Source organism: Thauera carbonicopians (assembly GCF_025699485.1).
In the GTDB taxonomy this organism is placed as follows: domain Bacteria; phylum Pseudomonadota; class Gammaproteobacteria; order Burkholderiales; family Rhodocyclaceae; genus Thauera.
This window is the reverse complement of record NZ_JANUXN010000003.1, coordinates 56,140-171,482: the sequence shown is the minus strand read 5'-3', so window position 1 is coordinate 171,482 and position 115,343 is coordinate 56,140. Positions and strand designations below refer to the sequence as shown.

The 115,343-nt window shown below is 66.1% G+C and carries 101 protein-coding genes and 3 tRNA genes (1 of these 104 running past the window's edge); 57 read left to right on the top strand and 47 right to left on the bottom strand.

All coding sequences use genetic code 11. From position 1 onward, the window contains the following. The first annotated feature begins 29 nt into the window (after positions 1–29). From NX068_RS05800 to NX068_RS05780, 5 genes are all read left to right on the top strand, one after another. Positions 30–2,309, top strand: a complete 2,280-nt coding sequence (locus tag NX068_RS05800) for a TonB-dependent receptor (RefSeq protein ID WP_263460340.1) — start codon at positions 30–32, stop codon at positions 2,307–2,309. A gap of 81 nt (positions 2,310–2,390) precedes the next feature. Next, positions 2,391–3,071, top strand: coding sequence for a Fe2+-dependent dioxygenase (locus NX068_RS05795; protein ID WP_263460339.1), 681 nt, complete (start codon positions 2,391–2,393; stop codon positions 3,069–3,071). Positions 3,072–3,094: 23 nt separating this feature from the next. Next, complete coding sequence (locus NX068_RS05790) at positions 3,095–3,562, top strand: Fur family transcriptional regulator (RefSeq protein ID WP_263460338.1); 468 nt, start codon at positions 3,095–3,097, stop codon at positions 3,560–3,562. A 38-nt stretch (positions 3,563–3,600) separates the two neighbouring features. Further along, positions 3,601–3,978: a hypothetical protein gene (locus NX068_RS05785; protein WP_263460337.1), complete on the top strand. Its 378-nt coding sequence runs from the start codon at positions 3,601–3,603 to the stop codon at positions 3,976–3,978. Between the two features lie 221 nt (positions 3,979–4,199). Continuing rightward, positions 4,200–5,321, top strand: coding sequence for a ComEA family DNA-binding protein (locus NX068_RS05780; RefSeq protein WP_263460336.1), 1,122 nt, complete (start codon positions 4,200–4,202; stop codon positions 5,319–5,321). Between the two features lie 6 nt (positions 5,322–5,327). Here the strand turns inward: NX068_RS05780 and NX068_RS05775 are convergent, their stop codons facing one another. Further along, positions 5,328–6,404: a metal-dependent hydrolase gene (locus tag NX068_RS05775; protein WP_263460335.1), complete on the bottom strand. Its 1,077-nt coding sequence runs from the start codon at positions 6,402–6,404 to the stop codon at positions 5,328–5,330. Between NX068_RS05775 and NX068_RS05770 the strand changes: the two genes are divergently transcribed. The 6 genes from NX068_RS05770 to NX068_RS05745 all read left to right on the top strand — a co-directional run bounded on the left by NX068_RS05770 (position 6,387) and on the right by NX068_RS05745 (position 10,536). Next, the gene (locus tag NX068_RS05770; RefSeq protein WP_263460334.1) at positions 6,387–6,692 is read left to right on the top strand and encodes a hypothetical protein; all 306 of its coding nucleotides are present in this window, start codon (positions 6,387–6,389) and stop codon (positions 6,690–6,692) included. The two genes, NX068_RS05775 and NX068_RS05770, sit on opposite strands and share 18 nt — an antisense overlap. Before the next feature lie 76 nt (positions 6,693–6,768). Further along, a complete protein-coding gene (locus tag NX068_RS05765; RefSeq protein WP_263460333.1) occupies positions 6,769–7,554 on the top strand; it encodes an Npun_F0296 family exosortase-dependent surface protein in 786 nt (261 codons plus the stop codon). 242 nt (positions 7,555–7,796) lie between these two features. Continuing rightward, positions 7,797–8,573 (top strand): Npun_F0296 family exosortase-dependent surface protein, encoded by a 777-nt coding sequence (locus NX068_RS05760; protein ID WP_263460332.1) that lies wholly within the window; start codon positions 7,797–7,799, stop codon positions 8,571–8,573. A 167-nt stretch (positions 8,574–8,740) separates the two neighbouring features. Then, positions 8,741–9,430 (top strand): CsgG/HfaB family protein, encoded by a 690-nt coding sequence (locus NX068_RS05755; RefSeq protein WP_263460331.1) that lies wholly within the window; start codon positions 8,741–8,743, stop codon positions 9,428–9,430. Positions 9,431–9,460: 30 nt separating this feature from the next. Then, entirely contained in the window at positions 9,461–9,835 is a 375-nt protein-coding gene (locus tag NX068_RS05750; RefSeq protein WP_263460330.1) for a DUF4810 domain-containing protein, read from the top strand. 11 nt (positions 9,836–9,846) lie between these two features. Then, positions 9,847–10,536, top strand: a complete 690-nt coding sequence (locus NX068_RS05745; RefSeq protein WP_263460329.1) for a DUF799 domain-containing protein — start codon at positions 9,847–9,849, stop codon at positions 10,534–10,536. A 24-nt stretch (positions 10,537–10,560) separates the two neighbouring features. Here NX068_RS05745 and NX068_RS05740 read toward each other — a convergent pair whose 3' ends face one another. The 3 genes from NX068_RS05740 to NX068_RS05730 all read right to left on the bottom strand — a co-directional run bounded on the left by NX068_RS05740 (position 10,561) and on the right by NX068_RS05730 (position 13,474). Continuing rightward, positions 10,561–11,844, bottom strand: a complete 1,284-nt coding sequence (locus NX068_RS05740) for a TRAP transporter large permease (RefSeq protein ID WP_263460328.1) — start codon at positions 11,842–11,844, stop codon at positions 10,561–10,563. After that, on the bottom strand, positions 11,841–12,338 hold the full coding sequence (locus tag NX068_RS05735; RefSeq protein WP_263460327.1) for a TRAP transporter small permease: 498 nt from the start codon (positions 12,336–12,338) through the stop codon (positions 11,841–11,843). The genes NX068_RS05740 and NX068_RS05735 overlap by 4 nt, the downstream gene beginning before the upstream one ends. A gap of 104 nt (positions 12,339–12,442) precedes the next feature. Further along, positions 12,443–13,474, bottom strand: a complete 1,032-nt coding sequence (locus NX068_RS05730; protein WP_263460326.1) for a DctP family TRAP transporter solute-binding subunit — start codon at positions 13,472–13,474, stop codon at positions 12,443–12,445. A gap of 302 nt (positions 13,475–13,776) precedes the next feature. Here NX068_RS05730 and NX068_RS05725 point away from each other — a divergent pair, with 302 nt between their 5' ends. The 3 genes from NX068_RS05725 to NX068_RS05715 all read left to right on the top strand — a co-directional run bounded on the left by NX068_RS05725 (position 13,777) and on the right by NX068_RS05715 (position 16,457). Further along, positions 13,777–14,424 (top strand): PIN domain-containing protein, encoded by a 648-nt coding sequence (locus tag NX068_RS05725; RefSeq protein ID WP_263460325.1) that lies wholly within the window; start codon positions 13,777–13,779, stop codon positions 14,422–14,424. 267 nt (positions 14,425–14,691) lie between these two features. Then, on the top strand, positions 14,692–15,753 hold the full coding sequence (locus NX068_RS05720) for a ParA family protein (RefSeq protein ID WP_263460324.1): 1,062 nt from the start codon (positions 14,692–14,694) through the stop codon (positions 15,751–15,753). 5 nt (positions 15,754–15,758) lie between these two features. Beyond that, entirely contained in the window at positions 15,759–16,457 is a 699-nt protein-coding gene (locus NX068_RS05715; RefSeq protein ID WP_263460323.1) for a hypothetical protein, read from the top strand. 91 nt (positions 16,458–16,548) lie between these two features. Here the strand turns inward: NX068_RS05715 and NX068_RS05710 are convergent, their stop codons facing one another. From NX068_RS05710 to NX068_RS05700, 3 genes are all read right to left on the bottom strand, one after another. Further along, a complete protein-coding gene (locus NX068_RS05710; RefSeq protein WP_263460322.1) occupies positions 16,549–17,697 on the bottom strand; it encodes an aminotransferase-like domain-containing protein in 1,149 nt (382 codons plus the stop codon). A 126-nt stretch (positions 17,698–17,823) separates the two neighbouring features. Continuing rightward, positions 17,824–20,931 carry an AAA family ATPase gene (locus tag NX068_RS05705; RefSeq protein ID WP_263460321.1) on the bottom strand — a complete coding sequence of 1,036 codons (3,108 nt, stop codon included), beginning with the start codon at positions 20,929–20,931 and terminating at the stop codon, positions 17,824–17,826. Continuing rightward, on the bottom strand, positions 20,928–22,103 hold the full coding sequence (locus NX068_RS05700; RefSeq protein ID WP_263460320.1) for an exonuclease SbcCD subunit D: 1,176 nt from the start codon (positions 22,101–22,103) through the stop codon (positions 20,928–20,930). The genes NX068_RS05705 and NX068_RS05700 overlap by 4 nt, the downstream gene beginning before the upstream one ends. 190 nt (positions 22,104–22,293) lie before the next feature. On the opposite strand from NX068_RS05700, the gene NX068_RS05695 reads away from it, so the two are divergent. After that, positions 22,294–22,605, top strand: a complete 312-nt coding sequence (locus tag NX068_RS05695) for a BON domain-containing protein (protein WP_263460319.1) — start codon at positions 22,294–22,296, stop codon at positions 22,603–22,605. Positions 22,606–22,761: 156 nt separating this feature from the next. Continuing rightward, positions 22,762–24,129, top strand: coding sequence for a CHASE3 domain-containing protein (locus NX068_RS05690; RefSeq protein WP_263460318.1), 1,368 nt, complete (start codon positions 22,762–22,764; stop codon positions 24,127–24,129). A gap of 22 nt (positions 24,130–24,151) precedes the next feature. Here the strand turns inward: NX068_RS05690 and NX068_RS05685 are convergent, their stop codons facing one another. The 6 genes from NX068_RS05685 to NX068_RS05660 form a co-directional block, all read right to left on the bottom strand. Next, positions 24,152–24,553 carry a response regulator gene (locus NX068_RS05685; protein WP_263460317.1) on the bottom strand — a complete coding sequence of 134 codons (402 nt, stop codon included), beginning with the start codon at positions 24,551–24,553 and terminating at the stop codon, positions 24,152–24,154. 21 nt (positions 24,554–24,574) lie between these two features. Further along, positions 24,575–25,210: a response regulator gene (locus NX068_RS05680; RefSeq protein ID WP_263460316.1), complete on the bottom strand. Its 636-nt coding sequence runs from the start codon at positions 25,208–25,210 to the stop codon at positions 24,575–24,577. A 34-nt stretch (positions 25,211–25,244) separates the two neighbouring features. Beyond that, a complete protein-coding gene (locus tag NX068_RS05675) occupies positions 25,245–25,409 on the bottom strand; it encodes a DUF1328 domain-containing protein (protein WP_083953669.1) in 165 nt (54 codons plus the stop codon). Between the two features lie 91 nt (positions 25,410–25,500). Next, positions 25,501–25,698, bottom strand: a complete 198-nt coding sequence (locus NX068_RS05670) for a CsbD family protein (RefSeq protein WP_263460315.1) — start codon at positions 25,696–25,698, stop codon at positions 25,501–25,503. A gap of 130 nt (positions 25,699–25,828) precedes the next feature. Then, positions 25,829–27,871, bottom strand: coding sequence for a sigma-54-dependent Fis family transcriptional regulator (locus NX068_RS05665; RefSeq protein ID WP_263460314.1), 2,043 nt, complete (start codon positions 27,869–27,871; stop codon positions 25,829–25,831). Between the two features lie 98 nt (positions 27,872–27,969). Further along, complete coding sequence (locus tag NX068_RS05660) at positions 27,970–28,743, bottom strand: acetoin reductase (RefSeq protein ID WP_263460313.1); 774 nt, start codon at positions 28,741–28,743, stop codon at positions 27,970–27,972. Between the two features lie 15 nt (positions 28,744–28,758). Here NX068_RS05660 and NX068_RS05655 point away from each other — a divergent pair, with 15 nt between their 5' ends. The 6 genes from NX068_RS05655 to NX068_RS05630 all read left to right on the top strand — a co-directional run bounded on the left by NX068_RS05655 (position 28,759) and on the right by NX068_RS05630 (position 35,245). Further along, positions 28,759–29,031, top strand: coding sequence for a hypothetical protein (locus NX068_RS05655; RefSeq protein ID WP_263460312.1), 273 nt, complete (start codon positions 28,759–28,761; stop codon positions 29,029–29,031). Between the two features lie 164 nt (positions 29,032–29,195). Further along, positions 29,196–30,995, top strand: coding sequence for an NAD(P)/FAD-dependent oxidoreductase (locus tag NX068_RS05650; RefSeq protein WP_263460311.1), 1,800 nt, complete (start codon positions 29,196–29,198; stop codon positions 30,993–30,995). A gap of 86 nt (positions 30,996–31,081) precedes the next feature. Next, a complete protein-coding gene (locus NX068_RS05645; RefSeq protein ID WP_263460310.1) occupies positions 31,082–32,149 on the top strand; it encodes a 2,3-butanediol dehydrogenase in 1,068 nt (355 codons plus the stop codon). 203 nt (positions 32,150–32,352) lie between these two features. Further along, positions 32,353–33,978, top strand: coding sequence for an ABC-F family ATPase (locus tag NX068_RS05640; protein ID WP_263460309.1), 1,626 nt, complete (start codon positions 32,353–32,355; stop codon positions 33,976–33,978). A 408-nt stretch (positions 33,979–34,386) separates the two neighbouring features. Beyond that, positions 34,387–34,749, top strand: coding sequence for a BON domain-containing protein (locus NX068_RS05635; RefSeq protein WP_263460308.1), 363 nt, complete (start codon positions 34,387–34,389; stop codon positions 34,747–34,749). A 46-nt stretch (positions 34,750–34,795) separates the two neighbouring features. Continuing rightward, the gene (locus tag NX068_RS05630; RefSeq protein ID WP_263460307.1) at positions 34,796–35,245 is read left to right on the top strand and encodes a PRC-barrel domain-containing protein; all 450 of its coding nucleotides are present in this window, start codon (positions 34,796–34,798) and stop codon (positions 35,243–35,245) included. Positions 35,246–35,346: 101 nt separating this feature from the next. On the opposite strand, the gene NX068_RS05625 is transcribed toward NX068_RS05630, so the two are convergent. From NX068_RS05625 to NX068_RS05615, 3 genes are all read right to left on the bottom strand, one after another. Continuing rightward, a complete protein-coding gene (locus NX068_RS05625) occupies positions 35,347–36,108 on the bottom strand; it encodes a 3'-5' exonuclease (RefSeq protein WP_263460306.1) in 762 nt (253 codons plus the stop codon). A gap of 10 nt (positions 36,109–36,118) precedes the next feature. Further along, positions 36,119–37,996 carry a DUF294 nucleotidyltransferase-like domain-containing protein gene (locus NX068_RS05620; RefSeq protein WP_263460305.1) on the bottom strand — a complete coding sequence of 626 codons (1,878 nt, stop codon included), beginning with the start codon at positions 37,994–37,996 and terminating at the stop codon, positions 36,119–36,121. A 91-nt stretch (positions 37,997–38,087) separates the two neighbouring features. Next, on the bottom strand, positions 38,088–39,719 hold the full coding sequence (locus tag NX068_RS05615; protein ID WP_263460304.1) for a BCCT family transporter: 1,632 nt from the start codon (positions 39,717–39,719) through the stop codon (positions 38,088–38,090). Positions 39,720–39,978: 259 nt separating this feature from the next. On the opposite strand from NX068_RS05615, the gene NX068_RS05610 reads away from it, so the two are divergent. The 9 genes from NX068_RS05610 to cueR all read left to right on the top strand — a co-directional run bounded on the left by NX068_RS05610 (position 39,979) and on the right by cueR (position 49,832). After that, on the top strand, positions 39,979–40,377 hold the full coding sequence (locus NX068_RS05610; RefSeq protein WP_263460303.1) for a PTS sugar transporter subunit IIA: 399 nt from the start codon (positions 39,979–39,981) through the stop codon (positions 40,375–40,377). A gap of 32 nt (positions 40,378–40,409) precedes the next feature. Next, positions 40,410–40,679: an HPr family phosphocarrier protein gene (locus NX068_RS05605; protein ID WP_263460302.1), complete on the top strand. Its 270-nt coding sequence runs from the start codon at positions 40,410–40,412 to the stop codon at positions 40,677–40,679. A 2-nt stretch (positions 40,680–40,681) separates the two neighbouring features. Next, positions 40,682–42,412 carry a phosphoenolpyruvate--protein phosphotransferase gene (gene ptsP / locus NX068_RS05600; RefSeq protein WP_263460301.1) on the top strand — a complete coding sequence of 577 codons (1,731 nt, stop codon included), beginning with the start codon at positions 40,682–40,684 and terminating at the stop codon, positions 42,410–42,412. 89 nt (positions 42,413–42,501) lie between these two features. Continuing rightward, positions 42,502–42,576, top strand: a tRNA-Gly gene (locus tag NX068_RS05595). A 107-nt stretch (positions 42,577–42,683) separates the two neighbouring features. Beyond that, positions 42,684–43,649: a hypothetical protein gene (locus tag NX068_RS05590; RefSeq protein ID WP_263460300.1), complete on the top strand. Its 966-nt coding sequence runs from the start codon at positions 42,684–42,686 to the stop codon at positions 43,647–43,649. A 167-nt stretch (positions 43,650–43,816) separates the two neighbouring features. Beyond that, complete coding sequence (locus NX068_RS05585; RefSeq protein WP_263460299.1) at positions 43,817–44,728, top strand: bifunctional GNAT family N-acetyltransferase/nucleoside diphosphate kinase regulator; 912 nt, start codon at positions 43,817–43,819, stop codon at positions 44,726–44,728. Between the two features lie 150 nt (positions 44,729–44,878). Further along, positions 44,879–46,660, top strand: a complete 1,782-nt coding sequence (locus tag NX068_RS05580) for an SLC13 family permease (RefSeq protein WP_263460298.1) — start codon at positions 44,879–44,881, stop codon at positions 46,658–46,660. Between the two features lie 217 nt (positions 46,661–46,877). Further along, complete coding sequence (locus NX068_RS05575; protein ID WP_263460297.1) at positions 46,878–49,376, top strand: heavy metal translocating P-type ATPase; 2,499 nt, start codon at positions 46,878–46,880, stop codon at positions 49,374–49,376. Positions 49,377–49,388: 12 nt separating this feature from the next. After that, positions 49,389–49,832 (top strand): Cu(I)-responsive transcriptional regulator, encoded by a 444-nt coding sequence (gene cueR / locus NX068_RS05570; RefSeq protein WP_263460296.1) that lies wholly within the window; start codon positions 49,389–49,391, stop codon positions 49,830–49,832. A 131-nt stretch (positions 49,833–49,963) separates the two neighbouring features. On the opposite strand, the gene NX068_RS05565 is transcribed toward cueR, so the two are convergent. Beyond that, positions 49,964–50,158, bottom strand: coding sequence for a heavy-metal-associated domain-containing protein (locus NX068_RS05565; protein ID WP_263460295.1), 195 nt, complete (start codon positions 50,156–50,158; stop codon positions 49,964–49,966). A gap of 111 nt (positions 50,159–50,269) precedes the next feature. Continuing rightward, entirely contained in the window at positions 50,270–50,824 is a 555-nt protein-coding gene (locus NX068_RS05560) for an NADPH-dependent FMN reductase (RefSeq protein ID WP_263460294.1), read from the bottom strand. 331 nt (positions 50,825–51,155) lie between these two features. On the opposite strand from NX068_RS05560, the gene cydD reads away from it, so the two are divergent. The 5 genes from cydD to cydX all read left to right on the top strand — a co-directional run bounded on the left by cydD (position 51,156) and on the right by cydX (position 57,526). Next, entirely contained in the window at positions 51,156–52,838 is a 1,683-nt protein-coding gene (gene cydD, locus NX068_RS05555; RefSeq protein ID WP_263460293.1) for a thiol reductant ABC exporter subunit CydD, read from the top strand. Continuing rightward, entirely contained in the window at positions 52,835–54,535 is a 1,701-nt protein-coding gene (gene cydC, locus NX068_RS05550) for a thiol reductant ABC exporter subunit CydC (protein WP_263460292.1), read from the top strand. Before cydD ends, cydC begins: the two co-directional genes overlap by 4 nt. A 68-nt stretch (positions 54,536–54,603) precedes the next feature. Then, complete coding sequence (locus NX068_RS05545; RefSeq protein ID WP_263460291.1) at positions 54,604–56,190, top strand: cytochrome ubiquinol oxidase subunit I; 1,587 nt, start codon at positions 54,604–54,606, stop codon at positions 56,188–56,190. 17 nt (positions 56,191–56,207) lie between these two features. Further along, positions 56,208–57,365: a cytochrome d ubiquinol oxidase subunit II gene (gene cydB, locus NX068_RS05540; protein WP_263460290.1), complete on the top strand. Its 1,158-nt coding sequence runs from the start codon at positions 56,208–56,210 to the stop codon at positions 57,363–57,365. 20 nt (positions 57,366–57,385) lie between these two features. Beyond that, on the top strand, positions 57,386–57,526 hold the full coding sequence (gene cydX / locus NX068_RS05535) for a cytochrome bd-I oxidase subunit CydX (protein ID WP_068636785.1): 141 nt from the start codon (positions 57,386–57,388) through the stop codon (positions 57,524–57,526). Between the two features lie 36 nt (positions 57,527–57,562). Here cydX and NX068_RS05530 read toward each other — a convergent pair whose 3' ends face one another. The 5 genes from NX068_RS05530 to NX068_RS05510 are packed head-to-tail and all read right to left on the bottom strand — an operon-like array spanning position 57,563 to position 73,883. Further along, entirely contained in the window at positions 57,563–59,659 is a 2,097-nt protein-coding gene (locus NX068_RS05530; protein ID WP_263460289.1) for a site-2 protease family protein, read from the bottom strand. A 1-nt stretch (position 59,660) separates the two neighbouring features. Then, positions 59,661–61,109 (bottom strand): efflux RND transporter periplasmic adaptor subunit, encoded by a 1,449-nt coding sequence (locus NX068_RS05525; RefSeq protein ID WP_263460288.1) that lies wholly within the window; start codon positions 61,107–61,109, stop codon positions 59,661–59,663. Beyond that, positions 61,106–61,948, bottom strand: a complete 843-nt coding sequence (locus NX068_RS05520) for an efflux RND transporter periplasmic adaptor subunit (RefSeq protein ID WP_263460287.1) — start codon at positions 61,946–61,948, stop codon at positions 61,106–61,108. Before NX068_RS05520 ends, NX068_RS05525 begins: the two co-directional genes overlap by 4 nt. A gap of 5 nt (positions 61,949–61,953) precedes the next feature. Next, positions 61,954–63,552 (bottom strand): TolC family protein, encoded by a 1,599-nt coding sequence (locus NX068_RS05515; protein ID WP_263460286.1) that lies wholly within the window; start codon positions 63,550–63,552, stop codon positions 61,954–61,956. Between the two features lie 59 nt (positions 63,553–63,611). Next, positions 63,612–73,883: a cadherin-like domain-containing protein gene (locus NX068_RS05510; protein ID WP_263460285.1), complete on the bottom strand. Its 10,272-nt coding sequence runs from the start codon at positions 73,881–73,883 to the stop codon at positions 63,612–63,614. Positions 73,884–74,241: 358 nt separating this feature from the next. On the opposite strand from NX068_RS05510, the gene NX068_RS05505 reads away from it, so the two are divergent. Then, positions 74,242–75,426, top strand: coding sequence for a sugar transporter (locus NX068_RS05505; RefSeq protein WP_263460284.1), 1,185 nt, complete (start codon positions 74,242–74,244; stop codon positions 75,424–75,426). Between the two features lie 179 nt (positions 75,427–75,605). Here the strand turns inward: NX068_RS05505 and NX068_RS05500 are convergent, their stop codons facing one another. After that, the gene (locus NX068_RS05500) at positions 75,606–76,490 is read right to left on the bottom strand and encodes a LysR family transcriptional regulator (protein ID WP_442806705.1); all 885 of its coding nucleotides are present in this window, start codon (positions 76,488–76,490) and stop codon (positions 75,606–75,608) included. Here NX068_RS05500 and NX068_RS05495 point away from each other — a divergent pair. The 3 genes from NX068_RS05495 (at position 76,396) to ycaC (ending at position 78,233) form a co-directional block, all read left to right on the top strand. Then, positions 76,396–76,707: a hypothetical protein gene (locus NX068_RS05495; RefSeq protein ID WP_263460282.1), complete on the top strand. Its 312-nt coding sequence runs from the start codon at positions 76,396–76,398 to the stop codon at positions 76,705–76,707. The genes NX068_RS05500 and NX068_RS05495 overlap by 95 nt on opposite strands. Before the next feature lie 48 nt (positions 76,708–76,755). Further along, positions 76,756–77,460: a pirin family protein gene (locus NX068_RS05490; RefSeq protein ID WP_263460281.1), complete on the top strand. Its 705-nt coding sequence runs from the start codon at positions 76,756–76,758 to the stop codon at positions 77,458–77,460. A 146-nt stretch (positions 77,461–77,606) separates the two neighbouring features. After that, complete coding sequence (gene ycaC / locus NX068_RS05485) at positions 77,607–78,233, top strand: isochorismate family cysteine hydrolase YcaC (RefSeq protein ID WP_263460280.1); 627 nt, start codon at positions 77,607–77,609, stop codon at positions 78,231–78,233. 202 nt (positions 78,234–78,435) lie between these two features. Here ycaC and NX068_RS05480 read toward each other — a convergent pair whose 3' ends face one another. The 6 genes from NX068_RS05480 to NX068_RS05455 all read right to left on the bottom strand — a co-directional run bounded on the left by NX068_RS05480 (position 78,436) and on the right by NX068_RS05455 (position 85,159). Then, positions 78,436–79,035, bottom strand: a complete 600-nt coding sequence (locus NX068_RS05480; RefSeq protein WP_263460279.1) for a hemerythrin domain-containing protein — start codon at positions 79,033–79,035, stop codon at positions 78,436–78,438. Between the two features lie 21 nt (positions 79,036–79,056). Further along, entirely contained in the window at positions 79,057–79,833 is a 777-nt protein-coding gene (locus tag NX068_RS05475) for an ABC transporter ATP-binding protein (protein ID WP_263460278.1), read from the bottom strand. A 23-nt stretch (positions 79,834–79,856) separates the two neighbouring features. Further along, a complete protein-coding gene (locus NX068_RS05470; protein ID WP_263460277.1) occupies positions 79,857–81,650 on the bottom strand; it encodes a branched-chain amino acid ABC transporter ATP-binding protein/permease in 1,794 nt (597 codons plus the stop codon). Beyond that, positions 81,647–82,684 carry a branched-chain amino acid ABC transporter permease gene (locus tag NX068_RS05465; RefSeq protein ID WP_263460276.1) on the bottom strand — a complete coding sequence of 346 codons (1,038 nt, stop codon included), beginning with the start codon at positions 82,682–82,684 and terminating at the stop codon, positions 81,647–81,649. The genes NX068_RS05470 and NX068_RS05465 overlap by 4 nt, the downstream gene beginning before the upstream one ends. A 118-nt stretch (positions 82,685–82,802) precedes the next feature. Then, complete coding sequence (locus tag NX068_RS05460; RefSeq protein ID WP_263460275.1) at positions 82,803–83,951, bottom strand: ABC transporter substrate-binding protein; 1,149 nt, start codon at positions 83,949–83,951, stop codon at positions 82,803–82,805. A 407-nt stretch (positions 83,952–84,358) separates the two neighbouring features. Then, complete coding sequence (locus NX068_RS05455) at positions 84,359–85,159, bottom strand: IclR family transcriptional regulator (protein ID WP_263460274.1); 801 nt, start codon at positions 85,157–85,159, stop codon at positions 84,359–84,361. Between the two features lie 63 nt (positions 85,160–85,222). On the opposite strand from NX068_RS05455, the gene paaY reads away from it, so the two are divergent. Then, positions 85,223–85,846, top strand: coding sequence for a phenylacetic acid degradation protein PaaY (paaY, locus tag NX068_RS05450; protein WP_263460273.1), 624 nt, complete (start codon positions 85,223–85,225; stop codon positions 85,844–85,846). A gap of 123 nt (positions 85,847–85,969) precedes the next feature. Here paaY and paaX read toward each other — a convergent pair whose 3' ends face one another. Beyond that, positions 85,970–87,052, bottom strand: coding sequence for a phenylacetic acid degradation operon negative regulatory protein PaaX (gene paaX / locus NX068_RS05445; protein ID WP_263460272.1), 1,083 nt, complete (start codon positions 87,050–87,052; stop codon positions 85,970–85,972). Positions 87,053–87,413: 361 nt separating this feature from the next. On the opposite strand from paaX, the gene paaN reads away from it, so the two are divergent. From paaN to NX068_RS05380, 13 genes are all read left to right on the top strand, one after another. Beyond that, positions 87,414–89,081, top strand: coding sequence for a phenylacetic acid degradation protein PaaN (paaN, locus tag NX068_RS05440; protein WP_263460271.1), 1,668 nt, complete (start codon positions 87,414–87,416; stop codon positions 89,079–89,081). Positions 89,082–89,090: 9 nt separating this feature from the next. After that, positions 89,091–89,888 (top strand): 2-(1,2-epoxy-1,2-dihydrophenyl)acetyl-CoA isomerase PaaG, encoded by a 798-nt coding sequence (gene paaG, locus NX068_RS05435; RefSeq protein WP_263460270.1) that lies wholly within the window; start codon positions 89,091–89,093, stop codon positions 89,886–89,888. Next, entirely contained in the window at positions 89,885–91,453 is a 1,569-nt protein-coding gene (gene paaH / locus NX068_RS05430; RefSeq protein ID WP_263460269.1) for a 3-hydroxyacyl-CoA dehydrogenase PaaH, read from the top strand. The genes paaG and paaH overlap by 4 nt, the downstream gene beginning before the upstream one ends. Further along, on the top strand, positions 91,446–91,907 hold the full coding sequence (paaI, locus tag NX068_RS05425; protein WP_263460268.1) for a hydroxyphenylacetyl-CoA thioesterase PaaI: 462 nt from the start codon (positions 91,446–91,448) through the stop codon (positions 91,905–91,907). The genes paaH and paaI overlap by 8 nt, the downstream gene beginning before the upstream one ends. 41 nt (positions 91,908–91,948) lie before the next feature. Beyond that, positions 91,949–93,274 carry a phenylacetate--CoA ligase PaaK gene (gene paaK / locus NX068_RS05420; RefSeq protein ID WP_263460267.1) on the top strand — a complete coding sequence of 442 codons (1,326 nt, stop codon included), beginning with the start codon at positions 91,949–91,951 and terminating at the stop codon, positions 93,272–93,274. Between the two features lie 10 nt (positions 93,275–93,284). Then, complete coding sequence (gene pcaF, locus NX068_RS05415; protein WP_442806691.1) at positions 93,285–94,505, top strand: 3-oxoadipyl-CoA thiolase; 1,221 nt, start codon at positions 93,285–93,287, stop codon at positions 94,503–94,505. A gap of 17 nt (positions 94,506–94,522) precedes the next feature. Beyond that, positions 94,523–95,311 (top strand): enoyl-CoA hydratase/isomerase family protein, encoded by a 789-nt coding sequence (locus NX068_RS05410; protein WP_263460266.1) that lies wholly within the window; start codon positions 94,523–94,525, stop codon positions 95,309–95,311. A 78-nt stretch (positions 95,312–95,389) separates the two neighbouring features. Beyond that, positions 95,390–96,409, top strand: coding sequence for a 1,2-phenylacetyl-CoA epoxidase subunit PaaA (gene paaA / locus NX068_RS05405; RefSeq protein ID WP_263460265.1), 1,020 nt, complete (start codon positions 95,390–95,392; stop codon positions 96,407–96,409). Continuing rightward, the gene (gene paaB / locus NX068_RS05400; protein ID WP_068639468.1) at positions 96,406–96,702 is read left to right on the top strand and encodes a 1,2-phenylacetyl-CoA epoxidase subunit PaaB; all 297 of its coding nucleotides are present in this window, start codon (positions 96,406–96,408) and stop codon (positions 96,700–96,702) included. Before paaA ends, paaB begins: the two co-directional genes overlap by 4 nt. Next, positions 96,702–97,487 (top strand): 1,2-phenylacetyl-CoA epoxidase subunit PaaC, encoded by a 786-nt coding sequence (gene paaC / locus NX068_RS05395; RefSeq protein ID WP_263460264.1) that lies wholly within the window; start codon positions 96,702–96,704, stop codon positions 97,485–97,487. The genes paaB and paaC overlap by 1 nt, the downstream gene beginning before the upstream one ends. An 11-nt stretch (positions 97,488–97,498) precedes the next feature. Further along, entirely contained in the window at positions 97,499–97,996 is a 498-nt protein-coding gene (gene paaD, locus NX068_RS05390) for a 1,2-phenylacetyl-CoA epoxidase subunit PaaD (RefSeq protein WP_263460263.1), read from the top strand. A gap of 17 nt (positions 97,997–98,013) precedes the next feature. Further along, positions 98,014–99,111 carry a 2Fe-2S iron-sulfur cluster-binding protein gene (locus NX068_RS05385; protein ID WP_263460262.1) on the top strand — a complete coding sequence of 366 codons (1,098 nt, stop codon included), beginning with the start codon at positions 98,014–98,016 and terminating at the stop codon, positions 99,109–99,111. 160 nt (positions 99,112–99,271) lie between these two features. Then, positions 99,272–101,920 (top strand): bifunctional acetate--CoA ligase family protein/GNAT family N-acetyltransferase, encoded by a 2,649-nt coding sequence (locus NX068_RS05380; protein ID WP_263460261.1) that lies wholly within the window; start codon positions 99,272–99,274, stop codon positions 101,918–101,920. A gap of 142 nt (positions 101,921–102,062) precedes the next feature. Here the strand turns inward: NX068_RS05380 and NX068_RS05375 are convergent, their stop codons facing one another. From NX068_RS05375 to NX068_RS05365, 3 genes are all read right to left on the bottom strand, one after another. Beyond that, entirely contained in the window at positions 102,063–102,662 is a 600-nt protein-coding gene (locus tag NX068_RS05375) for a nitroreductase family protein (RefSeq protein ID WP_263460260.1), read from the bottom strand. 138 nt (positions 102,663–102,800) lie between these two features. After that, on the bottom strand, positions 102,801–103,352 hold the full coding sequence (locus tag NX068_RS05370; RefSeq protein WP_263460259.1) for an acyloxyacyl hydrolase: 552 nt from the start codon (positions 103,350–103,352) through the stop codon (positions 102,801–102,803). A 60-nt stretch (positions 103,353–103,412) separates the two neighbouring features. After that, complete coding sequence (locus tag NX068_RS05365) at positions 103,413–105,164, bottom strand: PHA/PHB synthase family protein (RefSeq protein WP_263460258.1); 1,752 nt, start codon at positions 105,162–105,164, stop codon at positions 103,413–103,415. A 229-nt stretch (positions 105,165–105,393) separates the two neighbouring features. Here NX068_RS05365 and NX068_RS05360 point away from each other — a divergent pair, with 229 nt between their 5' ends. After that, entirely contained in the window at positions 105,394–106,038 is a 645-nt protein-coding gene (locus NX068_RS05360; protein ID WP_263460257.1) for a TetR/AcrR family transcriptional regulator, read from the top strand. A gap of 46 nt (positions 106,039–106,084) precedes the next feature. Here NX068_RS05360 and NX068_RS05355 read toward each other — a convergent pair. From NX068_RS05355 to NX068_RS05345, 3 genes are all read right to left on the bottom strand, one after another. Further along, a tRNA-Ser gene (locus tag NX068_RS05355) sits at positions 106,085–106,184 on the bottom strand. Further along, positions 106,137–107,033, bottom strand: a complete 897-nt coding sequence (locus NX068_RS05350) for a tyrosine-type recombinase/integrase (protein WP_263460256.1) — start codon at positions 107,031–107,033, stop codon at positions 106,137–106,139. Before NX068_RS05350 ends, NX068_RS05355 begins: the two co-directional genes overlap by 48 nt. A gap of 707 nt (positions 107,034–107,740) precedes the next feature. Further along, positions 107,741–108,040: a hypothetical protein gene (locus tag NX068_RS05345; RefSeq protein WP_263460255.1), complete on the bottom strand. Its 300-nt coding sequence runs from the start codon at positions 108,038–108,040 to the stop codon at positions 107,741–107,743. 173 nt (positions 108,041–108,213) lie between these two features. Here NX068_RS05345 and NX068_RS05340 point away from each other — a divergent pair, with 173 nt between their 5' ends. Then, positions 108,214–108,444 carry a hypothetical protein gene (locus tag NX068_RS05340; protein ID WP_263460254.1) on the top strand — a complete coding sequence of 77 codons (231 nt, stop codon included), beginning with the start codon at positions 108,214–108,216 and terminating at the stop codon, positions 108,442–108,444. Here NX068_RS05340 and NX068_RS05335 read toward each other — a convergent pair. The 9 genes from NX068_RS05335 to NX068_RS05295 all read right to left on the bottom strand — a co-directional run bounded on the left by NX068_RS05335 (position 108,431) and on the right by NX068_RS05295 (position 114,278). Continuing rightward, positions 108,431–109,417 carry a zonular occludens toxin domain-containing protein gene (locus tag NX068_RS05335; RefSeq protein WP_263460253.1) on the bottom strand — a complete coding sequence of 329 codons (987 nt, stop codon included), beginning with the start codon at positions 109,415–109,417 and terminating at the stop codon, positions 108,431–108,433. The genes NX068_RS05340 and NX068_RS05335 overlap by 14 nt on opposite strands. Further along, complete coding sequence (locus tag NX068_RS05330; protein ID WP_263460252.1) at positions 109,414–109,761, bottom strand: DUF2523 family protein; 348 nt, start codon at positions 109,759–109,761, stop codon at positions 109,414–109,416. Before NX068_RS05330 ends, NX068_RS05335 begins: the two co-directional genes overlap by 4 nt. Positions 109,762–109,764: 3 nt before the next feature. Beyond that, complete coding sequence (locus NX068_RS05325) at positions 109,765–111,165, bottom strand: hypothetical protein (RefSeq protein WP_263460251.1); 1,401 nt, start codon at positions 111,163–111,165, stop codon at positions 109,765–109,767. A 120-nt stretch (positions 111,166–111,285) separates the two neighbouring features. Next, positions 111,286–111,411 (bottom strand): major capsid protein, encoded by a 126-nt coding sequence (locus NX068_RS05320; RefSeq protein WP_263460250.1) that lies wholly within the window; start codon positions 111,409–111,411, stop codon positions 111,286–111,288. 244 nt (positions 111,412–111,655) lie between these two features. Then, a complete protein-coding gene (locus NX068_RS05315; RefSeq protein WP_263460249.1) occupies positions 111,656–112,711 on the bottom strand; it encodes a phage/plasmid replication protein, II/X family in 1,056 nt (351 codons plus the stop codon). Further along, a complete protein-coding gene (locus NX068_RS05310; RefSeq protein WP_263460248.1) occupies positions 112,698–112,991 on the bottom strand; it encodes a hypothetical protein in 294 nt (97 codons plus the stop codon). The genes NX068_RS05315 and NX068_RS05310 overlap by 14 nt, the downstream gene beginning before the upstream one ends. Positions 112,992–113,169: 178 nt before the next feature. Beyond that, a complete protein-coding gene (locus NX068_RS05305; RefSeq protein ID WP_263460247.1) occupies positions 113,170–113,355 on the bottom strand; it encodes a hypothetical protein in 186 nt (61 codons plus the stop codon). Between the two features lie 130 nt (positions 113,356–113,485). Next, on the bottom strand, positions 113,486–113,785 hold the full coding sequence (locus NX068_RS05300) for a single-stranded DNA-binding protein (protein WP_263460246.1): 300 nt from the start codon (positions 113,783–113,785) through the stop codon (positions 113,486–113,488). A gap of 416 nt (positions 113,786–114,201) precedes the next feature. Next, positions 114,202–114,278 (bottom strand) — tRNA-Arg (locus tag NX068_RS05295). 149 nt (positions 114,279–114,427) lie between these two features. Here NX068_RS05295 and NX068_RS05290 point away from each other — a divergent pair. Then, positions 114,428–114,865, top strand: coding sequence for a c-type cytochrome (locus NX068_RS05290; protein WP_263460245.1), 438 nt, complete (start codon positions 114,428–114,430; stop codon positions 114,863–114,865). 94 nt (positions 114,866–114,959) lie between these two features. Here the strand turns inward: NX068_RS05290 and NX068_RS05285 are convergent, their stop codons facing one another. Continuing rightward, positions 114,960–115,343, bottom strand: partial view of a UvrD-helicase domain-containing protein gene (locus NX068_RS05285; protein ID WP_263460244.1) — the final stretch only. 1,608 nt of this gene lie beyond the right edge of the window; only the last 384 of its 1,992 coding nucleotides appear in the window; its start codon lies beyond the right edge, outside the window; it ends in the stop codon at positions 114,960–114,962.

Here is a 115,343-nt window from a genome sequence, read left to right as displayed (position 1 = left end):
TCCCAGAATCCGCAAAGGAAGCCGTGTACATGAACAATGATGGAAAGCAGACGGCGCCGGCCGTCACGCTGCTGCCGCTGGAAAGTTTCCAGTCGGCCTTCGAACCCGCCCGGACTGGCGTTCGAACCAGCTCCGTGCTGATGGGTGCAATGATCAGCGGCGCGGTCGCCATCGCGCCGACAGCCCATGCCCAGGATGCAACGCTCGCTCCCGTTCTGGTCGAAGGCCAGCAGGAGAACAATTACCAAGCTCCGGCGGCCGCCAGCAGCCCCAAGTTCACCGCGCCACTGCTGGAAACACCGAAGACGATCACGATCATCACCGAGGAGCTGATCAAGGACCGCGGCGCCACCTCTCTGGCGGACGTGCTGCGCACCACCCCGGGCATCACGCTGGGGGCGGGCGAAGGTGGCACGCCGAACGGCGACCGCCCCTTCGTGCGGGGCTACGAGGCGAGCACCGACATGTTCATCGACGGCATGCGCGACTATGCCCGCGGCTCACACGAAACCTTCAACCTCGAATCCGTCGAGATCATCAAGGGCCCCAGCTCAGCCTACACCGGCCGCGGCGGCACCGGTGGCAGCATCAACCTGCAGACCAAGAAGCCGAAGCTGCAGAACTTTGCCGAAGTCTCGGCCGGCTTCGGCAACGCCAGCCAGTGGCGTACCACGGTGGACGGTAACTTCGTCCTCGCCGAAACCATTGCCGCACGCCTGAACGTGATGAAGATGGGCGGCGAAATTCCCGGCCGCGACGGTGTCGACATCGACCGCTGGGGCATCGCGCCCTCCATCGCCTTCGGCCTCGGCACGCCGACACGGCTGACGCTGGCCTACTCGAAGGTCGAGAACCACGACATGCCCGACCAGGGCATTCCGTTCAGCAATGCCGCACATCCCGAACTGAAGCGGCCGCCCAAGGTCGATCGCGACAACTTCTACGGCCGGCTCAAGACCGACTTCCGCGAAAACGACATGGAGACGACGACCGCGACGATCGAGCACGACTTCTCCGATGAGCTGAAGTTGCGCAACATCACGCGCTACACCGAAACCGTCAATCATTACCTGCTGTCGCGTCCGTCGTTCGACAACTGCGCGCTAACGCTCGGCAGCGGAGCCAACGCCAGGCCCAACCCTGCCGTCGGCACGCCCGCCTGCGACCCGCGCAGCCCCGACGCCCAATTCACCCGCGGCAACCGCACCTGGTGGCGCGGCAGCGACTCGCTGATCAACCAGACCGACCTGTACGGCAGCTTCGTCGCCGGCGGCTTCAAGCACAGCTTCAGCACCGGCCTGGAATTCAGCAAGGAGAAGATCTACAACCGCTCGATGAGCGGCGCCCCGGCCAATGAAGTCGACTCGCTGCACAACCCGACTGCCAACCGCCACTACGACTACAACCTGGTCTACGGCAAGCGCACCGGCGCCGGCGAGATCAAGACGCGCTCGCTGTACTTCTTCGACACCATGGAGATCAACGAGCAGTTCTCGATCAACGCCGGCCTGCGCCGCGAGCACTTCGAGGTCGACAACTATACGACCAGCCGCTCCGACGGCTTCTGGAACTACCAGGCCGGCATCGTGTACAAGCCCGCGCCGAACGGCAGCATCTACCTGTCCTACGGCACCTCGTCCAACCCTGCCGGCGAAAACCTCGGCCAGGGCGGTGGCGCGGACGGCGTCGCCGGTGGTGCGCAGATCCGCGACCTGAAGCCGGAGAAGAGCCGCAGTTGGGAACTCGGCACCAAGTGGGACATGATGAACGGCATGCTGTCGCTGACCGCTGCGGTGTTCGAGACCAAGAAGACCGACGCTCGCTCCACCGACGCGCTGACCGGCGAAGTCACGCTCAACGGCAGCAACCGCGTGCGTGGCCTCGAGCTCGGCGTCGCTGGCGCCATCACGCCGAAATGGAACGTGTGGGCGGGCTACACTTACCTCGACCCGGACATCCTGAACTACCGCAGCGGCAACAGCGTGTTCGACGGCAACCGCATCAAGTTCATCGCCAAGCAGAGCGCCAGCCTGTGGACGACCTATGAAGTGCTGCCCGGCCTGACCGTCGGCGGCGGCGCCACCTACATGGGCATGCGCTACGCCAACGACGCGAACACGCTCGAACTGCCGAGCTACACCCGCTACGACGCGATGGCCAGGTACGAAGTCAACAAGCGCTTCAACCTGCAGTTCAACATCAACAACATCTCCGACGAGGAAATGCACGAAGCCTCACACGTCGGCCTGTTCGCGATGGTCGCACCGGGCCGCTCGTACATGCTCAATGCAACTTATCGCTTCGACTGACGGTCATTGACCATTCCGGGGACACGGTCACCGTGTCCCCGGCCTACCCGACGGCCGCATTCAACGGAAACATCCAGAACCATGATGCTCGTGATTCCCGACGTGCTGAACCCGCAGGAAGTCGCTGACATGCGCAGCCGGCTCGACCAGGCCAGTTGGCACGACGGCCGCGAGACGGCGGGCTACGTCGCGGTGAAGCAGAAGAGCAACGAACAACTGCAGGTACAGGACCAAACGGCCGTCGAGCTCGGCCACATGATTCTCCGCGCCCTGTCGACCAATTCCTGTTTCATCTCCTTCGCGCTGCCGCTGAAGATCCTGCCGCCGATGTTCAACCGCTACCGGGGCGGCGGCGAATACGGTTTTCACATCGACAACGCGATCCGCGTCGCCCCGGCGTCCGGCGAGCGCATCCGCACCGACATCTCCACCACCGTGTTCCTGAACGACCCCGGGGAATACGAGGGCGGCGAACTGATCATCAACGACACCTATGGCGTCGAGAAAGTCAAACTGCCCGCCGGACATGCCGTGGTCTACCCCGGCACCAGCCTGCACCGCGTCAGCCCGGTCGTGCGCGGCCAGCGCCTGGCTTCCTTCTTCTGGACGCAGAGCATGGTCCAGGACGACGCAAGGCGCGCCATCCTGTACGACCTCGACAACAGCATCCAGCGGCTGGCCACCCGGCCGGAGAACGCCGACGAGGTCAATCGCCTCACCGGCACCTATCACAACCTGATACGACAATGGGCGCAAACCTGATGATGCTGAGTCCGGAAACCCGAATGCCTTCCCTGGTTCATGGCAACGATTCGACCAGCGCCGCCATCAGCGCCGTGCGCAAGGCCGGCGTGTCCGTCACCGTACCCCGCCTGGCGGTATGGACGGTGCTGGCCCAGGCCGACGAACCGCTGCAGCCCTACGACATCCAGGCCCGCCTCACCGAAAACGGCGTCACCCTGTCGTTGTCGTCGATCTACACCGTGCTGAAGCGCTTCGTCGAAGCGGGCGTCCTGACGCTTCATGCCATCGACGCCGGGAAGTCCCACTATTCGCTGGCGGAAAAGGACTTCCGCCAGCACATCCTGTGCGAAAACAGCGGCCGCGACTACTGGCTCGCCGACGAAGCGCTCAGCCGCGCCATCGAAGAATTCTGTCGCCAGCACGGCTTCGAGCTATCCACCTACTCGCTGATGGTGAAGGCGAGACCGGTGGCCTCGACGGGCGACACGCGCAAACCCAGGCCGACCTGAACGGCCCGAGCAGAAACGTCTCGGCACGCAGGAGAAGGATGATGAAGAAAAGCAAAAAGGTCCTGCTCATCCTCTGCTGCAGCTTCGTCCTGCTCGGCGCAGCGGCCTTCCTGATCGAGCCCTCCATCCTGTTTTCCTTGCTGTCGGGCGCTGCCGGATATGGCTTCTACTACCTTTTCGGACGACTCGCCGGCGACAAACCGGACGATGGCTCGCCCATCTTCGGCATCTCGCAGATAAAGTTCGGCTCCGCCATCGTCGCAGTCGGTCTGCTTGCCTTCATCGCCGCCATCTTCATCGACTCCCTGTCCCTCTTCACTTTGAGTGGCGGAATGCTGCTCGCGGGCGCGCACATGGCGATCGGCTGCCTCAGGACACAGGAAGAGCGGGCCGACGCAAACTCGGCCGAGGCCTGACTCACGGTCGCCGGCCGTTTCCTCTGACCCGACGCAATCGCATACGATCCGCCGAAAACATTCCAAAAGCATCACCCTGCCAATGCCTGCACGCAGGCCATGCACCATTATGGTTATGCCGCCCCATCTTAGAGCATTGAAAATATTGATTAATTTCCGCTTTCCATCCCCACCGCACTGCCGCAGAATGCGCCCCCAGACCAAACGACCAGACTGAGCACATGTCCTTCACCGACGCGCAATTCGCCCCGGCGACACCCGCCGCCCAACTCGGCCACAGTCACGGCTACGCCTTCGACGGCGACCAGGTCAGCCTGCGGGCCGACATCCGCATCCTCGATCCGATGGCTGCCGCCGAGCGAAACTGGGCGCTGCAGCTATGGGCGGGTGAAACGCTGATCGCCAATGCCGGCTGCGGCGCGCTGTGGGCCGATGCGTCCGGCAACACATCGGTGGAAATCACGGTGGCTGCGATGCTGCCTGCCGGCACTAGCGAACATGCGCTGAACCTGGCACTGGCGTGTGACGACGGCAGCGGTCTGCAACGCTGCGACAGCACCGGCTATCCGCGCAGCGAACGCTTCTGCCTGCCGCGCATCGACGGCTCGGTCGGCTATACACTGGCCGAGGGCCATACCGCCATCCACGCCGACGGCATCAGCAACCCGCGTGCGGCCGGCAGCTTGTCGGGTTCGCTGGTCCTCGAACTGTGGGCGCTGCCCGAGCTCTATCGTGGCGGCGCGTTCACCGGCATTCTGGTCGGCAGCACCGGACTGGGCTGCATCGCCGGCCAGTATGCGACGGACGCAGTGGATACCGAATTGCCCGCCTGCTCACTGCCCGCCGGGCGTTGGCACCTGACCCTGATGCTGCGCGAATGGACAAGCAATGGCTATGTGACGCGCGACTACCGGACTTTCTCGCTGCCGGTCGATGGCCCGCTGCCAGCCCCTGCCACCACGGAGAAAACCGCTGTCGAGATCGCGGCCGCCACGGCTGAAGCGAGCACCGACGCCGCACCCGAAGCCGCTGCCTCGACCGAAAGCGACACCGAGACGCCCGTCGCACCTGCGGAACCGGCTGCTGCACCTGCCGAAGCCTCGAAGACCTCCCGCCGAACCCCGGCCCGCGCAGCGAAAGCCGCCAAACAGGCTCCGGCAAGCGCGCAGATCTCGATCAACGACGCCGATGCCGCAACGCTCGCCAGCCTGAAAGGCGTCACCGCCGCCATCGCCAAGGGCATCGTCGCCGGTCGGCCGTGGAAGTCGGTCGACGAACTGATCGAAGTCAAGGGCATCGGCGCCAGGCTGCTCGACAAGCTGCGTTCCCAGCTTCGCGCCTGAGGCTCTTCAGTCCATCACCCAGCGCAGGCCGCCGGGTTCGCGTTCGAACAGACGCCAGCCGCCTTCGCGGCCGCACAGCCCGTAGCGGAAAGGCGTCTCATCGCGGCCCGGGGTGATGAAACGCAGATCGACGAAGTTGGCGCAGAACTGGCCGGACGGCCCGTTCCCGGCATGGTCGAGCACCGGGAACATCGCAAACCAGCGGAAGAAGGCGAAGTCCTCGGCGCTCCAGACCTTTTCCGCGAGCTGACGCACGCCGTTGTCGCCGAAGCGCTCGCGCACTTCCCACTGCGCCTGCGCCACCGGCAGGTAGGGCGCGGAAAAGCGGCGGATGAAATTGTCGTTCGCGCCGGCGACCAGCGGTTCGCTGCGGCGGGTGTTGATGTGGGCGTAGTGGTAGCGCTCGCCGTCGAAGACGATCGCGGTCCAGTTGAAGGGCGATGCCGGGCGCGGTGCGGCATCGACCAGCACCGGCTCGATGCCCAGCCGCTCGGCGTAGGCACGGGCGGCGTCGATCGCCTCGCCGCGCCCGATGGCCTGGACGCCGACCCAGCCTGCCAGTGCCACCAGTGCCAGCGCCGACGGCGCCCGGCTGTGCCGCCACAGCGCGCTGCCGAGCAGGCCGGCGAGGATGATCCCGGTCAGCGGCAGATCGATGATGAAGCTCGTCCCCCAGCCGAAGCGGCGCTCGGAAAACGGCGCGAGGATCATGGTGCCGAACTGGGTGATGAGATCGCCCAGGATGTGGATCAGGATCGCCGCACAGACGACGACATACAGGCTGCGCCAGTCCGGTCCGCGACGGCCGCCACGCTGCCAGAAGCGCGAGAGCAACCAGGCGATCAGCAGCCCCCACAGCGGCAACAGCAGTAGCGAATGGGTGACACCGCGATGGCCGCGCAGGTAGGTCAGCTCCGACACCCAGCCGAGGACGAAGTCGAAGTCGGGGAAAGTCGCTGCGACGCCGCCGGCGACCACCGCCAGCCAGGGCCTGGGCAGCGGCGCGGCCGATGCCGGCTTGCCGCGCGGTGCCAGCAGGCGCCCCGCGAGTGCCCCGGAAAGTGCGTGCGTCAGCGTATCCATGCTGCCTCCCGCGTGGATGCGCCCTGCGCCGACACCGATTTCTTCATTGTTCCTCCTGATGACGGCAAGCCGCCCGGCCACCGCGGCGGTACCAGTTCCGTCACGCGTCAAGCCGCGTCTCCGGCCGCGCGCTCAGGCTTCGAGCGCATCGTGCGTGACAAGTTGCGCACAGAACACGATTCGGCGCGAATTCCCGCGCCCGGCCATGTACGGGCCGTGCGGTTCTTCCTCATGTCCGCGGGGCGAAACGGCCAGAATTGCCATCAACAGCCTATTTCTCAATTCTGACTTCAACGCGAACATCACACGGGACATCAGCTACCCGGATGAATGTTCAGCCCATGATTGCCAAGGAACCCGCTCGATGATCAAGACCCGCATCCTCGCACCCGCCCTGCTGACCGCCGCGCTGGCCACCCTCTCGACCACTGCTGCGGCAGCCTTCGTGGTCACCTATGAAGAGGCGGGCGTGACCGGCACCACCGCTTCGTTCAAGCCGGACGCCAGCGCAAGGGGCGAGGAGATCGTCGGCGTCGAGCGTTTCGATTCGCTGTCGACCGGTGTCCATGGAATCCACGTCTCGAACTTCGGCAATGATGATCTCGGCATCATCGGCACCTACCGCGGCGTGAATGTCCAGGCCGCCGACCAGTATGGCGGCGCCAGCGGCCGTGGCAACTATGCGGTCTCCGGCATCAACGCCACCTCCAGCTATTCGATCTCCTTCAACCAGGACCTGACGTATTTCGGCTTCTGGCTGTCCGCGCTCGACGGCGGCAACCAATTGTCCTTCCATAGCGGCGGTATTGAGGTGTTCTCCTTCAGCGCCAATGACGTGTTCGGTCTGGTATCCGGCAAACCGGACTACCACGGCAACCCGAACGAGAGCTTCCGTGGCCAGAACCGCGGCGAACCCTACGTCTTCCTGAACTTCTTCGCCGACGACGGCTTCAGCTTCGACGAGATCGTCTTCAGACAGGCCAACCGGGGAGCAGGATACGAATCCGACAACCATACGGTCGGCATCTGGAAGGAGCAGTCCGGCACCGTGCTCCCGAGCTCACAGGTGCCCGAGCCCGGCTCGCTGCTGCTGTTGATGGGAGCTGTGCTGGGCGCCGCAGCCAGCCGCATACGCCGGCGCCGGGCCTGACGGCTGTACCGCGGCAAGACACGGGCGATAATCAACGAGCGCGCGCCTGGCTGGAGCCGGGCCCCGCGCACGGAAACAAACCAAGTCGCATTTCTTTACAAACCGTCCATTAATTCTGACAAATTTATCGTTTACTTCATTTAATTCAATTAATTGCTTTTTTGGCACGGATATCGCTAAACACTGCACAAGCATGCCCGCAAGAGGGTGTGCAATCCGAAAAGTGCACAAAGAGGTATGCCATGAAAACGATCCGTGCTCTCGCGCCCACCCTGCTGGCCGCATCCCTGTTCAGTGTTTCTGCCGCGGCAACGGCAGGATTCACCGTCACCTACGAAGCGCCGGGCGTGACCAACACGACCGCCAGCTTCAAGCCCCGCCCCGACGCCTCAGGCCAGGACATCGTCGGCGTCGAAACCTTCGACAACCTGACCCTGGGTGTTCATGCGAGCTACGAATCGGACTTCGGCAATGGCGGCCTCGACATCAAGGGTACCTACAGCAACCTCAACGTCGTTGCTGCCAACCAATACGGCGGCGCCAGCGGCAACGATCAATATGCGGTCGCGGGCCTGGGCGTAACAAGCTCCTACTCCATCTTGTTCGACACCAGCCTGACCTATTTCGGTTACTGGCTGTCCGCGCTCGACGCCGGCAACCAAGTGTCCTTCTACGACGGCAACGATCTGGTGCTCGCCTTCACGCCCACAAACGTGCTCGCACTGGTGGGGAACGACCCTGCATACTTCGGCAACCCGACCACACCCAACCAAGGCCAGAATCCTGCTGAACCCTACGTCTTCCTGAACTTCTTCGCCGAAGACGGCACGAGCTTCAACAGGATCGTCTTCGCGCAACCCAACAACGCAGGCTACGAATCGGACAACCACACGGTCGGCATCTGGGAAGAACAGTCGGGCACCGTGGTGCCGCCGTCGCAAGTGCCCGAACCCGGCATGCTGCTGCTGATGAGTGCCGCGCTGATGGCCGCCGCAGGCGCAACCCGCCGCCGCAGCTGACAAGCAGCGGCGCAGGCGGAAGCCTGCGCCGGCCGGACGCGCCTTCCACAGTCGAAGCTCGGGCGGCATCATGCCGTCGTGGCGTGTGAACAAGTTCCTCGCTTGCTCCACATCACTACGGCATAATGCCGCCCCATCCCATTCGACATGACCGGAAGCCCTCCTCCATGCGCGCCCTTCCCGTTTCCCGCAAGTTCGCCGCCGTCTGCGCCCTGAGCATCGGCGCCGCCCTCCTCGCCGGCTGCGCCACCGAGCAGCACCGCACGCTTGAAGTCCCGAAGGTCGCATCGGCCGCCACGCCCTACACCGGCCAGCGCAGCCTGATCGCGGTGGGCAAGTTCGACAACCGCTCGAGCTTCATGCGCGGCATCTTCAGCGACAACGTCGACCGGCTCGGCAGCCAGGCCAAGACCATCCTGATCACCCACCTGCAGCAGACCGGCCGCTTCAACGTGCTCGACCGCGACAACATGCCGGAGATCAGGCAGGAAGCCGAACTATCCGGCGCGGCGCAGAAGCTCAAGGGCGCCAGCTACGTCATCACCGGCGACGTCGCCGAATTCGGCCGCAAGGAAACCGGCGACCGCCAGTTGTTCGGCATCCTCGGCCGCGGCAAGTCGCAGGTCGCCTACGCCAAGGTCAACCTGAACGTCGTCGATGTCGCCAGTTCGGAGGTCGTCTTCTCGACCCAGGGCGCCGGCGAATACAGCCTGGACAACCGCGAAGTCGTCGGCTTCGGCGGCACCGCCAGCTACGATTCGACGCTGAACGGCAAGGTGCTCGACCTCGCCATGCGCGAAGCCGTCAACCGCCTGGTCGAAGGCATCGAGTCCGGCGCCTGGCAGCCTGCACGCTGATCCGTCGCCTCCACGACGGCCAGGCCAGCAATGAAGTCTCACGCCCTCACCCGCCTCGCGGCCGCGCTGCCGGCCGCAAGCCTGTTGCTGCTCGCCGGCTGCACCAGCAGCAACACCTATCACCCGCTTTACTACTGGGGCGAATACCAGCCCGCGCTGTACGGCCACTTCACCAAGGAACTGGGTCCGCAGGAACAGCTCGCCGCGCTCGAGGCCGGGCTGGAAAAGGCCCGCGCCAAAAGCCTGCCGGTGTCGCCGGGCTACCACGCGCACCTGGGCATCCTGTACGCCGAAAGCGAACAACCCGACCAGATGCTGCAGCATTTCGAGGCCGAAAAGACCCTGTATCCGGAAAGCGCCGCCTACATGGACTTCCTGATGCGCAAGGCGACCAAATCCGAGTGAGATCCCGACCGATGCACCCCACGACAGCCGGCCGCCTTCGCCTGAAGGCCGGCCTCATCGCCGCATTCGCCGCCTTGCTCACCACCGGCTGCGCCACGCAACAGGCCAGCTACGACTATTCGGCCTTCAGGCAGAGCCGGCCCGCTTCGATCCTGGTACTGCCGCCGCTCAACGGCTCGATGGAGGTCGAAGCCACCTACAGCATGTTGTCGCAGGTCACGATGCCGCTGGCGGAATCGGGCTACTACGTGTTCCCGGTCAGCCTGGTCGACGAAACCTTCCAGCAGAACGGCCTGCACAACCCGGGCGAGATGCACGGCGTGCCGCTGGCCAAGCTGCACGAAATCTTCGGTGCCGACGCGGCGCTGTACATCAACATCGAACAGTACGGCACCAGCTATTCCGTGCTCGCCAGCGAAAGCCGCGTCACGGCGCAGGCCCGCCTGATCGACCTGCGCTCGGAACAGACGCTGTGGCAAGGCTCGGCGACCGCCTCGAGCGCCGAAGGCCGCGACTCCGGCGGCGGCCTGATCGGCATGCTCATCACGGCAGTGGTCAATCAGATCATCGAAACCACCACCAACCGTTCGCACCCGATCGCCGGCATCGCCAGCCACCGCCTGCTGTCGGCCGGCATGCCCAACGGCATCCTGTACGGCCCGCGCTCGCCGAGATACGAACTGGAAGCGACGCCGCGCTGAGCGCGGCGCCCGTTTCGGCTCAGATCAGAGGTAGCCCAGCCTGCCGGGCAGCCACAGCGCAATCTGCGGGAACACCACCATCAGCGTCAGCGCGCCCAGCATCGCCACCACCAGCCAGGTCACCCAGCGGAAAGTCTCCTCCATGCCGATGCCAGCGATGCGCGAGGTGATCATCAGCGACACCGCCATCGGCGGCGTGAACTGGCCGATGGCGAGGTTGATCGTCATCATCACGCCGAACCACACCAGATCCCAGCCCATCGCCACCGCGATCGGCACCAAGATGGGCAGCAGGATCAGGAAGATCGAGATCGCGTCGAGGAACATCCCCGCCACCAGCAGCAGCAGGTTGATCGACACCAGCATCAGCCATTCGCTCGAATGCAGCCCGACCAGCGCCCTGGCGGCGACATCGAAAATGCCCAGCGTATTGCCCGCCCAGGCGAACACCGAGGCGATGCCGATGACCATCATCACCACCGCCGACAATTCGCCGGCATCGACCATGATGCGGAACAGCCCTTTCAGATTGATGGTGCGATACACCACCATGCCGACGAAGATGCCGTAGGCCACCGCCACTACCGCCGCCTCGGTCGGCGTGAACAAGCCGGTGCGCAGCCCGCCGAGGATCACCACCGGCGCCAGCAGGCCCCAGATCGCATCGATGAAGCTCTTGCCCAGCGGCGGCCGCTCGGCCTTGTAGCCGCGGCCGAAGCCGTACTTGCGGCTGATCAGGATCGCCGGCAGCAGCAGGCTCAGCGCCGCGAGCATGCCCGGGAACAGGCCGGCGGCGAACAGCGCCGGCACGGTCGCGGCCGGCACCATCACGCTATAGACGATCAGCGCCACCGAAGGCGGCGTCACGATCGCGGTCGAACCCGAGGCCGCGATCAGGCCGGCCGAGAAACCCTTGGGATAGCCGCGCGCCACCATCGACGGCAGCATCACCGCCGCCACCGCCGCCGCGTCGGCCGGACCGGAGCCTGACACGCCGCCCAGCAGCATCGACACCAGCACCGCCACCACCGCGAGCGAGCCCGTCCACTCACCGACGATGGCGGTGACGAACCTCACCAGCCGCACGGCCACGCCGGAACGCTCGAAGATCATGCCGGCCAGCACGAACATCGGAATCGCCAGCAAGGGATACTTGGCGATGCCGGCGTAGATGTTGGTCGGCACCGCGAGCTGGTCGAAGCCCGCCATCGCCAGCACGACCACGCTCGCCACCCCCAGCCCCACGGCCAGCGGCACGCCGGCCACCAGCAGGAGCATGAACAGCCCGATCAGTACCGTGCCGGTCATGCCTGCCTCCGCAGGCGGTTCACCACCAGGCGCAGCACCAGCGTCGCCGACAGCACCGGCATCCACACCGTGTACCACCACTGCGGCACCCCGAGCGCCGGCGAGGTTTCCTCGAAACGGTACTGGTCCCAGGTCAGCAGCCCGGCATAGACGGCGATGAAGGCGAACAGGCCGGCCGTGGCGGCGAAGGCCAGCCAGTCGAAAAAGATCCGCGCCCGCGGCGACATGCGCTCGACGAAAAAGCTCACGCGGATGTGACGGTCGAAGGCAAAGGCCACCGAGGAACCGAGAAAGGCAACCACGATCATCAGCGCGATCGAGAACTCCTCGGTCGCCGCGAAGGACTGCGAGGTGAAGTAGCGCACCAGCACGTTGCCGAAAGTGACCAGCACGATCAGCGCCATGGCGATGCCGGTCAGGATCTGCTCGATCGTATAGGACGGCGGGGCGGCGGCCTCTGCCTCGGCAGGCGGCACTTCTACTTCGATACTCATGGTGTGAAACGGTCCATCAACAATGGAAAAAATCATGCGGCCAGCGTCCGCCCCGAACGGGACGAAGCTGGCCGCACATCAGCCCGGCAAAGCCGGGACTGCACTCAGCGCTTGGCGATGTCTTCCTCGGCCTGCTTGACCAGGTCGCCACCGACGCGGCCGGCCCATTCCTTGTACACCCCGGCCGTCGCCTGGCGGAAAGCGTCGCGCTCGGCATCGCTCAGGCGCACCACCGACACGCCATTGGCCTCGATCTCCTTCAGCAGCGATTCATCGCCCGCCGAAATGCCGGCGCGGGCGCGGGCGATCTCCTCGGTGGCGGCCTGCTGTGCCGCCTCCGCAACCAGCCTGCGGTCGGCCTCGGTCCAGCTGTTCCACACCTTCTTGTTGACCACGAAGATCAGCGGGTCGGCAACGTAGCCCCACAGCGTCAGGTGCTTCTGGCCGACGGTGTGCAGCTTGGCGGCGTTGAACACCGCCAGCGGGTTCTCCTGGCCATCGACCGCGCCCGTCGCCATCGCCGGCTGAGCGTCAGCCCAGCTCATCTGCGTGGGGTTGGCACCGAGCGCATTGAAGGTCGCCAGGAACAGCGGCGAACCGACCACCCGCACCTTCATGCCCTTCACGTCCTCGGGCGTGCGGATCGGCTTCTTCGAGTTCGACACCTCGCGGAAACCGTTCTCGCCCCAGGCCAGCGGCACCACGTCGCGTGCGGCCAGGATCTCGAACATCTTGGCGCCGACACGGCCCTGGGTCAGCGCATCGATCGCCTTGTGGTCCGGCATCAGGAAGGGCAGCGCGAACAGGTTCAGCTCCTTCACCTGCGGCGACCAGTTGATCGTCGAGCCCACCGCCATGTCGATGATGCCCTGGCGCAGCGCGGTGAATTCCTTGGTCTGGTCGCCCGACACCAGCGACGTACCCGGATAGACCTTGATCTTGATCCGCCCTTCGGTCTTCTCGGCCACCAGATCGGCCCAGCGCTGCGCGCCCCAGCCCCACGGGAAGGCGTCGCCGAGCACCGTCGACAGGTTGTATTCGTCCTTGTACTGCTGAGCCGTGGCCGGCATCGACAGGCCGAGCGCAGCCGAAGCGAACAGACCGGCGATAAGGGCGGTGAAGCGGCGTTTCTGCATGGGATGTCTCCGTTTCTGGTCTTTTAGGCACGGCGCCCGGTCCTGCGGCGCTGGCGCGGGGGAAGGGGCGATTCTACAAATCGGGGGGCTTGGGGGCCAGCGCAAAATCGCACGAACGCGGGATCAAACAAAGGCTGCGGCAAACGTGGCCGCCGATTTCGCTCGCACGTGAGAACCATGCCTCATACCCCGTCAATATTCCCATGACGGCAAAGCATCCACTACAGATACTGCAAGCATGACCCGCTGTTGCTGCCCAGGCAGTGAACTGCCTCGGCCATCCGACACGTCTGGAGCACCTGTTGCGCACCAACTACGTCCTGATCGATTTCGAGAACGTTCATGTCAAGTCGCTCGACTTGGTCAAGGACGAGCATTTCCGCGTCATCGTCTTCCTCGGTCCCAAGAACACCAAGCTCCCGGTCGAGCTCGTACTTGCAATGCAGCAGCTCGGCACGCGCGGTGAATACGTCATGCTCGAAACGCCTGGTACGAACGCGCTGGACTTCCATATGGCCTTTCATCTCGGCCGGCTCGCAGCAGAAGATCCAAGCGGCTTCTTTCACATCATCTCGAAGGACACGGGCTTCGATCCGCTGATCCAGCATCTGAAAGCTCGGAAGATTTTCTCGGCGCGCTCGCCTTCCATAGAGGAGATGGCCTGCTTCCGCACTGCTGTCTCTTCCTCAGCCGCAGTAGGCATTTCTCAAGGCGAGCGCGGCAATCTGAATACAGAAAGATTCGATGAGCTCTGCTCACAGGCCATTGTTCAGCTGATCGCGATGAAAAAGGCAAAACCTAGCAGGCTGAGCACGCTGCACAGCACGATCCAAGCGAAGCTCGGCAAGGATGTGCCCGCATCGACGGTCGATATGGTTTGTTCAGAGCTGGTGAAGCGTGGTTTGGTGAAAACGGATGGTGAGCGGATTGTTTACGCGATGGCGGAGTAGCGGACGTTTACAATGAATAGTGTAGATGGAAGAGATGACTGCTTACCGCCAGAAGCTGACCCTCGCTATTACGTTCCATTCTTTCGATATAACCGCTTGCGAGGTCCGTTGCTGGACTGTAGCTCACTGCCAGATTTTGGGGCTTAGTTAGCTCGCGCATTATTCAATATTTGTAAATAGATCTCATATATCCATAATGCATCGACGCAATATTATTTAGTTCCACAGGATGTGAACCCCTTGCACTAGCTTTCGTAAAGGCCATTTATGCCCATAGTGACGCTCTACAATCATAAAGGTGGTGTTTCAAAGACAACCACAACCTTCAACCTCGCACATCTTCTCGCATCTTCAGGCAAGCGTGTCTTGCTAGTCGATGCTGACCCACAGTGCAACCTCACTGAGCTTTGCCTGGGAAGGGTAATTGCAGAACTCGACGCAATAGCTGAGAGAACTGGGGTCATTCAGGAGCTTCCTGGCACCAGTATCCTAGAGGCATTAAAACCTCGAATTGAGGGCGAGGTTGCCGCAGTTAATATAGATGCGATCAATACGGTCAAACTTGCTGAAGGGCTTGACTTAATACGTGGCAGTGTCGATCTAACGTCTATTGAGGACGATATTGCAGAGGCGCATTCTCAACGATTTGCGGCACGGACAAACCTGATGCGTACGTATGTTGCGATCGGCGATATGCTTACAAGACTTGCCCAGGCGCGCAATTATCATTTAGTTTTTATTGACCTCGGACCGAGCGCGGGTGCACTAACGCGCACCTTCTTCTTGGCGTGTGATGCGTTTTTCGTTCCGGTTGCACCTGATAGATTTAATGTTCAAGCCATCCGTACTCTTTCTTCGATTGTTGGGCGGTGGCTCGATGAGCATGCTCAGATACGCGATACATATACCAGCTACTCGTTGCCGGTCCGCCATGGGCAACCGATATTCCTAGGCGCAATTTCGCAGTTCTTCAAAGTCTACAAGGGTAAGCCAAAGCCAGGGTTTGACGTCTGGATCAAGCGTATACCTGAACAACTGGATACCTATTTGGCGTCCGCGCTCCAGAAGCACTCAACAGCAGATCGCAATCTCTATCCGTTTCCAACGGATCAGCTTATTGCCACCAAAATTCCTGACTTCGGAACACTCGCACCGCTTATGCAAGAGGTTGGGAAACCTGTTTTTGGTGTCCAGCGTGAGGATACTGCACTAGTCACAGAATCTGGAGTCGCATGGGCAGGCGGAACCTGGACTGATGCTGAAGCTCGCATGGCGACCTATAAGACCTGTTTCAATCAACTCGCGACTCGTCTAATGCTTGCGGGGTAAAAAATATGCCAATGCAACTAACAAGTCATTTCGTTGCATTTATTGATGTACTTGGTTTTTCTGATATGGTTCGTCATGATTGCGAATCCTCGGATAGTCCGAAATATCTTGACATTCTTTATAAAGCCCATAACCGAGCATCGCTAATTTTTGGCAAGGATTTAGATGCTGGCTTAATTCAATTCTCAGATTCAGTGGTTTTTAGTCGTCCCTTTGATCTATCAGAGTTTTCAGGATTTCTCTCCGCAATAGCTGAGTGGCAAAAGGGCCTGCTAATGGACGGCCTTCTTTGTAGAGGCGGCGTAACATTTGGAAAGCATTTCGTGAAAGACCGATTCATGTTTAGCAAAGGGATGATAGAGGCGTATCAACTAGAGAGCTTGCAGGCGCGATATCCTAGGATTGTTGTGTCTGATAATTTGCTTGAGCTTGCGAATCCAACGATCGATGCTTCGAAGTTACAAATTCTCCATGAGGAGGATGGCCTTGCCTTCGTTGATTACCTTGTGGCCAAATCTCCTGACGAAACCGAAGCCTTGGTTTCTAGAGTTAAAGCCCTCATTGAGGGTACGAGCACTGCGAGTGCATCCGTTCAAGAAAAGATGCGTTGGCTCGCAAGGTACTCAGATTTCAAATTTGAATCCTCACTGTCCGTTCCGCCCTTCAAGTCACCTCCATGCGTTGCTTTGTTGGGCGTTGAGTGACAGCTTTCCTCGGGCACCAATGACCGCAATAGGTCGGAAGCAGGCAATCAACCATAAGTTTGAAGAACGCTCCAGCCTCAACGCACAACCATCAGATTCCCAACTCCACCCCTTCCCTCACCCTCCCCAACGCCCACCTTAAGCTCCCCACATCCACCGACCCCAGCGCCAGCCGCAGCGCGCTGGGAACATGGACGGTCGTAGCGAAGGGTTCGGCAGTGGATACTGCAATTCCCTGCTCGTTCAACATCGCCGCAACCTGATCCGCACGACACTCGGGACCGAGTGGAAGCCATACGAAACAGGAATCGGGATGGCACACCATCGGCAACCCGGCCAGCACCTCGGCAACTATGGCCTGCCGCAGGCGGGCATCCTCGCGCTTTTGCACTTCCAGGCGGGCGGCCGTGCCGTCCTCGATCCAGCCGCAGGCAATGGCGGTCATCACCCCGGGGGTATTGGACGTCGTCGCACGGATGGCGCGCTCGATGCTACGGATGTGGGCCGGTGCTGCCGCGACGAAGCCGAAGCGCAGGCCGGTGGCGACGCTCTTGGACAGGCTGGATACGTGTATCGTGCGTTCGGGCGCCAGTTGAAACAGCGGCGGCGGAGGCTGCTCGACGAGGAAGGCATAGGCGGCGTCCTCGATCAGCAGCAGGTCGTGCGCACGGGCCACGGCCACCAGCCGTTGCCGCGCGGCTTCATCCATTACGCAGCCCAGCGGGTTGTGCAGCGTGGGCATCGCGTACACCGCGCGCACCGGGCGTGTGCGGCAGAGCTGCGCCAAGGCATCCACATCCGTGCCCTGCGGGCCGACGGGAACGGGCAGCAGTTCCAACCCCCGCATGTCGGCCAGCACACGGAAGCCCGGGTAGGTCAGCGCATCCACCGCCACCACGTCACCCGGCCGCAGCAAGGCCATCACGGTCACTGCGAGGCCGTGCTGCGCGCCGTCGACGATTGCCACCTGTTCGGCTTCGACCCGTAGCTGGCGACTGCGCAGGTGGCGCGCCACGATGGCCCGCTCGTGCATCCGCCCTCCGTGCGGCTGGTAATGCAGCGCCGATTCCAGGTCTCCCGCGCGAGCCAGCCGGCGCAACGCATCGCGCAGCAGGCCGGCCTGCCCGGGCACGCTCGGATCACTGTAGTTGAGATCGACCATGCCGGGCGTCGCCAGCCGCAGATCGCTGCCGAGGTCGCAATACCTGGCGCTCTGGATCGCCGCCCGCTTGGGCGGCATCGAAGCGGCAACACGCGCCCTGCATTACGTGGCGCCCGTCGATGAAAAGGACGAGTACATCGAGCGGGCGCTGCGGAATGTGGTGCCGTACCTGCCGGCCCGGCACGAAACCGCTGCATCACTCCCTTAGCTCACCCCGACCATTCGCACCCTGCTCCCCCTCAGCCCCTGCACCACTTCGATCGCCGTGCCGATCTGCTGCTTCATGTCCTCGACGTGCGAGATCACGCCCACCGTGCGGCCGCGCTGCTGCAGGTCGATGAGGGCGCGCATGGCCATGTCGAGCGATTCGGGGTCGAGGCTGCCGAAGCCTTCGTCGATGAACAGGGTGTCGAGCTGGACACCGCCGGCGTAGGCCTGCACCACGTCGGACAGGCCGAGCGCGAGCGACAGCGAGGCCATGAAGCCTTCGCCGCCGGACAGCGTGCTGGCCGGGCGGGCGCGGCCGGTGTAGTCGTCGAACACTTCCAGGTCCAGCCCGGCGGCGCGGCGGGCGTCGGCGACGTCCTCGCGCCGCTGCAGCAGGTAGCGGCCGCGGCTCATCGCCTTCAGCCGCAGCGAGGCGGCGCGCAGTACGTCGTCGAGCAGGGCGGCGAGCACGTAGCGCTGGAAGGTGAGGTTGCGGCCGTTGTCGCCGTTGGCGACCTCGGCCAGGTGGCCGACGACGCGGTATTCGGCTTCGATGGCGCCGTGCTCGCGGGCGATCTCGTTCAGCAGTGCAAGCGTGCGGGTCAGCTTTTGCTGCTCTCCGCGGTTGTGGGTGATGCGGGCGACGATCGCTTCGACCTGTTCGCGGCAGGCGGTGGCGCGGGCGTCGAGTGCGGCGAGGTCCGGCGGCGCCAACCCGTCGATGGCCTGTGCAGCGCGCCGGCTGCGCTCCTGCGCGGCGGCGAACTGTTCATCGGCGCTGCGGATTTGCCGTGCGAGCGCGTCCATCTGCTCGGCGGGCAGCACAGCCGCGCGCCAGGCGGCATCGGGTCTGGCACTACCTGCCATGCCTGAGCCGGCCGCAGCGAAACCGGCGGCGTGCAGCGCATCGGCAAACTGCGCGGCGGTTTCGGCCACGCGCACTTCGGCGGCGCGGGCGGCAAGGGCCTGGGCGTCGCGCTGGGCGCGTTGTGCTGCATCGTGGTTCAGGGCTTGCCGTTGTACTTCCTGGGCGGCCTGCAACGCCGCCTCCAGTTGCTGGCGCCTGGCCCGCGCCGCCGCCAGCGCGGTGCCGAGCGCCTGCGGCGAGCGCAAGGCTTCGGGCACTGCGCCGCGCCTTTCCTCTGCCACGCGCAGGGCACCTTCGGCTGCGCTGGCGGCCGCCGCTGCCTGCTTGCGCGCATCGTCGAGCGCAGCTTGGGCGGCAGCCAGTGCGACCTCGCTTTGCTGCAGTTGCCCGCGTATTCGCTCGACTTCGGCCGCCGCGGCACGCGCGGCCTGCAAGGCTGTCCGCAATGCGGGCAAGTCCTCGTCGACGCTGGCGCCGAACAGGTCTTGCTGTACCTGATCATCGGCAGCGCCTCCGTGCAGCGCAGTCTGGCGCGTGTTCACTTCGGCCTGGGCCGCAGCGCGTTGCTGTGCGGCGACGTCCCTGTCGTGGCGGACGGCTTCCATCGCGGCCTCGGCTTTCCGGAGAGCGTCGCGCACGGCCTGCAAAGCCTGCTCGGTGGGCAGTTCGCCGTCGAAACGGGCCGGCGACGGGTGCGAGGCGCTGCCGCACACCGGGCAGGCGTCGCCGTCGTGCAGATGATGGGCGAGGATGGCCGCCTGCGCGCGGCGCCAGGCTGCATCCAGGGCATCGCACGCTTCGCGCTGGCGCAGCATCTGCTGCTGCGCAGCTTCGAACGCCTGCCGTTTCGCCTCCACCAGCACTTGCGCCTGTTTCAGTCTGACGAGGCTGGCCTCGAGGCCGGCCTGCGCCTGTGCGCGCTGTTCGGCGTGCTGCATGCGCAGGCCCAGTACCGCCGCCTGCGCGGCTTGGGCCTGCAGGGTGTCGATGCGGCCGGCGAGCTGGTTGCGCTGGCTGTCGAGCGTTTTGCACGCAGCTTCTGCCTGTGTGAGCCGAGCATCGGCCGCGACACGTTGGCGCTGGCTGTCCAGCAAGGCGGTTTCCGCTTCGGCGAGGCGGGCGACGGCATCGGACAGGGCTTCGAGCCGCATTTGTTCGCGTTGCGCAGCTTCGCGCTCGTCACCGCGCGCGGCCTCGGCCTGCAGCGCTGCATCGGCGTCGTGCAATGCCTTGGCTGCCTGCTCGGCGGCTTGCGCGGCCTGCCGCGCGCGCTGTTCGGCTTCGGCTGCGGCACTGCGGGCGGCCGACAGTGCGGTGGCGGACGGCGACACCTGTTGCGCACGCCGGGCATCTTCCAGGCGCAGGCGCCGGGCATCGGTTTCCGCCCGCCCGGCCGTCAGCGCGGCAAGCGCCGCAGCCGCGGCCTGCGCTTCGGCGAAACGGGCCGCGGTCGCCTGCCCCTGCTGCAGCGCGGCGCGGGCGGCGCCATCCGCGTCGCGGGCGGCTTTTTCCTCCGCTTCCAGTGTCGCCAGCGCGGCGCCGAGGGCATCCAGGCGGACGGCCAGGTCTTCGGTCGTTTCCGCCTCGGCCTGCTGCAGCAAGGTGGCGCGCCGCAGGCTGGCCTGCTCGCCACGTTCGCGCAGCATGGCGGCCTCGGCTTTCAGCGCGTCCTGCAGGCGCTTGTAGGCGGCGGTGCCGAACAGGGTTTCGAGAATCTTCTCGCGCTCGGCCGAACTCGCCGCCAGCAGCTTGCGGAACTGCCCCTGCGGCAGCAGCACGACCTGGCGGAACTGCTCGGCCTTGAAGCCGAGCAGGGCTTCGACCTGCTGGGTGACTTCGGTCGTTCGCTGCGCCAGCGGCTGCCAGCGATCGGCGTCGAAGCGGAAGAGTTCGGCCTTGGCCGGCGCATTGACCACGCCGCCGCCGCGCTGGGCCGCGCGCGACTGCTCCGGCACGCGGCGCACCCGGTAGTGCTGGCCACCGAGGGCGAATTCCAGTTCGACTTCGGTCTGCAACGCGGCGTCGGCATGGTGGCTGCGCATTTCGCGCGCGCTGCGCTCGCCGCCGGAGGTGTCGCCGTACAGCGCGTAGGTGATGCCGTCGAGGATGGAAGTCTTGCCCGCGCCGGTGGGACCGGAGATCAGGAACAGCGCGCCGGGCGGCAGGCGGGTGAAGTCCACCGTCTCGCGCCCGGCGAAGGGGCCGAAAGCCTGCAGGCTGAGCTTGAGCGGCTTCATGCGTGGCGCGCCTCCCGCTCCAGCCGCTCGGCGATGCGATCGAGCACGGCCACGCCGGCTTCGTCGAGCGGCTGGCCGGTGGTGTCGCGATGGAAGCTGGCGAACAGATCCTGCATGCGCACGCGGCGATGGTCCGCCGCCGCCCGCCCCGGGCCGTCGCCAAGCAGTTGTGGACGTTCGATGGCGAGCGCGTTGGGATGGACGCTGCGCAGCCGGCCCATGGCGTCGAGCAGCGCGCCGCTGTCGGTGAGACGGGCGAGGATGTAGTCGTCGCGCGCCGGATCGGCTGCACCGGCGGCGAGGATGGCGTCGAGCTGACCTTCGACGATGCGCAGGTCGCGGCGCGGCGTCAGCGCGATGCGCTCCACGGTGCAGGCGCCGGCGGCATCGAGCTCGACCAGGTTCACCGACTTGACGTGATCCGCCTCGGAAAACGAGTACTTCAGCAGCGAGCCGGAATACTGGATGCGCGCCTGGCCCACTTGCTGCGGCCGGTGCAGATGGCCCAGCGCGACGTAGTCGAAGCCGTCGAACAGTGCCGCATCGACCGCCCCGCTGGCGCCGACCGACAGCGGCCGCTCGGATTCGCTTTCGCTGCCGCCGAGCACGAAGGCATGGGCGACGACGACGCTGCGTGCCCCCGGCGGCTGCGCCGCGCGCGCCGCCTGCAATTGCACGGCCAATGCAGCCTGGTGGGAATCGACCGCGCGGGCGCCCTCTCCGCCTTCCCCGCTCTGCTGGCCGGCGACTGCATTGCGCACGACGGCAGGCTCGACGTAAGGCAGCGCGTGGATCGCAACCGCGCCGTGCTCGTCGTGCAGCACCAGCGGCCGGGCCGGGATTTCGAACGGGCCGCGCACGGTCAGCCCCGCACCGCCGAGCAGGCCGGCGCCGAAAGCGAGGCGGTCGGGGCCGTCGTGGTTGCCGGCGATCATCACCACCGGAATGCGCAGTCCCCGCACCAGTTCGGTCAGCACCAGGTCGAGCAGGCGCACCGCCTCGGCCGGCGGCACCGAGCGGTCGTAGATGTCGCCGGCCAGCAGGATGGCGTCGGGCCGCACGTCGGCGGCAAGGCGGACGAATTCGCCCAGGATGTGGGCCTGGTCTTCGAGCAGCGAAACGCCGTGATGCACACGGCCGAGATGCCAGTCGGCGGAATGGAGGAAGCGCATGGCGGCTGAAGTGTTCGGATGAATGCCGGATGGAAATGCAGAGCGGCTGACAGAATCGTCCTACAACGCAATCCGCGCTGTCGGACAGCGCCGGGTCGGCCCCGAGGATACATTTGAATCGCACCTGCAGGCGGGAATGAAGCCCGCCGCGGATATCCGGGAAAGCCCGCGAATACCAAGGAGACGCATCATGAAACATACCGCTGCCACGCTCGCCCTGTCCGGTCTGCTCGCCTTCACCGCAGTCGGCTGCGCCGTCACCCGCGACCAATCCACCGTCGGCGAGTACGTCGATGACGCCACCATCACCACCCGCGTGAAAGCGAAGTTTGCCGAAGATCCGACCGTCAGCGCCATGGCGATCAGCGTCGAGACGCTGAAAGGCACGGTCCAGCTCTCCGGCTTCGCCAAGAGCGCCGCCGAACGCAGCCGCGCCGCCGACATCGCCCGCAGCACGCCGGGCGTGCATGCGGTCAAGAACGACATCGTCATCCGCCAGTAAACCTCGGCCAAGCCTCGGCCGCGGTATGCGCAAGCAAGGGGGAGCAATCCCCCTTCTTGCCATGGTGCGCCATCAGGGTATGGCCCGTCTGGCCGATGCGGCGGGCATCCGCTATAACATCTCCACGATCCGACACGCCACTTGCCGAGACGCTTCTTGCCCCGCCTGCCTTCCCGCCTGCCGCGCGCTTCCACCTTGCTTCTGCTGGTGGTGCTGGTGCTCGGCTTCGTACTGGGGGCCGTCTGGCTGATGGCGGCGCAGCACCACGCCGAAACCAGCCGCGACGCGCTGCAGAAGCTGCAGCAGCAATCGAGCCGCGTCGCCCATCTCGACAGCCTGCTGGTGCATCTGCTCGATGCCGAGTCGGGCGTGCGCGGCTTCATCCTGACGGGCGATCCGGCCCACCTCGCCCCCTACCGGGACGGCAGCGCCGACATCGACATCACGCTTGCCGCGCTACGGGCCGAAAGCTGGCCGGATGCCGCCCAGCGCGACACGGTCGAACAGTTGGCCAGGCGGGTCGAAACCCGCTGGGCGCTGCTGGCCCGGGCCATCGAACGCAGCACCGGCCCGGAAGCCGACGACGGCACGGAAAACGGCAAGCAGATCACCCACGACATCCGCGCGCTGATCGAAACGCTGCGGGCGCAGACGATGGAGCAGATTCACGACACCATCCTGGCGTCGTTCGACAACCTGGGGGATGCGCGGCGGACCAACACCGTGCTCGGCATGGGCGTGCTGGTGCTGCTGGCGACGATCATCGTGCTGCTTTACCGGCAGGATCGTCTGCGCGATCACCTGTCGGCGCTGCTTCAGTCCGAGAACGAACGCCTGCAGTCCGTGGTGGAAATGCGCACCGCCGCACTGAGCAGCCTGGCGACTTACCTGACCAATGCGCGCGAAGCCGAGAAGGAGAGCCTCGCCCGCGAACTGCACGACGAACTCGGCTCGATGCTGACCGCGGCGAAGATGGACGCGGCCTGGATTGCGCGCAAGCTGCCGGACGAAGCCATCGCCCCGCTGCGCGAGCGCTTCGACCGCCTGCTCGATACCCTGAGCCAGATCATCGCGATCAAGCGCCGCGTGGTCGCCGACCTGCGCCCGCCGCTGCTGTCCGACCTGGGCCTGGTCGAAGCGCTGCGCTCGCTGGCGCAGCCGGGAACGGGAGACGAGGACGGCGGCCGGATCGAGCTGGATCTGCCCGACACCCTGCCCGACTTGCCGGCGCCGGTATCGCTGGCGCTGTACCGGATCGCGCAGGAGGCGCTCACCAACATCCGCCGCCACGCCCAGGCCACGCACGTCCGCCTGAGCCTCGCCGCGGAGGCGGACCGCATCGTGCTGAAGGTGGAAGACAACGGCACCGGCTTCGATCCGTCGGTTCGCCAGCCGATGCGCCACGGCCTGACCGGCATCGCCCACCGCGTGCAGATGCTGGCCGGCCAGCTCGACATCGACAGCCGCCCCGGCCGCGGCACGCGCATCGTGGCGCGCATCCCGCTTGCGGCGGCGGAGCGCTGAGGGCAGCTCGCCGAAGGGCGACTCAGTGCCGCGCGGCAGCGCTCTGGACGAATTCGAGCAGTTCGTCCATCTGGAAGGATTTATCGAAGAAGTGCTCGACGCCCAGCCCCTTGCAGCGGGCCCGCAGCGCGCTGTGCCCGTAATTGGAAAACACCACCGCGCGCGGACTGCCGTAGCGCTCCGGTTCGGCCTGCAGGCAGGCTAGAACGCCGAGGCCGCTACCCTGGCGCAATTCCAGGTCGACGATGACGACATCGGCCTGCTGTCGTTCGAGTTCGGCCACCGCCGCTTGCTCGCCATCGGCATTGCCCACGACCTCGACGCCGTCGAGCTCGTTCAGCATGTCGCGCAACATCGCGCAGAGGATCGGCGAATCCTCGATCAGCACGACGCGTAGCGAAGAAGAAGACTCAGGGGCAGCCATGATTCGAAACCGGTCATTCGATCATTCGAGAATCAGCCCATGGCGCAGAGCATAGGTCGCCAGTTCGGCATTGCTCGACACCTCGAGCTTTTCGAGCAGGCGCGAGCGGTAGGTGCTGACCGTCTTGACGCTGAGATTGAGCACCGCGGCGATGTCGGACACGGATTCGCCGCGCGCGAGGCGCAGGAACACCTGCAGTTCGCGGTCGGACAGCTTTTCATGCGGCGCGCCGCCGCCACCGCCGGTCAGCTCCTCCGCCAGCAGTTCGGCCGTGCGGGGCGAAAGGTAGCGCCGGCCCTGGGCGACGGCATGGATCGCGTTGATGAGGTCCTCGCGCGAGCAGTCCTTGCACAGATAGCCGTCGGCGCCGTTGCGGATCATCGCCAGTGCGTAGCGTTCTTCCGGGAAGCCGGACAGCACCAGGATGCGCAGCTTCTCGTAGCGCTGGCGCGCGGCACGCAGTACGTCGATGCCGCTCTGCCCCGGCAGCGACAAATCGAGCAGCAGAACGTCCACCTCGTGCTCGCGCAGGCCCTGCAGCGCCTCTTCGCCGGACGCCGCCTCGAACGGGAAGGCGAAGCCCAGCTCATCGGCGAGCATCTCGCGAAAGCCCGCGCGCACGATCTGGTGGTCATCGACGATGGCGATGCGCAACATGTCGGTTCATCCGGTCGAAGTTGATCAAGCTCGGTCAGCGCCCCCTGAGGAGGTTGACGACGAAACTGGCAATCGCCATCACTAGGAAGACGACGAACAGGATCTTGGCGATGCCCGCCGCGCCGGCGGCGATGCCGCTGAAGCCGAACAGGGCCGCGATCAGGGCGATGACGAAGAAAACGACTGCGTAGTGAAGCATGGTTTTCTCCTTGCAGGTCGGGAAAGCCGCCGGACGCCTGCCCGAAGGCGGGAATCCGGCGACGAATGCAGGCACTCATCGGCCAACGGGCTCAAAGACGGCTTTGCCAGTCCCTGACCTGTTTCTCGGCCTCGTCGCGGCTGATGCCGTAGCGTTCCTGGATGCGGCCGGCAAGCTCGGTGCCGCGGCCGGCGATGACGTCGAAGTCGTCGTCGGTGAGCTTGCCCCATTGCTGCTGGACCTTGCCCTTGAGCTGCTTCCAGTTGCCTTCGATGATGTCCTTGTTCATGGCTGCTCTCCTTCGGGGTTGGGGATGCGGCTCGGTGTCTGAGCACGCCTTCACTTTAGGTGAGGCCGCCCGCGCGCCCCATCAGCCCGATCCGAAAGCCGCGTCGGACGATTCCGACAGCCGGCCGCCATCATTCCCGAGGTCCGGCGCTGCTGCTCCAGCTGGCGTGGCGCACGCCCAGCTGCAGGCGCTGGATGCGCCGGTGTACCGTGGAACGGCTCACGCCCAGGCGCCGCGCCACTTCCGAGACGTTGCCGTGGCATTGCGCCAGCAGCTGTTCCAGTTCCACGGCCGTGCCGGACTGCAAACGTCCGCCAGCACTGTCCGCCGCGTCCAGCCCGGCGGTGCCGTCTATCTGCAGCATGGATGGCCCGGCATCCAGCACATCGGCCGCCTGCAGGCTGTCGGGCAGATGGGCCGGCTCGATGACGCACTCCCTGACACACTCCCAGGCCGCCGCGCCGCCCTGCGGCCCGTCGCCGCACAGCGCGACGGCGTAGCGCAGCACGTTGTGCAGTTCGCGCAGGTTGCCGGGCCAGGGGTGGGCGAGCAGCATCGCCCGCGCCGCCTCGCCGAGGCTGTACTGGCTGCCCAGCTCGGCCAGCATCCGGTCCATCATGCCGCCCAGGTCGCGCCGCCGGCGCAGCGGCGGCAGTTGCAGTTCCGCGGCGTTGAGGCGGTAGAGCAGATCCTGGCGGAACTGGCCGGACTGCACCAGTTCGGCCAATGGCCGGTGCGAGGCCGACAGCACGCGGATATCGACCGTGCGCGGCTCGCGCGCGCCCAGCGGCAGGACCTGCGACTCCGACAGCACGCGCAGCAGCTTGGCCTGCAGCGCCAGCGGCATGTCGCCGATCTCGTCGAGGAACAGGGTGCCGCGATGGGCGGCTTCGATCAGGCCCTGGCGGCCCTTGCTGGCACCGCCCGTCCATGAGCCGGGCAGATAGCCGAACAATTCGCTCTCCAGCAGCGACTCGGGAATGGCGGCGCAGTTGATGGCGACGAACGCGCCGCTGCGGCCGCTGGCACCATGGATGGCGCGGGCGAGGAATTCCTTGCCGGCGCCGGTTTCGCCCTGCACCAGGATCGGCAGGTTCTGCGGCGCCAGCCGCGCGGCCTTGTGCAGCAGCGCATCCATTGCCGGGTCGCCGGCGCTGAGCATCTGCAAGGCGGAAGGCAGCGGCGCGAGCGCCGCCGGGCGTGAAGCCGGGCTCAGCACCCGCATCGGCTCGATCGCGTGGGCGAACAGCACCCTGCCGTCGCAGGCGCGGACGATGCGCTGTTGCGCCGGGCGGTCGGCGCGCAGACTGGGCAGGTGGCGCGCGTCGAACTGGAAGAAGCGTTCCAGCGGCTGGCCGATCAGGGCATGGCGCTGCCGCCAGTCCAGCCGTGCCGCCGCGGCCAGCAGGCGGGCACCGGCGTGGGTCATGGCGTTGATGCGGCCATGCGCATCGAGGGCGATGGCGGCGTCCGGGTCCACGTCGAGAAAGTCCGGCGACTGGGAAAAGCGCAGCACCCAGTCCCTGCGCGACTGCGCCATCAGGTTCGCCAGTTCCACGCGCCGCGCCGCCGCGACCACCAGGTTCAGCGCCAGGCCCTGGCTGGCACGCTCCTCGGGCGACCTGAGCTGGGAAAGGTCGAGCACCGCCGCGAGTTCGCCGCGCAGGTCGTAGATCGGTGCCGCGGTGCAGGACAGCCGGGTGTGGGTGAAATCGAAATGGTCGCTCTGATGCACGGTCAGGGCGTCGCCGGTGGCCAGGCAGGCGCCGACGGCAGACGTACCTGCGCGGTCTTCGCGCCATTCGGCACCCAGGTACAGGCCGGCGCGGCGCAAATCACCGCTGGCTGCCTCGCGGCCGAGGAAATCCACCGCCACGCCGTGGCGGTCGGCCAGCAGCAGCACGTAGTCCAGGCCCTTCAGCTGCTGGTAGAGCCGCTCCAGCCCGCTGCGGGCGATGCGGATCAGCGACTCGGATTCTTCTCGGTGCTGGCGCAACTGCCCTTCGGGGACGATGACGGCTTCGCAGGTCCGCGCCGGATCCAGCCGGTGGTGGTCCAGACAGCGCCGCCAGCTGTCGAGCACGGCTTCGTCCCTGCTGCCGCCGTGCATGGGCTGCCCCAGCCCGAAGGCTTCGATCTCCTTAATGTGCGAGGCGTAGGACTGGGGTGGCATCGCAGGCTCTGGCGCTGGGTGTGTGCTGCAGGATGTCTGCACCTGGGCGAGGGGCCTGCAAGCAAGCCCCTCGCCCATCCGCTGCAGTTTATCGGCAGTCAGCGCAGCACGATACCGCCATCGATCATGATGGACTGCCCGGTCATGTAGTCCGAATCGGGCGAGGCCAGGTAGTGAACGAAATCGGCCACGTCCTTGGCCGTCTGCGGGCGGCCCAGCAGGATGCCCGACGAGAAGCGCTCGAAGGCCTCGCCCGGCTTGGTGCCGAGGTATTTGCCCATTTCCTCGTCGATGCGGTCCCACATCCTGGTCGCGGCAACGCCGGGGCAATAGGCATTGACGGTGATCTTGTGCCGCGCCAATTCCTTGGCGGCGCTCTGCGTCAGCGAACGCACGGCATGCTTGGTGGCGCAATACACGCTGAGGAATTCGTAGGATTCATGCCCGGCGATGCTGCAGGCATTGATGATCTTGCCGCCCGTGCCCTGCTTCTTCATCTGCTCGGCGGCGGCCTGCGTGCCATAGACCACGCTATAGACGTTCACCGCAAAGACTTTCTCCAGGTCCGGCTCGCGCACCGCATCCAGCGGCATCACGTCCTCGATGCCGGCATTGTTGATGAAGACATCGACCTGGCCGAAAGCGGCCACGGCATGCGCCACCAGCGCGAACTGCTCGTCGCGCCTGGCGACGTTGCCGACGAAGGACGTCACTTCGACGCCATTGCTCCTGAATTCCTGCTCGGTCGTGGCGAGCAGCCCGGCATTGATGTCCGACAGCACGATGCGGAAACCGTCTGCGGCCAGGCGCTCGGCAATCCCCTTGCCCAGGCCGTCGGCGGAACCGGTGATGACTGCGACTTTCTTGCTCATGATGCCTCCTGGTGAATGAACGATCGAAAAATCGATGACGCCGAAATCGGAAAAACCAGCCGGCCGGCACAGCGGCTCATTCAAGCGTGCTTGCCGTCGATTGGCTTGCAATGGAACTGTGCGCGCCCCAAAACCTGGATTGCCCGGATGGCATGGCGTATTGCGCGGCGGGAAGTGCCAGGGATTCTGGAATCAAAGCACCCGCAGGTGAATGAAGGTTTACCCAGAAATGATATTGCGCCGCAGCATGGCCAATGCGACACCTGTCGCAGCCATTGCAACACCTGAAGCGGCGAAATGAGCCAGCACGACGCAGATGTTCAAGCCGTCGTTCGGCAAGCCCTTGATTTCATGATGCCCGAGTGGTCCGGACAGGCATGGCACGGCGTTTGCGATATCTCCTCCGCCCGCACACCCCACGGGCATACACCAACAACAATTCTGGAGACATCATGACCACAAGCCCCACTGCCCGCGCCCAGGCAATGCTGGACCAACTCAACGACGCCCTGGCCAGACGCGATACCCAGGCCGCAGCCGGACTGTTCGCCGACGAATCGTACTGGCGCGACCTGGTGCTGCTGACCTGGAACCTCAAGACCCTGGAAGGCCGGGACGCGATCCAGCAGATGCTGGACGCACAGCTGGATGCCGCCGCGCCGGTCGTCTTCGGCCTCACTCCCGGCGAAGCGGTGGACGAAGCCGATGGCGTGGTTTCGGCGTGGATCGACATCGATACCCGGCTCATCGCCGGCCATGGCCACATCCGCATCAAGGACGGCCGCATCTGGACACTGCTGACCACGGCGCAGGAACTCAAGGATCACGAGGAGCCGCTGGGCCCGCGCCGGCCGATGGGCGCCGAGCACGGCATCCAGCGCGGGCGCAAGACCTGGCTGGAGCACCGCGAGGAAGAAGCGGCCGAACTGGGCCGCAGCCAGCAGCCCTTCGTGCTGGTGATCGGCGGTGGCCAGGGCGGCATCGCGCTGGGCGCGCGGCTGCGCCAGCTGGGCGTGTCGCACATCGTCATCGACCGCTATCCCCGCCCCGGCGACCAGTGGCGCAGCCGCTACAAGTCGCTGTGCCTGCACGACCCGGTGTGGTACGACCACCTGCCCTACCTGCCCTTCCCGGCTAACTGGCCGGTGTTCGCGCCCAAGGACAAGATCGGCGACTGGCTGGAGATGTACACCAAGGTCATGGAAGTCAATTACTGGTCTTCCACCAACTGCGTGAAGGCCCGCTACGACGAGGCCCGCAAGGAATGGGAAGTGACGGTGGAACGCGAGGGCGAGACGCTGGTCATCCGGCCGAAGCACCTGGTGTTCGCCACCGGCATGTCGGGCAAGGCCAATGTGCCGAAGATCGAGGGCCAGGACGTCTTCAAGGGCGAACAGCAGCATTCCTCGCAGCACCCGGGGCCGGACGCCTACAGCGGCAAGAAGGTGGTGGTGATCGGCGCCAACAACTCGGCGCACGACATCTGCGCCGCGCTGTGGGAACACGGCGCCGACGTGACCATGGTGCAGCGCTCCTCGACCCACATCGTGCGCTCGGACTCGCTGATGGACATCGGGCTGGGCGACCTGTATTCCGAACGCGCCGTCGCCAACGGCGTGACGACCAAGAAGGCCGACCTGATCTTCGCTTCGCTGCCCTACCGCATCATGGCGGACTTCCAGGTTCCGATCTACGACCGCATCCGCGAGCGCGACGCCGAGTTCTACCGCAAGCTCGAGGAAGCCGGCTTCATGCTCGACTTCGGCGACGACGACTCGGGCCTGTTCATGAAGTACCTGCGCCGTGCCTCGGGCTACTACATCGACGTCGGCGCCTGCGACCTGGTCATCGACGGCAGCATCAAGCTGCAGTCGGGCAAGGGCATCAGCCACCTGAGCGAGAACGCCGTGGTGCTGGACGACGGCACCGAGCTGCCCGCCGACCTCATCGTTTATGCCACCGGCTACGGCTCGATGAACGGCTGGGTGGCCGATCTGGTCAGCCAGGAAGTCGCCGACAAGGTCGGCAAGGTCTGGGGCCTGGGTTCGGACACCACCAAGGACCCCGGCCCCTGGGAAGGCGAACAGCGCAACATGTGGAAGCCCACGCAGCAGGAGAACATGTGGTTCCACGGCGGCAACCTGCACCAGTCGCGCCACTACTCGCTGTACCTGGCGCTGCAGTTGAAGGCGCGCCAGGAAGACCTGCCGGTGCAGGTCTACGGCATGCAGGAAGTGCATCACCTGCGCTGAGCGGGAGGTTTCCGGAGCGCCTCCCCGGCAAGGGGCGAGGCGCTCCGACGACGGCCACAGGAATTCACAACCACGGAGTTTGATCCATGAAGGCAGCACGCTTTTACGACCGCGGCGACATCCGCATCGAAGACATCCCCGAACCCGTCGTGGCGCCGGGCACCGTCGGCATCGAAGTGGCCTGGTGCGGCATCTGCGGCACCGACCTGCACGAGTTCATGGAAGGGCCGATCTTCATTCCGCCCTGCGGCCATCCGCACCCGATTTCCGGCGAGTCCGCCCCCGTCACCATGGGCCATGAGTTTTCCGGCGTGGTGTATGCCGTCGGCGAAGGCGTGACCGACATCCAGGTCGGCCAGCACGTGGTGGTCGAGCCCTACATCGTCGCCGACGACGTGCCTACCGGGCCGGGCGAGAACTACCACCTGTCGAAGAACATGAACTTCATCGGCCTGGGCGGCCGCGGCGGCGGCCTGTCGGAAAAGATCGCCGTCAAGCGCCGCTGGGTGCATCCGATCTCCGACAGGATTCCGCTGGACCAGGCCGCGCTGATCGAGCCCCTGTCGGTCGGCCATCACGCCTGGAGCCGCAGCGGCGCCAAGGCCGGCGACGTCGCCCTGGTCGGCGGCGCCGGCCCGATCGGCCTGCTGCTGTCGGCGATCCTGAAGGCCAAGGGCCTGACCGTCATCATCACCGAGCTGAGCGCCAAGCGGAAGGAGAAGGCCCGCGAATCCGGCGTTGCCGACCACATCCTGGATCCGTCGGAAGTGGACGTGGTCGCGGAAGTGATGAAGCTGACCGGCGACAAGGGCGTGGATGTGGCCTTCGAATGCACCAGCGTGAACAAGGTGCTGGACGCGCTGGTGGCCGCGACCAAACCCACCGGCGTGGTGGTGATCGTATCGATCTGGAGCCATCCGGCCACCATCAACGTGCACAGCGTGGTGATGAAGGAGCTGGACGTGCGCGGCACCATCGCCTACTGCAACGACCACCAGGAAACCATCAAGCTAGTCGAGCAGGGCAAGATCGACCTCGAGCCCTTCATCACCCAGCGCATCCAGCTCGACGATCTGGTTTCACAAGGCTTCGAAACGCTGATCCACAACAATGAGTCGGCGGTGAAGATCATCGTTCAGCCGCGATTGAAGTAAGCCAGCCCTCCTTTATTCCTGTCCTCCTTTCTCCCCCCTCCCGCGGCCCGCTCCGGTGGCGCCCGGCAGGGGGTTTTTCCTGCCTGCGCCGGCCAGGGCGGCATGCCTGCGGCGCTCCTGCGCGCCACAGTCCTGAAACACTCCTGTCGAACAGCCTGAGCTATAATGCAAGGCTTTGTTTTATCTGATAAACAGGATTTTCCGTGCTCGTCGCAGCCAACATCACCATGCAGTTCGGGGCCAAGCCCCTGTTCGAGAACGTTTCCGTCAAGTTCGGCGACGGCAACCGCTACGGCCTGATCGGCGCCAACGGCGCAGGCAAGTCGACCTTCATGAAGATCCTGTGCGGGATTCTCGAACCCTCCGCCGGCAACGTCTCCAAGGACGTGCATGAGCGCATGGCCTACCTGCGCCAGGACCAGTTCGCCTACGAAAGCATGCGCGTGCTCGACGTCGTGATGATGGGCCACGAGGAACTGTGGGCCGCCATCCAGGAACGCGATGCGATCTACGCCAACCCGGAGGCGACCGAGGACGACTACATGCACGCCGCCGAGCTGGAAGGCAAGGTCGGCGAATACGACGGCTACACCGCCGAGGCGCGTGCCGGCGAACTGCTGCTTGGCGTGGGCATCGACTCCGCCCTGCACAACGGGCCGATGAGCGAAGTGGCCCCCGGCTGGAAGCTGCGCGTGCTGTTGTGCCAGGCGCTGTTCGCCACCCCCGAGATCCTGCTGCTGGACGAGCCGACCAACAACCTCGACATCAACACCATCCGCTGGCTGGAAGACGTGCTGAACAACCGCGACTGCACGATGGTCATCATCTCGCACGACCGCCACTTCCTGAACCAGGTCTGCACCCACATGGCCGACCTGGACTACGGCACCATCACCATCTACCCGGGCAACTACGACGACTACATGGAAGCGTCGACGATGGCGCGCGAGCGCCAGTCCGCCGCCAACGCCCGCGCCAAGGACAAGATCCAGGAACTGCAAGCCTTCGTGCGCCGCTTCTCGGCCAACAAGTCCAAAGCCAAGCAGGCCACCAGTCGCCTGAAGCTGATCGACAAGCTCAAGCCCGAGGACGTCAAGCCGTCCAGCCGCCAGTACCCGTGGATCCGCTTCGACTACGACGAGAAGGACAAGCTGCACCGCCTGGCCTGCGAAGTCGACGGCATCAGCTTCGGCTACGAGGGCATGGAAAAGCCGCTGATCAACAAGTTCTCGATCGCCATCGAAGCCGGCGAGAAAGTCGCCATCATCGGCGAGAACGGCGTCGGCAAGACCACCATGCTGAAGCTGCTGGTCGGCGAACTGAAGCCGCAGAAGGGCCAGGTCAAATGGGCCGAGAAGGCCAAGCCCGGCTACTACGCCCAGGACCACTCGGCCGACTTCGCCGAGGACGTCAGCCTGACCGACTGGATCGCGCCCTACTCGCGCATCACCGCCGCCGCCACCGGCGAGGACAACGAGACCCTGCTGCGCGGCACGCTGGGCCGCCTGCTGTTCTCGGGCGACGAGGTCAAGAAGTCGGTGAAGGTCATCTCCGGCGGCGAGCAGGGCCGCATGCTGTTCGGCAAGCTGATGCTGTCGCGGCCCAACGTGCTGCTGATGGACGAGCCGACCAACCACCTCGACATGGAATCGATCGAATCGCTGAACGGCGGCCTCGACAAGTTCAACGGCACGCTGATCTTCGTCTCGCACGACCGCGAGTTCGTGTCCTCGCTGGCCACCCGCATCATCGAAATCAAGCTCGACGGCCAGATCATCGACTACCGCGGCACCTACGAGGAATACCTCTCGAGCCAGGGCCTGGAATAAGCAGTCCCGCGTACTTCCTGTCGCCCAACGCCCCGAAGGCCCGCAAATCTGCGGGCCTTCGGCGTTTTCGGGGCGGCACGTCCATGTAGGCCTCGGCCTACGCCATGTCGGCGACATCCGACACACGCAAGCGGCATGCGCCTATGCACGCAGCCGCCTCCGCTGCCTATCTTATAGACCACAGGGACGACGGACGCGGCGACGCGCTTCCCGCTGCCGGACCGCCACTCCCGGTTTCCCCCGGCCACCAAAGGAGATCGTCATGCGCTCGCTCCTGCTGTTCCTGCTTGGCGTACCCATCCCGATCATCATCCTGATCTGGTTGTTCACCTGACGCGCCACACGACCGTGCAACGGCGACGCCCGTGCGTTGCGCGAACCAGCCCGATCCAGAAAGGAGATTCGACCATGAACAAGATTCTTGCCACCACGCTTGCCGCCACCGTCATCGGTCTTTCCGCGCCGGCCGCCTTCGCTGCCTCCGACATGGCTCCAGCCGAACCGAGGCCCGAAGCCGGCGACAGCATGGAGCGGGAGTCCGGATCGGTCGGTCAATTCATCGACGACGCCACCGTCACCGCCCGGGTCAAGACCGCGCTTGCCAGGGACGAACTGACCAAGGCACGCAACATCGAGGTCGAGACCGTCAGGAACGTGGTGACGCTGACGGGCGAAGTCGACTCCCGCGCCGAAATCGAGCGCGCCTCGGTGATCACCACCGGCATCGAAGGCGTGCTCTCGGTCAACAACATGTTGATGGTCAAGCAGTGAAGAAAACAGGCCGGTGCCCGCGCCGGCCCATGAAACGGAGACGGACATGGACTACACCAATCCCCCTGCCGGCGCCGACACCCCACCGTCGCTGCAAGGCGCCCGGATCGTCGGCGGCAACGACAACCACGACGGCCCCGGCCCCGCGATCATGGCCGCCGACACGCTCGGCGGCAACGAGGTCTACAACCTCGACAACGACAAGCTGGGCACCATCGAGCACATCATGCTCGACGTCGGCCACGGCCGCATCGCCTATGCGGTGCTCGCCCGCGGCGGCATCCTGGGCATCGGCGAGAAGCTGCATGCGATTCCGTGGAGCGCACTGACGCTCGATGCCGAACGCAAGTGCTTCGTCCTCGACGCCGACAAGGAAAAGCTGAAGGAAGCCGACGGCTTCGACAAGGAGCACTGGCCCTCCTTCGTCGATCCCGACTGGGCCGCCGACCAGTACGCCAACTACGGCAGCGCGCCTTACTGGCAGCCTCGCCTCTGAGGGCACAGGCGGATCCCAAAGACCAGAAGGCCCGCAAGGATAGCCCTCATCCGAATGCGGGAGCCGTCAGCCGGCTGTCCGCACTACGTACCTTCTCCCCATCAAGGCCACAATTCCCGCAGCAGACTCTCCGGAGAAAAGCGATACGCCACCTGCGCCTGCAGCAGTTCGGCGGTGGCGAGCGCGTCGGTCAGCGCGTGGTGCGCCCGGTAGCGCGGCAGCTTGTAGCGGCTGCGGCTGTTGGCCAGGCGGATCGACTCCGTCCGCCGGCGCCGGCCCAGCAGCCAGGCGAAGAAGCCTGGCGGACGACGGTACAAACGGGCTTCGAGTTCCATGGTGTCGATGACCGGGAATTCGATGCCTTCGCCGATGCGCGCCCGCAGCGCGGCATCGAGGAAGCCACGCTCGATGCTGCGGCAATGGACGACGACGATGCGGCCGGCCAGCGCCTCCAGCACCTCGCCGAGCACCGCGTCCAGATCGGGGGCCGCTTCGATCTGCGCATGGGTGATGGCGTGGATCGTCACCGATTCCGGCTTCAGCTCCCCGTCCGGGCGCACCACCCAGTAGCGCGAGGCGCTGGCCTGAATGTGGGTCACCGTCATCGGCACCACGCCGATGCTGACGATCTCGTCGCGTGCCGGGTCCAGCCCGGTGGTTTCGATGTCGAGTGCCGCCATCGGCACGTCCTTCAACAGGTAGTCGCCCGCTGGCGCACCTTGCGCATAGAAGGCCTGCAGGCGCGGATCGCGCGCGGCGGCGGCAAGCGCGGCGAAACGCTGCGGCCAGGCTATGCCCGCGGCGGCACCTGCCCGGCGCGAACTGCGCTCGGGCTTCGGTTTCAGCTTACCCAGATGCAGCATCGTGCCGCGCTCAGTTGGCCCGCCCGGGCTGGTAGCGATATTTGAGGTACTTCTGTGCGTTGCCCAGGATCAGGAAGGCGTCGCGCAGGCTCTTGCGTTCAAATTCGGACAGTTTCTCGGGTTCGATGCTGTTGTCCGGATCGACGCCGGCGGCGAGATCCTCGGCCTGATTGCGCGCCCGCACCGTCGAGATGAATTCGAGTGCGTCGTACAGATCCTGCCCGCGCCCGAGCGGCAGGATGGCGGCGTCGATGATCTCGCGCAGGCGCTCGAAGGAGTTGAGCGACTGCGCGCCGATCGCCAGCGCATGGACGCGGATCAGGTCGGACAGCGGTCCGGTGCCGCGGCGCTTGATGTTGATCGCATGGGTGTGGCGGCCGTCGGATTCGACGACGAAGTCCTTGAAGAAGCCCAGCGGTGGCGTGCGCAGCAAGGCGTTGCGCGCCATGCAAGCGAGGAAGCGCGAGTTGTTGCGGGCCTTGCGCGCAACCAGTTCGCGCAGGCGCACGGCCCATTCGGTGCGCCCCCAGACGCCGTCGAGGTCGAAGAAGATGCCGGCATGCAGCAGCGATTCGGGCGTCGGACGCTCGATCCAGTCGGTGAAACGGCGCTCCCACTCCTCGAGCGGCTGGCGCCACTTTTCGTTGCTCGCCATCACTCCGCCGGTACAGTAGCTGTAGCCGCAGCGCGCCAGCCCGTCGCAGACGAAGTCGCCGAGCGCCTTGAAGTAGCCGTCGTGGCGCGCCGGATCGAAGCGGTTGTCCAGGATCAGCGCGTTGTCCTGGTCGGTGACGATCAGCTGTTCCTGCCGCGCCATCGAACCCAGCGCAAGAAAACAATAGGGCACCGGCGGCGGACCGAGCTCGGCTTCGGCCAGTTCCAGCAGGCGCTGCTTGAAGCTGCGGCCGATCGCCGCCATCGCGCTGCCCACCATGTGGGCGCTGGTTTCCTCGCCGGCCATGCGGCTGAAACAGGCGCGCACGTCCGGCACCAGCGCGACCAGATCATCCACCGACTGCGCACGGAAGATGCTGCCGACCACGAACAGGCTGTTGCGCGATTCGTAGCGGATGATGTCCGACAGCGCGACGATGCCGAGCGGGCGCTGGTGCCTCATCACCGGCAGGTGATGCACGTTCCGGCGCAGCATCGCCAGCATGGCTTCGAACACCAGTTGGTTGTGCTCCACCGTGACCACGCCCGAGCTCATGATCTCGCTCACCGGCGTGTCGTGGCTCAGGCCGGGCGCCAGCAGGCGGGTGCGCAGGTCGCGATCGGTGAGGATGCCGGACAGCAGCGGCAGTTCGGGCACGTCCGGGTTGTCGTCGACGATCAGCAGCGAGGACACGCCCTCCTCGGTCATGCGCTGCGCCGCTTCGCGCGCGGTGGCGCCGCTGCCCATCGCCACTGCGGGACGCCCGACGAGGGTATCGACGGTAGCCGACAGCAGGTCGTTGGCGTCCTCGCGGCGCGACATGACCTGACGCAGCCGGGTGCGGTCCTCGACTTCGACGTGGTCGGCGAAAGCCTCGTTGCCGTCGAACAGTTCGAGGAACACCGGCTGCGGGATCAGGTAGATCAGCGAGTCTTCCAGCGCCTTCGCCGGAAAGCGCACGCGGCCATGGCGCAGCAGGCCGAATTCGCCGAAATAGCCACCTGCCGTCAGGCGGTTGTACAGCGTGCCGTTGCGGCGGAAGACTTCCACCGCGCCGCTGCGCACCACATGCCAGAACTCGGCGGGCTGGCCGAACTCGACGATCTGCTCGCCGGCCTTGTAGTAGCGCACATCGACCGCCGCCGCCACGCGCTGCAGGACATCCTCCGGCAAGGCGTCGAAAGGCGGATGGGCGCGGAGGAAGTCGAGGATCTCGAGTTGTTCGACCTGCATGGCATGGGTCCGTGGATGTCGGTCGGGGCGAACATACCACTGGGGCGACGGCTGCGGCCGCCTTCCCGGCTGCATGTCCACCCTTGCGCCGTCATCTGGCCAGGCGCGGCACCGTTGCCGGGCGAGGCTCGGATGCCAGGCCCTTGATGATCGCCAGGCTCGCCACCAGCAGCACGACGGCGAACGGCAACCCGGTCGACACCGCCATCGCCTGCAGCGACACCAGCCCGCCGCCGAGCACCAGCGCAACCGCCACCAGGCCTTCGAAGATCGCCCAGAACACGCGCTGCGGCATCGGCGCATCCATCTTGCCGCCCGCCGAGATCACGTCGATGACCAGCGAGCCCGAATCGGACGAGGTGACGAAGAACACCACCACCAGCACGATGGCGAGGAAGGAGGTGATCTGCGCCAGCGGCAACGCATCGAGCGTCAGGAACAGCTGCAGCGGCAGCTCGGCATTGCGTGCAGCGTCGTAGCCGTCGCGCACCACCTGGCTGATGGCGGTTTCGCCGAACACCGTCATCCACAGCGTGCAGGCGATCGAGGGCACGATCAGCACCGAGACGATGAACTCGCGCACCGTGCGGCCGCGCGACACGCGCGCGATGAACATGCCGACGAAGGGCGACCACGAGATCCACCATGCCCAGTAGAAGGCGGTCCAGCCCTGCAGGAAGTTGGCGTCGTCGCGGCCGACCGGGTTGGACAGCGCCGGCAGGTGCTGCAGGTAGGCGCCCAGGTTGGCGAAGAAGCCGCCGAGGATGTCCAGCGTCGGCCCGACGGCGATCACGAACAGCAGCAGCAGTAGCGCCAGGATCATGTTGATCTCGGACAGCAGCTTGACGCCCGCATCCAGCCCGGACACGACCGAGCCGAGCGCGATCGCGGTGATGCCGATGATCAGCACGATCTGGGTGGTGGTGCCCAGCGGCACGTCGAACAGGAAGTTCAGGCCGGAACTCGCCTGCGCCGCGCCGAAACCGAGCGAGGTCGCGAGGCCGAACAGCGTCGCCAGCACGGCGAGGATGTCGACCAGGTGGCCGGGCCAGCCCCACACCCGCTCGCCCAGCAGCGGGTAGAACACCGAGCGGATCGTCAGCGGCAATCCCTTGTTGAACGAGAACAGCGCCAGGCCGAGCGCCAGCACGGCGTAGATCGCCCACGGGTGCAGGGCCCAGTGGAAGACCGTCGCCGCCATGCCCAGGCGCGCAGCCGCTTCGGCATCGCCGGCTGCACCGCCGAGCGGCGCCCAGTCGGTGCGCACGCCGTTCTCCATCGCCGTGCCGCCGAAAGCCGCGCCGAAGTGCGACAGCGGCTCCGACACACCGAAGAACATCAGGCCGATGCCCATGCCGGCAGCGAACAGCATCGAGAACCAGCCGAGGTAGGTGTAGTCGGGCTTGGCCTCGGTGCCGCCCAGCCGCACCCGGCCCAGCGGCGAGAAGGCGACGATGAAACAAACCAGCACGAAGATGTTGCCGGCGACGAGGAAGAAGCCGTCGAGGTTGGAGGTCAGCCAGGTCCGCATGCCGCTGAACAGCGGCTCGACCTGGTCGTGGAAAGCCAGCGTCAGTGCCACGAACAGCACCACCAGGCCGCCCGAGATGGCGAACACGCGGTTGTGGATGTCGAGGCCGAAGGGGCCGACGTTGACGATGATGTTGTCCTGGCCGATCTGGTAGTCGGTATCGATGGGGTTGACGTCCCCGTCGGGGATCATGGGGTCTTTTTTTTCTGTCATCCGCACTCTCTGAGGGCCGCCCGAAACGAGGCGATCATTAGCTTACAAATATTTGTACAAAACAAGTTTAACAGCCTTGCCGTGATGCTCAAAACCGGATTTTCCAATCAGATCGCAGGTTTGGCGACCATTAATCTTCATTTGTCATATTTTATGCGCAGTGTGCCGGGCTGGCTGTACGTCACGCCATGCCTTGCCCCCATCGGCTAAAATCGCCGCCAATGGAGACGGAATTGAAATGATCGGAATCTTCCTGGTGACGCACGGCTCGCTCGGCGAATCGCTGATCCAGTGCGCCTGCCACGTGCTGAACAAGCGCCCGCCGCAGGTAGCGCAACTGGGCCTGTCGGCGCAGGACGACCCGCTCGACATCCTCCCGCAGGCGCGCCAGATGCTGGACTGGACGGACAGCGGCCACGGCGTGCTGATCCTGACGGACATCTACGGCGCAACCCCGTCCAACGTCGCCACCAAGCTCACCGCTCCCAGCCGGGTCGAAGCCGTCGCCGGCGTCAACCTGCCGATGCTGCTGCGCGTACTCACCTACCGCGAACACGGCATGGACACGCTGCTCAAGCGTGCGGTGTCGGGCGGCTGCGACGGCGTGATGCACATCGAAGCGAATCAGGCGTCCTAGAGCGCGGACAGCAACACCGGGGGGAGAACACCATGCCAAGAGCCGAAGCCGAAATCATCAACAAGCTCGGGCTGCACGCGCGCGCGTCAGCCAAGCTGACGCAACTGGCGAGCAGCTATCCGTGCGAAGTCTGGCTCGAGCGCAATGGCCGCCGGGTCAACGCCAAGAGCATCATGGGCGTCATGATGCTGGCCGCCGCCAAGGGCAGCACCATCACCATCGATACCGAGGGCGAGGATGCCGACAAGGCGCTGCAGGAACTGCAGGACCTGATCGCGGACCGCTTCGGCGAGGGAGAATAGGCATGACCTTCGCCCTGCACGGCCTGCCCGTCTCGCAAGGCATCGCGATCGGCCACGTCCACCTGATCTCTCACGCGCTGCTCGAGGTCAACCACTACCACGTCGCGCCCCGCCACCTGTCCGACGAGCTCGAACGCCTGGAGGACGCGGTCGCCACCGTCCAGGGCGAACTGATCGGCCTGAAGGCCGCTGCGACGACGGCCCAGACGCACAGCGAAGTCGGCGCCTTCGTCGACCTGCAACTGATGATGCTGGCCGATCCGATGCTGATCGACGCCGCCCGCCACCTGATCGAAACCCGCCGCTGCAACGCCGAATGGGCCCTGGTGCAGCAGATGGAACAGCTCGTCGAGCAGTTCCGCCAGATCGAGGATCCCTATCTGCGCGAGCGCCAGGCCGACGTCGTGCAGGTGGTCGAGCGCCTGGTCAAGGTGCTGCTCGGCCATCCCGGCCACCTGCCACCCAAGCGCCGTGACGGGCTCGGCACCATCGTTGTCGCCCACGACCTGTCGCCCGCCGACACCATCGGCTTCCGCGACCACAACATCTCCGGCTTCGTCACCGACGTCGGCGGCCCCACCAGCCACACCGCGATCGTCGCCCGCAGCCTGAAGATCCCTGCCGTGGTCGGCCTGCACCACGTGCGCGACCTGCTGGAAGACGACGAACTGGTCATCGTCGACGGCACCCGCGGCGTCATCATCATCGACCCCGACGAGACCATCGTCGAGGAATACCGCCTGCGCCGCAGCGAGCTCGAGATCGAGCGCTCCAAACTCAACCGCCTGCGCGACACCCGCGCCACCACGCTCGACGGCGAAACCATCAACCTGCTCGCCAACATCGAGGGGCCGAAGGATCTGCCCGCGGTCAAGACCGCCAACGCCGACGGCATCGGCCTGTACCGCACGGAATTCCTCTTCATGGGCCGCGACGTGCTGCCCGACGAGGACGAGCAGTACGAAGCCTACCGCAGCGTGGTCAAGGCGCTGCCGAACAAGCCGGTGACGATCCGCACCTTCGACGTCGGCGCGGACAAGGCGCTCAACGGCGCCCACGCCCGCTTCGAACCGAACCCGGCGCTCGGTCTGCGCGCGGTGCGCTACTCGCTGGCCGAACCCCAGATGTTCCTGACCCAGTTGCGCGCCCTGCTGCGCGCCTCGGCCCACGGCAAGCTGCAGATCATGATCCCGATGCTGTCGCATGCGCAGGAAATCGATCAGTGCCTGGCGCTCGTCGACAAGGCCAAGACCGAACTGCGCGCCGAGAAGATCAAGTTCGACGAAGGCGTGCAGATCGGCGGCATGATCGAAATCCCGGCCGCCGCGCTGTCGCTGGGCATGTTCATCCGCCGGCTGTCCTTCCTGTCGGTCGGCACCAACGACCTGATCCAGTACACCCTCGCCATCGACCGCTCGGACGAAGCCGTGGTGCATCTCTACGATCCGCTGCATCCCGCGGTACTGAAGCTGATCGGCGCCACCATCTCGACCGGCGCACGCTACGGCGTGCCGGTGTCGGTCTGCGGCGAGATGGCCGGTGACCCTGCCTACACCCTGCTGCTGCTCGGCATGGGCCTGCGCAACTTCTCGATGCACCCGGGCAACATCCTGGAGATCAAGCAGCAGGTGCTGCGCGCCGACCTCGGCGATCTCGCCCCCAAGGTGCAGCGCATCCTGAAGGCCGACGAACAGGCGCGCATCCGCGATGCGGTGGAGCGGCTGGCCGGCTGAAGCGCTCATGCCGGCATTGCACTGGAAGGCCGGGAATCATAGAATGGCCGCCTCCTTCGCGCCGGCCTTCCTGTCTGCCGGCCAGGTATGCGGGCGTCGTATAACGGCTATTACCTCAGCTTCCCAAGCTGATGACGAGGGTTCGACTCCCTTCGCCCGCTCCACGATCTGATCGAAAAGAGAGATTCCCAAAAAAGGATGTCCGATGGCACCCAGGGAAACATGCTTTCCGATTGCCCCATCATCCGGCAGATGACGATGAGGGGATCCGATGAAAATTCTTCTCGACACCAATGTCTGGCGCTACCTGGTGGACCATGAGGCCGTAGCCTCGCTCGTCCAGGCAGTGCGCAAGTCGTCGCACCAGATCTGCGTGGCACCTGCCGTCGTCTATGAAGCATTCAGGACTTCCGATCGTGCGCTTCGTGCGCGGCTCATCAGATGCATGGCACTACCGCAATGGAAGCGCCTGATGCCTGAAGCATACTGGGAGGCCGAAGAGATACGCGCGGAAATCAAACGGCTGCGGCCGGCGTGGCTGCATCGACGACCGGATCAGAATCTGTACCGCCGCCTCAGGTATGACTGGATCCGTAAGAAGGGTGGCTTCTGGCACCGAGCCGTCCACGATATGGACGGCGAAGCGGCGCGGGTCGAAAACCCCTTGCTGCTGAAGCTGGCACAAAGGGAAGCGGTAATGGCGCGCGAGGCGGGCAAAGCCATACCGGCAAAATGGCCTAGGGACCGTCTGACGAGCTTCAGGGCGACACTCGTTTCACCACGAGACGGGTGGGACGGCCAGCCAGTCGACCTTTGGCGAGTCGAGGGCTGCATGGCCTTCGAGCAAGCACTCAAGTTCGATAGCAGCCCCTATGTGGACTGGCTGGCTGGCGAGATCGATCTGAATCAGATGCTCTTCGACTCGGCGGGCTACACCCGATTCTGGTTCTACGAAGTGGAAACCGAGAACATGAAGCGGCACTGGCTGCGGACCGCTTTCCAGTTTCAGCAGCGCTTCGCAAAGGTGACCGATGGAACTCCGGGAGACAGTCAGCTCGGCACTTACCTGGTCGATGTCGATTTGATGCTTACGGCGGACAAGAATCTGGCTTCGTTTGCACAGCGTTGCCATCGAGAGGCACCATTTCCCCTCGCCCGGGCACAGTCGATTCCCGCCGGTGCCGAGGCAGCGCCCGCCATCCTGGAATTACTCGAAGGTGCACACCGCAGGAAGTGACCACTGACCGGCAGCAGTAAGCACCAGGAGCTCAAAGACGATCACCTTGCCGCCGCACCCCAGTCCCGTTCACTCGCGCGGCGCCTTAGAATGAGCGCGCTGCCGAAAGAACCGTCATGGCCGAGGTCATGAAAGGCTTTCATTCTTGAAACCCAATGGGGGTGAAGATGAACGAGCCTTTTATTTTTCTTTGTCCTGAGATCACCCGGGCAAACGCGCTGACGCTGATGGACTGGCTGGAGGATGAGGGCGTTACCCGCTACCTGAGCGATTCGCGCCATGTGTCCCGGTTCATCGAGCAGGTCGTCGATCGGGTCCAGTTGCCGATCCTGACCCATCTGTTCAACCAGGGCGGTCGGTTCTTCATGGCCTACGACCGGCATGACGTGCCAGTGGGCTTCGTCCGTCTCGTCAAGAAGGGCCCGGACTGCGAAATGGTCCTGGTCATTGGCAACCGCGACGACTGGGGCCGCAAGCTCGGCACCAGCGTGATCCGCGAAGGCATGAAGCTTGCCTTCTTCGACATGCGGGCCGCGAAGCTCATCGCCAAGATCCACCCGGACAACGCGCGGTCGCTGAAGGCTTTCCTGCGCAATGGCTTCCTGCTGGAAAGCGAGACGCCCGCGATGAAGTCTTTCGTCATGAATTCGGCGCGCTATCTCCGGCTCTTGCGTGAAAGCCCTGCGGCTCTCACCAGCGACATCTACATCACCGAAGTTGACAAGGCCCGGCTCAAGAGCCTGGTCGAGCTCAGTACGGAATCGGATATTTTCGAGCTGGAGCACGAGATCGAGCGCGCCATCGTCGTCGATCCGCGGCAAGTGGCGGAAGATGTCATCACGATGAACTCCAAGGCCTTGCTGGAGGTGGACGACGAGGAGGTGGAAGTCGCGCTGGTTTACCCGGAGGATGCGGACGACAGTGCCGAAAAGCTGTCGGTTTGCTCCGGCATCGGCACCGCGATCCTGGGCTACAAGGAGGGCGATGCCTTCAACTGGCGGATTCCGAATCGAACCTGCCATATCCGGATCAGGAAAGTGCTTTATCAGCCAGAAGCCGCGGGCGATTTCCACCTGTAGGCTCGGACGCTGCACCACTGCTGCAGATTATCGACCTCCCGGAGCAGTTGCTGCCTGCATCGCCTGGCACCGTCCGCCGCAACGATCGGCTACTCTTTTGCCCAAGGCCGAGTCACTTTTGACCGCCACCCGGCATAGGGAATATTGGGCATGACGATCGAAATCGTGATGGTTATCGTCATTGCGCTGACGGCAGTCGTGCTGTTCGCGACGGAGCGGCTGCGCATGGACGCGGTCGCCCTGCTGGTGCTCGGCAGCCTGGCGCTGACCGGCCTGGTCGAGCCGGGCCAGGCGCTCGGCGGCTTCAGCAATCCGGCGACGGTGACGGTGGCCGCCATGTTCGTGCTGGCCGCCGGGCTGCAGAACAGCGGCGCGCTGTCGGGCATCGGCAGCCTGCTGGGGCGGGCCGGATCGCCGCTGCAGTTCCTGATCGTGCTGTTCGCGGTGCTGGCGGTGATCGCCCCTTTCGTCAACAACACCGCGGTGGTCGCGGTTTTCATGCCGATCGTGATGGCAGCGACGGCCAGCATCGGCATGTCGGCCTCGAAGGCGCTGATCCCGCTGTCCTACGTGTCGCAGATGGCGGGGGTCTGCACCCTGGTGGGCACCTCCACCAACCTGCTGGTCAACGCCATGGCGAGGGACATGGGCCATCCCGGCTTCGGCATGTTCGAGTTCAGTTCGCTCGGCCTGATCTGCATGGCGGCGGGCTGTTTCTACCTGCTGACGCTCGGACGCTGGCTGCTGCCGGATACGCGCGGTGCGGAGCTGGTCGAGCACTATCAGTTGGGCAAATACATCACCGAACTGCGGGTGATGCCCGACTCGTCGCTGATCGGCACCTCGGTCGGCGAGGCCAAGCTGGGCGAGGAGTTCGGCGTCTTCGTGCTGGAACTGCTGCGCGGCGACGAAAAGGTCTGGTCGCCCAGGGCGCAGACGCTGCAGGAAGGCGACGTGCTGCTGGCGCGCGGCGACTGGTCGCAACTGGACGAGTTGCGCAAGAAGGCGGGCCTGGAAGTGAATTCGCAGTTCAAGCTCGGCCGGCAGGATTTCGCAGCAGTGGCCCAGGTGCTGACCGAAGTGATGATCGCGCCCCGCTCGCGCGCGATCGGCAGCACCCTGGCGACGCTGGCGCCGCGCTGGCAGCACGACGCCACGGTACTGGGCATCCACCGCCGCGGCCAGGTCCTGCGCGACAAGCTGAGCGAGGTGCGCCTGCGCACCGGCGACATCCTGCTGATGCTGACGCCCGAAGCGGAAATGCCGGCGCTGCGCAAGGACAAGAGCGTCATCGTGCTGTCCGAGCGCGACGCCCAGCAGCCCGGCGGCTGGCGCGCGCCTTTCGCGCTGGTGGTGATGGCGCTGGTGATCGGCATTTCGGCGCTGGGCTGGGCGCCGATCGCGGTCACCTCGCTGATGGGCGCGGTGGCGATGACCTTGGCCGGCTGCCTGGATGCGGACGACGTCTACGACGCCGTCGACTGGCGCATCATCATCCTGATGGCCGGCCTGCTGCCGCTGGGCGTGGCGATGAGCGAAACCGGCGCAGCCGCCTTCCTGGTGGAAAACAGCATCGGCCTAGTGCGCGACTCGGGGCCGCTGGTGGTGCTGGCGGTGCTGTACCTGATGGCACTGCTGCTGACGGAATTCATGAGCAACGCCGCTGCGGCCGTACTGTTGACGCCGATCGGCATGTCCACCGCGCGGATGATGGACGTCGATGCCACCCCCTTCCTGATCGCGGTGACCTTCGCCGCCTCCACCAGCTTCGCCACGCCGGTGGGCTACCAGACCAACACCATGGTCTATGGCGCAGGGGGCTACCGCTTCAGCGACTTCGTCAAGGTCGGCCTGCCGCTGAACCTGATCTTCTGGGTGCTGGGAGTGATCTTCATCCCGGTGTTCTGGCCTTTCGACGGTGCTGCCGGCTGAGCTGAAGCGTTCACTCCCGGCAAGGCTGAAACCCCCCGCCGATCGTGCCATTCCCGCAAGCGATGGGTTTGACTTCGCTCCGCCTACGCAGCCCGACGCCATCCCTGCTCGGCTGATGGCTGCCCTTTTCGAAACAGGCATCATTGCCGTTTGACCTTCCCATCATGGCAAGGTCTAGCCTGTATGCTGTCAAGGCATCCATGCGAGGGAAGGAATCATGAACGCATCCGCGAAAGCGCAGGCCCGGCCAGTCACGGCGACGGTCAGCCTGCCGATCGAAGGGATGACCTGCGCCAGTTGCGTCAGCCGCGTCGAGGCGGCGCTGGCCAAGGTCGAGGGCGTCGCACAGGTTTCGGTGAATCTGGCCACCGAACGGGCAGACATCCGCCTGGCGGTGCCGGTGGACCGCATGACGCTGATCGCCGCGGTCGAGAAGACCGGCTACGACGTACCGCCCAGCACCACCGAGCTGGCGATCGAAGGGATGACCTGCGCCTCCTGCGTCGGCCGCGTCGAGAAGGTGCTGCAGGCCGTACCCGGCGTCGCCGAGGTCAACGTGAACCTGGCTACCGAGCGCGCCACCGTGCGCGGCGTGGCCGACGTCGCAGCGCTGATCGCGGCGGTGGACAAGGCCGGCTACGACGCCCGCGCCATCGAAGCCACGGCGCAGGCCGGCGACGACGAAACCCTGGCGAAGAAGGATGCCGAACGGACCGAACTGCAGCGCGACCTGCTGATCGCCGCAGTACTGGCCCTGCCGGTGTTCATCCTCGAGATGGGCTCGCACATGATCCCGGCGATGCACCACTGGGTGTCGCACACGCTGGGCACCCAGACGAGCTGGATCATCCAGTTCGTGCTGACGACGCTGGTGCTGGTCTTCCCCGGCCGGCGCTTCTACGCCAAGGGCTTTCCGGCGCTGTTCCGCCTGGCGCCGGACATGAACTCGCTGGTCGCGGTGGGCACCATCGCGGCCTATGCGTATTCGGTGGTCGCCACCTTCCTGCCGAGCCTGCTGCCGGCCGGCACGGTCAATGTCTATTACGAGGCGGCAGCGGTGATCGCGGCGCTGATCCTGCTCGGGCGCTTCCTGGAAGCGCGCGCCAAGGGTCGCACCTCGCAGGCCATCCAGCGCCTGGTCGGCCTGCAGGCCAAGCTGGCGCACGTGGTGCGCGGCGGCCGCACGATCGACATTCCGATCGGCGACGTGGCAACCGGTGACGTCGTCGAAGTCCGTCCCGGCGAGCGTGTGCCGGTGGATGGCGAAGTCATCGACGGCCAGAGCTACGTCGATGAGTCGATGATCACCGGCGAGCCGATTCCGGTCGAGAAGTCCGCGGGCAGTGCGGTGGTCGGCGGCACGGTCAACCAGAAGGGCGCGCTGAGCCTGCGCGCCACCGCAGTCGGCAGCCAGACCGTGCTGGCGCAGATCATCCGCCTGGTCGAGCAGGCCCAGGGCTCCAAGCTCCCGATCCAGGCGGTGGTGGACAAGGTGACGCTGTGGTTCGTGCCGGCGGTGATGGCCGCCGCGCTGCTCACCTTCCTGATCTGGCTGGCCTTCGGCCCCTCGCCGGCGCTGACTTTCGCGCTGGTCAATGCGGTGGCGGTGCTGATCATCGCCTGCCCGTGCGCGATGGGCCTGGCGACGCCGACCTCGATCATGGTCGGCACCGGCCGCGGTGCCGAAATGGGCGTGCTGTTCCGCAAGGGCGAAGCGCTGCAGTTGCTGAAGGACGCCAAGGTGGTGGCGGTGGACAAGACCGGCACGCTGACCGAAGGCCGGCCAGCGCTGACCGACCTGGAAGTGGCCGCAGGCTTCGAGCGCGCCGAAGTGCTGGCGCGGGTCGCCGCGGTGGAGTTGCGCTCCGAGCATCCAATCGCCCGCGCGATCGTCGAAGCGGCCGAGCAGCAAGGCATGACCCTGCCCGCGCTGGAGGCTTTCGAATCCGTCACCGGCATGGGCGTGCGCGCCACGGCCGGCGGCCGGCGCGTGGAAGTCGGCGCGGACCGCTACATGCGCTCGCTGGGCCTGGATGTCGGCCTCTTCGCCGCCAGCGCCGAGCGCCTGGGCAGCGAAGGCAAGTCGCCGCTGTACGCCGCCATCGACGGCCGCCTGGCCGCGATCCTCGCCGTCGCCGACCCGATCAAGCCGAGCACGCCCGCCGCCATCGAGGCGCTGCACAGACTGGGCCTGAAGGTGGCGATGATCACCGGCGACAACGAGCGCACCGCGCGCGCCATCGCTGCGCGGCTGGGCATCGACGAAGTGGTGGCCGAAGTGCTGCCCGAAGGCAAGGTGCAGGCGATCAAGCGGCTCAAGGCCGAGCATGGCGTGCTGGCTTTCGTCGGCGACGGCATCAACGACGCGCCGGCGCTGGCCGAAGCCGACGTCGGCCTGGCCATCGGCACCGGCACCGACGTGGCGATGGAAGCGGCCGACGTGGTGCTGATGTCCGGCAACCTGCAGGGCGTGCCGAACGCGATCGCGCTGTCGAAGGCGACCATCGGCAACATCCGCCAGAACCTGTTCTGGGCCTTCGCCTACAACACCGCGCTGATCCCGCTGGCGGCGGGTGCGCTCTACCCCGCGTACGGCCTGCTGCTGTCGCCGATCTTCGCCGCAGGTGCGATGGCGATGTCCAGCGTGTTCGTGCTGGGCAATGCGCTGCGGCTGCGGCGCTTCCAGCCGCCACTGGCGGCCGACGCCCAGGCATGAGGAGGAAGGACGATGAACATCGGTGAAGCGGCCAGGGCCTCGGGCGTCTCGGCCAAGATGATCCGCTACTACGAGTCGGTCGGGCTGATACCGCCGGCGGCCCGCACCGATTCGGGCTATCGCGCCTACACCGGGTCGGACGTGCATATGCTGCGCTTCATCCGCCGCGCCCGCGACCTGGGCTTCGCCGTCGCGGAGATCCACGACCTGCTCGGGCTGTGGCGCGACCGCTCGCGCAAGAGCGCCGACGTCAAGCGCGTCGCGCAGCAGCACATCGCCGACCTGCAGCGCCGCATCGACGAACTGCGGCAGATGGCCGACACCTTGCAGACCCTGGTGGCCTGTTGCGCGGGTGACGACCGGCCAGACTGCCCGATTCTGGCGAATCTGGAGAATACCGAGGGTCTGGACGGGCACGAGCAGCATTGCTCGAGATCCTCCAGACCACCGCACTGAAAACACCGGCATAAAAGAAGCGGCTCAGCTCCGACGCAAGGGCAACGATGTCCCTGCGCCGGAGTTGAGCCGCCCATACCATCCAATCATCGCGGCCGCCTAGCCACAGGCGGTCCGGTGTCGAGAACGCCTCAGGCCGCCTTCGGCGGGAAGCCTGCTTCCTGCAGTGCCGCCTCGATCTGCTCCCTGGTCGCGGACGATTCGACTTCGACCAGGCGCTTGGGCGGATCGGCCGTCACCTTGGCGTCGGCATCGACCGACTGGATCGCCTTGGTCACGCCGCGGGCGCAGCCGCCGCAGGTCATGTTTTCGATATGGAATCGCATCGGAAGCTCCTTGGGAAATGTCACGTCCGGCAGCATGAGGCTTGCCACGCTTGGAAGGTCAACAGGCAGCTACCACCCTCGCCTTATGCCGATGCTGCACAGGGCGGTGGATCAGGCCTTGCGCAAACGCTCAACCCAGGCGACGAACCTGTCCATGTAGCCCTTCAGGAAGTCGTGGCTGGCGGTACCCACATTGCCTTCCGCATCGATCAATTCGTCATGCCAGCGGATGAAGCCCTCGGGCTGTCCCATCGTCGGCATGTCGAGGTAGCCCAGGATGTTGCGCAGGTGTTGCTGGGCCATGGACGTGGCCGGTCCGCCACCCGCGGTGCCGATAACGGCAGCCGGGATGCCCGCCCAGGCACTGCTGCCGTAGGGCCGGCTGGCCGCATCGAGCGCATTCTTCAGCAAGGCGGGGATCGAACGATTCTGCTCGGGCGTCACGAACAGGATGCCGTCCTGGGCGCGCACCTTGTCCTTCAGGGCCTGGAAGACGGCCGGATAGTCGGCGTCGTCATCGCGGTTGTACATCGGCAGATGGTCGAGGTCGATGAACTCGAAATCCGCCCGGTCCTGCGCCAGCTTCACCAGTGCCTGGGCCAGCTTGCGGTTGATGGAGGTCCGGCTGGCACTGCCGACGATCACGCCGATGCGAAGTCTGCTCATGATTGCTCCTCGGAAATTTACAACTGAACACACCCTGGGCCGCGGCAGCGGCTTCGGTGGCGATGCCCGTCAATACCGGGCGCGTGGCGATCCGCCCCGCCGTGAAGCGGACCAGTGGCCGCTCCTCCAGCGTCGCGATTCATTCACGTCATATACCATGCCGGCGAGATCGTCAAAACCCGGGGAGGTAATGCGTTGTTGCGTGGCCAGGCACATCAGTGAGCAGCCGGCCGATCGAAACGCCACGATGGCCGACTCCGGACACGGAATTTCCTGTGACCCTCTCCTCAGATTCGAGCAGCATCTCGCACGCACCCCGACGGCACAGCCCATGGATTCGCCCCCAGGCCCGGACATAACCACTTCTTCCCGCAGCGGCGCGATGCTGCAACTGGCCGCTGCGCTGCTGTGGCTGCCCCAGGCCGGCCTGCTCGCCTGGGCAGTACAACAGATGGCGGACGGACAGCCGATGCGGCAGCTGCTGGCAGCCGCCGCAGGCGTGCTGGCGCTGGGCATGCTGCGCGCCTGGTGCGACGGTAGCGGCGTGCTGCGGGCCCATCGCGCCGCACGCACCGTGCTGAGCCGGTTGCGTGCCCGGGCGCTGCAGGCCCTGGCCCATGCCTCGCCGCTGGACAAGGCACGGCCATCGTCGGGCCGGGCAGCCAGCGTCCTTGCCGAACAGGCCGAGGCCATGGTGCCGTGGCTGGCGCGCTACCAGTGTGCGATGTGGCGCGTGCGCGTCGTGCCGATGGCGATTGCGGCCGTCGTCGCCAGCCAGAGCTGGCTGGCCGCGCTGATCCTGATCCTCGCCGCGCCGCTGATTCCGCTGTTCATGGCCATCGTCGGCTGGCGCGCCCGCGCCGCCAGCGAGGAGCAACTGGCGGAAATGGGCGGCATGAACGCCTTCCTGCTCGATCGCCTGCGGGGCTTGAGCACCTTGCGGGCACTGGGCGCGGTGGAAAGCTCGGCCCGGCGGCTGCGAGCGCACGCCGAAGCCCTGCGCCAGCGCACCATGCGCGTGCTGCGCATCGCCTTCCTGTCCTCGGCCGTGCTGGAGCTGTTTTCCGCGCTGGGAGTGGCGATGGTGGCGGTCTATGTGGGTTTCCACCTGCTCGGCACCCTGCCCTTCGGCGCATGGGGGCAGAAGCTGAGCCTGGGCGAGGCCTTGTTCGTGCTGCTGCTGGCACCGGCATTCTTCGAACCCCTGCGCGAACTGTCCGCCGTCTGGCACGACCGCGCCGCCGGCGAAGCAGCGCTCGAAGCGCTGGAAGAGCTGCACCGCCAGGGGGCATCCATCGTCGGCAGCATCGAGGCCGAACGGATGCCCCCTGCTCCAAGCACAGCAGCAGCGGTCGACATCGTGGCGCTCGAAGTCCGGGCGCCCGGCAGCGACACGCGGCTCGAAGCGCTGAACCTGCATATCGAGCCAGGCGAGCACGTGACGCTGTGGAGCCCCAGCGGCAGCGGCAAGTCGGTGCTGCTGGCACAGATCGCCGGCCTGGTGCCGGTCGCCGGAGGCGAGATACGCATCGACGGCCAACCCTTGAATGCGGAAACGGCCGCAGCGATGCGCGCCCGCATCGCCTGGATGGGGCAGCACGCCCATGTCTTTGCCGGCTCGATGCCGCACAACGTATCGCTGGGGCGTGCGCACCTCGGTGCCGACGACGTCCGGACCGCCGCCGAGCAGGCGGCTCTGGGCGCCGTGCTGCAGGCGCGCGCGGCCTCGAGCCTGGGCGAAGGCGGCAGCGGCTTGTCGGGCGGCGAGGTGCTGCGGCTGGCGCTGGCGCGACTGGCAGTGAACCGGGACGCCGGGCTGCTGCTGGTCGACGAGCCGACCGCCCACCTGGACCCGGTCACCGCAGGGCAGATCATCGACAGCCTGCTGCGCATCGCCCGCGGCCGCACGCTGATCGTCGCCACCCATGATGCGCAGCTGGCGCAGCGCATGGACCGGGTGATCCGGCTGCCGTGGCAACCGCACCCACGCTCGGCGGACGGAGAGCGCAGATGAAGCGCCACAGCTTGAAACCCCTGCTGCGCGCCCTGGATGCGATGGCCGGGCGCCGGCTATGGCTGGGCGGCGCACTGCTGGCAGCCTTGACCGTGCTGATGGGCATGGCGCTGCTGGGACTGTCGGGCTGGTTCATCGCGGCCACGGCACTGGCGGGCCTGGTGCCGGCCACGGCGCTGATATTCGACGTCTTCATGCCTTCGGCCGGCATCCGCCTGCTGGCGCTGAGCCGCACCGGCGCGCGTTATGCGGAGCGCCTGGTCACCCACGACGCGACACTGGCCGTGCTCGCGGCATTGCGCGAAAAGCTGTTCCGCCACTGGTCCCGCCCCCAGGCTGCACGCCTGTTGCTGTTGCGCCCCGCCCGCCTGCTGCAGCGCCTGACGGCCGACGTCGATGCGCTCGACAACCTGTACCTGCGCCTGCTGGTGCCGGGCATCGCGGCGCTCGGCGCGGCGCTGCTGGCTGCGCTGGCCTTCGGCTTCATGCGCTGGTGGCTGGGCCTGCTGGCGCTGGCCTGGCTGCTGCTGGCCGGCTGGGGCATCGCGCTGTGGCACGGCCTGCGGACGCGCAAGGCCGCGATCCGCCGTGCGATGGCGCTGGAAACCCTGCGCCTGAAAAGCGTGGACCTCGTCGCAGGGCAGACGGAACTGCTGATGACCGGCCGCCTGCCTGCGCAGGTCGCGGCGGTGCAGGCCTGCGATGCGCGCGCCGCGCAAGCCGACGATCGGCTGTACCGCGCCGAGGCGCGTGCCGCACAGGCTTATGGCCTGGCGAGCGCCCTGACCCTGAGTGCCGCCTTGCTGGCGATGGGCTGGCTGGTGGACGGGCAACGGATCGGCGCCGCCGTCGCGGCCTTGGGCATCCTGCTGGCGCTGTCGGCGATGGAGCCGTTCGCCGCCCTGCGCCGCGGCGCGGCCGAAGCCGGCCGCACCTGGCTGGCCGCCCGCCGCCTCGGCGCCGCGGTGGCGGCCGATGACGGGCCGCCACCGGCCGAGCGGGAAAAACCCGCTGGCGGGCTGGCAGTGCAACTGGACCAGCTGCGAGTGGCTCATCCGGGCTGGCCGGAGATCCTCGGGCCGCTCGATCTGCACGTCCGCGAAGGCGAGCGCATTGCCCTGATCGGCAGCAGCGGCGCCGGCAAGAGCAGCCTGCTGTCGGTGATCGCAGGCGAACTTCCTCCCGCCTCGGGGCGAGTGGCCGCCCTGCCGTGCTGCTGGATGACGCAGCGCACCGAGCTGTTCCGCGACAGCCTGCGCGACAACCTGCGCCTGGCTTCGCCGGATGCCGACGACGTCGCGCTGTGGCAGGCACTCGAAGCCGCCGGGCTGGCCCGGGACATCAAGGTCCTGCCGCAGGGGCTGGACACCTTGCTGGGCGAAGGCGGCCTGGGCCTGTCGGGCGGCCAGGCGCGCCGCCTGGCGCTGGCGCGGCTGTTCCTGCATCCGTCCCGATGCTGGCTGCTGGACGAAGCCACCGAAGGCCTCGACGCCGTCACCGCTGCCGATGTCATGCTGCGACTTGCACAAGCTGCTCAAGGGCGTACCCTATTGCTGGCCACGCACTGGCAGCGCGAGGCACGGCTGGCCGACCGGGTGGTCTGGCTCGCGGACGGACGCATTGCCCGGCAGGCGCAACGCGGTACCCGCGAATACGACCAGGCCCTGGCCCAGCTCAGACCCGATGCAGCGGATTGACGCCGGGACTCGATCCCGTGCCAAGGCCCTGCATTGCCCGTTGAAGTACCGCAGCAAAGGGGGTTTTCATGGACCTCGACATCGTCGATCTGTCTCGGCTGCAGTTTGCCATCACGGCGCTGTACCACTTCCTGTTCGTGCCGCTGACGCTGGGCCTGGCCGTTCTCATCGCGATCATGGAAACCGTGTACGTGATGACCGGCCGGATCATCTGGCGCGACATGACCCAGTTCTGGGGCATCCTGTTCGGCATCAACTTCGCCATGGGTGTGGCGACCGGCGTGGTGATGGAGTTCCAGTTCGGCATGAACTGGAGCTACTACAGCCACTACGTCGGCGACATCTTCGGCGCGCCGCTGGCGATCGAAGGTCTGATGGCCTTCTTCCTCGAAGCGACCTTCGTCGGCCTGTTCTTCTTCGGCTGGGACCGCATGACCAAGGTGCAGCACCTGACCGCCACCTGGCTGGTGGCGTTGGGCTCGAACTTCTCGGCGCTGTGGATCCTGATCGCCAACGGCTGGATGCAGAACCCGGTCGGCGCGGCCTTCAATCCGCAGACCATGCGCATGGAAGTGACCGACTTCTTCGCCGTGCTGACCAATCCGGTGGCCCAGGCCAAGTTCGTGCACACGGTGTCGGCCGGCTACGTGACGGCATCGCTGTTCGTGCTGGGCGTGTCGGCCTGGTATCTGCTCAAGGGGCGCCACGTGCCGCTGGCCAAGCGCTCGATGACGGTGGCGGCCTCCTTCGGCCTCGCCGCCTCGCTGTCGGTGGTGGTGCTCGGCGACGAGAGCGGCTACCAGTCCTCGGAGCACCAGAAGATGAAGCTGGCCGCGATCGAGGCGATGTGGGAGACCGAGCCGCCGCCGGCTTCGTTCACCGCCTTCGGCTTCCCCGACCGCGAGGCGCGCGAAACCCATTACGCGGTACACATCCCCTGGGTCATGGGCCTGATCGGCACGCGCTCGCTGACGCAGGAGATTCCCGGCATCAACCAGCTCGTGGACGACGCCGAAGGCTACATCCGCGACGGCATCGATGCCTACGATGCGCTGCAGGCCATCCGGACCGCGAAGACGGATGCGGAGATCCCCGCCGAGGCCCGCCGGCGCTTCGAGGACAAGGGCGCACGGATGGGTTATGCCCTGCTGCTGATGCGCTACGTGGATGATCCGCGTCATGCCACCGACAAGCAGATCCGCCAGGCGGCGATGGATACCGTGCCACCGGTGGGCCCGCTGTTCTGGACCTTCCGCATCATGGTCGGCCTGGGAGTGTTCTTCATCCTGCTGACGGCCACCTTCTTCGTCCTGTCGACGCGCCACCGGCTCGATGCCCATCCGTGGCTGCTGAAAGTCGCCGTATGGTCGATCCCGCTGCCCTGGATCGCCGTGGAGTGCGGCTGGATCGTCGCCGAAGTGGGCCGCCAGCCCTGGGTCATCGAAGGCGTGCTGCCGACCGCGATGGCCGTCTCCAACCTGGGCGCCGGCACGCTGCTGCTGACGATCGCCGGCTTCGTCCTGATCTACACCGTGCTGTTCGTCATCGAGATGAAGCTGATGCTGAAGGCCATCCGCAAGGGGCCGCCGCATGTCAGCGAGCCGCATCTGAGCTTCTACCAGCCGATGATCGAAAAGCTGGCGCGCACGCGCTGAGCGAGGAGGGATTCGCCATGATCCTGCATGAACTCATTTCCTACGAGGCGCTGCGCGTCATCTGGTGGCTGCTGCTGGGCATCCTGCTGGTCGGCTTCGCGGTGATGGACGGCTTCGACCTGGGCGCCATGGGGCTGCTGCGGGCCACGGCCAGGACCGACGTCGAGCGCCGCGTCGTCATCAACACCGTCGGCCCGGTCTGGGAAGGCAACCAGGTGTGGCTGATCCTGGGCGGCGGCGCCATCTTCGCCGCCTGGCCGCAGCTGTATGCGGTGTCGTTCTCGGGCTTTTACCTGGCGATGTTCGCGATTCTCGCCGCGCTGATCCTGCGTCCGGTGGCCTTCAAGTTCCGCAGCAAGCGCGAGGAGCCGGGCTGGCGCAACGCCTGGGACTGGGTGCTGTGCCTGACCGGGCTGGCACCGGCGCTGCTGTTCGGCGTCGCCGTCGGCAACGTGCTGCTGGGCGTGCCCTTCCGCTTCGGCGACGACATGCGCATCTGGTACGAAGGCGGCTTCTTCGGCCTGCTGACGCCCTTCGCGCTGCTGTGCGGCCTGGTGTCGCTGTTCATGTTGCTGATGCACGGCGCCGCCTGGCTGGTGTTCAAGACCGAAGGCGAGGTGTCGGCCCGCGCCGCGCGCTGGGGCGGCATCGCCGCGGTGCTGACGAGCGTGCTGTTCGTGCTGGCCGGCGTCTGGATCACGCTCGGCGGCGTGCCGGGCTACGAAATCACCAGTGCCATCGACCCTGCCGGGCCGTCCAACCCGGCGGCCAAGACGGTCGCCGTGACGGCGGGCGCGTGGCTGGCCAACTTCGGCGCCCAGCCCGTGCTGTGGCTGCTGCCCGCGCTCGGCGTGCTGCTGCCGCTGCTCAGCCTGCTGGGCATGCGCGGCCGCAGGGAGTGGCTGGCGCTGCTGTCCAGCGGGGCGGCCATCGCCTGCATCATCCTCACGGTCGGCGCCGCGATGTTCCCGATCATCCTGCCCTCGTCGCTGGACCCGCGCGTGAGCCTGGCAGTGTGGGACTCGTCGTCCAGCCACATGACGCTGTTCATCATGCTGGTGTGCGTGCTGATCTTCATGCCCCTGATCCTGGCCTACACGTCCTGGGTGTATCGCATCCTGCGCGGCAAGGTCGATCCGGTCGCCATCGCCACCGGCGAAGGGCATTCGTACTGACCCCCAGCGGAGGGCAAACCATGTGGTACTTTTCCTGGCTCCTCGGCCTGCCGCTGGCAGCCGCCTTCGCCGTGCTCAACGCGATGTGGTTCGAGCTGATGGACGACGAGGCGACGCACCGCCGCATGCTGGACAAGGCCGATTCCGACGGCGAGGCCTGAGAGGCTTCTGCCTTCTTCCTCGCGACGAGGCGAGGCTCAGAAGCCGCTCTCCCTCACCAGCACCGCCGTCAGTTGCTGCAGGCCGTGCCACAGCAGGCTGCGCCGCTCGCCTTCCATCGACACCGTGCCGCGGGTTTCGCGCAGGCCGGGCAAGGGTTCGGCCAGGGCCAGGCGCACGCGGTACAAGGCATCCACCGGAACGCCTTCCTGCTGGATGGCAGTCTGAGTCGACACCGGACCGCCATGGCGGCCGTCGAGCATCGGGTGCGCCAGGCGCTGGCTGCGGGCGGAGTCGATGAACACCACCCGAGCCTCGACGGCGGCGATTTCACCGTGCGGATGGAAGCGCGCGGCGGTCCCCACGGCCAGGCGCCCGACGTCGCGCTGGCCGACGTAGGCATCGATCACCCAGGCGCCCGGGTCGACCAGCACCCCCAGCGGGCTGCGCGGATCGATCCAGCTGCCCGGCCCCAGATCGGGGGCCACGTCCAGCCACTGGCCATCGAATTCGGCCGCGACGCGCAGCCGCGCCCGCTCCTCGGCCAGGGCGGTCAATTCGGCCTGCTGTTCGCGCAACTGGCGGATGAAGGCCTGCCGACGCGCCATGCCGGCTGTGTCGGCCATGAGGCCGGACAGGCGTTGCTCCAGCGCCTGGATCGTGGCTTCGACACGGCGCTGCCGGTCTTCCAGTTCCGGTACCGCGAAGCGCGCCAGATCCTGCCCTGCCTTCACCACACCGGCGGGCTGCAGGGCCAGCACCTGTGCCGGCAGCGGCGCATGCACCGCCTGCTGGCGGGCGGGATGGGCCAGCGCCGGGGCGGTGACGTCGAAATACCAGGGGATGGCCAGCCAGGCCAGCAGCGCGGCAGCCAGGACAAGCAGCAGGCCGCGGCGGCGTTTGCCCACTTCGGGCCAGCGTTCGTGCCACACTTTGAGCTCCTTCCAGATGGGCATGGCGATGAACCAGGCAAGTTCCACGACCAGCAGGAAAATGCCCAGCACCTTGAAGAAGAAGGCATACACCGCCCAGGCGATGCCCAGGAACACGACCAGACGGTACAGCCAGGTCGCCAGCGCGAACGCCATCAGCACGGACCGGGTGCGTGCGGACATGGGCTCGGGCCAGGGATCGGGCAGGCCGAGCACATTCCGGCGCAGGCAGGCCTTGGCCATGGCGCCGGCGCGCTCGTGCAGGTTGGGAAAATCCAGCAGGTCCGACAGGATGAAATAGCCGTCGAAGCGCATGAAGGGGCTCAGGTTCAGCGCCAGCGACAGCACCCAGGCGGTGGTCGCCAGGTACAGCATCGCCTGGCGCGCTGCCCCATCGTCCAGCAGTGCCCAGGCCAGCGTCGCCAGGCCGGCGATGGCCAGCTCCACGCCGATGCCGGCAATCGAGATTGCCAGCCGCTGGCGGTGCGAGCGCAGCCGCCAGGATTCGCCGGTGTCGGTATACAGCATGGGCCACATCACCAGGAAGGCGACGCCCATGTGCGCCACCCGCAGGCCCTGGCGCGTCGCCACCAGTGCGTGCCCCAGCTCGTGCAGGGTCTTGGACACGATCAGGGCCAGCACGAAGCCGGCGATGCCCGACGGGCTGATCAGATCGAGCACGCCATGGGTGAAGCTGTCCCACTGCCGCATCACCAGCACCAGGCCCAGCAAGCTGGCGGCGATCAGCAGCAATAGCGCGGTGCGCGTGAACAGCGGCGCCACCCAGGGCAGCAGCGCCGACAGCCAGCGCTCGGGGCGCACCAGCGGCACGCGGATGAACAGGTAGTGGTGCAGCCACCATTTCCAGTGCCGCCAGCCCGGCGCGTTGGCCTGCTGCTTCAGCCGCTCCAGCCCCTGGGCGGAGGGACGCACCAGATGGTTCCGTTCCAGGAAGGCGGCGAACTCCTGCACCAGCGAGGCGTCGGCCTGCAGCGCGGTGCGTGCCGAGATGTCGGTGGCGATGCGCACCGGGTCGCCGGGCCAGCGCAGCAGGCATTCGTATTCGAACCAGCCGATGCGATAGAAGCGGTTCGACACCGGATCCTGGATCACCCAGGCCGGCGCGCCGTCACGCTCGGGCGCGGTCGGATACAGTTTCAGGTCTTCCCGCAGCGGCAGCGGGAGGGGCGGCGCAGCCTGCACGTCACCAGCCCGTCCATTCGCGCACGGCAGCCAGCGGCCGGCGGAACAGGTAGTAGGCCAGCGTCACCTGCTCGCCATACAGCTTGGCCGTGCCATGCAGACCGATGCGGGCCTGGCCGGCGTCGGCCTCGTCGAACACCGCGCGCAGGCGGTAGCTGGCGATGCCGTCGGGCGACGGACCGGCCTGGTAGCTGGTTTCGGTCAGCGTGCCCGACAAGGGCTCGAGCGGCTTCACGGTCAGGAACAGCTTGACCTGGGCGCCCGGCTCCAGCGCCATCGCATCCGCCACCGGCAGGTGGATGAGCATGCCGGGATCGCCGGGATCGGCCAGCAGCATGATGCGCTCGCCGGTGCTCACCGGACGGCCCAGCCAGTCGTCGGGATCGCCGAACACCGCGACGCCGTCTTCGTCGGCGACCACCTGCACGCGGCTCAATTCGGCGCGCACCGCTTCCAGTTCGGCGCGGCGCTCGTGGGCGCGGCCGGTCAGCAGCGCGATTTCGTTCTGGCTGCTGGCATCCTGGAACACGCGCTGCGAGGCGGCGACGAGCTCGGCATCGGCCACGGCCACCGATTCGCGTGCGACTTCGTAGCGGTTGCGCAGCGTGGTGTCGTCCAGCGAGAACAGCAGATCGCCCGCCTTCACCGCCTGGTTGGGCCGGACATGGATGGTCCTGACCACGCCATCGAGCGGCGCGGCGACCACGCGGGCCTTCAGCGAGATCACCTCGGCCGGAGCCAGCACGGTCTGGCTGATCGGGATGAAGAAGGTGGACACCGCAAGCGCCAGCAGGGCCAGCCGCAATGGCCTGGCCCAGGCCTTGCCGCGCGCACGCCAGCTCTTGTCCGGCGCGCCGCCCAGCATCTCCCAGCAGTAGCCCCAGGTTCCGGCAAGGCGCTCGACCGCCTGCAGCTGCCAGGGCGCAGGTTCGGCCTCGAGCAGGAACACCACCCATGCCAGGGTCCGGCCCGAACGGGCGCGCAAGGGCACGGCCAGCACGCCGCGCGTCCACCATTCGCGCCAGCCCTGGGCGACTTCTTCCGGTATTGCCGTATCGGCAGCGGGAACGAACCAGCCCGGCCGGGCCTGGATCTGCGGCAGCAGCCAGGTCCAGGCCCGGCGCAGCCAGACCAGGTAGGGGCTGTCCTCGGACGGTCTGGCCAGGCCCGATACCGCCATCAGCTTCATCCGTGCATCGTCGCCGCGCAGCACCAGCGCCTGGCGGAACTTCAGCAGCCCGTAGCTTTCGTTGGCAATCGAGAACGCCAGTTCGGGCAAGCCCTGCGCCATACGGACGCGTGCTTCCAGCCCGGCCAGCAGGCTTTCCAGCGGTGCCGGCGCAGCGGGCCCGGCCGGCGCCGGCTGCGGCGCCGATGCCACCACCCGCATCGTCGGCGCTGCTGCATCGGGCCGGGGCTTGCCGGCCATGGCCTGCCTGGCTTCGTTCATGGTGCGATCCGTGCGATCCCGCTCATGCCGGGCAGCAGTTCGGGCGGCGCATCCTTCAGCCTTGCTTCCAGTTCGATGGTCTGGGCGATCGCATCGACGCGGGCGTTGATGGCCGTGACTTCTGCAGCATAGGTCTGCCCGGTTTCCATGATGTCCACTTCGACCGGCGAGCCTGCCCGGAGCGTGCGCAGCATGCGTGAAGGCACGTTCAGCCGCAGCTTGAGCGGACCTTCGCTGACCAGCTCCAGCAGCGGCGCACCGACGTTGACGCTCTGGTGCGGCTTGGCATGCAGGCGGACCACGCGGCCGGCGAAAGGAGCCTTGATCTCGCACTGCGCCAGTTGCGCGCGAGCAACGTCGATCGACGCCGCCGCACGCTGTGCTTCGGCGCGGGCAAGCGCGACTTCGGTATCGCCGGCGGCGTCGAGCTTGAGCAGGTCGCTCTTGACCTTCAGCGTCTCGCGCGCGGCCGACGATTCCGCCTGCGCCATCTTCAGCCGGGCCTGGGTCTCCGAGCAGTCGAAGCGCACCAGGGTCTGCCCGGCCCTGACCCGCTGTCCCAGGCCGGCGTCGAGCAGGGAGATGCGGCCGACGATCTGCGCCGCCAGCAGCGTTTCGAGCTCGGGGCTGAGCAGCACCCGGATGGCGTTGGGGTCTTCGACAGCGGTTGAATTGCGGGCCGCTGCCGCGTCCGCTGCGGTGCCGACGGCCACGGCAGGCAGCGCCGGCGCGGCCGGCAGTTCGGTCTGCACCACGCTCTGGGCGAGCGCCACACCGGGCAGCGCGAACATCGCCCACGCCAGCAGCAGACCGGATATCGAGTGGGATGGGTGGCGCATCGTCGTCACTCGGCCGCAGCCTGCAGGCTCACCGCGGCCCCGGCAACTGCCGGCGTTTCGGCGCCGTCGCTCGAAGCGGCCTGCCGGCGGGGCGCCTCGAACACTTCCTGCTGCCAGTGCTGCGTGGTGTCGGCGATGGCCTGTGCCAGCGTCTTGACGTCGTGGCTGGCGATGGTCTCGGGCAGCACATCCAGGCCGACCGAGTTGTACACCCGGCCCCAGGCCGCCTGGGCGTTGGAGTAGGAGGCATAGCGCTGGTACTCGGCGAGCAGCGCGCGCGCCTCGGCGCGGATGACTTCGAGTTCGGACTGGAAGCGGCTGACCTTAGAGGCCTGGGCGAAGTGCAGCAGTTGCTGATCGACACGCAGGCTTTCCTGCGCGAAATCCAGCTCGGACAGCGCCAGGTCGTAGCGCTGGATGCCGACGCGCACCTGAGTGAGCACCGCCATCGACAAGGCCATGCGGCGCATGTCGTCGGTCAGGTTCTGGTGCTCGTGGGCGCGTTCGAGCGCCGGCCACTGTGCCAGGCGCATGATGTTCCACGACAGGCGCACGCCGAAATCCGACCAGTGGCTGTTGTAGTTGTACTTGTTGGAGTCGTAATGCACGCCGGTGTCGATGCTCAGGTTCGGGAACACCATCATCTTGGCGGCCTTGATGTCGTTCTCGGTGACGCGCTTGCGATACCACTCTTCCATGATCTCGGGGCGGCGCTCCAGCGCCATGATCTCCAGCGCTTCGATGTTGTCCGGCACCTTGGGCAGGGGCTGCTCGGCCTCGTCGGCGAGGCTGTATCCGGTGCCGGGCTGGATCGACATCAACGCATCGAGCTCGGCACGCGACAGCTCCAGATCCTGGCGGCGCAGCGTCAGCAGGTTGACGGCATCGAGCAGCGCGCGCTGGTAGGCCAGCACTTCCACGCGCGGCATCAGGCCCTTCTGCTCGACTTCCCGCGCCCGCGCCAGCGCCTGCTCGACCCGCTCCAGCAGGCCATCGACCTGCGTGATCAGCTTCTGTGCGCCCAAGGCGCGCCAGTAGCTGTTGCGCACGTCCTGCAGCACATTCTGGATCACCTTGCGGCGGCGCTCATCGGCCATCAGCACTTGGTCGGCCTTCTGCTGCGCGCGGTAGTAGGAAACGCCGAAGTCCAGCACGTTCCAGGACAGCGACAGGTCCGCAAGATGGCGCTCACGCTCCTGCGAGGTGGAAGGCCGCAGCGATTCGGTGCGGTCCTCGATACCGATGGAAGTGCCGCCCGAATCGTTGCTGCGATAGGCGTAACCGGCGCTGGCCACCAGTTGCGGCAGCATCTCGTGAGTGGAAACGTCGTGCAGGCTGCGCGCCAGCGAGTGTTCCAGCAGCTTGAGACGGTAGTCCAGGTTGTACTTGAGCGCACGCGCCGCTGCTTCGTGGAAGCCGATCGGGCCGGTGATCGGCTCCTGCTCGGCATACATCTGCAGGCGATCCTGCGCAACGCGCTCCGTGACCTCGTCGGCGGAGAACGGTTGGGGCTGGATGGTGCCGCAGGCCGCCAGGGCGAGGCTGAGGCAGGACAGGGCCAGCAGACGAACGGGGAGGCGCCGGGAGGTTTTGTTGTTGGACATGATCTCTCTCGATATGGACGAAATGTGCGTGGTGAATTCGGCTTGTGTCGAGGCAGCGCTCAGACCGGCTCGTGGAGCATGGGCAAGGCGCCGGGCAAGGTGTCGCGGCCGCTGCGCAGTTGCTCGGAGAACGAGGGCGCGGCCGCCATCGCCGCAGCATCCTGCGGCGCCGCGGCGGACTCGGCCTTCGATTCGCCGTGCGCTTCCGTCGCCTGCTCGCCCACGGGCGCGGCGCCATCCTGCGGCGCGGACTCGCTGTCCGCCGCATCGTTCTGCTCGATCGCCGGCCGCTTGCCCTTGAGCAAAGGCCAGCCCAGCACGTCCGCACCGAACAGTTCGGGCGCGGAAAGATGGCGGCCGTCGCCGGTCAGGTTCAGGTGGGAACGATGACCGTCCACACGCGCCGCCAGGCGCTCGCTCAGCGAACTGCTGCTGCGAACGGCGCTCTGCACGTACAGCGTGTGCTCCATGGCCAGGCGCTGGCTGCTCAGCCGCTGCTCGTGGCGGGCGCCTTCCACCAGGCTGGCATCGCCTTCGCCTCGCGCGTCATGGGCTTCGCGCATCTGCTGCGAACGCGCCACCTCGCGGTTGACATAGACGATGGGATGGAACGGCAGGTCCATGCGCGGCAGCCGGTCGAAGACAGCGCCGTAGAAGTATGGACTGGGGTCATCGCCTACCGCACTGTTGCGAATGGGATTGCGGATGTCCGGTGCGCGCGGGGTTCCGGTGTCGATGAAGGGGTCAGACGGCGAAGCCGCCGGATTGTCCGGCATGACCTCGATCGTCACCGTGGTGGTTTCCGTCACGCCGCCGCTCGTCACCGTGTAGGTGAAGGTGTCGGTACCGGACAGACCCGGCCTGGGCGTATAGATGATGCGGCCGTCCGGCCCGATCACCACGGTGCCGAACTCGCCCTGGGTGACGTCGGTGACCGTGGCATCCGGGTTGCTGAACCTGTCGTTTTCCAGCGGATCCAGCGTCACCGGCGTGCTGGACTCGGTCCTGCGTGCATCCGGCTCGGCGTCGTCCACCGGCGTGACCGTGATGGTCAGCGTCGCCGTATCGGTGCCGCCGCGGCCGTCGTCCACGGTATAGGTGATCGGCGGCACGCTGCCGTGCCAATCCGCCACCGGTGTGAAGGTATAGCTGCCGTCCTTGTCGAACACCAGCGTACCCTTGCCTGGGATGTCCACCGTGACCGGGGAGCCGTCCGCGGGCACCTCGATGGAGCTGCCTTCGACGACGATCCGCGTCACCGTCAGCGAGTTGCCGTCTGCGTCGCCATCGGGCTGCTCGCCGCCGGCACCGCCGGTGATGACGTTGCCGGATACCGGCGTGTCCTCTGGCGCGGTACGCACGTCGTCCGCTGCCACCGGCGGCGTGTTGCCACGGATGGTGACGGTCAGCGTCGTGGTGGACGTGTCACCGTCGGCGTCCGTGACGGTGTAGGTGAAAGTGTCGGTCAGCGTCTGGTCGCCGAGAAGGGCGGCCACGGCCGGATGGTTCGCATCCAGTTCGTAGGCGTAGCTGCCGTCGGCGTTCAGCGTCAGCGTACCGTAGCTGCCGGGCACTTCCGTCCCGACACCGCCGGCAACGTCACCGCCGGCCGTGCCTGCCACCACGCCCGTTACCGGGCCGCTGGCATCGGCACCGTCGGCGCCGATGCGGTCGTTGTCATGGACGTTGCCGGAGATCGTGTTGCGAACACCGTTGACATCGGGCCGGTTGCGGGTCAGTTCGGCAGTGTCGGCCTCGGCCGCCGGCATGTCATCGATGATGTCGACGACCACGGTGACGGTGGAGGAGTCACCATCCGCGTCGGTGATCCTGAGCTCGAACTCGTCGGTGGTGGTATCGCCGTTGGTGGGCGCCTTGAGTTCGTATTCGTAGCCGACCCTGCCGGCGGCGGGGTCGAACTCGGTGATGGTGACTTCGCCGAACGGCGTGGCGATCTTCTGGCCGACGCCAGTGACCGGTATGCCGCCGAGAATCACGGTGTTGTTGCCGTCACCCGGTGTGAAGCCGATCGTGCCGGTGGTGGTGTGGCCCGTGCCAGGCACGCTGCCTTCAGGCAAGCCGGACTCCCTGACGCTGCCGTCGGGCTTGACGACCAGACGCGTCGGGCCGCTCGGGTCGGCCGGATCGATGGGCTGGGTGGTAGGCGGCTGGCCGCTGCCATCGGTGACGACCGGCCCCGTGTCGTCGATGATGATGGTGATCGTGGCCGTGTCGGTGTCGCCATCGCCGTCGGTCAGCGTGTAGGTGAACACGTCGGTGGCGGTCAGCGGCTCGCCGTCGTTGCGGGAGTAGGTGAACGCACCTGTGCTCTTGTTCAGGACCATGGTGCCATGTTCGCCCGCGATGGTCAGCGTGGCGCCGTCGTCGATGGCCGTGTTGGCGCCGACATTGTTGCTGCTCACCGTGGTGATGGTCGCGTCATCCGCGCCCTTGACGTCCTTGCCGACTGCGCTGGCGTTGCCGGTGATGGAATTGCTGGTGACGGAGTCGGTACCGTTATCGACGATGGCGACGTCATCCTCGGCAACCGGCACGTCGTCGACGATCTGGATTACGAGCGAGCCGACGCTCGGGGTAGCGTAGACGCGGTCCTTGATCTCCAGTGCGATCGTGTCGGTCGTTTCGGCATCGGTCGCGGGCGGCGTGCTGTTGTCGACGGGAGCGGTCAGCGTATAGCTGTAGTGGATCGTGCCTTCGCGAGGGGCCGAGATCGGCTCGCCGAACGCCGGCGTGAAGCCGGTGACGGTCAGCCTGCCCAGCGGGGTGTAGATGAGGATGGGCGTGTCGGCCGCGTTGGCCAGTTCGCTCATCGGGATGTCTCTGCCGCCGATCTTCACCGAGGCGACGCCGCCTTCCGCCGTCACGGCGATGGAACCGGTCGTCGTTTCGCTGGTGTCGCTGCTCGAGCCCAGGCCACGCTCGTGGACGGTGTTGTGGCCGTCGGCAGCGCCGTTGCCATCCTCAGACACGATGCCGGGCGGCGTGGTGACGTCCTGGCCGGTGATGGTGACGGTCAGCGTCGCGGTATCCGTCTTGTCACCGTCCGACAGCGTGTAGCCGAAAGTCTCGGTCAGCGTCGCGCCGTCCGCCATGCCATAGACGTCCGGATTGTCGCGGTCGAGCGTATAGGTATAGCTGCCGTCCGGGTACAGCACCAGGGCGCCGTATCTGCCTTGCACGGTGACCGGATCGCTGCCGGCGATGTCCTGCCCCGGCACGGGGTTGCCGTGATCGACGGTGGTCACTTCGATGCGGCTGATCTTCAGAGCGTCGATCCGCGTATCCGGGTCGCCATCGGACGGCTGGGCCGGCAATGCCGCGCCGCTGCCATCGGCATGCGTGCCCTGAATGACGTTGCCCGTCACCGTGGTCTGGATGTTCGTCAGGCTGTTGGTGTCCGGCGTTGCCGCTGGCGGGTCGTTGGCGGCATCGATGGTGATGGTGCCGGTGACGGTTTTTTCCAGCGCCGTGCCGCTGCCGGCGTTACCGCTGCCCTGGGCGTTCTTGCCGTCGCTCAGCGTGATGCTGTAGTCGCGGGTGCCGTTGTCGCCGAAGTTGGTGGGATTGTCGCTGGTGTTCAGGTATTCGATGGCGGCCAGGATGGCAGCCACCTGACCCCTGGTGGCATCGTCGCTCAGCGTGATGACCAGGTCGTCGCCATTGCTGCCGCCCGTCACACTGGCGATGCCATCCAGGGTGGCGTCGATCTGCAGCACGTCGCCCGAGCCGGAGAACGTGCCCGAGGTCAGCTTGACGGTGATGGTGCCCGCGCCGAAGACGTCGTCGTCCAGATCGGGCGTGGTCGGCAGGTCGATGTCCGACACCATGCCGTTGCCCAGCAGCGTAGTGGCCGGCACCGAAGTGCTGCCGCCGGTGGTGCCGTCTTCGGTGATGGTCGGATTGCGGGGCGCGTGCGTGAATTCCGGCGCATCATTGGCGGGCGTCACGATGATACCCACCGTGCCGCTGTCCGCCGACCAGGGGTGCGTGCCGCCGATGGTGCCGCTGATGTCCCGCTCGCCCGCCGTACCGGTCCAGGTGCCGTCCGCGCCGCGCACGGTCAGCCCGCCGGGCGTGCCGTTGAAGTCGGCGGCGGGCACGAAGCGGACCTGATGCTCGGCATTGCCGGTGGACAGCACGATGGCCTTGCCGTTGGCGGCGTCGATCGGCACGGCAATCCAGTTGGCGCCGCCGTCCAGGGTGTACTGCCAGTTGCCTTCCGAGTCCGGGTCGGCAGCGTTGCCGGTGATGGCGATGGCGGTCAGATCCGATGCCGCGTCGTCGCCGCCGGCGATGGCGGTCTGGTCGTCGGTGGCGTCGCTGTAGCTCAGTTGGCTGGCGATGTCCGACGCACTCATCGGCGTGCTGCCGGTGCTGTCTTCTGCCGTGCTGCCCAACATGGCATTGCCCGTCAGCGACGGCGCGTCGTTGACATTGGCGACCGTGGTGGTCAGCGCGATGGTGCCGGCGCTGTACAGACTGGTGCTGCCGGTGCCGCCATTGGCGGTCAGGTCGATGATGGCGCCGGTGGAGGGGTTTTGCGCGGCGGCAGTCGACGAGGTCGTGTCGGCGGTACCCGTGGCATCGTCGTAGGTTTCGACCAGGCGCACATTCAGCCCGCCCGGCGTGCCGTGGAAATCGTCCGCAGGATTGAAGCGGATTTGCGCAGTCTTTTCCAGGATCAGCGCCTTGCCATCGGCAAGGTCGGTGGAAATCGCGCTCCAGGTGGTGCCGTCGGCGGAGTATTCCCACACCCCCTGGCCGGCGGTGGCGGCATTGCCCACCACGGCCACGCCGTGGAAGTCGTCGCTGTCGGAACCCCTGGTCAGGCCATCGGCGGCGCCACTGTTGTCCACATCGTCGCGGTCGTCCCGGAAGCGGCTGCCGAACAGTTCACCGACGGTCTTGGCGGTATCGCCGCCGTCGGTGCCTTCGCTGACGGCAAGAATGCTTGCGTTGCCCGTACCCGTGACCACGGGTGCGTCGTTGCCCGGATTGACGGTGACGGTGATGGTGCGGGTGGTGACCAGGTGGTTGTCGTTGGCGGAATCGCCATCGCTGCCGTCAGGATCGGCATAGGAATAGTCGCCGTTGGTGCCGCGAGGGTCGTCGCTGTCGCCAGCCAGCGCGCCAGGGCGCAGGCCGGTATTGCCCTTGTCGTTGTAGACCACGGTGACGTCGAACTGGCCGTTCCAGTCCTGCCTGGCTGCCGTATCGGCGCCGGGCAGGGTGATGGTCAGGCTGCGCAGGATGGCGTTGATCTCGGCCTGGGTCGCACCCGTGATCGTGATGGTGTTCGAGTTGAGGCCGCTCACCTTGTCTGCATGAGCGCCGACGGCCGTGATCGTGCCCTTGGTCACGGTGACGGTGGTTTCCATGGCAGTAGACCCGTTGTGGTCCGAGTCGTCGAGCGCGAACTTGCCCCGGGTGGCGTCCAGCGCGACCGTGGCGCTGCCTTCGTTGACCGTGACGTCCTCGGCGGTGATCTTGCCGGGGTCGTTGACCGACGACACGAACAGGTCGCGGGTGGCAGCTACGACGTTGAAAACACCGTAACCGCTGACCGTAGTGCTGTAGACGTCGAAGCTGTCCGTAGCGGGCACAGCCGGCAAGCCGTTCTGCTGGTTCTGCGCGCCGCCGTTGGCGCCCGGCTGCAGGCCCGCCGCTCCCGCATCGGTATCGATCAAATCGCCGGTTGCCGCGTCGCGCAGCCGGTCGTCGGCGACGACTTCCAGCCGATAGAGGCTGTCCACGTTGGAATCGGCGGCATTGCTGAACTGGACTTGCAGGCCCGCCAGATAGGCATTGATCTGCGCCAGGGTGCCACGCAGCACCAGCACGTCGTCGTTGCCATCGAAGGTGCCGTCGATGGTGACGCCGCTGCCGGTGGCTGTGCTGCTCAGCTTGATGCCCATGCCGTCCGAGCCGTAATCGGCCTGCGACAGGATGGCCCAGTTGTTGCCGCCGGTGTTTCTCTGCAGACGGACGATGGCCTGGATCACGCCATCGGTCTCGCCAGCGGCATAACCATCATTGGCGTCCATGTCGCCGATCGAAATACCGCCGACGGAATGGGGCTGATCCGAAGCGATGCTGACCTGGCCGCTACCCGCGTTGACCGTGGGGGCGTCGTTGATCGCGACGATGGTCAGATCGATCGAGCCGGTGAGCGTAGGCTGGCCGTGAGATGTACCGATGGCCGAATCACCTTCGGTCAGCGAGAAGCTCACCGTCACGTCGCCATTGCTGGCATCGCCGGCACCGCCGCTGTTCAGATCATGATTGACGTTGGACGCCGAAGTGTAATACAGCCCGCCGGTGCTGGCTGCGTCGTTGAGCAGGGCCTGGATGTCGGAGGCGCGGCCGGTCAGCGTCAGCGTGTCGCCACCCTGTCCGGCGATGCCGACCGAATTGCGATCCGTGCCGGATGGCATCACGCTGCTTGCGCTGCCCATGCTGCCGATGTGCAGGCTGCCGCTGGGCACGGTGATCGTGACGGTGACGGGCGTATCGAACGCGGCGGATTCCGCATCGCTGACGACGAAGCTGCCACCGGGGATGCGCGAGCGCACGTCTTCATTGACGTCGACGGGGCCGGTCGGCACCGTCAGCACTGGTTGATCGTTGTCCTTGGACGACCACAGCTCTATGGTCCTGGCGGTGATGTTGCCGCTGTTCGGCGGGACGGCGGTGGCAGTCTGCGACCAGTCGTAGTCATTGCCATCGATGGCGCCGGGCGTACCGCCCGGCGTCGTGGGCTGGTTGAGCGCACCGCCGTTGGCGCTGTTCGCCACCAATGTGCCATCCACGTTGCGCGTGCGGTCGTCGGCGATGACTTCCAGGGTGTACTTGGCGTCCATGTCCGCGGTAAAGCTGACGCTCAACTCCGCCAGGGCGGCGTTGACCTGCGCGCGAGTGCCTTGCAGCACCAGCAGGCCGCCAGAGGCGTCGGCCTTCCATTTGCCGCCGGTGTCGCCGGGCGTGCCATGACCGAACGTGAAACCGCTCGCCACCACGTTCCCATCGCTGTCCTTCAGCCGCACCGTGACCTGGATGAAGTCTTCTTCGTTCGCGTTGACACCATCCGTCAGGTCGCGGTCGGCGACGCTGACACCGGAAATGCGGTTGATGCCGTCAGTCCCCGTTCTTTGCGGCGTGCCGGGCACGGTGACGGTGGGCGGGTCGTTGGCCGGATTGACGTGGATCCAGAACTCGTTGCCGGTCTGCTCCTTGTCGCCGTCCGACAGCGTGAACTTGAAGTGGTCGTCGTAAACCGGCCCGTCCGGCGTTTCGCTGCCGCGATGCACATACGTCACCCGGCCGTGATCGATGTCATCCTGCGTAAAGGACGACCCCACCCCGAGCTTCTTGCCGCCCAGCATGATGTCGCCGTACTTGGTCGCTTCGGTGATCTTGTACTGGACCTGCTTGCTGCTGCTGTCGCTGTCGATGGCCTGCAGATCGGTACGCGTGATCGCCTCTTCCGATCCTTCGGTGACGGTGATCGGGTTGTTGGCGCTGGGCGTGCCGATGACGCTGGGCGAGCCGTCGCCCTCCACCGGATCGGGGTCGTTCGGCGTGCGCGCGATCTGCGGCGCGTCGTTGACGTTGGTGACCTGGATCCTGACCGTGCCTTCGGTAGACGTGGTGCCCCAGCGGTCGATGGCCTGCACCTTGAATTCGGTGGTGTGAACTTCCGAGCCGTCGTGGACGAAGCGCAGGCGGGTCGTCGCTTCGTCGTTGGTCAGCCAGCCGGCCTCCAGTTCGATGCTGCCCTTGTTGGCTTCGGTGATGTCGACCCAGCTCGTGCCGTCGTAATATTGCAGCTTGCCGCCGGCCGGCAATTCGGTGAGCTTGAACTTCAGCGGATTTGCGGCGTCGTGGTCGACGGCGTAATTGTTCTCGCCATTGCGTGTCTGGGCATCGTCCAGATCCTCCATGCCGTCCATGGTGGTGTTGCTGGCGGCATCGTCCGGGTCGCCGATCGTCAGCCAATCCGTGGTGATGCCGACGGTACCGCCTTCCCTGATGACCAGGCCGCTGGAACCGCTGGCGGTCGGGGCATCGTTGGTGGGCTTGATGTAGAAGGTGAAGGTGGGCGTCCAGAGATCCTGTACCCAGGTATTGGTGCCACTGTCGAACCTCATCACGCCCGCCGACACGGTGAATCTGGCGGTGGACACGAATTTCTCGCTGTCACCGTCGTGCTGGAAGCGGATGTTGCCGGCGTCGAGATCCTTCTGTGTGAAAGTGTCGTAGCGGTTCAGCGTGACCCAGGCCGAGCCGTTCCATTTCTGCAGTTCACCGGCCTGGTCAGAGCTGCTGGCATCGTCGATGAAGCCGTCGAAGGTGTAGACCACTTCTTCGGGCAGCACACCGGTGGCTTGGTAGGACAGATAGGGATCGGTGGCAGGATCGGCACTCGTGCCTGTCAGGACGACCGCTCCGTCTTCATCGAGCGTGCCCTTGCCGCTACCCCCGACAGGATTCGTGCCTGCGTGAGTGCTGTCGCTATGCTGGGGCGTGCGATCCAGATCGCCCCAGACCGTACCGTCATCTCCCGGCATCTGGTCGGTCAGTCGGATGGTAAAGCGGTGATCCGTCAGCACCGAGCTCCGGTCAGCGGGATCGTCGTAGATACCGCCGATGCGGTCGTAGGTCGAACCATCGGCATTCCAGCGCAGGGCGTTGGTGCTGTCCACGACCTTGAAGAAGAACTGGTCGGTGTCGCCCGGATCGGCGTCGTGGGTCTGGACGTAGCGGATGTTGCCGGCGGTGATGTCTTCCATCGAGAACGATTCGCCGGGAGGAATATTGAACCAGGTGCCGCCAACTCGAATTTGAAGATGGCCGTGGTCGATGTCGCTGCCGTTGTAATCGACGATGAAGCGCAGGTTCCTGTCGTTGGTATCGACGTCGCGCGCACCGATCATGCCGGGCGTCAGGACGATGGAATAGTGGCCGGCGCCATCCGCCGAGCCAGGAACGGCCGCTTCCAGGGCGGAATCGGGGTAGTCGTTGGAGCCCAGCACCGGATCGTCATCCACTGGCCGGATCGTCAGCGTGACGGTGCCGTTCGCCGTGGCAGGAGAGCCCGTGTCGCCACCCTGGTCGGTGATGGACACGCCGAAGCTGTCGCTGGCCACGCCCTCGCGGCCATCGTGAGCGTACGTCAGCCCGTTGCGCGCCGAATACAGGAAAGTGAAGCCGGCGTCGATGTCGGCCTGGGTGATCCGGTGATTGGTATAGGACTGCGTCGAGCCGCCCCGGGTAGCAGTGCCGGTGTAATACAAGGTGCCGCCATTGGCCGTGGGCGGCAGGGAAGTCAGCCTCACCACCGAGGTGTCCAGCACGTCCGTCGGGTCGCCGCCGGTGCTGCCGTCGATGTACTGGCCGACGTTGCCGGTGCCGGCGGCATTGCTGGGCTGACCTTCGTAGACGACGCCGGCACCGCCGATGGTGGGCGTCTGGTTGACCGGCGTGATGTTCAGCGTGATGCGCGCCGTGTCGGATTCGCCGATTGGCGTCGCGCCGTCATTGATGCGCACGGTGAATCCGTCCGCCATGTTCTGCTCCGACGCGCCGCCGGCCGTGTGGACGTATGCGAGCTTGCCGTCGATGACGTCCTGCTGCGTGAACACCGAGCCCACGCCCAGGCGTTGTCCGCCCAGGGTGAGATAGCCGTGTTGGGGCAGATCGCTTGCGGCGATGATGCTGTAGACGATCTGGCTGGGATCCTGGGTGCCCGCTGCGACTTCCGGATCGACGGGCGCCAGTTCGTCCTTCGTGATGACGCGATTGGTGTTGCCTTCCGCGACGTCGATGCTCGTATCGGCCAGCGTGACCGGGTCGTTGCTGGGGGTGATGGTGATGTCGCGGTGGGCTTGCACGCCATCCACATCCACGGTCACGCGCACGGTCCTGGCCGTGTTGCCCAATTCGACGTCGGCGGCGGTGAAGCTCAGGCCGTTCAGCCAATCCTGGGCGTCGGCCACGCTGCCGGTGAAGCCGTTCGCGCTGAGCGTGCCCGCACTGGGGTCATCCAGCGTCACGTTGATGGTGACGCTGCCCGAGCCACTCAGCGTCCAGCCATCGACGGCAACGACATGGGCGCCGGCATCATTGTTGGCGCTGGGCTCCGCCACGCTGAGCGGCTCGTCGAACGCCTCCACCCCCGCCACTGCACCCGCACCATCGAACAGCAGCCGGGCCTCCAGCGCCAGCCGGCTGCTGCGCGGAGCAAGGTGCGAAACTGTGGGCGCCCCGGATGTGGCGGAAGTCGGCGGGGAGGAGCGGCGGAATACGGTCATGGATCGTTACCCAATGGAGTATGTGAAGGCCGTGGCCAGACAGCGCCGGTGTCGTTGCCTCTTGACGGCAGGCAGGGCACAAATTTGAGGCCGGCGTCCTGTATATCCACGCGAGCATAAGGGTTTCGAATGACCTGGAACAAGAACTACATCACGCTGGCTTATACGCGCAATCTATTCGGCATATAAAAGCGGCGATGGCGAAGCGGTCTTCGCCGACACCCGCCGGATCGTGTCAGAATCCGCGGCCGTGGCCTCCGCCACCCGTCACATCCAGTCTTGCCCCCGCATCATGCCTCCTGCACCCGCTTCCCCACGTCCGCCCGCCCCGACGGACGCCGCTGCCGTTTCTTCTCCGTTGCCAGTCCTGACCGACCGCCAGCGCTGGCTCAGCGTGATCGCGCTGGCGCTGGGCGCGTTCGTGTTCAACACCAGCGAATTCGTGCCGGTGGGGCTGCTCAGCGGCATCGGCGGCAGCTTCGGCATGCCGGTCGAGCACGTCGGCCTGATGCTGACCATCTATGCCTGGCTGGTGACGCTGGTGTCGCTGCCGGGCATGCTGCTGACCCGCAACATCGACCGCCGCCGCCTGCTGATCGTCGTGTTCGTGCTGTTCGTCGTCAGCCACGTCCTGTCGGGCTTCGCCTGGAGCTTCGAGGTTCTGATGGCGAGCCGCGTGGGCGTTGCACTGGCACATGCGGTGTTCTGGTCGATCACCGCGTCGCTGGCGGTGCGCATCGCCCCGGCAGGCAAGGCGACGCAGGCCTTGAGCCTGCTCGCCGCCGGCACCACGCTGGCGATGGTGCTGGGCATTCCGCTCGGGCGCGTGATCGGCGGGCTGCTGGGCTGGCGCGCCACTTTCCTCGCCATCGGCGGCGTGGCGCTGGTGGTGATGCTCATCCTGGCCCGGCTGCTGCCGCCGCTGCCCAGCCTCAACGCCGGTTCGCTGTCCAGCCTGCCGCTGCTGTTCCGCCGTCCGGCACTGGTGGCGCAGTACGTGCTGATCGTGGTGGTGATTTCCGCGCAGTTCACCGCCTACAGCTACATCGAACCCTTCGTGCAGCAGTTCGGCGGCTTCGACGCCCACGTCACCACGCTGGTGCTGCTGCTCTACGGCGGCATGGGGCTGGTCGGCAGCCTGCTGTTCTCGCGCTACAGCCGGCGCTGGCCGCGTGCCTTCCTGCTGGTCAGCACCGGCGTGCTGGCCTGCTGCCTGCTGCTGCTGACCACCGCCGTCGGCGACAGCCAGCTGCTGTATGTGCTGGTTTCGGTCTGGGGTGCGGCGATGGTGGCGATGGCACTGTCGATACAGGCCAAGGTACTGCAACTGGCCAAGGATGCCACCGACGTCGCGATGGCGATGTTCTCGGGTCTGTTCAACGTCGGCATCGGTGCGGGCGCACTGATCGGCAGCCAGGTGAGTTCGCATGCCGGGCTGCAGCACATCGGCCTCGTCGGCGGCCTGCTGGCGCTGCTGGGCGCGGCATGGTGGCTGTGGGCGATGAAGCTGGGAGCCGGGCCGCAGCGCGGGCACAGGCCGTGAAGGCGGAGCCGCGCGGGCGTCGCGGCTTCAGTCGTCCCTGCACGGCCCCCTTCCCAGGGCATTCGTGTGACTGCCCTGCCTCCTGCCCGGGAATGAGCTGAACCAGTTCCGTTAGGGCACAACCCATTCAGGGTTCAGAAACAGCCCCGCCAGTCGAAGAACCTCCCTCATCGAACCGGTCAGCCGGCGCCCTGGCCGTCCCGCGCCCAGGGCGCGCTTGCAAAATGCTCGGCAAGATAGTCGATCAGGGCCTGAACGCGGGCCGGCCGCCTCCGCCCGGGCGGCGTCACGATATGCAGGGCGACGGGCTCGACCTGCCAGTCGTCCATGACCGTTTCCAGCCTTCCCGCCTGGATGTCCTGCCAGGCCAGGAACTCCGGCTGCAGCGCCAAGCCCAACCCGGCCAACAGCGCGGGTGCCAAGGCTTCGGCATTGTTGACCCGCAGCGGCGTATTCATCGCCTGGGTGAATTCGCCATGGCGCTCGTGGCGGAAACGCCAGTTCGCGCCGCTGCGCGAGTACGCATACTGCAGGGCGCGGTGCTCGACCAGTTCACGCGGATGGCGCGGGCGGCCACGGCGCGCGAAATAGCCCGGCGCGCCGACGAGCAGGAGGCGCACGGTGCACAGGCGCCTGGCGAGCAGGCTGGAGTCGGCCAGGCTCGCGATGCGCAGCGCCAGGTCGAAGCGGTTCGCGACCAGGTCGACCATCTCGTCGCTGAACTCGATGTCCAGGCCCACCTCCGGATGCGCTTCCATGAAGCGCGGCAGTGCCGGAGCCAGGTGCGAAAGCCCGAACGACATCGGCGCCGCGATCCGCACGGGGCCGCGCAGGCTGGCCGACTGCTCGGCCAGTTCCGCCTCCACCGCCTCACCCTCCTCCAGGATGCGCGTCGCATGTTCCAGCGCGCCCAGCCCGCTCTCGGTCAGGGACATGCGGCGGGAAGTGCGATGGAACAGCATGGTCTTCATGCGTGCTTCCAAGCGCGAAATCGCCTTCGATACGGTGGCTTGCGACAAGGCGAACTCGGCTGCGGCGCGGGCGAAGGAGCCCGTCTCGGCCACCTTGGCAAAGATGGCCCACGCCTCCAAGTCTGGCAGTTTTTTCATGTTTTATGGAATCGATCAGAGTGCATCGATTCTATTCGTCACATTGACGGCGTACAAGAAAACCCACCCGGCTCAAGCATCCGTCATCCAGGATGGCGCTGCGTTCCTTGCTCCCGATCCCCCAACGATGGAAAGAATGGAATTCCATTTTTTCTATTTTTATCACACCTGATGGCACCTAAACTGCATCCATCGCAATCCTGTTCCCGAGGAGATCGCCATGATCGACCGCCGCCCCTTCGACAGCCTTGGCGGAGCCCACCACGGCTGGCTGGACGCCAGGCACCACTTTGCCTTCGCCGAATACCACGATCCGAAGCGTGTGCATTGGGGCGCGCTGCGTGTCTGGAACGACGACACCATCGCCCCCGGAACCGGCTTTCCGCCGCACCCGCACGCGGACATGGAGATCATCACCTACGTCCGCGAAGGCGCCATCACGCACCAGGACAGCCTCGGCAACAAGGGCCGCACGGTGGCCGGCGACGTGCAGGTGATGAGCGCAGGCACGGGCATCCGCCACTCGGAATACAACCTGGAACCGGGCGTCACCCGCATCTTCCAGATCTGGATCATCCCCGACCGGCGCGGCGAACCGCCGTCCTGGGGCGCCAGGCCCTTCCCCAAGGCCGATCGTTCGGGGCAATTCGTACCGCTGGCCAGCGGCATCGACGGCGACGGCGATGCATTGCCGATCCGCACCGCCGCGCGGGTGCTGGGCGCCACGCTGAAAGCAGGGGAACGTGCCGAATACCGCTTCGCGGACACGGCGCGCCATGGCTACCTGGTACCCGCCTGCGGGCGTGTCGAAGTCAATGGCGTCACCCTCGATGCACGCGACGGCGCGGCGATCTGCGGCGAAGAAGCGATCAGCGTGCTCGCCGTCGAGGATGCCGAACTGGTCCTGGTCGACGCCGCAGCATGAAGGCTGCACGCCCAGATGCCTTTCTGCGCCAGCCAGGGCGGCTCCCGGCAAAACGGCCTTCATCGACTACCCGAGGCCCCGGCACAAAAAGGGGCCGCTTTCCGCCCATCCCCCGGGCAATGCTTCAACCCTGAAGGAGATCCATCATGACCAAACCCTACGTTCGCCTCGACAAGAACAACGCCGCCGTGCTGCTGGTGGACCACCAGACCGGCCTGCTGTCACTGGTCCGGGACATCGACCCGGACAGATTCAAGAACAACGTGCTGGCGCTGGGCGACCTCGCCAAGTACTTCAAGCTGCCGACCATCCTCACCACCAGCTTCGAATCCGGCCCCAACGGCCCGCTGGTGCCGGAACTGGTCGAACAGTTTCCGGATGCGCCGTACATCGCCCGCCCCGGCAACATCAACGCCTGGGACAACGACGAGTTCGTCGCCGCGGTGAAAGCCACCGGCAGGAGGCAGTTGATCATCGCCGGAGTCGTGACCGAGGTCTGCGTCGCCTTCCCGGCACTGTCGGCGATCGAGGAAGGCTTCGACGTGTTCGTGGTCACCGACGCCTCGGGCACCTTCAACGAGCTCACCCGCGACTCGGCCTGGCGCCGCATGGAAGCGGCCGGCGTGCAATTGATGACCTGGTTCGGCGTGGCCTGCGAGCTGCACCGCGACTGGCGCAACGACGTCGAAGGCCTGGGCGCGCTGTTCTCGGCGCACATCCCGGACTACCGCAACCTGATCACGAGCCACACCAAGCTGACCCAGGGCAAGTAAGACACCCCGCCCACGGAGGATTGCAGCCCCATGCCATGGGGCTGCAATCCCGTTCGTTCCGGGGAACGAGGGAGACCTCACCCGCCCCCGGCGCGCGTTCGTGCAGGCTGCCCGACGGCATCGCCGAACTGCGGCCCGAGCACGGCTGGGCGGTCCATTGGGCAGATGCACGCAGGACAAGGCCGAGCCGTACGTGGTCCCCTCAGTCGTCCTTGTACGGCCCCGCGCCCAGCCCGATCGGCGCCGGCGCAGCGGCGACGAGCTTGGAGAAGATGCGGCCGAAGTCCTCCTGCCCGCCGGCGTTGCGGGTGCCGCCCATCGGGTCGCGGTTGGCGGCGAAGCCGGCATCGGCGCGCGCCCAGTCTTCGGGCGTGAGGTACTTGATCAGCAGCGGAATGACCTCGCGCTCCTCGGTCATCATGTGCAGGCGGTAGAACTCGGCATAGGCATCGAAGGCCTCGCTGAAGGCCTCGAAGCCACAGGGCTCGCCCGCCTGGTAGCGCGCCAGCGCGGCTTCCAGCGTCTTGATGCGGGCGTCGGCTTCGGCGTGTTCCCGCTCCAGGTGGGCCAGCACTTCGGCACCCTCCTCGGTGCGCGCCCTCAGCGGCCCGAAGAGGAATTCGTCTTCCTTCGGGTGGTGGCGCTTCTCGGGGTAGGCGTCGAGGTATTCGACCATCGCCTTCAGCAGCTTGTGATCCGGTTCGAGCCGGCCTTCGCCGATCTCCTTGATCATGTACCGGATGGCGTGGATGATCGCCGCCAGCGACTGGTGTTCATCCATCAATATGCGCATCGCTTCCATCGGAGTCTCCTTGCCCGGCGCTCAGGTCGCCAGCATGTCCTGGTGCTTGCCGAAGCCCAGATAGGCTTCGATGACGCGGGGATCGTCGGCCAGCAGATGGGCCGGCCCTTCCATCGCCACCTGCCCGGTCTCGAGCACGTAGGCGTAGTCGGCGACCTGCAGCGCCGCGCGCGCGTTCTGTTCGACCAGCAGGATCGACACGCCGCGCCGGCGCAGCTCGGCGATGATGCGGAAGATCTCGCGCACGATCAGCGGCGCCAGACCCAGGCTGGGCTCGTCGAGCATCAGCAGCTTGGGCTTGGCCATCAGCGCGCGGCCCACCGCCAGCATCTGGCGCTCGCCGCCGGACATCGTGCCGGCGGCCTGGTCGCGGCGCTCCTTCAGGCGCGGGAACAGCGCATAGACCTCTTCCAGCGTCTGTCCGTGGTCGCGCTTGCCCATGCGGTAGCGCTGGAAGGCGCCGAGCACGAGGTTGTCCTCGACGCTCATCTCGCCGAACAGTTCGCGCTTCTCGGGCACCAGGTTCATGCCACGCGCGACCATGCGCTCGACTTCGGGCACGACTTCCAGGGTGCCGTCGAACTCGACCTTGCCCTTCGAGCCGAGCACGCCCATGATCGCCGACAGCATCGTCGTCTTGCCGGCGCCGTTGGGGCCGATCACGGTGACGATCTGGCCTTCGCCGACAGTCAGGCTGGCATTGGTCAGCGCCTCGACCTTGCCGTAGGACACACAGAGATCCCTGACCTCCAGCACCGGCTTGGCCGCGCCGGCATTGCTGTGCACACTGTCCGCCATCGTTTCGCTCCTCTGGCCTGCGATCATTCCACACCTCCCAGATAGGCTTCGAGCACCGCCGGGTTCTTCTGGATCTCGTCGGGCAGGCCTTCGGCGATCTTCTGGCCGAACTCCATCACCACCACGCGATCGACCAGGCCCATGACGAAGTCCATGTCGTGTTCGACGATCAGCGTCGCCATGCCTTCGGCGCGCAGCTTGCGCAGCAGATCGCCGAGCGCCTGCTTCTCCTTCAGCCGCAGGCCGGCGGCGGGCTCGTCGAGCAGCAGCAGGCAGGGGTCGGCGCACAGCGCGCGGGCGATCTCGAGGATGCGCTGCTGGCCGAGCGCGAGACTGCCCGCCTCTTCGTACATGAAGTCCTTGAGGCCGACGCGCTCGATCTGCCAGGCCGCTTCCTTCAGGATGCGCGCCTCCTCGGCGCGGTCCATGCGCCAGGCCGCACTGAGCACGCCCTTGCCGCTGCGCAGGTGGGCGCCGATGGCGACGTTCTCGAGCACCGTCATCGTCGGCAGCAGCTTGACGTGCTGGAAGGTCCGGCTCATGCCCATGCGGGCGATCTCGCGCGAATCGTGGCCGGCCACCGGTTTGCCGAGGAACAGCACTTCGCCCGAAGTCGGCGTATCGACGCCCGAGATCTGGTTGAACATCGTGCTCTTGCCGGCGCCGTTCGGCCCGATCAGGGCGAGGATCTCGCCGGCGCGCACTTCCAGGCTCATGTCGTTGTTCGCCACCAGGCCGCCAAACTTGCGCGTGACGTTCTTCGCCACCAGGATCGGCTCGCCCGCCTTCGGCAGCGTGCGGCGCGGCAGCGTCTCGGCCGCCTCGTCGATCTTCTTGTTCACCACCGGCAGCGGCACCAGCTTCTTCAGGATCGGCCACAGGCCCTCGCGGGCACGGTGCAGCACCAGCACCATCAGGATGCCGAACACGATCATCTCGAAGTTGCCGTTGGCGCCGAGCAGTTGCGGCAGCCAGTCCTGCAGCCACTGCTTGAGCACGGTGATGACGCCCGCGCCGACGATCGCGCCCCAGACGTAGCCGGCGCCGCCGATGACCGCCATGAACAGGTATTCGATGCCGATATGCACGCCGAACGGCGTCGGATTGACGAAGCGCTGCATGTGCGCGTACAGCCAGCCCGCGGCGCAGGCGTGCAGCGCGGCGATGACGAAGATGATCATGCGCGCACGCGAGGTATCCACCCCCATCGCCTCGGCCATCACCCGCCCGCCCTTCAGCGCGCGGATGGCACGGCCTTCGCGCGAGTCGAGCAGGTTGTGCGTGGTCAGCATCGCCACCAGCAGGAAGGCCCAGATCAGGTAGTAGATCTCGCCGCCCTCGTCCAGCTTCCAGCCGAACAGCTCGATCGGCGGGATACCGGTGATGCCGGTGTGGCCGCCCAGGCTCTGCATGGTGCCGAACAGGAAGTACAGGCTGATGCCCCAGGCGATCGTGCCCAGCGGCAGGAAGTGGCCCGACAGCTTCAGCGTCAGCGAACCCAGGATCAGCGCCACGGTGGCGGTGATGACCAGGCCGGCGACCAGCGTCAGCCACGGCGATGCGCCCACCCAGGCCAGCCAGCCCGGCAGCTCGGTGGCCGTGGTCAGCGCCGCGGTGGTGTAGGCGCCCAGGCCGACGAAGGCCGCCTGGCCGAAGCTGGTCAGGCCGCCGACGCCGGTCAGCAGCACCAGCCCGAGTGCCACCATCGCATACAGCCCGATGTAGTTCAGCAGCGTGATGTAGTAGGGGGACAGCACGGCTGGCAGCACCAGCAGCAGGACCAGGAAGCCCCCCAGCAGCAAGCGGTCGGCTCTCATTCTTCTTCCTCCACGTGGCGCGTGCTCAGCGACCGCCACAGCAGCACGGGAATGATCAGGGTAAAGACGATGACTTCCTTGTAGGCGCTGGCCCAGAACGAGGCGAAGGCTTCGAGCAGGCCCACCACCAGCGCACCCAGCGCCGCCAGCGGGTAGCTCGCCAGACCGCCGATGATCGCGGCGACGAAGCCCTTCAGGGCGATCAGGAAGCCGGTGTCGTAGTAGATCGTGGTGATCGGCGCGATCAGCACGCCGGACAGCGCGCCGATGAAGGCCGCCAGCAGGAAGGTGAGCTTGCCCGCGAGCGCCGGCGAGATGCCCATCAACTGGGCGCCGACGCGGTTGATCGCAGTCGCGCGCAAGGCCTTGCCGTACAGCGTGCGCTCGAAGAACTGGTACAGCGCGACGATCAGCAATGCCGACACCACCAGCACCCACAGCGTCTGGCCGCTCACCATCAGCGAACCGAACTCGAAGCTGGCATCACTGAAGGACGGCGTCCGATGGCCTTCGGCACCGAAGAACAGCAGCCCCAGCCCGACCATGGCGATGTGCAGCGCCACCGACACGATCAGCAGGATCAGCACCGGCGCGGAGGCGATCGGCTGGTACATCAGGCGGTACATCATCGGCCCCATCGGCACCACGATCGCCAGCGTCAGCACGACGTGGACGAACAGCGGCAGTGCATCGACCGGCACCGCAGCGAACAGACCCATCAGCACCAGCGGATAAATCAGGTTCCAGCCCGCGACGCCGAGCGCCTTGCGCGTCTGGCCCGCACGGAGTGCGGCAGTACAGTCGAACAGGGTGACGAGCACCCCCATCACCAGCAGCAGCCACAGCGTGGCCGGCATGCCGCCGCCCTGCATCATCGCCAGCGTCAGCGCGCCGTAGGCGACGAACTCGCCTTGCTGGATGAAGATCACCCGCGTGACCGCGAACACCAGCACCAGGGCCAGCGCCAGCAGCGCGTAGATGGCGCCGTTGGTGATGCCGTCCTGGCCCAGTATCAGTGCAATTGACATATCCATGGGTCGTCTCCACTGGCCGTCGGACGACGCCAGCCGGAAAGGGGAAAGCCATGCCGGCCGTGCGGCATGGACGGGTGCGCCCGCAACGGACGCACCCGTTCTGTGGAGTGCTGCCGACTTACTTGAGCAGCGACCAGGTGCCGTTGCGGATTTCGATCATGACCCGCGAACGCTCGTCCAGGCCGAGGTGGTCGTCGGCGCTCATGGTGAAGATGCCGGTGGCGCCCGCCACTTCCTTGACGTTCTCGAGCGCATCGCGCAGCGCGGCACGGAACTCGGCAGTGCCCGGCTTCGCGGTCTTCAGCGCTTCCGGCACGGCGGCTTCCAGCAGCACGCCGGCATCCCAGGCATAGGCACCGAAACTCGACACCGAACCGGCGCCGTGGGCAGCCTCGTACTTCTCGACGTAGGCCAGCGCGGTCGCCTTCACCGGATTGTCGTCGGGCAGGCTGCGCGCCATCTGCACCGGACCGACCGGCAGCAGCGTGCCTTCGCAGTCCTTGCCACAGATGCGCAGGAAGTCGTTGTTGGCGACGCCGTGGGTCTGGTAGATCGGGCCCTTGTAGCCGCGCTCGCGCAGCGTCTTCTGCGGCAGCGCCGCGGGCGTGCCCGAACCTGCGATGAACACCGCGTCGGCCTTGGCCGACATCAGCTTCAGCGCCTGGCCGGTGACCGAGGTGTCGGCCGGATTGAAGCGCTCGTTGGCGGCGATCTTGATGCCGGCTTCGTCGGCGAGCTGCTTGAACTGCTCGTACCAGCCTTCGCCGTAGGCGTTGGCGAAGCCGATGAAGGACACCGACTTCACGTTGTTGGCGGCCATGTGCTCGATGATCGCCGACGCCATCTGGCGGTCGTTCTGCGGCGTCTTGAACACCCAGTACTTCTTGTCGTCCACCGGCGCGACGATGCGGGCCGAGGCCGCCATCGAGATCATCGGCGTCTTGGTCTCCGCGGCGACGTCGACCATCGCCAGCGACGGGGGGCTGGTGGTGGAGCCGATCAGCACGTCGACCTTGTCCTCGGCCACCAGCTTGCGCGTGTTCTTGACCGCGGTGGTGGTGTCGGACGCGTCGTCCAGCACGATGTAGCGCACCGTCTCGCCGCCGATGGTGGTCGGCAGCAGCGACACGGTGTTGCGCTCGGGAATGCCGAGCGAGGCCGCGGGGCCGGTCGCCGACAGCACGACGCCGACCTTGATCTCGGCCTGGGCGGCAGTAGCGGCGAATGCGAGGCCGATGGCGGCCAGCAGGGTGTGACGCAGTTTCATGGCTTCTCCTCCGTTGTTGATCTGATCGGCCAGCCGTTATCCGGCGGCTCCGCGGCCTCGTCTGCAAGGCTCGACGGCACACCTCGTCCGCTCCTCAGCACGAATACCGTTGGAATCCGAAAAATTCTGAATAACGGAAGAGATTTCGTTTATTAGAAATGATACAAAACGCCGCGTCAAGCTGAAATTTTGTATCGCTTGAGGGATGTGGCGCGCACACCATCACCGGAGAATGGGAAAAGCCGTGCGCCGGACCGCGCACGGACAATGCGTGAAGCCTGCACGCCCGTTGCCCGGGCCCCTCGTGACGAACGGGCCGGGGGTGGAGACGGCCGGCGCGGGGCCCGGCATCGGGGCGAGCGGGACCGGCGGGGGGACGGTTCGAGGGGCGTCCGGGCCGGCCGGTTTCAGTCCTGTGCCGGCGTGGCGCCGAGGCGGCGCGACAGGTCGGCGGCAGCGCTCCGCAGCGCAAGCAGCGTGGCACCGTCGGGCGCCAGGTCCATCGATCCCTCGACACCGACCATCGCGATCGCCATCGTGATCTCGTTGTTGAAGTTGAACACCGGCGCGGCCGCGGCTTCGACGCCGCGTGCGAAGTAGTCGCCGGTGATGACGGCCATGCCCACCTCGCGCACCTGCGCCAGCAGCGCGCGCGCATCGTCCATGCTGGCGACGCCGGCCGGCGCCTTGCCGCTGTCGAGCTCGCGTGCGATCAGCGCCTCGGTCTGGCGCTCGGGCAGCCAGGCCGCGAATACCCGCCCGCCCGCCGAGCGCAGCAGGCTCAGGTGGGTGCCGGTGACGACGTTGACGGTGATCGGGCGGCGCGGGCGCTCCCAGCGCACCACCACCGGGCCGCCGTCGCTCCACACCGACAGCGCCACGGTCTCGTTGGTGGCGTCGCGCAGGTCGTTGATCGCCATCAGGCCGAGGCGGATGCGATCCACGCGGTCGAGCGCGACCAGGCCGAGGTTCAGCGCGAAGGGACCGAGGTCGTAGCGCGAGGTCAGCCGGTCCTGCTCGACCAGGCCGCTGCGGATCAGGCTGACGAGGTAGCGGTGGGCCTTGGACGGCGGCATGCCGGCCGCCTGGGCGATGTCCTTCAGCATCATCGAGCGCCGGCCGGTGGCCATCGCGCGCAGGATGCTCATGCCCACTTCGAGCGATTGAACCCCGTGCTTGCCTTCCAGTTCGTCGTTCGCCATGTTCATCGGAGCTGTTCCTTATTGAAGAAATCGTTTATTTATATGTAACGACAAAACAGGAGAGTACGCGTGATCAAGCCCGAACTGAAGGTTTACGCCATCGACGGCATCGTCCCGGTGGTCGATCCGAGCGCCTACGTGCACCCTTCGGCGGTGCTGATCGGCGACGTCATCGTCGGCCCCGGCTGCTACGTCGGCCCCTGCGCCAGCCTGCGCGGCGACTTCGGCCGCCTGATCCTCGAGCGCGGCTCGAACCTGCAGGACACCTGTGTCATGCACGGTTTTCCGGGCACCGACACGGTGGTGGAGGAAGACGGCCACATCGGCCACGGCGCGGTGCTGCACGGCTGCCGCGTCGGCCGCAACGCCTTGATCGGCATGAACGCGGTGATCATGGATAAGGTCGTGATCGGCGAGGCATCCATCGTCGCCGCCTCGGCCTTCATCAAGGCCGGCATCGAGATTCCGCCGCGCGTGCTGGTCGCCGGCGTGCCGGCCAAGATCATCCGCCCGCTGAGCGAAGAGGAAATCCGCTGGAAGACCGAAGGCACCGGCACCTACCAGGATCTGACGCGCCGCTGCCTGCAGAGCCTGTACGAGACGACGCCGCTGACGGCGGTCGAAGCCGGCCGCAAGCGCATCGAGATGCCGGACGTCGTGCCGCTGGTCGAAGCCAAGAAACGCGACAGTTGAAAGGGCCGGGGACGACGTGCAACGGCGCGTGTAACAGGCGTAGTGCATATCGGACGCCACATGAGCGGACGTAAGGCAGGAAGCACCGTACAACCGGGCATCCTGAGGACGCGCCGCCGGTGCTCAGACCGGCAGCGCGAGCAGATCGGCGTCGCGGAAGCGCTCGTGCAGCCGCGCCGAAGCTTCGGGCACCGCGCCGTCGGCCAACTGGAAGCAGGCGTCGAGATGGCGCTCCGAACCAGCCAGCAGGCGGCGATAGAGTTCGCGGCACAGCAGGCGGGCCTTCTGTCCCGGCCAGTCGGCCGGCAGCAGCACGTCGGGCAGCGCCGGATCGCGCAGCAGCAGGCGGCGGTAGTCGTGGATCAGCAGCACGCGCAACAGGAAGGCGGTTTCGTCAGCAAGTTCGAAGCCGCCGTCGCGCAGCGCGCCGAGGGCGGGCTGGTAGCGCGCGACGAAAGCACGGTACAAGTCCGCCAGATGCGCCAGGTCCCAGGCCGAACGCACCATCGCCGCGTCGCTGGCGGCGGCGCCGAGCGTGGCGTCGGCCGCCACCAGCGGCTTCAGGCGGTCGAGCAGGCCGCCCAGGCCTTCGGCTGCCAGCGCGTCGAAGACGGCGATCAGGTCGACGCCGGGATGCACGAAGCAGTCGTTGCTGAGCGAACCGAAGCCGTGCCAGAGCAGCGCCTTGCGCAGACGCTCGCGGTCCTTCGCCGCCAGTTCGCCGACGGTGACGATCAGGCGCCAGCGGCGGTCCCACTGCGGCGTCGCAGCGGCGTAGATCAGGCGCGAGGCTTCGTCGATACGCTGCTCGCCGGTGGGCGTCAGCAGGTAGTCGGTGCGCCTGCCGGAGCGCGCGCTCGCCAGCCATTCGTCGCGCACGAGGCGGAACACCGCGGTCCGCACCAGCCGCTCGTTGAGCCCGAGCGGCTCGAGCAGGCGGATCAGGCTCCCCAGCCAGATGCGGCCGCCGCGCGGCACGACCGCATCGCCGAACACCGAGATGATCAGGGAGCCCGCGTGCACACGGTCTTGACGACGGAAATCATCGATCAGCAGTTGCAGAGGACTGAACACGGTAGGGAGCGCTGCGCCGGCATTTATGACGGCCGCGAAGTCTAGCGCTTTCAGTGCCTTGCGCATAGCCGGCACCCTTGCGGCCGACTCCCTGCCGGCGTCCTGCCCGGCCGCTGCATCCCATTCTTTCATGGCCCCCTCCTTCCGGCATGTGCTGCAGGGCAGCCTGCAGGCCGGCGCAGACACTCGGCCACACCGACGGGCAGGTCGCCCAGCAAAAACGATACATAAAACACACTATATTTGCTTTTTCAGTATCACAACAAGCTCATAACGGAGCTATACAAAACTTCTATAAATGACGTTTGATTTCTTAATGCTCAAAAATAAAACGATCAATGCATTGTTTTAAAACATATTTTGATTCGTGTAACTGATTTCGTATAGAAGAAACAACGCCGCAACTCATGGCTTTCCACGATACTAGTTCTTGACCATCAATGATCTCATTTGTATCGTTTATCCACAGAACAGCCTTCCCGGAGAGAGACGCATGAGCCACCCCCTTCTTGAAAAGCACCAAGCCACCCTCGATGGCGCGCTGAACGCGATCGCGACGCGCGGCTACTGGACGCCCTTCCCCGAAATGCCCAGCCCGAAGCTGTACGGCGAAACCGCGCCCGACGACGGCAAGCGTGCTTTCGAAGCCCACCTGGGCAAGACCTTCGAACTGGACCAGCCCGGCCAGACCGGCGTGCTCGGCAGCGAAGCCTCGCCCTACGGCACCGAGCTCGGCGTCAGCTACCCGGTGTGCGAGCCCGAGGCGCTGATCGCCGCCGGCACCGAAGCAATGAAGGGCTGGCAGGCCGTCGGTGCCGACGGCCGTACCGGCATCTGTCTGGAAATCCTCGCCCGCCTCAACGCGCAGAGCTTCGAGATCGCCCATGCGGTGATGATGACCACCGGCCAGGGCTGGATGATGGCCTTCCAGGCCGGCGGCCCGCACGCCCAGGACCGCGGCCTCGAAGCCGTCGCCTACGCCTGGCGCGAGCAGAGCTTCGTGCCGGCCGAGACCAGCTGGGAAAAACCGCAGGGCAAGAACCCGCCGCTGGTCATGAAGAAGCATTACCAGATCGTCGGCCGCGGCGTCGGCCTGGTGATCGGCTGCGGCACCTTCCCGACCTGGAACACCTACCCCGGCCTGTTCGCCACGCTCGCCACCGGCAACGCCGTCATCGTCAAACCGCACAGCAATGCCATCCTGCCGGCGGCGATCACCGTGCGCACGATCCGCGCCGTGCTGGCCGAGAACGGCATCGACCCCAACCTGGTCACGCTGTGCGTCGCGCCGCAGCGCAGCGCCACCCAGGCGCTCGCCACCCACCCGGCGGTGAAGTCGATCGACTTCACCGGCAGCAACGTCTTCGGCCAGTGGCTGATCGACAACTGCCGCCAGGCCCAGGTCTATGCCGAGCTGGCCGGCGTCAACAACATCGTCATCGACTCGACCGACGCCTACAAGGCGATGCTGGGCAACCTCGCCTTCACGCTGTCGCTGTACTCCGGCCAGATGTGCACCACCTCGCAGGCGATCTTCGTGCCGGCCGGCGGCATCGACACCGACGAAGGCCACAAGAGCTACGACGAGGTCTGCGCCGACCTGGCGAAGGCGGTCGAACGCTTCCTGTCCAAGCCCGAAGTCGCCCATGCCGTGCTCGGTGCGATCCAGTCCAGCGCCACCGCCGAACGCATCGACATCGCCAACGGCGGCGAGCTCGGCCGCGTCGTGCTGAGCTCGCAGCGCCTCGACAACCCCGACTTCCCCGCCGCCATCGTGCGCACGCCGGTGCTGCTGGCCTGCGACGCCGGCGACGAGAAGGCCTACATGGAAGAGCGTTTCGGCCCGATCAGCTTCATCGTCAAGACCGCCGACACCGCCGCCGCGATCGCGCTGTCCGAGCGCGTCGTCAGCACCCACGGCGCGCTCACCGTCGGCCTCTACTCGACCCGCCAGGAGGTCATCGACGCCATGACCGAAGCCACCTGGCGCAGCAAGGTCGCGCTGTCGATCAACCTCACCGGCGGCGTGTTCGTGAACCAGTCGGCGGCCTTCTCCGACTACCACGGCACCGGCGGCAACCCGGCGGCCAACGCCTCGTACTCGGATTCGGCCTTCGTCGCCAACCGCTTCCGTGTCGTCCAGCGCCGTTATCACGCCTGAGGGGGAGCGATGGAATACAACAACATCCTCTTCGGCGTCGACAACGGCATCGCCCGCCTGACGCTGAACCGCCCGGACAAGCTCAACAGCTTCACCGGCGAGATGCACGCCGAGCTGCGCCATGCGCTCGACACCATCCAGGCCGATGCCTCGGTGCGCGTGCTGGTGCTGAGCGGCGCCGGCCGCGCCTTCTGCGCCGGCCAGGACCTGGCCGACCCCGACATGGCGGCGCTGCCCGACGGCCGCCTGCCGGACATCGGCAACGTCGTCGAACGCAACTACAAGCCGCTGGTGCTGCGCCTGCAGAACCTGCGGGTGCCCACCATCGCCGCGGTCAACGGCATCGCCGCCGGCGCCGGCGCCAGTGTCGCGCTGGCCTGCGACCTGGTGCTGGCAACGCGCTCGGCCTCCTTCCTGCAGGCCTTCAGCAAGATCGGCCTGGTGCCCGACACCGGCGGCACCTGGTTGCTGCCGCAGCGCGTCGGCATGGCGCGGGCGATGGGCCTGGCCCTGCTCGCCGACAAGCTGCCCGCCGACAAGGCCGCCGACTGGGGCCTGATCTGGGCCGCCTACGACGACGCCGAGTTCGCCGCCAAGGTCGATGCCGTGGCCGCGCAACTGGCCGCGATGCCGACCAAGGCGCTGGTGCGCACCCGCCAGGCCATGCACGCCGCGCCGGGCCACACGCTGGAACAGCAGCTGTCCTTCGAAGGCAGCTTCATGCGTGAGCTCGGCTGGAGCCGCGACTACGCCGAAGGCGTCGCCGCCTTCATGGAAAAGCGCGCGCCGCGCTTCACCGGAGAATGAGCGTGAGCGACACCCAGCACACTCCGCCGCGCGCCGTGCCGCTCGATCCCTCGGCCGTCGTCGCAGTGGTCGGCGCCGGCGCGATGGGCGCCGGCATCGCCCAGGTGGCGGCTGCCGCCGGCCACCTCGTCAGGCTCGTCGATGCCCGCGAAGGCGCCGCCGCCACGGCCATCGACGGCATCCGCGCGCAATACCGCAAGCTCGCCGACAAAGGCCGCATGACGGCCGAGGCCGCCGAGACCGCCGGCCAGCGCCTGGTCGCCGCCGCCGGCCTCGGCGATCTGGCCGATGCCGCGCTGGTGGTCGAAGCCATCGTCGAGAACCTGGAAGCCAAGCGCACGCTGTACCGCGAGCTGGAAGGCATCGTCGGCGACGACTGCATCTTCGGCACCAACACCTCGTCGATCTCGGTGACCTCGATCGGCGCGACGCTGCGCCGCCCCGAGCGCCTCGCCGGCCTGCACTTCTTCAACCCGGCACCGCTGATGGCGCTGGTCGAGATCGTCTCCGGCCTCGCCACCGACAAGGCCGTCGCCGACACCTTGTTCGCCACCGCGGCGGCCTGGGGCAAGACGCCGGTGCATGCGCGCTCGACGCCGGGCTTCATCGTCAACCGCGTCGCCCGCCCCTACTACGCCGAAGCGCTGCGCGTGCTCAACGAAGGCGGCGCCGACTGTGCCACCCTCGATGCGCTGATGCGCGACTGCGGCAGCTTCCGCATGGGGCCGTTCGAGCTGATGGACATGATCGGCCACGACGTCAATTTCGCCGTCACCCGCTCGGTCTGGAACGCCTTCTACAACGACCCGCGCTTCACCCCCTCGCTGATCCAGCAGGAGCTGGTCGATGCAGGCTTCTTCGGCCGCAAGAGCGGACGCGGCTTCTTCGACTATCGCGACGGCGCCACCCGCCCCGCGCCGAAGGAAGCGGTGGCGCAGAGCACGCCGACCGACATCGTGCTGCACGGCCAGTCGGCCGCCGCCCACGCGCTGGCCGACCGCCTGTTCGAGCGCGGCATCGCCTGTCGCTGGAGCGAAGGCAACGAGGGCGCGGATGGCCGCATTGCCGAAGCCGGCGGCGCGGTGCTGTACGTCACCGACGGCCGCAGCGCCACCCAGCGTGCAGCCGAACTGGGCATCGCCAACGTCGTCCTGATCGACCTCGCACTCGACTACGCCAGCGCCTCGCGCATCGCCGTCGGCGCGGCGATCAATGCCTGGGCGCCGGCCATCGGCGCTGCCATCGGCCTGCTGCAGGCGGCCGGCTTCGCCGTCTCGCGCCTGAACGACATCCCCGGCCTGATTGTGATGCGCACCGTCGCCATGCTCGCCAACGAAGCCGCCGACGCGGTGAACCAGGGTGTCTGCGACGCACGCGGCGCCGACGCGGCGATGCGGCTCGGCGTCAATTACCCGCGCGGGCCGCTTGAATGGGCCGACCGCGTCGGCCTGCCGGCCGTCCGCGACGTGCTCGCCAACCTCACCCGCTTCTACGGCGAAGACCGCTACCGCGTCTCGCCGCTGATCCAGCAACACGTTTTTGCCGGGAAGAACATCCATGACTGAAACCCGCCCCCTCCCCACTGATCCGCAGACGCTCGCCGAAGCCGTCGCCGCCGCGATGTGGTCGCGCGACCGCGCCGCCCAGGCGCTCGGCATGCGCATCGACAGCGTCGCCCCCGGCCGCGCCACCTTGAGCATGCCGGTGCGCAGCGACATGGTGAACGGCCACCACATCTGCCACGGCGGCCTGATCTTCACGCTCGCCGACACCGCCTTCGCCTACGCCTGCAACGCCTACAACCGCAGCACCGTGGCCTCGGGCTGCAGCATCGACTTCGTCGCCCCCGGCAAGGAAGGCGACACGCTGAGCGCCGAAGCTGTGGAGCGCTCGCTGTCGGGCCGCACCGGCGTCTATGACATCACCGTGCGCAACAGCGCCGGCGGCATCGTCGCCCTGTTCCGCGGCAAGAGCTACCGCATCGCCGGCGAGGTCATCCCCGGCGAACAGCAGGCCTGAACCCGGCCACCCCAGAAGAGAGAACGAGAGGAGAGAACACCATGCCCGTGAAGAGCCCCAGCCCCGGCGACCTCGAGCCGATCGAAAGCGCCAGCCGCGACGAGATTTCCGCGCTGCAGCTGCAGCGCCTGCAATGGTCGGTGCGCCACACCTACGACAACGTCGAGCCCTACCGCCGCAAGTGCGAGGAAGCCGGCGTGCATCCGGACGACCTGAAGTCGCTGCAGGATCTCGCCAAATTCCCCTTCACCGTCAAGACCGACCTGCGCGACAACTACCCCTTCGGCCTGTTCGCCGTGCCGCGCGACAAGGTCGCCCGCCTGCACGCCTCGAGCGGCACCACCGGCAAGTCGGTGGTGGTCGGCTACACCAGCAAGGACATCGACAACTGGGCCGACCTGATCGCCCGCTCGCTGCGCGCCGCCGGCGTGCGCGCCGGCGACATGGTGCATAACGCCTACGGCTACGGCATGTTCACCGGCGGCCTCGGCGCCCACTACGGCATCGAGCGCGCCGGCTGCACCGCGGTGCCGATGTCCGGCGGCCAGACCGAGAAGCAGGTGCAGCAGATCCTCGACTTCCGTCCCGACGCGATCATGGTCACGCCGTCCTACTCGCTGGTGATCGCCGAGGAGTTCGAGCGCCTGAACATCGCCCCCGAAGACATCTCGCTGAAGGTCGGCATCTTCGGCGCCGAACCCTGGGGCGAAGGCATGCGCGCCGAGATCGAGCGCAAGCTCGGCATCGACGCCATCGACATCTACGGCCTCACCGAAGTCATGGGCCCGGGCGTGGCCTGCGAGTGCATCGAGACCAAGGACGGCCCGGTGATCTGGGAAGACCACTTCTACCCCGAGATCATCGACCCCGAGACCGGCGAGGTACTGCCGGACGGCGAGGAAGGCGAGCTGGTGTTCACCTCGCTGACCAAGGAAGCCTTCCCGGTCATCCGCTACCGCACCCGTGACCTCACCCGCCTGCTGCCGCCGACCGCGCGCTCCTTCCGCCGCATCGGCAAGATCACCGGGCGTTCGGACGACATGCTGATCGTGCGCGGCGTGAACGTGTTCCCGACCCAGATCGAGGAGCAGATCCTGCGCGACCCGCGCCTGTCGGGCAACTACCAGATCGTGCTGAGCCGCGACGGCCACCTCGACAACGTCGATATCCGCTGCGAAGTCCAGCGCGAGCTGTCGGGCAAGCTCAGCCGCAACGACGTCGAGACCATCGCCCGCACGCTGCAGCAGCACATCAAGACCATCATCGGCATCAGCACCAAGGTGAACGTGATGGAGTTCGACACCATTCCGCGCACGCTGACCGGCAAGGCACGCCGTGTCATCGACCAGCGTCCGAAGCAACTGTAAGGAGTTGGCGATGAACGAAGCCTCCCTGTCCCAAGCCTATATCTGCGACGCCATCCGCACCCCGATCGGCCGCTACGGCGGCACCCTCGCCAGCGTACGTGCCGACGACCTCGGCGCCGTGCCGCTGAAGGCGCTGATGGCACGCAACCCGAACGTCGACTGGACCGCGGTCGACGACATCATCTACGGCTGCGCCAACCAGGCCGGCGAGGACAACCGCAACGTCGCGCGCATGTCCGGCCTGCTCGCCGGACTGCCGATCGAAGTACCCGGCACCACCGTCAACCGCCTGTGCGGCTCCGGCATGGACGCCGTCGGCCTCTCCGCGCGCTCGATCAAGGCCGGCGAAGCCGGGCTGATGATCGCCGGCGGCGTCGAGAGCATGTCGCGCGCGCCCTTCGTCATGGGCAAGGCCGAGAGCGCCTTCTCGCGCAGCGCCGCGATCCACGACACCACGATCGGCTGGCGCTTCATCAACCCGTTGATGAAGAAGCTCTACGACACCCACTCGATGCCGCAGACGGCGGACAATGTCGCGGCCGACTTCGGCATCTCGCGCGCCGACCAGGACGCCTTCGCGCTGCGCTCGCAGCAGCGCTGGGCCGCCGCCCACGCCGCCGGCCGCTTCGCCGACGAACTGGTGCCGGTCGAGATTCCGCGCAAGAAGGGCGAGCCGATCGCGTTCGACACCGACGAGCACCCGCGCCCCGACACCACGCTGGACACCCTGGCGAAGCTGAAAGGCGTCAACGGCCCCGACCTCACCGTCACCGCCGGCAACGCCTCGGGCGTCAATGACGGCGCCTGCGCGCTGCTGCTGGCCTCGGAAGCCGCCGCCGCCCGCCATGGCCTGACGCCACGCGCCCGCGTCGTCGGCATGGCCACCGCCGGCGTCGCGCCGCGGATCATGGGCTTCGGCCCGGCACCGGCGGTGCGCAAGGTGCTGGCGCAGACCGGCCTGACGCTGGACCAGATGGACGTCATCGAACTGAACGAAGCCTTCGCCGCGCAGGCCCTCGCCGTGCTGCGCGACCTCGGCCTCGCCGACGACGAAGCCCGCGTCAATCCCAACGGCGGCGCCATCGCCCTCGGCCACCCGCTGGGCATGAGCGGCGCCCGCCTGGTGACCACCGCCGCCTACGAGCTGCAGCGCCGCAACGGCCGCTACGCGCTGTGCACGATGTGCATCGGCGTCGGCCAGGGCATCGCGCTGATCATCGAGCGCGTGTGAGGCGCGAGGACAAGGCCATGAGCTACGAAACCCTCGACATCGAACGCAAGGGCGCGGTGGCGACGATCTGGATGGATCGTCCGGAGGTCTTCAACGCCTTCGACGAACGCCTGATCGCCGAACTCGACGCCGCCTGCGCCGAACTCGACGGCGACGCCGGCGTGCGCGTGGTCGTGCTCGGCGGCCGCGGCCGGCATTTCTCCGCCGGAGCCGACCTCAACTGGATGCGCCGCGCCGCCGCCAGCACCGAGCAGGAGAACCTGGCCGACTCGCGCCGCTTCGCCGCCATGCTGCGCCGCCTGGCCGGACTGTCGAAGCCGAGCATCGCCCGCGTGCAGGGCGCCGCGCTCGGCGGCGGCACCGGCCTGGCCGCCGCCTGCGACATGGCGATCGCCGCCGACGATGCCAGCTTCTCCACCTCGGAAGCCCGCTTCGGCATCATCCCGGCGGTGATCAGCCCCTACGTGCTGCGCGCCATCGGCCCGCGCCACGCACTGCGCTACTTCCAGAGCGCCGAGCGTTTCGACGCGACCGAAGCGAAGTCGATCGGCCTGGTCAACGACGTCGTCGCGGCCGACCAGCTCGACGCCGCGATCGACCGCCTGGTGCAGGCCCTGCTGGCCTGCGGGCCGCAGGCCCAGTTCGCCGCCAAGCAGTTGGTCAGCGCCATCGACGGGCGCGGCATCGACGAAGCGGTCGGCGAGGAAACCGCCGTCCGCATCGCCCGCCAGCGCAGCACCGACGAAGCACGCGAAGGCTTCGCCGCCTTCTTCGAGAAACGCCCGCCGGCATGGATGGCGGTTTGAGGTAAACGCGGACCACACCCGCGGCCCGCAGCATCCCGTTCCGGCACGCCCGGAACGGCATTTGCCAGGAGGAAACACATGTACACCCAAGCAATGGACATTCCGGACGAGTCTGGAAACCCCGGCGGCAAAAAACTCAGCGTCGTGCCCCCGCCGCAAAGCGAGCAGGAAGCCGCGTTCGAGGCCCGCATCGACGCCGACGGCCGCATCGAGCCGCAGGACTGGATGCCCGAGGCCTACCGCAAGACCCTGGTGCGCCAGATCAGCCAGCACGCCCACAGCGAGATCGTCGGCATGCTGCCCGAAGGCAACTGGATCTCGCGCGCGCCCAGCCTGAAGCGCAAGGCGATCCTGATCGCCAAGGTGCAGGACGAAGGCGGCCACGGCCTCTACCTGTATTCCGCCGCCGAGACCCTGGGCACCAGCCGCGGCGACATGATCGACGGGCTGCACAGCGGCAAGGCCAAGTACAGCTCGATCTTCAACTACCCGACGCTGAACTGGGCCGATGTCGGCGTGATCGGCTGGCTGGTGGACGGCGCCGCGATCATGAACCAGATCCCGCTGTGCCGCTGCTCCTACGGCCCCTATGCGCGCGCCATGATCCGCGTCTGCAAGGAGGAATCCTTCCACCAGCGCCAGGGCTACGAAGCCCTGCTGGTAATGATGAAGGGCAGCGAAGCGCAGCGCCGCATGGTGCAGGACGCGGTCAACCGCCTGTGGTGGAAGTGCCTGGCGATGTTCGGGCCGCCGGACGCCGACAGCCCGCACAGCGCGCAGGGCATGCGCTGGGGCATCAAGCGCATCAGCAACGACGAGCTGCGGCAGAAGTTCATCGACGCCACCGTGCCGCAGGCCAAGGTGCTCGGCGTGACCCTGCCCGACCCCGACCTGAAGTGGAACGAGGAGCGCGGCCACCACGACTACGGCCAGATCGACTGGCAGGAATTCTGGAACACCGTCGAAGGCAACGGCCCCTGCAACAAGGAACGCCTGGCCACCCGGGTCAAGGCACACAAGGATGGCCAGTGGGTCCGCGACGCGGCCCTGGCACACGCACAAAAGCAACGCGCACGCGCAGACAAGGAGGCAGCATGAACACCCCCGCACTCAAGGATTGGCCGCTCTGGGAAGTCTTCGTCCGCAGCAAGCAAGGCCTCGAGCACAAGCACTGTGGCAGCCTGCACGCGGCCGACGCCGCGCAGGCGCTGCACATGGCGCGCGACGTCTACACCCGCCGCCAGGAAGGCGTGAGCATCTGGGTCGTGCCTTCGGCCTCGATCACCGCCAGCAACCCGGACGACAAGGGCGAGCTGTTCGACCCCGCTGCGGACAAGATCTACCGCCACCCGACCTTCTACGAAATCCCTGAAGAAGTGGGGCACATGTGATGAGCACGGCACCCAACGACTACCTGCTGCACCTGGCGGACAACGCCGTGGTGCTCGGCCAGCGCGACGCCGAATGGTGTGGCCACGGCCCGATCCTGGAAGAAGACCTCGCGCTCGCCAACGTCAGCCTCGACCTGATCGGCCAGGCCCGCCTGCTGTACCAGCTCGCCGCGACGCGCATCGGCAACGGCGCCACCGAGGACACGCTGGCCTACTTCCGCGACGACACCGAGTTCCGCAACTACACCCTGGTGGAGCTGCCCAACCACGGCGCGCTGGTCGGCTACGCTGCCTCGGACCGCGACTACGCCACCACCATCGTGCGCAACTTCCTCTACAGCGCGCTGATGGTGCTGGTGTGGGACGCACTGCAGAAGTCGCCCGACGCCGACCTGGCCGCGATCGCCGCCAAGTCGCTGAAGGAAGCGCGCTACCACCTGCACCACGCCGCCGACTGGGTGGTGAAGTTCGGTGACGGCACCGAGGAATCGCACGCCCGCGCCCAGGCCGCGCTCGACCACCTGTTCCCCTACACGGAAGAGTTCTGGACGCCGAGCGCCGCCGAGGACGCCGCCATCGCCAGCGGCGCCGCCACCGACGTGCGCACGCTGCGCGCCGCCTGGGACGCCATCGTCGCCGACACCCTGGCCGAAGCCACGCTGAAGCGGCCCGACGTACGCGGCTACGTGCCGGAAGGCAAGCACGGCCGCCACTCCGAGCACCTCAGCTACCTGCTGGGCGAAATGCAGGGCCTGGCGCGCGCCCACCCCGGCGCCACCTGGTAGGAGCGACCGCCATGCACGCCACGATCGACGACGTCTGGGCCGCCCTCGACCATCTGACCGACCCGGAGATCCCGGTGGTCACGCTGCGCGAGCTGGGCATCCTGCGCGACATCCGCGAAACCGCGAACGGCATCGAGGTGGTCATCACCCCGACCTACAGCGGCTGCCCGGCGATGGGCCAGATCGAGGACGACGTGCGTGCAAGCCTGCAGCAGGCTGGCATCGAGGCGCGGGTGATCACGCAGCTCGCGCCGGCCTGGACCACCGACTGGATGAGCGAGGAGGCCAAGGCCAAGCTGCGCGCCTACGGCATCGCACCGCCGCACACCACCCCCAGCGACACCAGCGTGATCAGGTTCGTGCGCCGCGTCGACACCCGGCCGGTGGCCTGTCCGCAGTGCGGCTCGACCAACACCATCCTGAGCTCGCAGTTCGGTTCCACCGCATGCAAGGCGCTGTACAAGTGCCTCGACTGCCAGGAACCCTTCGACTACTTCAAACCCTACTGACGCCGGAGCCAAACGCCATGTCAGCACTCCGTTTCCAAGAACTCGCCGTCAAGCGCGTGAGCCCCGAGGCCGCCGGCGCCGTGGCGATCACCTTCGACATCCCCGCCACCGAGCGCGAGCGCTTCAACTTCGAGCCGGGCCAGTTCCTGACCCTGCGCGCCACCATCGACGGCCAGGACGTGCGCCGCAACTACTCGATCAGCAGCCCGCGCAGCCGCCTCGCCCGGAGCGGCGAGCTCGAGATCGGCATCCGCCCGGTCGAGGGCGGCCTGTTCTCGAACTGGGCCGCCCGCGCCATCAAGGCCGGCGACACGCTGCAGGTGATGCCGCCCGACGGCCGCTTCGTGATCAGGAAGAAGCGCGCCATCCACCGCGTCGGTTTCGCCGCCGGCTCGGGCATCACGCCCATCCTGTCGATCGCCGCGAGCACGCTCGAAGAACAGCCGGACTCCAAGTTCACGCTGATCTACGGCAACCGCCGCATGTCCACGGTGATGTTCAACGAGGCCCTGCAGGACCTCAAGGACCGCTACCGCGACCGCCTGACGATGATCCACGTGCTGTCGCGCCAGGCCCAGGAAGTCGACCTGCTGCAAGGCCGCATCGACGGCACCAAGGTGCGCGAGATCATCGCCGCGCTGCTGCCGGTGGGCAGCATGGACGAAGTCTTCATCTGCGGCCCCGACGCGATGATCAGCGACACCGAGAACGCGCTGGTCGACGCCGGCGTGCCCGCCGACCGCATCCGCACCGAGCGCTTCACCGCCAACCTGCCCCCCGGCGCCCACCCGGTCGGCGCCTCCAGCACCGCCGAAGCGGTGGCCACCGCGGCCAAGGACATCACGATGACCCTGGTGCTCGACGGCAAGGAGCACGAGATCGCCATCGGCCCGGACGAGCACCTGCTCGACGCCGCGCTCAACGCCGGCCTCGACCTGCCCTTCTCGTGCAAGGCCGGCGTCTGTTGCACTTGCCGCGCCAAGGTGCAGGACGGCGAAGTCGTCATGGACAAGAACTTCACCCTCGAAGCGGCCGAAGTCGCCCAGGGCTTCGTGCTGAGCTGCCAGGCCCGCGCCACCACCAAGCAGCTCAGGATCAGCTTCGACGAGCGCTGAGCGCCACCCCCTCTTCTTCCACTTCCCGCTGCGGCCGTTTCGACGGCCGCTTTTTTTGCGGATCGCGTCATCGCCTCGATAATCTGATACAAATCATTGGACATGAGTTGTTGATTTGGTATCAAATCAACTTCACCCTCGCCTCGGGGCGCCGACCATCATGACCAGCCCGCACGCTCTCAGCACCGCCTTCGATCCGTCCTCGATCGCCATCATCGGCGCCTCGGCCACGCCGGGCTCGGTGGGCAACATCCTGTTCCGCAATCTTCTCGACGGCGGCTACCGCGGCACGCTGTACGCCATCAACCCGAAACATAAAAGCATCCAGGATCACCCCTGCCTGCCGTCGCTCGAGGACGTCGGCCGTCCGATCGACCTCGCCATCATCGCCACGCCGGCACGCATGCTGCACAACATCGTCGCGCAATGCGGGCGCCACGGCGTGCGCAACGCCGTCATCGTCGGCGCCGCCGGCCACACGCTCGAGCGCCGCATCATCGACAGCGCGCGCGAAACCGGGCTGCGCCTGCTCGGCCCCGGCAGCCTGGGCGTCGCCCGCCCGGGCAGCGGGCTCAACGCCGCGCTCACCCGCATCGCGGTCAAGCCCGGCGAGATCGCCCTGGTTTCGCAGTCCGGCGCGATGTGCTCGGTGATGCTCGACTGGGCGCTGACCAATGAGGTCGGCTTCTCGTCGGTGATCTCGCTCGGCGGCACCGTCGACATCGACTTCGGCGAAACCCTGGAATACCTGACCCATGATGTCAGCACGCGCTACATCCTGCTGTACGTGGACCGGGTGCACAACGCCCGCCATTTCATGAGCGCGCTGCGCTCGGCGGCGCGGGTCAAGCCGATCATCGTGCTCAAGCCCGGCCGCCACGGCGACGCGCCGGATGGCCTGCGCGCAGCACCGGCCGACCTCGTCTTCGATGCCGCCATGCGCCGTGCCGGCGTGGTCCGCGTGCAGAACATCGACCAGCTCTTCTTCGCCACCAAGGCGCTGTCCTGCGGCTTCCAGCCACGCGAGGACAGCCTGGCCATCGTCTCCAACGGCAGCGGCCCGGCCGACCTCGCCGCCGACCGTGCGCGGGATCTGGGCACCGAACTGGTTTGCCTCGGCTCGCCGACCATCGCCGCGCTCGAGCGCCTGGGCGGGCGCGAGCGCCGCAGCCACAATCCGCTGGACCTCGGCGGCAATGCCGGGCCGCTGCTGTACCGCGACGCCATCCTGGCGCTGGCCGAGGATGCGGCAGTGTCCAACCTGCTGGTGATCCTGTCGCCGCATGCGCTGGTCGAGCCGGTCGAGGTCGCGCAGGAGATCATCGAACTCGCCGCCCAGCTGCGGCTCAAGCTGTGCTGCTGCTGGATGGGCGGCGGCCAGGTGGCCGAAGCGCGGGCGCTGCTCGCGCAGGCCGGCATCCCGGTGTTCAGCTCACCGGAGGCGGCGATCGAGCTGTTCCACGACATCTCGCGCTTCCACCGCAGCCAGGCACTGCTGCTGCAGACCGCGGGCGGCGCCGCCGGCAGCGCCCAACCGCGCAGCGGCGGCGCCCGCATGCTGATCGAAGCCCTGCTCAACCAGCGCCGCCACACCTTGTCGGCAATGGAGTCGAAAGCGCTGCTGCGCAGCTTCGGCATCGCGGTCACGCCCAGCACGGTCGCGCGCGACGCCACCGAGGCCCTGTTCGTCGCCGAACAGACCGGCTTCCCGGTAGCGATGAAAATCGAGGCCGCCGACATCGCCAGCAAGGCCGACGCCGGCGGCGTGCGGCTGAACCTCAACACCGCCGAATCGGTGTGGAACGCCTATCACGACATCGTCGACACCATCCGCCAGCGCCACCCCGGCGCACGCATCGACGGCGTCTCGATCGAGCCCTATCTGTATCGCCCGCAGGCGCGCGAATTCAGCATCCGCGTCGACCGCGACGCCACCTTCGGCCCGGTCATCAGCCTGGGACCGCAGAACGCCTCGGCACTGCGCAACTTCGCCCTGCCGCCGCTGAATGCGGTGCTTGCGCGCGACCTCATCGACTCGGCGATACCGGCCGGAGCGCAGGGGCCTCGGGGCACGGCCTGCGTGCTCAAGCGCAGCGCGATCGAGGCGGTGCTGGTATCGGTATCCGATCTCGTCTGCGAGCTGCCCTGGGTGCGCGAACTGGAAATCGGCCCGCTGATCGTCGACGCCGACGGCGCCATCGCCGCCGATGCCCGCATCGCCATCGACCAGGGCCTGCCCGCCGGCAGCGACCGCTACGCCCACATGGCGATCCACCCCTATCCGCTGCACCTGATGCAGGACTGGCAGATCGGCGACGGCCGCAGCATCCGCACCCGCCCGGTCCGCCCCGAGGATGCCGGACTGCTGCTCGCCTTCTTCGACACGCTCAGCGCCGAAACCCGCTTCCTGCGCTTCATGGAGCCGATCGAGGCGCTGAGCCCGGCGATGGTCGCGCGCTTCACCCAGATCGACTACGACCGCGAGATGGCGCTGATCGCCACCACCACCGACGACAGCGGCGCGGAACAGATGATCGGCAGCGCCCGCTACGTGCTCGCCGCCGACGGCGAATCGGTCGAATTCGCCCTGGAGGTCGGCGACGGCTGGCAGCGCCACGGCCTGGGCCGCCGCCTGATGGGCGCACTCATCGAAGTCGCCCGCGCCCGGCGCTACCGCGCCATCTTCGGCGACGTGCTCGGCAACAACGCCAGGATGCTGCGGCTGATGCACAGCCTCGGCTTCCTGGTCCAGCCCCACCCGGAAGAGAACACCCTCAGGCGGGTGGTCAAGCTGCTGCACGGCAAGTGAATACTTGCCCGGCACCAGGATTCAGAATCGCCAGGCAAAGCGCAGGCGGACGAGGTTCTCCCTCGGCTGGGGACTCCCGATCTCCGCATCGGAATCGCCGGCACTGCCCGCGTAGTAGGTGCCCGGGCAGCACCCATGCGCATCAGCGGAAGGTCCTGAATCGCACCTCGTCCGCGATGAAGGTCTTCTCTGAAAACGGCTTGAGGCTAGAGCCGAACGGCATCTGCGCACGCAGCTTCCACGATGCGGGGAGCTTCCACTCCTTCGCCACCGCTTCGTCGATGACCGGGTTGTAGTGCTGCAGGCTCGCGCCGATACCGGCCTCGGCCAGCGCGGTCCACACCGCGAACTGCGCCATGCCGGCCGAATGCTCGGCGAAGATCGGGAAATTGTCGGCATACAGCGGAAATTTCCGCTGCAGCTCCGCGATCACGTCCTGGTCCTCGAAGAGCAGCACCGTGCCGGCGCCCGCGGCAAAAGCGCTCATCTTGGCATCCGTCGAGGCGAACGCATCCGCCGGCACGAGCGGGCGCAGCGTCTCCCGCGTCAGGTTCCACAGCTTCTCATGCTCCGCGCCGAACAGGATCACGGCGCGCGAGCTTTGCGAATTGAAGGACGAAGGCGCCAGGCGGACCGCTTGCTGGATCAGCGCTTCGACTTCGGCTTCGGAGATGGGCAGCGCCTTGCCGATGGCGTACTGCGTGCGGCGTTTGGCGTAAATGGCAATCGCGTTGTTGGTCATGAAGTTCCACTCGTGTTGTGATCATTCGCAGGCACCCGCAGCATCGGCTCCGCGGACATGCGGCTGCAAAACGCAAATGCTCGGGTAAATCGCCGCAGGAATCAAACGGCAGCCCGGTCCATTGCCGCGAAAGCGCCGTCAGAACGAATAGGCGAAGCGCACCCGGAGAACCTCCTCCCCCGGGTTGGGTTTCTTGATGCCGGCATTGGAGATGTGCTGGGCACGCAGCGACACCTCACAGGCCTGCTTCGGCCCGAAGCGGTAGCCCACGCCGAGCACCTGCGTGAACTGCAGCGCGGTACTGAAACGTTCCGTTCCGGCGGTGTACAGACGATCGAAGACGCTGACGCCAAGGCCTAGATCGACGAACAGCGGTGCATTCGGCCCGCCGAGCGGATGGCGCCACACGCCCATGCCGGTCAACTGGGTGAATGAATGGTGGCCGCCGTGTTCGCGTTGCGTCCGCCAGTGGCTCACGGACAGATCCCAATGCAGGGCCAGGGGACCGGCCGTGCGCGGCACCGACGGGAACAGGCGGGAAGGAATCAGCACCCCCAAGGAGGCCGTGCTTGCCGACTCTCCCTCCATCGTGGCACCGCCGTCGATGTACAGGCGGTAACCGGAAGCCGATGAATCCTGCGCGACGGCCGGGTTCGGGGACAAGGCCACCGCCGCCGCGACGAACGCCATGTACATGCTGCGATTCATTCTGGTTTTCTCCAGGCTGCAGCAACATCCGCCGGAGCGACGTCACTTTCCCTTCACATATTCGCCCGGTGCATCGCCAAGCACCCGGTAGCGCCGGCGGGACGCACCCATTTGCGGCGGCTCGACCGGCACGCCCGAGCGCTGGCGCAGCCATTCGCTCCACGCCGGCCACCAGGAGCCCTGCTGCACCGGCACCGTGGCCTGCCACTCGTCCGGCGCGATGTAGCCGCCTCCCGCCGGACGGGTGTGCAACTGGTACTGGCGCCGCGGCCGGCCGGGCTCGCTGACGATGCCCGCGTTGTGGCCGCCGGTGGTCAGCACGAAGGTGATCTCCGCCGGCGACAGGTAGTGCAGCTTGTAGACCGAACGCCAGGGCGCCACGTGATCGGCAACGGTGCCGACGCTGAACACCGGCAGCCGGATGTCGCCCACCGACACCGGCCGCCCTGCCACCGGCTGGCGGCCTTCACTCAGATCGTCATTGAGGAAGAGCCGGCGCAGATACTGGGCGTGCATCTTCGCCGGCATGCGGGTTGCATCGGCATTCCAGGCCATCAGATCGTTCATCGGCCGGCGCTCGCCGAGCAGGTATTCACCCACCAGGCGCGACCACAGCAGATCGTAGGAGCGCAGCATCATGAAGGCGCCGCCCATCTGCTCGGCGAACAGATAGCCGGTATCGGCCATCTGAGCTTCCAGCAGGGCGATCTGGCTCTCGTCGATGAACAGGGCCAGCTCGCCGGGCTCGCTGAAATCGGTCTGCGCGGTGAACAGGCTGAGCGAAGCCAGCCGCTCATCGCCGTCCCGGACCATCGCCGCCGCGGCCATGGCCAGCAAGGTGCCGCCCAGGCAGTAGCCGGTGGCGTGCACCTTGCTCTCCGGCACGATGGCGGTCACCGCATCCAGCGCGGCACGGAAGCCGAGTTCCAGGTAATCGTCCATCCCCAGGTCGCGGTCATCGGCATCCGGGTTCTTCCACGAGATGCAGAACACCGTGTAGCCCTGCTCCACCAGATAACGGACCAGTGAATTGTGCGGGGACAGGTCGAGGATGTAGTACTTCATGATCCAGGCCGGCACGATCAGGATCGGCTCGGGATGCACCTTGCCGGTCGTCGGCGCGTACTGGATCAGCTCGATCAGCCGGTTCCTGAACACCACCTTGCCCGGCGTGACGGCGACGTCGCGCCCGACGACGAACTGCTCGGTGCCTGGCTGCGGCTGGCGCTGCCGGCAGCGCGTGACGTCGTCATGAAAATAATCGAACCCACGCAGCAGGTTGACGCCGCGCTCATCCCACGTCCGCTTCAACACCACCGGGTTGGCAAAAGGCAGGTTGCCCGGCGAGAACATGTCCAGCCACTGGCGCGCAGCAAAGGCGACGACATGCTCGTGATGCCGATCGACGCCCCATACACCGTGCGTGGCCTCATCCCACCAGCGCTCCTGCATCAGGAAAGCGTCGCGCAGCATGTTGAACGGCCAGCAGTTCCAGGCGGGATCCCTGAAGCGCCGGTCGTCGGCCTGCGCTGTGTCTACCGCTTCCGCATTCTTGCCGAAACCTGCCGGACGCTCGAGCGGCCTGATCTGCATCTGCGCCGCCTGCTCGAACGCCCGCCGCGTCAACTCCAGGCATTTTCCCGGACTGGCGGCCAAGTGCGTCGCCCAGTCCATCCAGGCAAGCAGCAGGGAGTGTTGCGAAATCGACGACCATGCATGTGACAAGACGGCATGCACGCTGGCATCCAGCGCCTTCCACGACGGAATCGTATTATCGACCTTGACCTCAGGCATTTCCGGGCTCCTTTCCTTCATCCCTCGTCCTGCCAGGACGAGCGTTCAGTCGCTGTTCGATGCTAGCACAAACAACCGACCGTTCGTTTTCTTGAATTACTTGCTCACATCTGCCCACATTCCCGACCGGATTTGCGATCCGGCCCTGCATGTCCCCACCACGTGGTGAGCGACTACAATTCCTTTTTCACCGATACGCTTTTGCTGAAATCCGGCAACAGGAGCCCCTTTGACCTCCGGCACCCGCCAGAAAACCGAAACCCAACGACGGCGCTACCTGCCGTCGGTCGAGCGCAAGCGGGAAATCCTGGACGCCGCGCTCATCGAGTTCTCCAGCCACGGCTATGCCGCCGCCACGATCGAACGCATTGCCGCTCGCGCAGGCCTGTCCAAAGCCGGCATCTATGCCCATTACAAGAGCAAGGACGAAGTTTTCGAGGATCTGCTGGAAACGGCACTGACGCCGTCCCTGAAGGACGACGGCATGCTGCCGGCAGCGACGGGAGCAGCGCTGCCGGAAGTCGTGGCGTCCTACGTGGATCAGATGTATGACAGGCTCGACGAACCGATCGTGATGGCAACCTTCCAGTTGCTCATCACCGAAAGCAGGCGCACCCCGGAGCTGATCCGGCGCTGGTACGACAGGATGCTGGAACCACGGCGAATCAGGGACCAGGCTGCAGTGGATGAATACGTCGGCAACGGCATCATGCGGCACAGCGCATTGACCGAGCATTTCATGCTGTCGGCCGCGCCACTCGTGATGTGGATCGTGATGCGCATGCTGTACCAGGACAACGATCTTCCGCTGTCCCTGGAACAGGTTCGCGAGGTGCACAAGCAGTTGCTGCTGGATACCCTGCAGCCGAGGTAGACGGCAAAAAGCCGCCGACTTCGCGAGGAAATCAACGGCTTCAATGTGGCGCGCCCGAGACGATTCGAACGTCCGACCCCTGCCTTCGGAGGGCTTCATCAGAAGGGCAGCAAACGCTGCACGGCGGCTGCTCCCTGGCTTGGCGCCAAGTGCGCATAGATTTCAGTTTGCGTGATGCTGGCGTGCCCTAGCAGGTCCTTCACAACGTACAGCGACACTCCCTGCATCACCAACCAGCTTGCGAACGTATGCCGCAAGTCATGAATCCTGAAATCATCAATCCCCGCCCGCTCAAGCGATGACCTCCACGCCGTTTTAAACGTGGTGATCCTGCTCCCCGGCCTCCAGCCGAACACCCAAGGCGATCCCGACAAACGCTCCGCCTGCCAGCGCTTCAGCCTTTCAAGCGCCCCCAAGGCATCATCATTCAGCGGCACCGTCCGCCGCTTCCTTCCCTTCGTGTGGCGCGCCTCCAGCAGGAAGAACCGTCGATCCACATCGACGCGCGACCACTCCAAACCCAGCAACTCACCACGCCGACAGCCAGTATTCAGCGCCAGCCGTATGAACGCCGACAGGTGAGGCCTTCTAGCCACCCTTTCCGCAGCAGCAACCAACCTTGCAGCCTCTTCCTGTGTGATCCATCGCACACGCGGCTCTTCAGCGGAGAGGCCCAGCTTTGCGACCGGATTCGGCAACTCATGCAGATCATGCTCAAGCCGGACGAAGTTGATCGCCGCGCAAAACACGCGAAGCTCCCGGCGCACCGTTGAGACCTTCACCCCGTCCGCCAATCGAAGCCGAACGTAGTCACGCACATGAGCGCGCTTTAGGCCACGGACATCACGACCTCCAAAGTACGGCGAAAGGCGCGCCAAACTATACTGGTCACGATCGCTTGACCGGTTATCCAGAGCCTTTGCCGACAGATAAGCATTCATGAGGTCCTCAAACACCATGCCGGCGATTCTGAGTGCATAGCCATAACCGGACAAGCCCGGGCAGTCCGCCACGAGAATCGATTGACGTGCCGAAAATGCCCCAGAGTGCAACCCGTTGCACAAAGTGAGGGTGTTACATAGCAACCCTCACTTTTCCGCCTTCGAGCGACCGAAGAAATTTTCAGACGCTCTGCGCAAGAAAAACCACGCTGCCACGCCCTGCGCAGACCGCGCCCCTGATCATCGCAAGCGATGATCACGCCCACGCCGCTTACGCGGTCGCCTGCGGCGAGTCTTTGCAATTCAGGAACGCTCCGCGTTCGAGTAGCCTACAAGCCGTTCCGGTCTCGTCGTGGCCGCGGCGCCGCGGCCGGTGACGGCATGGTGGTTCCCTACCTTCTACACCGCGCGAGCTGGGCGACAGGGGCCGGATCGGGCCGGACTGGAACATTCCCTTGACGCTCCGACCCGGGTCGCTCTTCCTGGCATGGTAGAAAATGTGAAGGCGCCCGCCCGGAACTGCGGCGTACCGCGGGGCCGGTCGGGTATGTCTGCAGGGACAGAAAGGAGCTAGGGCCGTGCCAGGCGCTTCCGCGCTGCACAACATGGCGCGGGATCGACCTTCTACACCTTGGGGGCATCCCCGAGGCTCTGCACCTGGTGAAGCAGCCTGCAAACTCTCCGCAGCCATCCTCAAGATCTCTTCGAGATCTCTCCGGTAGCCGCTCGCGCCGCTGGGGTCTGGTCGAGGCGGTCGAGATCTACACCCCGTGTCTGTTTCGCCGTGTTCTATGGAACATTTCGTTCATCACAAGACCGAACATTTCCACATCACCAGTTCGCATGCAGTCGCCGGCCAGCTTGAGCAGCGCAGCATCGTTCATCGCCACCAGGGCGCCGACACCCCCATATTCCTTCGCAGCGCGCATTTGCCCGGCCTCGCGCGCCCGCATGCGGCGCATCCGTTCCGCCGGCGTCAGCGCCCTGCCCGTCGCCGGCCGGCCGCGCTTTTTCGGGGTGTCGATCAGCTCGCCGGTCACCTTGTCCGCTGGATCCTTCATCACATGCACCTGCTGCAGTTGTCCATGTATGTATTTTACGTAACAGTTACGATAATTACCAATTGCATTTAACGTAACTGTTACGCTTTATAATTGCCCGCGACTATCGGTATATCTAACGATTGTGACCAGATTCACACCGAACCCGATGATGCACCACATACCATCCGTGCATGAAAACACATGCCCTCGCCATCATCATCACCGTTCTCGCATCGACCGCCGCTTACGCCCAAAGCATCGGAAGCAGCAAGCCCGAACACCCTTCATGCGAATCCCTACGCAAACGAGTCGAGAAGATCGATGCCCAGGCCCGCCAGAAATCAACACAGAAACTCACAGATCAACGCCGCGAGGTAACCGCCCGCATGTCCGAACTCAAATGCAGCTTCATGAGCCGCTAGATTTTTCGTGACTGTCACGGCGCGCTACGTCGAAATCCACGAAGTAGCCGCGCTCGACGAACTCCACACACATCGATTCCGGCACGTCCATGCGCGTGCCCTGCTGCGTGAAGCACCTGCAGCCCTTCCCGCGCCATTCGATGCAGGCTGCAGGCACCGGAGCCGTCGTCGGCCTGGTGACTTCATCGTAGATCGGCGCGGTATGCGGCAAGCCCGGGATCCGCGGCACGCGCGCCTCGATCCATGCCGCCAGCGGATCCGGCGGCGGTTCCGGATCTCGCCTTTGTTCCCGCAGCTGCGGCCGCTCCACCGCCACAGAATCGGGCACGGCCTGGTCATCCCCGCCGCGGACACCGCTGATCCAGCTGTACAGCAGGTAGCCGGCCACGAGCAGAATCAGCGGCACCAGCGCCAGGAAGATCGCCGCCTTCGGCACACGCGACTTGTGCGTATGGATCGTGGCGCTCTTGTAGCTGCCGATAATCTTCGCGGGATGCACGAAGCTGGAGCGTTCGCTGCCCGTCCTGGACTTGTGGCAGTCCTCTTTGACCTGCGCCCAAAAATGCACGGTCGATACCTTCGGCGCCATGCCGACCACCAGGTGCCGGTGCTGGCCCGTCAGACGCCGCACATTCGAATCGATCAGCGTGGGCGCCTGCGTGACCAGGTAGATATCGAAGCCGCGATGCCGGTGCGTTTCGAACTCCGCGACGTGCTTCGGCACTTGAGCGCCCGCCCCGCGCGTCCTGTAAATGCCCTGGCACTCGTCATGGACGATGATCGCGCCGTCCGGGCACTCATACCACTTCGTCGGGTCCTGCAGCTCAATCCAGCCTTCGTACAGCTCGGGCTTCAGGATCTCGATACCGTGGTAATAAACGGTGCGCTGCTCTTTGATCGCACGGTCACGCACCGTATCGAGCGTGTAGAGCGTTTTGCCCGCACCGGGCAGACCGGTGTTCAGGTAGATCATTTCATGCGCCCCACATAGGTGCGGAACATCTTCAGCGAAGCGATCGCCATGTAACCCGAGATCAGGATATTGATGACATCGAACAGGCCGGCATAGACCGCCAGCTGCATCATCGCGGCCCCGAAGTTGCCGAAGTTGCTGCCCGATCCGCCCGACCAGTTGAATGCCGAGCCGATCAATGCGATGTCATGCACCAGGTAGCCGACCACCGTTTCAATGCCCTTGACCGAGATGAGCGTGATCCCGAACGCGACCAGCAGCCGGCCAGCATTACTGACCACCGCACCGATCAAGCCCGAGAGCAGCGCGCCGATGCCAGCGCTTACAACGAGAGGCAGTGCCATGTCTTACTCCCTTACGACGAGACGAATCAGGTTCATGTAGGCAATAATGTGCAGCAGCACGCGCACAAAATCCGCGACCGAGCACAGCGGCACGGCATCTATGTTGATCGTTTTGCCAAACACTTCGATCGGATCGATATGGATGCAGGCCGCCGCGATCGGCGCATCGACCCAGTCCTTTTGATTCGCTTCCCACTCGGCACCGAAATCAAAATCCCCTGCCCCATCCTTGTTCAGTGCGCGCGCGGCATCTTCATCGCTGATGCCCTTTGCTGCGCCCATATACCGATTCCCTGCAGCCACCGATTCCGCATTATTTGCAATGGCCTGATCACGGCACTTCCGATCGTGGTCCATCCTGGCGATCGCACACATGATTGCATCGCCCTGGCATAACACCGAGCCGCCGCAGGACGCGCCCCATTTAGAGCTGCCGTCGCCCTGGTTATCACCGTCGCCATTTCCGTCACCGTTACCGGAATTGTTGCCGCCATTGCCACCGTTACCGCCATTGCCTCCATCGCCAGAACCGCCACCATCACCGCCACCACCGCCCGGGCCAGATCCATCGTCACCGCCGCCCGTATCACCGCCCCCACCGTCATCCCCGCCGCCTGTATCGCCGCCGTCATTCCCCCCACCGTCGTCGCCGCCACCCGTGTCGCCACCACCACCATCACCACCACCGTCGCCCGGATCTGGATCCGTGTCCTGGACGCAAATGCCGATTGAGTTCTTTGTAAAGCCCGGGCCGCACGGCGCCGAGGGTGCGCACCTACGCCCATTCCAGGACTGGCCGGACGGGCAGCTGAATTCCTCGCTCAGGCAGGTCCAGCCGGACGAGCACGAGTAATACGGACTGCCATTGTTCGGGCAGGATGGAGGCGTCGAGGTTTGTGGTGGTTCGCAATTCTCTTGCTCTTCGGCATCGCCTTCGCCCGTACTGCACTGAAGACCCGTCCCAACAAATGGGCCGTAAAACTCATTACCGAATGGCGTGCTTACCACTGCTGCCGGTCTATAGCTGCAACCGCCAAAGCATGTGCCACTAAAAACACTGTCATCAGACCCGCGCACATCACTGGCATTACATTGGCTCAAAATACACATCCGAGAGCCATCCGAAGCCTTAACGCCACCGCTCGGGCACGTAAAGGAAATAATGCCCGAGCGGAGAATCACTCCCGTACTCTTATTACGACAATTAAACGTCCAATTCTGATAGGTGTAGCCGTTTTGATTAGGGCCGCAAGCCGTAGCAACATCCGGATAACACGTCGTCGAGCCTTCGAACTGATAACAATCAGTGCCCGGATAACTCGTGCCTTGCGCAAATGCCAGCATCGGCGCCGCCGATATCAGCACGCCGATCAGAAACCAGATCACGCGGTAAAGATTAGCCATGCCGCCCCCAGCGCTGCGATGATCACGAATTCCCCTCCCATTTCCGGGATCCTCCAAAAAGAAACGGGGTGCAAAACCCGGCATTCGCCGGGCATTGCACCCCGTTTCAGGGTTGCACGATCAGCCGGCCTTGCGGATCCAGCTGAAGGCCTTGGCGCCGTAGTGAATGGTCAGCACGGCCGTGCCGATGGCGGTGATGGCGACCATCAGGCCTTCGATGAAGGTGACGATTTCGGTGACTTCCATTTTTGCTACTCCTTTTCATCGTTTGAAGATTTGGCCATCCGAGCGAGTACCCGAAAGCCATATGCAAGCGACCAGACCATCACGATTGCCGTGCTGATCTGAGCGCCTTGCTCGGGTGTCAGCGCCGAATACGGCGAAGCCGCCGCATTGCCGCTGACCAAAACGTACCCACAGCCCGCCGCGACAGCTGGCTGAGGATCAACCACATAAACCGTTCCATCGTGGGCGACCTCTACGCAGAGCATTACGCCGCCCGTCTCAATTCGTCCCACGAGCCGACCGGCTGGGCCAGCACGATGCGCACCGGGCGCAGCGGGATCACCTTCGCGGTGTGCAGGTCGCCATCGGTGATGCCGGCGGCGCGCAAATACTTCATGTGCAAATAAAAAGTGCGAGCCGGCATATAGCCCTTGACCTGCTCAAAGCCGAATTGCCGAATATTCAGCATCGTGGTGAACGCCGCTTCCGCCCTACCCTTCGTAATATCGCTTGCGTCCCTGATCATCTTGATCACGTCATCCCTGTTCATGTCTCTCACCTCCACGCCATCCACCAAGGGGCCGAAAAAATCGGCGTACAGCTTCTCCAGCTTCTCTTCCGTCAAATCCCACCACTTGCCGCCCGCCTTCTCCATCCGCCGGAAAAACTCCGCCGCCCGGGTATGCTCCAGGCGCAGCAGCCGATCGGACATCGTCAGTTGCTCTTCAGAAACGGCGACCTTTCCCTTTCTGGACAGCATCCGAAGCTGGGGGCCCTTGTGGTAGGCCTTACCCTTTGCCATGTGCGATTTGGGGTTCCAGCTGACGGTATCGCCGCCGTTCTTGGCGCTCGACGCCTTGCGCCGGCCGCCATCGGTGACCATGAGCATCTGCAGCGCCTGCTTGACGCTGTCGAAATCCGGCAGCAGGTAGTTACCGGTGATGTCGATCCGGCGGCACTGCCAGGCCGTATAACCGGGCAAAAAGGCCTGCAGCGACTTCTGGGCGACCTTGATCAGGGTCTGAGCACCCTTGACGATGTCGAGGCTGCCGAAAACGTTCAGGCCGTCGTTCTCGAGGCTGGCGGGCGAGCCGGCGATCACCAGGTACTCATCCTTGCCATCCGACTGGATCTGCCAGACCAGGCCGACGGTGTCGGATCTAAGCTTGTCGATATCGAGGGTGTTCTTTTCCCAGGCGAGCGCGCCATCGCTGTCGAAGCACTGCAGCCGGCCACGGCACGACATGACGCGATCCCAGATCGCTTGCCCCATCGACGGGCTGAGCTTCACGCGCAGGGTGAGCCAGTCAATAAGCAACATCGGTTCCGCCCTTGTGCCAGCGCTTGGAAGCGGCCTCATAGCCGGTCCGCATGGCAACCCCTACCTGTTCCCGCACGAGCCGCTGGCGCCGTTCCTTGACGTCCTGCGGGATGTTCGCGGCGCCGATCGACTGTGCGACATACTGCTGTTCGCACAGTGCGACCTGATCGCGCCAGTACTGGGCATTGCGGAAGTCCGTGTCCGCGATGAGCCAGTAATTCGCCCGCACCAGGCGAGTGAAGGCGCAGTCGGTCGAGGCAAGGTAGGGGTGCAGTTGCATCAGTCTTTTTTCGTGACTGTCACGAAAAGAATCGGGGGAACTTCGGCTTCACCCGGGTCCGAGAACTCGCCTACGAAATCCCCCACAAGACCGCACGACCGACATGTCTTCAATGTCTTGCCGTCCAGGAAGTCCGGGTCGAATTCAAAGACGGGCTCTACGCACCACGGGCAGTCCATCACTCATCCCTTTCCAAGCGATCGAAGCCCTGCAGCTCATGGAAGGACATCGGCGCCTCACCGGCCACGACCTTGCCGTCGTGATCGACCATCAGGCCGCAGGACTCGCAAATCATCCACAACTCACCGTTCGGGCCGGACGGGTCCGGGTGATAGTCCGGTGCATTGCACGTCGGGCAGTCCATCAGGCCACCCGCTTGAAGGTGCCGGTGACACCAAGGCGCGCCCAGCGAGCCGGGAAACGCCCCCGAACTGATGCGCGCAAACGGCACGCGCGGATCACGCGAACCATTTCCGTGACTGTTACGGAAAACATCACGCGGCCTGCTGGACGGACTTCACTGCGGCCGGGCGAAGCTTCGCGCGGATGGAGACCTGGCCCCAGCGATCCACGAACAGCGACTCGGGCGCCAGGACATACAGGCCCTTCGGGTACGGCGCCTGTTCATCTTCGAGCGTCAGGCGGACACGCTGAGGGTGCGGGTGCGGACGACCATCGACCGCATAGAAGAAGCCCCAGCCCTCTTGCTCGCGAATCATGTACGGCTTCTGGGTGCGGCCCGAGATGCCTTGCTTGACATGGACGGTTTCGTCCGAGATTTCGACCTTGATCACGTTGCTACCTCCAATGACTTGTCATGTTCATCACTAACATTTGTTAGCAAGCGAAACATGAACTAACAGACGTTAGTTGTCAAGTGTTAGCAAAGCGCCGACACTAACGCCCGTTGAAGGAGGAAACCGATATGAACACTCTAGAAATGCTTGACGAAACGAAAACCCAATACGGGTTAGCCACCGATGGAGAACTCGCCCGCCTAGTCGGATGCTCCACCGCTCAAATCAGCCAGTACCGTACGAAGAAAAGGACGATGGACGACTACACCGCCGCGCGTGTAGCCGAACTGCTCGGCATCAATGAAATGATCGTGATCGCCCAGGCGAACGCCGAGCGAGAGAAAGACGACAGCAAACGCGCCTTCTGGATGCAAAAAGCCGCCGACTTCGCGAGGAAATCAACGGCTTCAATGTGGCGCGCCCGAGACGATTCGAACGTCCGACCCCTGCCTTCGGAGGGCAGTACTCTATCCAGCTGAGCTACGGGCGCGGGGGCTTGCGCGGATCGGTACCCGCACAAGGGTCGCAAGCATAGCCGTGTTTGTCCGCGAAGTCCATGCCGCGCTGCCACAATGGTTTTTACATGGCTATAATCCGTGCTTTCGCCTTGCGCCATAACACAAGTCAAAGGACCCGAGCATGTCGAACCATCGCGCTCTCACCCGCTTCGCAATGCCTGTCGTCATGATCGCAGCCGCCGGGCTGGCCGGCTGTGGCAATCAAAGTTCGGTCGACCCGGAACTGACCGCCACCTTGATCCAGCCGGTCGCCCGCGTGGAGATCCAGGCGGTGAAGATCGCGCCGGGTTCCCGCACTGGCGAGCAGATCTACAAGGCGACCTGTGCTGCGTGCCACGAAGCCGGCCTGGTCGGTGCGCCGAAGACGGGTGACGCAGCAGGCTGGGGTCCCCGCCTGGCGCTGGGCCACAACGGCCTGACCGCTTCGGCCATCGCCGGCAAGGGTGCGATGCCCCCGCGCGGCGGCGGCAGCGACCTGACCGACACCGAGGTGAGCCGCGCGGTAGCCTTCCTGGCCAACAGCGCCGGCGCGAGCTACACCGAACCCCCGGTCGAGTAAATTTCGCTCGTGCTGCCCGCCAGGGCAGCACGCACTCCGGAAAGGCAGCTGCGGCTGCCTTTTTCATGTCCGCCGTGAGCCGCAGCATCCGCCATCAGTCCTTCGCCCGCGATTCGAACATCGCCCGCAAGTTCGCCAGCCGCGCCTTGCCTTCTTCCTTCGACACCGGCGCCGCGGTCCTGCGGTCATTGACGCGAACGTCGTCGCCCATCTCGGCGATGAAGCGGCTCGGCTCGCAGGGGCGGAATTCACGTCCGGACTTGCGCCGCTCGCACCAGGTGATGTTGAGGCTGCGCTGGGCGCGGGTGATGCCGACGTACATCAGCCTGCGCTCCTCCTCGATCTTGTCCTCGTCGATGCTGCTCTGGTGCGGCAGCAGACCTTCCTCGACGCCGATCAGGAACACGTGCGGGAACTCCAGCCCCTTGGAGGCGTGCAGCGTGGCCAGCTGCACGCCGTCGAAATCCGGGTCTTCCTT

Coding starts and splice junctions, on each gene's coding strand:
- NX068_RS05800 (WP_263460340.1), top strand. CDS start 30: ATGAACAATGATGGAAAGCAGACGGCGCCGGCCGTCACGCTGCTGCCG.
- NX068_RS05795 (WP_263460339.1), top strand. CDS start 2,391: ATGATGCTCGTGATTCCCGACGTGCTGAACCCGCAGGAAGTCGCTGAC.
- NX068_RS05790 (WP_263460338.1), top strand. CDS start 3,095: ATGCCTTCCCTGGTTCATGGCAACGATTCGACCAGCGCCGCCATCAGC.
- NX068_RS05785 (WP_263460337.1), top strand. CDS start 3,601: ATGATGAAGAAAAGCAAAAAGGTCCTGCTCATCCTCTGCTGCAGCTTC.
- NX068_RS05780 (WP_263460336.1), top strand. CDS start 4,200: ATGTCCTTCACCGACGCGCAATTCGCCCCGGCGACACCCGCCGCCCAA.
- NX068_RS05775 (WP_263460335.1), bottom strand. CDS start 6,404: ATGGATACGCTGACGCACGCACTTTCCGGGGCACTCGCGGGGCGCCTG.
- NX068_RS05765 (WP_263460333.1), top strand. CDS start 6,769: ATGATCAAGACCCGCATCCTCGCACCCGCCCTGCTGACCGCCGCGCTG.
- NX068_RS05760 (WP_263460332.1), top strand. CDS start 7,797: ATGAAAACGATCCGTGCTCTCGCGCCCACCCTGCTGGCCGCATCCCTG.
- NX068_RS05755 (WP_263460331.1), top strand. CDS start 8,741: ATGCGCGCCCTTCCCGTTTCCCGCAAGTTCGCCGCCGTCTGCGCCCTG.
- NX068_RS05750 (WP_263460330.1), top strand. CDS start 9,461: ATGAAGTCTCACGCCCTCACCCGCCTCGCGGCCGCGCTGCCGGCCGCA.
- NX068_RS05745 (WP_263460329.1), top strand. CDS start 9,847: ATGCACCCCACGACAGCCGGCCGCCTTCGCCTGAAGGCCGGCCTCATC.
- NX068_RS05740 (WP_263460328.1), bottom strand. CDS start 11,844: ATGACCGGCACGGTACTGATCGGGCTGTTCATGCTCCTGCTGGTGGCC.
- NX068_RS05735 (WP_263460327.1), bottom strand. CDS start 12,338: ATGAGTATCGAAGTAGAAGTGCCGCCTGCCGAGGCAGAGGCCGCCGCC.
- NX068_RS05730 (WP_263460326.1), bottom strand. CDS start 13,474: ATGCAGAAACGCCGCTTCACCGCCCTTATCGCCGGTCTGTTCGCTTCG.
- NX068_RS05720 (WP_263460324.1), top strand. CDS start 14,692: ATGCCCATAGTGACGCTCTACAATCATAAAGGTGGTGTTTCAAAGACA.
- NX068_RS05715 (WP_263460323.1), top strand. CDS start 15,759: ATGCCAATGCAACTAACAAGTCATTTCGTTGCATTTATTGATGTACTT.
- NX068_RS05710 (WP_263460322.1), bottom strand. CDS start 17,697: ATGCCGCCCAAGCGGGCGGCGATCCAGAGCGCCAGGTATTGCGACCTC.
- NX068_RS05705 (WP_263460321.1), bottom strand. CDS start 20,931: ATGAAGCCGCTCAAGCTCAGCCTGCAGGCTTTCGGCCCCTTCGCCGGG.
- NX068_RS05700 (WP_263460320.1), bottom strand. CDS start 22,103: ATGCGCTTCCTCCATTCCGCCGACTGGCATCTCGGCCGTGTGCATCAC.
- NX068_RS05695 (WP_263460319.1), top strand. CDS start 22,294: ATGAAACATACCGCTGCCACGCTCGCCCTGTCCGGTCTGCTCGCCTTC.
- NX068_RS05685 (WP_263460317.1), bottom strand. CDS start 24,553: ATGGCTGCCCCTGAGTCTTCTTCTTCGCTACGCGTCGTGCTGATCGAG.
- NX068_RS05680 (WP_263460316.1), bottom strand. CDS start 25,210: ATGTTGCGCATCGCCATCGTCGATGACCACCAGATCGTGCGCGCGGGC.
- NX068_RS05675 (WP_083953669.1), bottom strand. CDS start 25,409: ATGCTTCACTACGCAGTCGTTTTCTTCGTCATCGCCCTGATCGCGGCC.
- NX068_RS05670 (WP_263460315.1), bottom strand. CDS start 25,698: ATGAACAAGGACATCATCGAAGGCAACTGGAAGCAGCTCAAGGGCAAG.
- NX068_RS05665 (WP_263460314.1), bottom strand. CDS start 27,871: ATGCCACCCCAGTCCTACGCCTCGCACATTAAGGAGATCGAAGCCTTC.
- NX068_RS05660 (WP_263460313.1), bottom strand. CDS start 28,743: ATGAGCAAGAAAGTCGCAGTCATCACCGGTTCCGCCGACGGCCTGGGC.
- NX068_RS05655 (WP_263460312.1), top strand. CDS start 28,759: ATGAACGATCGAAAAATCGATGACGCCGAAATCGGAAAAACCAGCCGG.
- NX068_RS05650 (WP_263460311.1), top strand. CDS start 29,196: ATGACCACAAGCCCCACTGCCCGCGCCCAGGCAATGCTGGACCAACTC.
- NX068_RS05645 (WP_263460310.1), top strand. CDS start 31,082: ATGAAGGCAGCACGCTTTTACGACCGCGGCGACATCCGCATCGAAGAC.
- NX068_RS05635 (WP_263460308.1), top strand. CDS start 34,387: ATGAACAAGATTCTTGCCACCACGCTTGCCGCCACCGTCATCGGTCTT.
- NX068_RS05630 (WP_263460307.1), top strand. CDS start 34,796: ATGGACTACACCAATCCCCCTGCCGGCGCCGACACCCCACCGTCGCTG.
- NX068_RS05625 (WP_263460306.1), bottom strand. CDS start 36,108: ATGCTGCATCTGGGTAAGCTGAAACCGAAGCCCGAGCGCAGTTCGCGC.
- NX068_RS05620 (WP_263460305.1), bottom strand. CDS start 37,996: ATGCAGGTCGAACAACTCGAGATCCTCGACTTCCTCCGCGCCCATCCG.
- NX068_RS05615 (WP_263460304.1), bottom strand. CDS start 39,719: ATGATCCCCGACGGGGACGTCAACCCCATCGATACCGACTACCAGATC.
- NX068_RS05610 (WP_263460303.1), top strand. CDS start 39,979: ATGATCGGAATCTTCCTGGTGACGCACGGCTCGCTCGGCGAATCGCTG.
- NX068_RS05605 (WP_263460302.1), top strand. CDS start 40,410: ATGCCAAGAGCCGAAGCCGAAATCATCAACAAGCTCGGGCTGCACGCG.
- ptsP (WP_263460301.1), top strand. CDS start 40,682: ATGACCTTCGCCCTGCACGGCCTGCCCGTCTCGCAAGGCATCGCGATC.
- NX068_RS05590 (WP_263460300.1), top strand. CDS start 42,684: ATGAAAATTCTTCTCGACACCAATGTCTGGCGCTACCTGGTGGACCAT.
- NX068_RS05585 (WP_263460299.1), top strand. CDS start 43,817: ATGAACGAGCCTTTTATTTTTCTTTGTCCTGAGATCACCCGGGCAAAC.
- NX068_RS05580 (WP_263460298.1), top strand. CDS start 44,879: ATGACGATCGAAATCGTGATGGTTATCGTCATTGCGCTGACGGCAGTC.
- NX068_RS05575 (WP_263460297.1), top strand. CDS start 46,878: ATGAACGCATCCGCGAAAGCGCAGGCCCGGCCAGTCACGGCGACGGTC.
- cueR (WP_263460296.1), top strand. CDS start 49,389: ATGAACATCGGTGAAGCGGCCAGGGCCTCGGGCGTCTCGGCCAAGATG.
- NX068_RS05565 (WP_263460295.1), bottom strand. CDS start 50,158: ATGCGATTCCATATCGAAAACATGACCTGCGGCGGCTGCGCCCGCGGC.
- NX068_RS05560 (WP_263460294.1), bottom strand. CDS start 50,824: ATGAGCAGACTTCGCATCGGCGTGATCGTCGGCAGTGCCAGCCGGACC.
- cydD (WP_263460293.1), top strand. CDS start 51,156: ATGGATTCGCCCCCAGGCCCGGACATAACCACTTCTTCCCGCAGCGGC.
- cydC (WP_263460292.1), top strand. CDS start 52,835: ATGAAGCGCCACAGCTTGAAACCCCTGCTGCGCGCCCTGGATGCGATG.
- NX068_RS05545 (WP_263460291.1), top strand. CDS start 54,604: ATGGACCTCGACATCGTCGATCTGTCTCGGCTGCAGTTTGCCATCACG.
- cydB (WP_263460290.1), top strand. CDS start 56,208: ATGATCCTGCATGAACTCATTTCCTACGAGGCGCTGCGCGTCATCTGG.
- cydX (WP_068636785.1), top strand. CDS start 57,386: ATGTGGTACTTTTCCTGGCTCCTCGGCCTGCCGCTGGCAGCCGCCTTC.
- NX068_RS05525 (WP_263460288.1), bottom strand. CDS start 61,109: ATGAACGAAGCCAGGCAGGCCATGGCCGGCAAGCCCCGGCCCGATGCA.
- NX068_RS05520 (WP_263460287.1), bottom strand. CDS start 61,948: ATGCGCCACCCATCCCACTCGATATCCGGTCTGCTGCTGGCGTGGGCG.
- NX068_RS05515 (WP_263460286.1), bottom strand. CDS start 63,552: ATGTCCAACAACAAAACCTCCCGGCGCCTCCCCGTTCGTCTGCTGGCC.
- NX068_RS05510 (WP_263460285.1), bottom strand. CDS start 73,883: ATGACCGTATTCCGCCGCTCCTCCCCGCCGACTTCCGCCACATCCGGG.
- NX068_RS05495 (WP_263460282.1), top strand. CDS start 76,396: ATGCGTGCTTCCAAGCGCGAAATCGCCTTCGATACGGTGGCTTGCGAC.
- NX068_RS05490 (WP_263460281.1), top strand. CDS start 76,756: ATGATCGACCGCCGCCCCTTCGACAGCCTTGGCGGAGCCCACCACGGC.
- ycaC (WP_263460280.1), top strand. CDS start 77,607: ATGACCAAACCCTACGTTCGCCTCGACAAGAACAACGCCGCCGTGCTG.
- NX068_RS05480 (WP_263460279.1), bottom strand. CDS start 79,035: ATGGAAGCGATGCGCATATTGATGGATGAACACCAGTCGCTGGCGGCG.
- NX068_RS05475 (WP_263460278.1), bottom strand. CDS start 79,833: ATGGCGGACAGTGTGCACAGCAATGCCGGCGCGGCCAAGCCGGTGCTG.
- NX068_RS05470 (WP_263460277.1), bottom strand. CDS start 81,650: ATGAGAGCCGACCGCTTGCTGCTGGGGGGCTTCCTGGTCCTGCTGCTG.
- NX068_RS05465 (WP_263460276.1), bottom strand. CDS start 82,684: ATGGATATGTCAATTGCACTGATACTGGGCCAGGACGGCATCACCAAC.
- NX068_RS05460 (WP_263460275.1), bottom strand. CDS start 83,951: ATGAAACTGCGTCACACCCTGCTGGCCGCCATCGGCCTCGCATTCGCC.
- NX068_RS05455 (WP_263460274.1), bottom strand. CDS start 85,159: ATGAACATGGCGAACGACGAACTGGAAGGCAAGCACGGGGTTCAATCG.
- paaX (WP_263460272.1), bottom strand. CDS start 87,052: ATGAAAGAATGGGATGCAGCGGCCGGGCAGGACGCCGGCAGGGAGTCG.
- paaN (WP_263460271.1), top strand. CDS start 87,414: ATGAGCCACCCCCTTCTTGAAAAGCACCAAGCCACCCTCGATGGCGCG.
- paaG (WP_263460270.1), top strand. CDS start 89,091: ATGGAATACAACAACATCCTCTTCGGCGTCGACAACGGCATCGCCCGC.
- paaH (WP_263460269.1), top strand. CDS start 89,885: ATGAGCGTGAGCGACACCCAGCACACTCCGCCGCGCGCCGTGCCGCTC.
- paaI (WP_263460268.1), top strand. CDS start 91,446: ATGACTGAAACCCGCCCCCTCCCCACTGATCCGCAGACGCTCGCCGAA.
- paaK (WP_263460267.1), top strand. CDS start 91,949: ATGCCCGTGAAGAGCCCCAGCCCCGGCGACCTCGAGCCGATCGAAAGC.
- pcaF (WP_442806691.1), top strand. CDS start 93,285: ATGAACGAAGCCTCCCTGTCCCAAGCCTATATCTGCGACGCCATCCGC.
- NX068_RS05410 (WP_263460266.1), top strand. CDS start 94,523: ATGAGCTACGAAACCCTCGACATCGAACGCAAGGGCGCGGTGGCGACG.
- paaA (WP_263460265.1), top strand. CDS start 95,390: ATGTACACCCAAGCAATGGACATTCCGGACGAGTCTGGAAACCCCGGC.
- paaB (WP_068639468.1), top strand. CDS start 96,406: ATGAACACCCCCGCACTCAAGGATTGGCCGCTCTGGGAAGTCTTCGTC.
- paaC (WP_263460264.1), top strand. CDS start 96,702: ATGAGCACGGCACCCAACGACTACCTGCTGCACCTGGCGGACAACGCC.
- paaD (WP_263460263.1), top strand. CDS start 97,499: ATGCACGCCACGATCGACGACGTCTGGGCCGCCCTCGACCATCTGACC.
- NX068_RS05385 (WP_263460262.1), top strand. CDS start 98,014: ATGTCAGCACTCCGTTTCCAAGAACTCGCCGTCAAGCGCGTGAGCCCC.
- NX068_RS05380 (WP_263460261.1), top strand. CDS start 99,272: ATGACCAGCCCGCACGCTCTCAGCACCGCCTTCGATCCGTCCTCGATC.
- NX068_RS05375 (WP_263460260.1), bottom strand. CDS start 102,662: ATGACCAACAACGCGATTGCCATTTACGCCAAACGCCGCACGCAGTAC.
- NX068_RS05370 (WP_263460259.1), bottom strand. CDS start 103,352: ATGGCGTTCGTCGCGGCGGCGGTGGCCTTGTCCCCGAACCCGGCCGTC.
- NX068_RS05365 (WP_263460258.1), bottom strand. CDS start 105,164: ATGCCTGAGGTCAAGGTCGATAATACGATTCCGTCGTGGAAGGCGCTG.
- NX068_RS05345 (WP_263460255.1), bottom strand. CDS start 108,040: ATGAAGGATCCAGCGGACAAGGTGACCGGCGAGCTGATCGACACCCCG.
- NX068_RS05340 (WP_263460254.1), top strand. CDS start 108,214: ATGAAAACACATGCCCTCGCCATCATCATCACCGTTCTCGCATCGACC.
- NX068_RS05335 (WP_263460253.1), bottom strand. CDS start 109,417: ATGATCTACCTGAACACCGGTCTGCCCGGTGCGGGCAAAACGCTCTAC.
- NX068_RS05330 (WP_263460252.1), bottom strand. CDS start 109,761: ATGGCACTGCCTCTCGTTGTAAGCGCTGGCATCGGCGCGCTGCTCTCG.
- NX068_RS05325 (WP_263460251.1), bottom strand. CDS start 111,165: ATGGCTAATCTTTACCGCGTGATCTGGTTTCTGATCGGCGTGCTGATA.
- NX068_RS05320 (WP_263460250.1), bottom strand. CDS start 111,411: ATGGAAGTCACCGAAATCGTCACCTTCATCGAAGGCCTGATGGTCGCC.
- NX068_RS05315 (WP_263460249.1), bottom strand. CDS start 112,711: ATGTTGCTTATTGACTGGCTCACCCTGCGCGTGAAGCTCAGCCCGTCG.
- NX068_RS05310 (WP_263460248.1), bottom strand. CDS start 112,991: ATGCAACTGCACCCCTACCTTGCCTCGACCGACTGCGCCTTCACTCGC.
- NX068_RS05305 (WP_263460247.1), bottom strand. CDS start 113,355: ATGGACTGCCCGACGTGCAATGCACCGGACTATCACCCGGACCCGTCC.
- NX068_RS05290 (WP_263460245.1), top strand. CDS start 114,428: ATGTCGAACCATCGCGCTCTCACCCGCTTCGCAATGCCTGTCGTCATG.